Origin of the sequence: Geovibrio thiophilus (assembly GCF_004087915.1) — a bacterium.
Taxonomy (GTDB): Bacteria; Chrysiogenota; Deferribacteres; order Deferribacterales; family Geovibrionaceae; genus Geovibrio; species Geovibrio thiophilus.
On record NZ_CP035108.1, the window covers coordinates 2,126,592 to 2,241,934 of the forward strand.

Below are 115,343 nucleotides of genomic sequence, written 5' to 3' on the forward strand. Positions count from 1 at the left end.
ATCAGGAACACCGCAGACAGCCATAACAGCAGGTTCAGCATACAGCTTCACCCCCACGGCAAATGACGCTGACAGTGATAATCTCGTATTCAGCATAAACCTTACTCTTCCTGCTTGGCTGAGCTTCAGCACATCCACCGGAGCGCTCACCGGAACACCCTCAAACAGCGATGAGGGAACGATCAGCAATATAATTATTAACGTATCTGACGGACACGGCGGTTCTGACTCCCTTACCGCTTTCAGCATAACCGTTAATCGCCTGAACACCGCTCCTACAATAAGCGGTACGCCTGCCGTCACTGTAACCGTCGGTTCCCCGTACAGCTTTATACCCACTGCAAGCGATGCCGACACGGGAGACACGCTGACTTTCAGCGTAAATATCACACTCCCCGCTTGGCTTAGTATAAACAGTTCGACAGGCATACTTTCAGGCACGCCGACCTCCGGAGACGCAGGCACTGTAAGCAGCATAATTATCACCGTATCGGACAACCACGGGGCAACCGACTCCCTAGCAGCTTTCAGCATAACAGTGGAGCCCATTCCCGTGTTTACCGTTAAACAGACAGGTCAGACAGCAAGCTACGCCGATTATGACGATGGCTGGTACGGTTTGGGCGCCGCTCCGGACTACACCAGAGCAAATGATATAGTGTCAGACAATGCAACAGGGTTTATGTGGCAGGATGATACGGATGCAGGGGACGATGCAGCCAGAAAGACACTGTCGCAGGCAGTGAGCTACTGCGATAACCTCACTCTCGGCGGTTATGACGACTGGAGAGTGCCCAGCTTCCGTGAACTTGAATCGATAGTCGACTACGGAAGAAATGAACCGACAATCGATCCGATCTTCCAGAATACTGCCCCGAACTCATATTTTCTTTCATCCTCTTACCTGTCATCTACTCTTGCCGCTCAAAACCCGGGCGATCTGCTTATTTTGCTTTTCACCAGCGGTCAGCGGTTCTCATACATGGACGGCTCATATTTTGTTCGCTGCGTAAGGGGCGATGAGCTGCAAAGCAGCTTCACCAGAGACAATGATATAGTCACGGATGCCGCGGCGGGTCTTATGTGGCAGGATGATGAAGAGGCGGAAACAACTTTTCTGGCGTGGCAGGATGCAATTAATTACTGCGAAGCTCTGACACTTGGCGCTTACAGCGGCTGGAGGCTGCCTAATATCAGGGAGCTGCACACAATTATAGACTACGGCACATACAGTCCTGCCGTTTACTCTGTTTTTGAAAACACATACCCCTCGTCCTACTGGTCTTCAACAGGTCATGCAGTTACCACGGCGTGGAGAGTCTCCTTCGATGACGGTACAGCAGATATAAGCCCATATACAGATTCTTTCTATATCCGCTGCGTACATGACATGACTGAGTAAACAGATAAGCGCCGCACCTCTCACGGGGTGCGGCACCTTTTTTTTGAAACCTGTAAACATCTTATAAAAATTTCCGCGCAGTGAGCAATATCATGCAAGATTCCTCATAAAAATATGCTATACATATTGGCATGAAGCAGAAAGAGATCAGAAATATAACATATGACGCCGATCTGAATATTGAAGCCTACAACTTTCAGGGAATTATGCAGAAATTCCCGAACCACTTCCATGACTATTACGTGATCGGCTTCATAAGCGAAGGCAAACGGCGGATGCTCTGCAATAACTGCTCCTACATCATAAGTGAAGGAGATCTGATTCTTCTGAACCCTAAGGACAATCACGCCTGCGAACAGATCAATGATGAACCCCTTAATTACAAATGCCTTAACATTCTGCCGGAAGTCATGAAAAAATGTGTCTCAGAAATTACCGGCAGTGAGCGGTTTCCGGTATTCGATGAACCGATGGTTTGCCGCAGTGCTCTTGCGCCCAAGCTTGCGGAACTGCACATGATGATTATGAACGGAGAAAATGATCTTATAAAGGAAGAGACCTTTCTTCTTTTCATTGCACGGCTCATTGAAGAATACGCGGTGAAGGCATCAACTGCCGCAAATGTTCACCGAAGCAAAGCCTCAAAGCTTGTTTGCGGATACCTTGAAGAAAATTATTCTAGGAACATCAGCCTCGATGAACTCAGCAGGCTCTCGGGAATGAGCAAATTCCATCTGCTGCGCTCATTCACCAGACAAAACGGCATCTCACCCTACGGCTATCTCAGCACCGTAAGAATCGATAAATCAAAGAAAATGCTTAAAGAAGGGGTTTCTCTGGTAGACACAGCTCTTGAAACAGGTTTCAGTGATCAGAGTCACTTTTCCAATGTTTTCAAAAAATTCACAGGACTTACACCCGGTCAGTACATGAAAACGTTTTCAACAGGTGAGTAGAAAAAAACAGACAGCATCGATGAATGTAAGATATTGCTGGACAGGGGTTTTATAAAAAAGGGGCGGTGTTTGCCGCCCCTTTTTCTATTACTTATATTTTTCAGCAATATTAATTTTGGTAAGCTCAACTTTAAGTCTCGCTTCCATGTTTCTGAAGTTCTGTGCATCCTGCTGACGCTCGTTTTTCAGAGCGCTTTCAGCCTGAAGCTTGCGTTCGATGGCTTCCTGAAGGTTAATTTCACGACCAAGCTCAGCGGCATCGGCGAGAACAATAACCTTGTCGGAGCTGATCTCAATGAGACCGCCTCCTTCAATAGCGACATATTCGTTTTTGCCGCCTTTCCTGTACGTCATTTCCCCTACACGCAGAGCGGAGAGAAGCGGAGTGTGCCCGGGCAGAATGCCAAGGTCGCCCTCGACACCCGGAACTATAACTTCTTCCACATCCTCGCTGAGAAGCAGACGCTCAGGAGTAACCAGCTCAAGCCTTATCATATCAGCCATGATTATGCACCCTTCTTAAGTTTCTCCGCCTTCTCGTAAACCTCATCAAGGTTTCCTACAAGGTAGAAAGCCTGCTCAGGAAGACTGTCGCAGTCGCCCGCGAGTATCTTTTTAAAGCTTTCGATGGTCTCGTTAAGCGGAACGTATTTGCCCGCAAGACCCGTAAACTGCTCTGCAACATGGAAAGGCTGAGAAAGGAATCTCTGTATCTTTCTTGCCCTTGAAACTGTGAGCTTATCCTGCTCAGTAAGCTCTTCCATACCGAGAATCGCAATGATGTCCTGAAGTTCTTTATATCTCTGGAGAACTGCCTGAACAGATCTTGCAGTGTCATAGTGATCCTGACCTACGATATTGGGATCAAGAATCCTTGATGTTGAGTCAAGGGGGTCAACCGCAGGGTAGATGCCGAGTTCCGCAATCTGACGTGAAAGAACCGTAGTCGCGTCAAGGTGTGCGAATGTAGTAGCGGGAGCAGGGTCAGTAAGGTCATCCGCGGGAACGTAAACTGCCTGAACAGATGTGATTGAACCCTTTTTAGTAGAGGTAATCCTCTCCTGAAGCTCACCCATCTCCGTACCCAGCGTAGGCTGATAGCCAACCGCTGAAGGCATACGTCCGAGAAGTGCGGACACTTCTGAACCGGCCTGAGAAAAACGGAAGATGTTGTCCACGAACAGAAGAACGTCCTGTCCCTGCACATCACGGAAATATTCCGCGATTGTAAGACCTGTAAGCGCGACTCTCATCCTCGCTCCGGGGGGCTCGTTCATCTGACCGTACACCAGTGCAACTTTATCAATAACGCCTGATTCCATCATCTCAGCGTAAAGGTCGTTACCTTCCCTTGTTCTTTCACCGACTCCGGCGAAGACGGAATAACCGCCGTGCTGTTTAGCGATGTTGTTGATAAGCTCCATGATAAGAACCGTTTTACCAACTCCCGCACCGCCGAAAAGACCGGTTTTACCGCCCTTTGTGTAGGGTTCAAGGAGGTCGATAACTTTGATTCCCGTTTCAAGGATCTCATAGTTTGTGTCCTGCTCATCCATTGTGGGAGCGGGTCTGTGGATAGGCCAGTAATCATCTGCGTCCACAGGTCCTTTTTCGTCAACGGGCTGTCCCGTAACGTTAAGGATACGTCCAAGCGCGCCTTTGCCCACCGGAGCGGCTATAGCTTTTCCGGTGTCAACCACGTCAGTGCCTCTCATAAGACCTTCTGTGGATGTCATGGCAACACTGCGGACAGTGTCTTCTCCGAGGTGCTGTTCAACCTCGCAGACAATCACTCTTCCGTTTTTATCGGTAATCTCGATGGCGTTGTAGATATGAGGAAGGTTGCCGGGGGCAAACTTCACGTCCACAACAGGGCCGATTACCTGAACAATTTTACCAACATTATTTGCCATTGTTGATTCACCCCAATATATCGATAGTTCGTAAAAACTTACATCCTGTAGTTTTTTTCAGCAAGCTCGGAACAGAAACCGCTGGAACCTAAGCTGCGGTTTTCTCACTCGCAGTCAGCAGAGCAAAGCTCCTTGCTGCTCTCGCTTCACTGGAACCTTGCAGAATACTCTGCTCCGGTTCGTTCCGCGGGCACATCAGTGTGCCTTGGAAGGAAGCCTGCTCTTTCTTCTATCTGTACCTTTTAACTGTTGAGAGCCTCAGCACCGTTCACGATGTCAAGAATCTCCTGTTTTAACGGCACAAAAACAACGTCCTGTGTTTTTGTGCTACACGCTCGCGCCGTGGTAAACACGGCTTCGCTGCGCACGGCGAAGGTACATCCTGTACCTTTTAACCGTTGAGAGCCTCAGCACCGTTCACGATGTCAAGAATCTCATTGGTGATTGAAGCCTGACGCACTTTGTTGTAAGTGAGTGTCAGCTTGCCGATCATGTCGGATGCGTTTCTGGACGCATTGTCCATAGCCATCATCCTTGCGCCGTGCTCACCCGCTGTGGATTCAAGCAGTGCCTGAAAAATCTTGTAGCGGATGTATCTGGGCATAAGTTCGTTGAGGAGCATTTCCGGCTTGGGCTCGTAGATGTACTCCACAAGCTGCTCGCCCGCTTCCTCAACCTTCAGGGGAAGCAGTTTTTCCGTAACGGGTGTCTGGGAAGCTGTTGATCTGAACTCGTTATAAAGTACATAAACATCACTTATACCGCTGTTAAGATACTGCTCCACAACAACATCGGCTATACCCACCGCGTCACTGAAAAGAACCTTGCCTGCGAAATCGGCATATTTTTCAATTATATCAAAGTTTCTCTTTCTGAAAAATTCGTAGGCTTTCTTGCCGATACAAACAAGCTTAACCTTTTTGCCCGGATGCTCGGAAGCGAATCTGGACACGGCTTTCAGAATATTGTTGTTGAAAGCGCCGCAAAGTCCTCTGTCGCTCGTCACGACTATAAGACCTATAGTATCCGCATTTTCATTGCCAGAGAGAAACGGGTGGAGCTCGGGGTTAGCTCGCTGAGCAACATCGTGCACCATCTCCGTAATCTTGCGGGCAAAGGGTCTGGCGGCTGCCATGGCGTCCTGCGCGCGGCGCATCTTCGCAGCGGAAACCATTTTCATGGCTTTCGTAATTTTCTGCGTGTTCTTTACGGATGCTATTTTGCGTTTTATATCACTGGTTCCGGCCATCTAAAAGCTCCTTAGCCAGCGGCGAACATCTTTTTAAATTCTTCGACAGCGCCTTTAAGTTTATCGGTAAGCTCGTTTGAGAGAGCCTTTTCTGTTCTTATGCTGTTAAGTATGTCGCCTTTGCTGTTCTTGAGGAAAGAAACGAACTCTTTCTCAAACTTGCCGAGAGCGGCAGTGGGTACATCGTCAAGCAGACCGTTAACACCGCAGAAGATGACTGCAACCTGCTCCTCAACGGGAACGGGAACATACTGAGCCTGTTTGAGTATCTCAACAAGCTTCTCACCTCTTTTAAGCTGCGCCTGAGTGGCTGCGTCAAGATCTGAGCCGAACTGAGCGAAAGCAGCAAGCTCACGGAACTGGGCGAGGTCAAGTCTGAGACGCCCCGCAACCTGTTTCATCGCTTTAATCTGCGCTGAACCGCCAACCCTTGAAACTGAGAGACCAACGTTAACCGCGGGTCTGATACCTGAGTAAAACAGGTTTGTTTCAAGGTAGATCTGTCCGTCCGTAATTGAAATAACGTTTGTGGGGATATACGCCGAAACGTCGCCCGCCTGAGTTTCAATTATAGGAAGAGCAGTAAGAGAGCCGGCGCCTTTTTCCTTGCTGAATTTTGCCGCCCTTTCAAGAAGTCTTGAGTGAAGGTAGAAAACGTCGCCGGGGTAAGCCTCACGTCCGGGAGGACGTCTCAGGAGAAGTGACATCTGCCTGTAGGCTGTAGCCTGCTTGGAAAGGTCATCATATATCAGAAGCGCATGCTCGCCTCTGTCTCTGAAGTATTCGCCCATTGTTGTTCCCGCAAGAGGCGCGATGAACTGAAGGGGCGCAGGATCGGAAGCTGTCGCAGCCACGACAATGGTGTAGTCCATGGCGCCGTGTTTCTCAAGAGTGTCAACCACCCTTGCGACTGTGGAGCGTTTCTGACCGATTGCGACATAAACGCATGTAACGTTCTGACCCTTCTGGTTGATTATTGTATCGATAGCGACTGCGGTTTTACCTGTCTGACGGTCGCCGATGATAAGCTCCCTCTGCCCGCGTCCGATGGGGATCATGGCATCGATAGCCTTGATACCTGTCTGGAGGGGTTCGTGAACAGACTGTCTGTCAACTATACCGGGGGCGATTTTTTCGATAAAGTCCATTTCAGTCGTTTCAATGGGTCCTTTACCGTCAATGGGCTGTCCGAGGGGGTTAACAACCCTTCCTACAAGAGCTCTGCCCACCGGAACAGATGCGATCTGCCCTGTACGCTTTACTGTATCTCCTTCACGGATGTGTGAGTACTCACCCATGATAACGATACCGACATTGTCTTCCTCAAGGTTGAAAACAATGCCGAATACTCCGCCGGGAAACTCAACAAGCTCTCCGGCCATAGCCTTATCAAGACCGTAAACTTTTGCGATACCATCACCGGCGGTGATTACGGTACCGACCTCCTGCATTTCTACTTTCTGGTCAAAGTTTTTGATCTGGTCTCTGATGATCTGGCTTATCTCTTCAGCTTTGATCTGCATCAGCCAAACTCCTTATTATTGATCTTGTATTCTTATGAGATCAGACGATCTCTGATTTTATTGATCTGTCCCTTAATGCTGGCATCGTAGAGCGTGCTGCCTATTTTTGCCACAACTCCGCCGAGAATGCTTTTGTCAACAGTCACAACGGCGGTAATCTTTTTTCCGGTAATTTTGCTGAGGGCTTCCTCAAGGTTTTTCACCGCTTCAGCGTTAAGCTCAGCGGCGGAGGTAACCTCTGCCACAGCCTCACCCTTTTCTTCCATAGCTAGTGTCTTAAGATAACCTGTAATTTCGTCAAGGAGTTCAAGCCTGTTTTTCATGGCAAGCATAACGAGGAAAGAACCGGTAAATTTGTCCAGCATCCCTTTGTCGTTGAGCCTGCTGATCACCGCTGCCTTGTCCTCTTTTGAGATAACGGGATTTTTGACAAAAACGCCGAAGTCCTTTGAGTCGTCTGCCAGCGAAGTGACTGCGTCCAGCTTCTCGATAACGGAAGAAATACTGCCCGCTGCCCTTGCCTCTTCATAAAGGGCTGAGGCGTAGCGTCTTGCTGCTACCTGTGTTCTCACCTGATCACCCCTAATTTCTTTATGTAATTGCCGAGAATCTCGCTCTGCCTGTCAGGGGTCAGTTCCTGACCGAGTTTTGCCTGAGCTGCCTCAAGAGCGGCGGCAACCGCTTTCTGTTTGAGTTCTTCGGAGGCTTTCTTGTAGTCAGCCTGAATCCTGCTTTCAGCAAGGCGTCCGAGTTTTTCAATCTGCTTTCCGGCGTCCTCGATGATTGCCTTCTTCTCGTTCTCGGCGGCTTCAAGAGCTCTCTGTTTCATGGTTTCAAGATCTTTCTCGAAGCCTTTCATTTTCAGTTTATAGCTTTCGATCTCCGTTTTTGCCGTCTCGTTGGCTTCTTTTGCCGTCTGGATGGATTTCTCAATCTCTTTTGATCTCTTGTCAAGAAACTCAAGAATGGGCTTTTTGAGAAGTTTGAAGAGAATGATAACGAAAAGAACGAAAACAAGGACTCTGTAGCCGAAGTTTTTGAGCATCGCGCCCATGTCAACGGCTCCGTGACCGTCTCCCGCCGCGAAAGCGCTTACTGAAACTGCCGCGAGGATTAATGTTATGATTAGTTTTTTCACAGTCATTCCCCCTACGCAGACTTAAGAATTTTCTGAACAATCAGATCGGAGAGTTCGCCGACCATTGCGTCCATGTTTTTAGCCGCGGCTTCCTTTTCACTTTCAAGCTTAAGCAGCGCCGCCTCAACCTTTGCGTCCACCTCTGCTTTGGACTGCGCAACCTTCGCTGCGGCTTCCTTGGAGGCTTCCTCTCTGATTTTTCTTTGATATTCAGCCATTTCAGCTCTCATTGCATCCATCTTCTCGGCATAGCTTTTTCTTCCCGCCTCAACTTCAGCACGGAGTCCTTCGGCTTCGTCCGTAAGGGACTGAATCCGTGAATCTCTGGACTGAATAGTTTTGAGCGTCGGGTCAAGAATCAGTTTTTTGCTGATAAAGATGATGAGAAGAAACTGAATGATCTGAATAACGATAGTAAAGTCAACGTATACCATTAATGACCTCTGCTTGATTAAAGACTGCTGCGTTCCGGTGTCTCAGGCGTTCCAAATACAAAACAGCCGAAAAAACGGCAGTCCTTTAACGGAACCCCTGAGGGCATCAAAACTTACGTATGCTGACAGGCTGAAACAGCCTGTCAAATCGGTTTAAGTTTGGCTAAAACCTTTGCGTGAAGCGGAACACAGTACATTCAGAACTGTATACAGTGTACAGTCAGGAAGGAAGTTATCAAAACTTGTTTCCCTTGTCAACACAATTTATTACGCATTAATACGGTGTTCTGAGCACAGTTTCCCGCACATAAAGCACCTGCGGCTTTAAGCTATGCTTTTACACTTTTTAGCAGGTTAAATCAAGGCGCAGTTTTCACATCCGCGAAATCAGCTTTATTAATACATCATTCTGCATTATAATAAATAATTATTTCATAAGGATGGAAGATGGCTGACGAAACCATTGAATATTATTCTGAAAATTTGAGTCCGATAATCAGAAACATCCTCAAGCAGATGTCTGAGAAAAAAATAAACCTTACTGACAAGTCACTAAACGACGCACTGATGTCTAACGAGGACTTCAGCAGGCTGTTTCAGTCTACATGCAGACCCGTGTATAAAATATCCGTCACAAACAGGATGCTTCCCTATATTGATACGCTCAAGGGCTATGTCAGCGACAGGGAGCTTTCCGATATATTCGCAATGATCAACGGCGGAACCGACATTGAAGATATTACCGACGCTTTTCTCGGCTCTCTCGCCAAACAGCTCATCAAAAACGATAAACGCCTTTCCACTTTAACAGAGTTCGTGGAATCGCTCTTCAAAAAGGTTCTCTCAACTCAGGATAAAATGACCGACAACCTTGAGGACAACATCCGCTTCGTTGAAAAGGACATAAATCAGGATAAGGAGCTGCTGGGCAACGCTGAAGAGATCGAACAGATTCTTCGGGAAGAGGGGATCGTTTTCCCCGGCAAGCCATTCACCAAATTTATGGAGGCGTTTGATTCCAAACTGACAGGCAAAAAAGACAAGCTTGAAAGCATGACAGAAAGCTACTCCAAGATAGAAAGTGAGCTCACGGAATATAAAAAAGAGGTAGCTCAGCTTAATGAAAACATACGCAAATACAGACAGGAAACCATAACCGACCACCTCACAGGACTCAGCAACAGAAAATATATGGACATAAAGCTCGCTGAAGAGATAGTCCGCTTCGGCAGACACGGTCAGCCGTTCTGCATTCTGCTTATGGATATAGACAACTTCAAGAAAATCAACGATGTTTACGGGCACATAGTCGGCGATCAGGTGATTAAGCATCTGGGCGGAGTGATCAAAACCCATATACGCAAATCGGACTTTTCATTCAGATACGGCGGCGAGGAGTTTCTTGTTCTCCTTCTCAACACGGATATTGAAAACGCCGTCCGCATAGCCGAACAGATAAGGCATAAGGTTGAGACGACAAACTTCACCCTCAAGGAAAAAACATTCGTAATCACGGTGACAATCGGCGTGGCGCAGTACATGAAAGGGGAAAGTGTGGAATCGTTCCTTGAGAGAGCGGACAAAAACCTCTACAACGGCAAACGCTTCGGCAAGAACAGAGTGGTGGGCTAAAAGCGCCCTACTTTATCTCAAACCCGTCATAGGAGCATATTGTGGCGGGGAAGACTCGCTTTGCCGCTTCAAACATAGCGTCAAGCTCAGCGTCCTTGTAATCCGGATTATGATGATAGAGCACAAGATTCTTTATGCCCGACTTTTCCGCGAACTCGGCGCCCTTAATATATGTTGAGTGCCCCCAGCCTTTTTTGGCTGTGCCGTCCCTCTTCCCTTCATAATCTTCCGGCGTGTACGTGGTGTCAAAAACCAGATAGTCGCATCCGCAGCCGAACTCTATAAGAAAATCATCCCTCTCCGTGCCGTGCTCAAAGTCTGTGGCGAAAAGAGTCGTCGTGTTTCCGTCCTTTATTTTATACATCAGGGCTCCGTCAGGATGGTTACCCTCAGCGGCGAAAACGGTAATATCGCCGAAAACGAAATGCTGCCCTCCCCTGATCAGATTAAAGCGGATATTGGATTTCAACATTGTACGGGGAATAGGGAAAAAAGGCGGATTGAACAAAACCTTTAGAAAGTCTTTTGAAGTAAGCGTGCTTTTATCCTCAAGATAGAGAAAAATATGTTTGTCCGGAGTGTAAAACGGTCTGAACAGGGGCAATCCGCAGATGTGATCCCAGTGAAGGTGAGTGAGAAATATATGATACTCATCAAAATTTCCCATGCTGTTAAGATTGTATATTCCTGTTCCGCCGTCTATCACGATACATTTTCTGTCATCAACGGGAATCATAAGGCAGGCGGTATTTCCGCCGTATTTTGAGTAATCAGGTCCGGAGACCGATATTGTACCTCTTGTTCCAAGAAAGCGAATCATCAGAACCTCTTAACAAGTTCAACCTTGTTTCCGACTTCGTTATAAACAACATCGTCAAAATACATCCTTGTTATAAGAATACCACGCCCGTGAAGTTTGAAAAGCCCTTCCTGCATGGTCGGATCGGGAATATCGTCAACCTTGAATCCGCGCCCCTGATCCTCAATGGAGATTTTTACTTCTGAATCATCAATATAGTAAGTGAAAGTTACCTTTTTACCCTTGTATTTTTCATCTTTGAGTCTTTCCTCGATAAGGCTGTAGTAGGTTCCGCCCTCGGTGGCGTCCAGCTTCTGATCGCCGGAGATAGAGAGATTGCCGTGCTCTATGGCGTTGGTTATCATCTCTGCCAGACCTATGCGGATTTTTTCCAGCGAACTGAAATCCAGAAAATATATAAATTCCTTTGTGAGGATGTAAACTATACGCTCAACATTGAAAATATCGTTGGAAACACTGAAGGTTTTCGCTATGGAAACAGGACGCACCGACGCGATGCTGTTTTCCAGACTTCCGTTGTGGCAGACAGCATCAACCAGATAACGGAGCTGGACGTGATCGAAGCCTTCGTCCACTGCCAGAACACCTTCCGGCAAATCGCCTCTCTTACCAATAAAACAGAGCGGAATGTCCTCTCGAAAACCCTTTACCGTATCGAAACAATCCGTTATGAATACAATAACGGATACGTCAAGCTCGCATTTATCCTCTTTGTAGTTAATGAGGACGAAGCGCTCAGCCGAACAGAAATCCGTCAGACGTTCTAAGAAACTGTTATCATTGATAAAACAGGCTATTTTCTTCATGTAGGGATTATAGCACAGTTTTTTTAAAAATAAATACAATAATACTTACAAAGCATAACGGAGTATGCCTTGATAGAAGCTTCAATTTTCAGAGATTACGATGTCAGGGGCACTGTACCGGACAAACTTTCATACGAGGCGGCGGCGCTGGTGGCAAACGCCTTTGCCTTAAAGCTGTTTAAAGAAAAAGGGCGTAAATGCAAAATTGCCGTAGGCAGAGATGTGCGCCCTTCATCCGAGGAGCTGTTCAGAAGCACAGTCAGAGGGCTCACCGATGCCGGCGCTGATGTGCTGGACGCAGGCGTCTGCCCCTCTCCGGTGCTGTATTTCACATCCAAAACCACAGACGCTGACGGGTATGTGATGATAACGGGGAGCCACAACCCGCCGGAATACAATGGAATGAAGTTCGGCAGCGACACAAAAGTTTACCATTCCGGCAAAATTCAGGAAATCTATCGCAGCATCCTTGAGAGGGGTTATGTTCAGGCAAAGGAAAAAGGCACTGTTTCATCAAGAGACATGGCTGCGGAATACATAAAATGGAGCATTGAGCACTTTGCCCCTCTGAAGGAAAAAATAAGCCGTCTGCCGAAAAAGCCGAAAGTGGTTTTAGACTGCGGCAACGGGGTAGCGTCAAGGATCGCTCCCCTGCTCTTCAAAAATATCGGCGTGGAAATAGTTCCCCTCTTCTGCGAGGAGGACGGCACATTCCCAAACCACCACCCTGACCCCACTGTGGATAAAAATCTCAGAGACGCCATAGACGCCGTCAGAGAACACGGCGCGGACTTAGCGGCAGCCTATGACGGCGACGCGGACAGGATCGTGGCTGTCACAGACTCAGGCAGGATAATAAGAGGAGACACGCTTCTGGCTGTATTTGCCGAGGATCTTTGCAGGCGGGAGCAGAACCCTGTAATCATAGGTGACGTAAAAGCGTCTCAGGCTTTATACGACATACTCGAAAAATGCGGGGCGAAGGCTGTCATGTGGAAGGCAGGGCATTCCATGATAAAGGACAGGATGCTTGAACTCAACGCTCCGCTGGCAGGGGAAACAAGCGCTCATATTTTCTTCAATGACCGCTTCTTCGGCTTTGATGACGGAATATACGCATCTCTGCGTTTGTTGGAGATATACATAGACCGCAGGCTTTCCGGCGAAATAGAGAACGCCGATGAACTGGTGAAAGGCTTTCCCGAATATATAAACACACCCGAAATCCGGCTTGATTTCTCTGACGCCGAAAAATTTTCTTTTGTGGAGAAGGTTAAAAGAGAATTTGAAGCTATGAGCAAAACAACGGATCTAATCAGAGACATCAACAGCATAGACGGAGTCAGAATCACTTTTGAAAAAGGCTGGGCACTGTTGCGCGCAAGCAACACTCAGCCGGCGGTTGTTTTGCGCTTTGAAGCGCTGGACAAAGAAACGATGGGGAGTTATATTCTCCTGCTGGAAAAAATAACGGGGATGAAAATTGTTTTACCGGACTGATACTAAACAAATTTCAGTTGGGAGTGTCAAAGTCGGCGGCGGCGCGCCTGTCTCTGTGCAGTCCATGACCAACACGGACACTAGAGACATTGAAGCCACGGCCGCTCAGATAAAACGTCTGGAAGAAGCCGGATGTGAGATAGTGCGTGTTGCCGTGGTTGATACCGACGCGGCAAAAGCAATAAAAAGCATAAAAGAGCAGATAAATATTCCCCTCATAGCGGATATTCACTTTGATCACAGGCTCGCCTTGGCAAGTTTTGAAAGCGGAGCGGACTGCATAAGGATAAACCCCGGCAACATAGGCGGAGAGGACAAATGCGCAAAGGTGATCCATGCGGCAAAAGCCAACGGAAAATCGATCCGCATCGGAGTGAACTCAGGATCAATAGAAAAAGAAATAAAAAAGCAGTACGGTGTCAGCGCCGAGGCGATAGTCCGTTCGGCTGCGGAGCATGTGCGGCTGTTTGAGAAGCATTCGTTTACGGACTTCAAGGTATCTCTGAAGGCAAGCAGCGTAAATCTTTCCATCGCGGCGTATATGCGCTTCGCTGAGGAGTTCCCTTACTCGCTGCATGTGGGCATAACGGAAGCGGGAACCATCTTCACCGGAACAGTTAAGTCAGCGGCGGGAATAGGAGCGATTCTTTCCCGGGGCATAGGCGACACAATTCGGGTTTCTCTCACCGGAGATCCGGTTCAGGAAGTACGGGTTGCTTGGGAAATTCTCAAATCGCTGGAACTCAGGCACAGGGGGGTGCAGGTCATTTCCTGTCCCACCTGCGGCAGGGCGGAAATCGATCTCATAAAGCTGGCGGAAGAAACCGAAAAAGCACTCGCAGCATTTGAAACACCTCTGCACATAGCCGTTATGGGCTGTCCGGTCAACGGTCCGGGCGAGGCAAAGGAAGCCGACTACGGCATAGCCGGAGGCAGAGGTCAGGGACTCCTTTTCAAGAAAGGTGAGATCGTAAAAAAAGTGGAAGAAAAAAATCTTTTACCCGAACTTCTTAGCATTTTGCGAGAAGACGGTGTAAAATAGTCTGTTGAGATTCATTATCTTAACATGGCTGTAGACAGAAAGCAGATTATATTTTACCGAGAGGTTTTGCCTTTTTATTCGCATATCTCTCGCATGTTCTTTGCTTTTTCTCACAAAAATAACTATATATAATTATGTTGCAACAATCCGAACAGGGTATGGCTGAAAGACACTTATGAAAAGCATAAAACATTATATTCTCGCTTCAACTCTTCTGACCGCGTTTCTGGTTTTCGCGGGTGTCTATTTAATCAGCTCCTACTCTTACAATAAGCTTCTTTTGGGTTACGCGGACAAAACCGCGCGCATCATGCTTGAACAGACCTTCAACTCCCTTTACGTGGCAATGGAACGGGGCGCGTCAAGAGAGGAACTCGAATACATTATTGAAAATATCACAAAATCATTCGACAACAACGATATGAGCATTGAAATACACAGAGGCTACGCCGTAAGCGAAATGTTCGGTTATGTCAGACAGAATGAACCGGATAATCTTGTCTCGGAGGCTTTCCGCTCAGGCGTTATACGCACGGTACACACCAGCGACTCACTCACTGAGGTAATGCCCGTAATCGCCGAAAAAAAATGCCTCACCTGTCATGACAATGTAATAGAAGGGGATGTAATGGGGGTTATCAAGACCACCCAGAATTTCTTCTTCCTTCAGGACAAAACAGCGCGCAATATACGCCTCCTGCTGATGTTCATACTCCCTGTGCCGCTGCTGATAGGCGTTATTATATCCTTCTTCGTATCCCGCAGACTTAAGCTTATGCTGGAAAAGCTTCACTCAAGCATAAGCAATATAAACTCGGTGGAGGATCTGAAATCGATCAGCCTCCAGCGCAGCGACTTCAGCCTTATGGAGGTTGCGGCTATAAACGAAGAGATAGAGGAACTGGCGGGCAGGCTCCGCAGCATAGCCACAGACAACGATACGCTCCAGTTTCAGATAAGGCTGATGGAGAGGCTTGTCATTACTGCCGAAGCGATAACCGACTGGGTGGACTACACCAAGAAGCTGCTCCGGAGCGTAAATTCAGTTGTATACTGTCAGGCTCTTTTCGCAGTTTTCAAAACAGACGATACGTACGAATTTTTCATATTCTGGAATCATAACCCCGATACGGAAACCAAAATGGCATTTGAAGAGGCTGTTTACGAAATACCTATGCTGAAAACAATATTCAGTGAAAACCCGCCCTCCATAAAGCACTATGTGGCGGAAATCGGTAAAGACATGATAAGGATGAGCAAGGAAGAGATCACAGCCCAACTCAAAAACATCACCTTCCCCGAAAGACGCATAGGCAACATCACCGGCATAGGCATACAGACCCCGTTTAATGAGGACAAATCCAAATCAATCGTGGTTGACAGCATTCTCACCACTCTCATGAATGTTGTGGGCTCCGTCAAAGCGATCCATCTTTATACTAAGGATGTGGAGTTCTTCGCCACCAGAGACCCTCTGACAAACCTGCACAACCAGCGCATGTTCTGGGATTTGCTGAAGGCGGAAACCAAACGGGCAGAAAGACATAAGTCGTGGTTCTCCCTTGTTGTTCTGGATTTTGACAACTTCAAGCTGATAAACGATGTTTACGGACACGCCTTCGGAGACAAACTATTGCAGAGATTTGCCGAAAAACTCAAAAGCACCAGCAGGGAGGAGGACATTGTGGCACGCTACGGCGGCGATGAATTCACCCTGATACTGCCCGAAGCGGATGAGGAAAACGCTTACACAGTTGTTCAGCGGATCAAAGAAAACCTCGACGCCGTGAATGTTCTCGCTCCGGACGGCAAAAATATAAAGGCAACCACATCCATCGGAATTGCCAGCTATCCTTTCCATGCAGATGAGGACAAAAAGCTCTTCCTCGTCGCCAGCAACATGATGTACAAGGCGAAAAGAGAAGGCAAAAACCGCATCTGCGCCCCGACAGGAGAGGATATTATCAACAGCCTCAAAGAGATGGGGGTTAAAAACCAGATAATTCTCAACGCTATAGAAAACAAAAGCCTTATTCCCTACTTTCAGCCCATCATGTCGCTTACGGACAACAGAGTATCCGTCCATGAGCTTCTCATGCGTATTCCGGTAAACGGACGGATCATGCCCGCGGCTGAGTTTATAGACGATGCCGAAGCGATGGGAGTCATGCACAGAATGGATCTGATGCTTATGGAAAAAGCATTCGCCGAAATCAGGAAAGCGGGTTATGAAGGCTTTCTGTTCATCAATCTTTCCCCGAAGTCTCTTATGATGGTTGAGTTTGAGGCTCAGATACTCGCTCTGGTGGAAACATACGGCATAAACAAATCAAAAATCGTGTTTGAGATAACAGAAAGAGAGACTGTAAAAAACATCTCGCTTCTTGCCCATTTCATTACAAAGCTCAAGAACGAGGGTTTCCTTTTCGCCATAGACGATTTCGGCTCCGGCTTCTCATCCTTCCATTACATCAAGAATTTCCCCATTGATTTCATAAAGATAGAGGGGGATTTCATACGCAACATAATAAATGACGATGTTGATAAAGCTTTCGTTAAAAGTGCGCTGACCCTCGCCGGAGAACTGCGCATACGCACCGTCGCGGAATACGTTGAAAACAGCGCAGTTCTTGAATCACTGAAGGAACTGGGCGTGGATTACGCTCAGGGTTATTTCATAGACAAACCAGCGCCCGCCCTTCTTGACAATAATATATGCAAAACCTTCCTAACCTCTGCGGATACGGAATGAAGCGGCATCGAGAGCTTCGTACAGCGCTTCGGGAAGCTCGCCGGAGTTCCTTTCGGTCTGTCTGAGAGCCTCAGCGAGGGAATCGGCAAGCTGAAGAGTATCCCTGCCGCCGGAAGCGTCCTTCACCATATCAACAAGCCTTTTCGCCACGGAATCCACGCTGTAGTACCCTCTGCCTTTAACAAGATCCTCAAGCCTGTACAGCTCATCGTTGTCGTTATCGCTTCCGAAACCGTACTCATCCTCAAACAGACCTTCATCCATGCCGGAGAGGAGCTCCTCATAGCTGAACCAAGTTTCCGCCATTTCATCAAATATTCTCGCAGCGCCCGCTATGAGCGCCGCCTGTGATTCCTTAAACCCGCTGCCTGTTTTTTCCAGAAGGATTTCCTCAAAATCAAGACCCTCAGCCTTCGTCTCCTTCTGCGGAGCGGAGGAATGCTTGTCCTGATTCAGACCCTTAACAGTCTGATTCAGCCTGATGTCCATCTTTTCACCTCAAATACTGTCCGTAATTTCATCCCGAGGGGAAAGGTTGCGCCGAAATCACCCTCTGGGATCGATCCAATCGGCGATCCGAATCCTGATCTTTAAGAATAATTTACGATCATGCGTTAAAAATGATCATAAGCATTCGTTTAGGCTTTTAATGGAAATAATTTGCAATGTCTGTTGAAAACGGCGTCTAAAAATTATATGGTGGTTTAAGTCAGGGAGGAATGCGATGAATCTTGCAGAAGAACTGAAAAATGTGGAGCTTTTTTCAAAGATCGACATAGCCAAGCTTGAAAAAATCGCCCAGATACTTAAAACCAAAAAGTTCTACAAGGAAGAAACCGTCCTTCATAAAGGGGATGCGGGCACAGAGCTGTGCATTGTTCTCTCCGGCTCATTCCGTGCTGTTCTCATTGACGAAGACGGTGACGAAATACTCCTGCACCGTTTCAGCAAATATGACATTTTCGGTGAATTCAGTCTCATAGACCAGAAAGAGCGTGCCGGAACCATCATCGCCGATGAGGAGTCCAGCCTGTGTAAAATAGGCAGGGAGCCCTTCCTGCGTCTCATGAGGGAAGAACCTGAAGTCGCGATAACCATGCTTCAGATCCTCGTGGGCAGGCTGAGAAAGGCGGATGAACTCATAGAATCTCTGGCGTTTCTCAATGTTAAGGAAAGGATTTTAAAGCAGCTTTTTGACATCGCAAAGGAAAGCGGAGATAAGAACGGAAGCTATATCAGGATAAAAAAGCTTACCCATCAGGAAATAAGCTCTATGATAGGCGCCTCAAGAGAATCCGTGACCAAGTGCATGAAGATCCTTAACCTTGAAGGACACGTGAAAATGAAGGGCGACAACCTTTATCTCAAGGAACCTTCTCATTTTTATTAGGCTTTTCACTGAAATACTGGCAGGGCATGCCGGAAGACCTGAAAACGGAGAGTGAAGGCATAAGCTTTGACTTAAAACCCAATATCCTGCATCCGTGGGGCATATTTTCATCCCATGTCACGTAGTAGCCTTCGCACTTGTAACAGTTTACTCTTTTCATCTTTTTAAAACCTGACCCCTTGTATCTGATTTCAGGGATGTTATATTATCAGTAATTCAAAATAAGTTAAAGAGGTTATAATGTTTGCCGCATACTCCCCCGATATTCTGAAAAACAAAGACAGGCAGATAAAGGAAGCAATAGAAAACGCAAAAAGACTCGCCGGAGAACTCTGCGCTCAGCCTGCTCCCACCTATGACAGCTTCATGAAGCCGCTGGAGAAAGCCGGAGCGGAAATATCAAGGCTGTTCTTCCCCGTGGGGCACTTGAACAGCGTATGCAACAGCAAGGAGACTCAGGAGCTTTACGCCGCCTGCATCCCCCTTCTCAGCGATTATTCCACATGGTTCAGCCAGAATGCGGACATTATGAAGGCTGTGAAAAAAATCGCCGAAGCGGATGACCTCTCCACTTCCAGACGCAAGTCCGTGGAGGACACCCTGCGCAGCTTCAGGCTGGGCGGCGTTGACCTCCCTGCGGATAAAAAACAAAGGGTCAAAGAGATCTCACTCGCGCTCAGCGAACTGGGCAACGCTTTTTTCCAGAACCTTCTGAACGCCACAGCCGCCTATGAGCTTGAAATAATCGATCCGGCAGACATGGAAGGCATTCCCGAAAGCGACCTTGCCGGAATGAAAACCGAAAACGGCTGGAAACTCACTCTCCAGATGCCTGTCTACATAGCATACATGACCCACGGCAGAAACAGAGAAATAAGGGAAAAACTATACAGGGCATACTGCACGAGAGCGCCTGAAAACGGCGAAGTCATAGAGAATACCATGCGCCTCCGTCATGAGCTGGCGCAGCTTACAGGATTTTCCGGCTATGCAGAATATTCCCTCGCCTCCAAAGACGCAGAGAGCCCCGCAGACGTGCTCAAGCTCCTTGAAACTCTCCTTGAGAGAGTGAAAAAACCCGCTGAAAAAGAGATTGAAGAGCTTAAAGCCTTCTTCGGGCAGGAGCTTGAAAGCCATGATCTCATGTTCGCCTCTGAACAGTACAAAAAGCATCTCTACGGCTTTGACGAAGAGCTCTACCGCCCCTATTTTGAGAAAAATAACGTAATAGACGGGATGATCCGTTTTCTGGGAGAGGTGTTCTCACTTAGCTTTGAGAGGGTAGAAGCTCCCGTATGGCACAAAAGCGTTGCTGTTTATGATATTTCCAGAAAAGGACACGGCTTCGCCCGCCTCTACATGGACATGGAGACCCGCAAGGAAAAGCGTGACGGCGCGTGGATGAACGACTGGGTAACCAGACACACGGAAGACGGCAAAATTATCCCCGCCACGGCAGTCATAGCAGCCAACTTTCCCGCCGCCAAGGACGGGCGCCCATCCCTGCTCAGACACAGAGACGTTGTGACGCTTTTCCATGAAATGGGGCATGCTCTGCACCACATATGCAGCGAGGTTGATGAGGCGGACGTAAGCGGTATCAACGGCGTGGAGTGGGATGCGGTCGAGTTTCCCTCACAGTTCCTTGAGCTTTTCGCCTATGAGGAGGATGTGCTCGCCATATTCGCAAGGCATTATCAGACTGGTGAAATTATCCCCGCAGAAATGGTGGATAAACTGAAAGAGGTGCGCAGCTATCATGCGGCGCTTGTAATACTCCGGCAGGTTGAGTTAGGCATGTTCGATATGCTGATACACAGAAAGCCGTGCACAGAAGCAGAGGTTCAGAAGATTCTGGACACAGTGAGAGCAAAAACATCACTCATACAGCAGCCGGCGTACAATAAATTCCAGAACGGCTTCAGCCACATCTTTTCAGGCGGATACGCCGCCGGCTACTACAGCTATAAATGGGCGGAACGCATGAGTGCTGACGCTTTCATGGAGTTCAGAAAGCATGGGATCTTCAACAGGGAGCTGGCGGACAGATATTTCGACATAATTCTGAAAAACGGCGGCAGCCGCAGAGCCATGGAACTCTATAAGGAGTTCATCGGCAGAGAACCCGGAATAGACGCTATGTTGGAATTGGAAGGTATTAAAGCATAAACCGCAAGCAGCGCACCCGACCAAGTGCGGGCAAATAATTTCTTTCAAAAAAGCCTGCTTAACAGTTTCAGTTTGCTGAAAGTAAAAAAACTGAGACTGCCGTGTCGCTAACGCTCCGTTCGCAGTGAAGCAATCTTATTTATCTGCCAAAACAAATTATGAACTTTTCATCAACAACCCCCCACCGATAAGTGTACCGGAGGGGGGTTCAGATATTATAATCTTTTACAGATTCAGTTTAAAGAATAAGCCCTGCAACATTGTAAACGATGATTGATACAACGAACGCAAAAGCTGTGTAGCCGACAAGGGTAAAAGCCGTCCACTTTTTACTTCCCGTCTCCTTGTTTATAACAGCGAGTGTTACGAAGCAGGGTGAGTAAAGCATTGTAAACATGAGGAAAGCAAGAGCCGTGGCAAGTGACCATGACGGGTCGCTCGCAAGCCTTTCAGAAAGAGATCCGGATTCTTCGGCATCAACCTCTCCGAGAGAATACGCAGTACCGAGTGAAGAAACCACAAGCTCTTTCGCCGCTATGCCTGCGATGATGGAGATATTCGTTCTCCAGTCAAAACCGGCAAGCTGTGTAACAGGCTCCATAGCAGTTCCTATTCTGCCCGCATAAGAGCCTCTCAGTTCTTCTGAAAGAGCGGCATTTTCTATTTCGGCTACTGCTGCCGCCTGAGCCTCTTCATCAGTGACAGTGCTTTCAACCTGAGCTATCTGATCTTCGTAGAATGCCGCTCTCTCTTCGCTCATTCCGGGGAATGTCATAAGCGCCCAGAGGATAATTGAAACAGCGAGGATGATAGTTCCCGCCTTTTTCACGTACATCCATGTTTTCTCCCAAGCGTGGAAGAGAAGCCCCTTAAGAGTTGGCAGCCTGTAAGGAGGAAGTTCCATAATGAAAACGGACTGTTCGCCTTTAACGATCGTGAGTCCGAGTACTTTTGCCATAAGAAGAGCAAGCACCCAGCTTCCGAGAGTTATGCCGAGCATCATTCCGCCTTTATTGCCGGGCCAGAAAGCCGCTATGAGAAGAGCATAAACGGGAAGCTTCGCCCCGCATGCCATAAACGGAGTAGTCAGAATGGTCAGAAGCCTTTCTTTGGGGCTTTTGATAGTTCTTGCCGCCATAACGCCGGGGATTGCGCACCCGCCTGCTATACCGCCCGCAACAATGTAGGGAACAACAGAACTGCCCTGAAGACCGAACGCACGGAAGACACGGTCAAGCATGTAGGCGATCCTTGTCATATAGCCTGTGTCTTCAAGAATGGCGATTATAAAGAACATGAACAGAATCAGAGGCGCAAAGCCGAGAACCCCGCCCACTCCGTCTATAACGCCGGAGATAATGAGTGATTTAAGCAGACCCTCGGGAAGAGCCGCATCCGCCACTCCGCCAAGCCAGCCGAAGAGGCTTTCAAGCCAGCCCACCGGAGTTTCACTCGCCCAGAAGGTGAACTCGTAAAGACCGTAAAGCACGGCAAGCATGATAACGGGACCGAGCACCCTGTGGGTGAGCACCTTGTCAGCCTTATCGGAAAGGTAAAGCCTCTCCATCTCGTTCTCTTTTTTAACAACATCTTTCAGAACGGATTTGAGGTAACCGTATCTGTAATCTGCTATGATAATTTCAGGATATGTATCAAGGGTTTTTTTAAGGTGCTTCTCAACTTTTTCAACGATTGCGGTGAGTTTTCCATGAACATCGGTGAAAACCTCACCTTTTTTCATTACTTCCACATCGTTTTCAAGATATTTAAGCGCAACCCATCTTGCAGGGTAGCTTTCAGTGAGGAACGCATTTTCATTTATGAGCGCTTCCATCTCCTCAAGGGCGGGGTCAAGGTCGCTTCCGTAGGAGATTCTGAATTCTTTTCTTTCAGACTTAAACCTGAGCACTCCTTCGAGAAGCTCTTTTTTGCCTACGCCGTCTCTGGCTATGGTTTTGATAACAGGCACGCCGATCTTTTTTGCAAGGAGGTCAGCGTCAATACGGATGTTTCTTTTCTCCGCCATGTCCACCATGTTCAGAGCCAAAACCAGAGGCTTGTCAAGCTCCATAAGCTGAACAGCGAGATAGAGGTTGCGTTCAAGGTTTGAAGCGTCAACAACATCTATTATTATATCGGGGTTTGTTGTGGTGATAAAGTCTCTTGCCACTACCTCTTCAAGAGAGTAAGCGGTGAGAGAGTATGTTCCGGGAAGGTCAGTGAGGATAATCTCGCTTCCGTCGTAATGGACTTTTGCTTCCTTCTTCTCAACCGTAACTCCGGGATAGTTCGCCACTTTATAGTGCGTACCGGCGATAAGGTTGAAAAGGGTTGTTTTACCGCTGTTGGGGTTGCCCGCCAAAACTGCTTTCAATGCTGACATCTTATCACCCCTTTACTTCAACGTAGATATTGTCCGCTTCGCTGTTGCGGAGTGTAACCACAGTGTCGTTAACTTTCAGCGCAACCGGATCATACAGGGGCGCTCTGCCTGTAACAAAAACTTCCGCACCCACAGAAATGCCTATGTCCCGGATACGGCGGCAAACCTCGCCTTCACAGTTTATTCTGATTACTGTGCCCTTCTGATTAACCTTCATATTTCTTAGTAAGACTTCCAAATTAACCTCCTCCAATTTTACTTAGAGTACCTGCATATATTATGTATCCTAAAATTAATTAGCGGTATATAACTATGTTCCTAGTATGTCAATAGGGAAAATTCTGTTGAAATAAACTATCAATTTATTCTCTGAAATGATTCGGAACCCTAGTTCCTGACATATATCCTTTTTTTTCATCAGTTGAATTTTTTTCCAGATGGGTAAATAAGAAATAAACAAAAAACATGTTGCAGATTTTAAACTTATATACTAGACACTAATTTTATTAAAACCATCTAACAGATGAAAATAAAATCAGGTGAAGCATGCCGGAAACGAAAATTCTGAAATTGTCTGAAATGAAGACAAACGAAAAAGCACGCATAAAAAGCTACAGCGCCAAAGGACTTCTGAAGCAAAAGCTTTACAATATGGGGTTTATCCCGGGCTCGGAAATACTCATGGTACGCACAGCCCCCCTGATGGATCCAATTGAGGTTATGGTTCAGAATTACTTTGTAACCATAAGAAGAACTGAGGCAAAAATAATAGAAGTGGAACTGATATGATAAAAATTGCGCTGGCAGGGCAGCCCAACTGCGGTAAATCCACAATATTCACCATGCTCAGCGGAGTAAACCAGCACATAGCAAACTACCCCGGCGTGACAGTGGATAAAAAAACGGCGCACTTAAGTCATTCCGGGGAAAAAATTGAGATTGTTGACCTTCCCGGTACATACTCCTTCAGCTCATTTTCTCTTGAAGAACGGGTTGCGAAGGATTACCTGATAAATGAGAATCCTGACCTGATCATTAATGTAATCGACGCCTCAAATATAAAGCGCAGCCTGTATCTCACCTTCCAGCTTCTGGAACTCGGAAAACCGGTTGTCATAATCCTCAATATGATGGACGTGGCTAAGAGGCGCGGACTTGAAATTGATGTTCAGAAGTTTTCCGAACTTCTAAAGGTTCGTGTGGTTGAGGCTGTTGGTTCCAGAAACATCGGCAAAAAGGAAATTCTGTCCTCCATAACCGAAGCGCACAAACATAAGGCAACAGGCTTTGAAATCAACTATGAAGAACTTGAACCCTACATAGCCCGTTATACGGAAAAAATCAAAATATCTTCCGAAATTTCTCCAAGATGGTTCGCCATTAAAGCTCTCGAAGCGGATGAGGCAGTTCTGAGTAAAGCAGGCATAACCAAAGAGGACATGGATGAGGAATACAGAAGAATACATTCGGAACACCAGATAGATATAGATTCATTCCTTGCGTCGGTAAGATACCAGAGCGCAGACTATCTCTACCATAAATGCGTGAAGGAAACCTCAGAAAAGAGAGAGACCTTCACATCCAGAGCCGACAGGGTAATACTCAACAGATGGCTCGCGTTCCCATTTCTGGCGGGTGTCATTTATCTGGTTTACCAGCTTTCCATAGTCTTAGGCTACAAGCTCACTAATTACACATGGCCTTATCTTGCCATGCTGAAAAATTTTATCATATCTGTTCTGCCGGAACCTCAATTCACTGATGTTCCCATACTCACCGATTTCGGAATCTGGATGACGAACAGTGCTCTGGCGCTCCTGAACTATGTGCCTATCTTCCTCATCCTCTTTGCGCTGATCGCAATCATTGAGGACATAGGCTACATGCCCCGCATAGCCTTCATACTGGACAGGGTTTTTAAGCGGTACGGGCTCCACGGTCAGTCCACACTTCCCCTTGTTCTCGGCGGCGCTTTTGTGGGCGGCTGCGCTGTTCCCGGGGTAATGGCGACAAAGGGCATAGCGGATGAAAGGGCAAGGCTTGCCACTATCCTCACTGTTCCTTATATGAACTGCCTTGCGAAGGTTCCGTTCTACGCCCTTCTGCTGGGAGCATTCTTTGAAGGACAGATGACAGTCATGATGTTCTTCATCTCCACGGTGACAATCTTCATAGCCCTCAGCGTGGCGAGACTAATAACCCTTACCTTCCTCAAAAACAGAGAGACGGCGCCCTTCGTCATGGAGCTTCCTCCCTACCATCTGCCCACAATAAAGGGTGTTGTGCTGAGAGCATTTCAAAGGGTATGGGTGTACATCAAAAAAGTGGGCAGCATAGTTCTTGCCGTGGCTGTTGTGCTGTTTATGCTGCTTCAGTTTCCGGGTGTATCAGCCGACAAGCAGGCAGAGATTCGGAAGCGAACGGACGCTGCTGTCTTAAAATTTTACATAACGGCGGAAGCGACACAGTATCACGGAATACTTAAAGAAAATGAGACTGTTTATAAGCTCATAAATATCTATAACACGTACAGGGCGCAGAAAATGACAGCCTCATCCTCTGCGGCAGCGGAAAGAATAGACGCTGCATTACAGGCTGAATATCCGGAGCTGGCAGGATTTATTATCCCTGAAAATGATGAACAGAAATTAATCAACAGAGAAATCAGAACCATCTCCCGCACCGGACAGACACTGCTGAATGATATGAAATCCGAAAAAATCAGGAACTCATTCCTCGGGATGTTCGGTCGTTCTCTTGAACCGATAACTCAGTTTGCTGGATTCGATTGGAGGGTCAACGTGGCTTTCCTCAGTTCATTCGCGGCGAGAGAAAGCGCTGTAGCCACACTCGGCTCCATATACGAAACAGGCAAAACAGACCAGAGGGCAGAGGAAGCAATATCCGAAGACGGTCTCTACACTCCGCTCCACGCAGTCGCCATGCTGATCTTCATGATACTTACTCCGCCGTGTATTGCCACAATGATTGTGGTGCGCATACAGACAGGCTCTTACGGATGGATGATGTTCGCCATATTCTTCCCTATGATTCTCGGGGTAGTCATGGCTTCCGTATTTTTTAAAATAGGCACGGCTTTCAATTTAACCGGTCTCCAGACAATGCTGGTATTTTATGTTTCTATGGCGGTAACTGCTGTCGCCGCTGGGTTGTTCAAGGGCAGTTCTGTCAATTGGAAAGGCGGTTACCTGAAATAACGCTCATTAAGCCCGGAAACGGGCAAAAATAAAAAGAGGTGGATTCATGAAAAAGTTAATCATCGTGCTTGCGGTAGTTCTCACCGCGTCTATGGCATTCGCGCACACTGCGCTTATGGCTTGCTTCACTGAAGGCGAAGGAAAAGTAACATGCGAAGGCGGATTCAGCGACGGAAGCAGCGCCGCAGGTACAAAGTTCCGTGTTGAGCAAAACGGCAAAACGGTTTTTGAAGGCAAGTTTGATCAGAACAGCGAAGTAACCTTTGCAAAACCCGCAGGCGAATATCAGACTGTGCTTGACGCTGGTGACGGTCACAAAGTTATCGTGAAAAGCAAGGACATCAATTAGACAGTGCTTCTGCCTGCATCCTGCGGCATAAGCACACACGCTCGCGCCGTGATGAACACGGCTTCGCTTCGCACGGCGCGGCATACATCCCTGTATGCAGGATGAACAATTAGACAGTGCTTCTGCCTGCATCCTGCGGCATAAGCACACACGCTCGCGCCGTGATGAACACGGCTTCGCTTCGCACGGCGCGGCATACATCCCTGTATGCAGGATGAACAACCAGACAGTGCTTCTGCCTGCATCCTGCGGCATAAGCACACACGCTCGCGCCGTGATGAACACGGCTTCGCTTCGCACGGCGCGGCATACATCCCTGTATGCAGGATGAACAACCAGACAGTGCTTCTGCCTGCATCCTGCGGCATAAGCACACACGCTCGCGCCGTGATGAACACGGCTTCGCTTCGCACGGCGCGGCATACATCCCTGTATGCAGGATGAACAACCAGACAGTGCTTCTGCCTGCATCATGCGGCATAAGCACACACGTTTTCAGGTCATCCTGAACCCGCAGGGGTGAAGGATCTCAATCGGAAAAAGCGTATTAAACTGTTATTGGTTCTGAGATTCTTCACTCTGTTCAGAGTGATTCATGGCTGGAAGTAAATGAGTACAAAACAGGCGGGGGCATGCCCCGCCTTTTGCATTTCTGAAAGTTTGAAATATCTTAGAACTTAACTTCGGTACTGGATTCCCACAGACCGTGGATATTACAGTAGCTTACAGCTATAAGCGTACCGGGAGCGTTCAGTTTAACCTTTGCCGTACCGAAAGGATCAGTGTATGCGGGTCCCTGATTGGCGCCTTTTGTGGATTCGCCGTGAGCTAAAAATTCAAATTTGGCAAGCTGGGTAACAGGACCTTCACCTTCGCCTTTGAAGTAAAGGGCTATCCAGTTGATGAAGTGCTCGGTTGTGTTGGGGTGGGGAATTTCTTTGCCCACGGAAACCGTAACGAAGAAAGGCTCACCGGCTTTAATACCCGCCGGAAGTTCGATAACCGGAACGTGTTTTTCGCTTTTGAAGTCTGCGCTTTTAACAAATTGTCCTATTGCCATTTTGCTGCCTCCTTGTAATTTATACACTTTAGTAAGTATACCACTTAAACTTTATACAGCCATCCTATCCCGCAATGAATATTTTTGCAAGATATTAATACTAATTTAATCCTGTTTTCTATCTATTTTATAACAAAGTACTTCGCATGGCGGTTATGAACCACGATTGCGCTTGTGGTAAATTCCGGAACCATCTCTCCGTTCTCCGTAACGTGTATACCAAGCATGTCGGCATTCAGCATATCCGCCATTACGGCGTTTCCGTCCAGATCCGGGCAGGCGGGATAACCGAAGCTGTACCTGCGCCCCTGATACTTCATGGAGATTATGCCGTCCGGCGTTCTGGCGTCCGTTCCGTCTATGCCCATCTCTTTTCTCATTACCTTGTGCCAGTATTCCGCCAGCGCCTCGGTGAACTCGGTGAAAAGCCCGTGGTACATGAAATATTTCTTATAGTCTCCAGCAGCATACAGTTTAGCAGAGAACTCCTCGGGCTTTTTACCTATGGTGACAAGACTCAGACCCACAACATCAAATCCCTCTTCCTTCGGCAGAAAATAGTCCGCAAGGCAGAGCTTTGCGCCCTTAGACTGACGGGGGAAGAGAAAGCGTGTTTTCTCGGTCTTCCTGTCCGCCTCATATATCACCAGACAATCTCCGTCCGCATGGCACGGGAAATACCCGTAAGATACGGCAGGGTTCAGAAGCCCCTTCGCAAGAGCGTTTTTGTAAATTTCCCTGTATTCCGGCAGGGCGGTTTCCATTATGAGGCGATCGAACTCCTCTTCTGTCATCCCCTTCTTTTTATATGACCATCTGTTGGTGAAAAGGGTCGTTTTATTCAGGTATTTTTCCGGTTCGCCGGGGTCTATGTCGAAGATAATTTTGCTGCCGTAAAAAGGTACGGACGGGATTTCGCCGAAGGTTATGGGTTCCGCCTGCTCCTCAACAGAATCAGCGCCGGTTTTCGTTTTAACGGGCTTAACAGCTTTCTTCGCTTCTGTTCTGCCGTCCAGAACCTTGAGGGCGTCAAATGCGTCACGGCAGTAAAAAACATGACCGGGCATTATAGTGTCGCACTCGCCGATGACGAAGCCCTCAGTAAGTGCCGCTCCGCCGAGGAGCACCTTCTGTTCAAGCCCGTGCTTTTTCAACTCTTCTATGTTTTCCTTCATTATCACAGTGGATTTCACCAGAAGCCCGCTCATTCCTATCGCGTCGGCGCCCACCTCAACAGCCTTTCTTATCATCTCCTCCACAGGAACCTTGATGCCTAGGTTGTAGACAGTGAAGCCGTTGTTGGAAAGTATTATGTCCACAAGGTTTTTGCCAATGTCGTGAACATCGCCTTTAACCGTTGCGAGAACAATTTTCCCTTTGGATTCTGTTTCATTCTTCTCCATGAAGGGTTCGAGGATTTTCACGCCCTCCTTCATGACCTCTGCGGACTGGAGAACAAACGGCAGGAGCATTTTTCCGCTGCCGAAAAGTTCGCCCACCTCCTGCATAGCGGGAAGCATGAGACTGTTGATTATATCAATCGCCCTGCGCTCCTTCATGATGGCATCCAGCACTTCCTTCAGCCCCTTCTTCTCCCCGCGGAGAATCATCCGGGCTATTTTCTCTGACGGAGCAAGGCTTGCGTCCGCCTGTTCGTCCCGCACCGCTGTTCTGTCCTGAAAATGATTTATGAAGGATGTGAGGGCGCCTTCCCTGCCGCGGATAAGGTCTAAGCTCAGCTTCATGTCCTCATCGTTTATCATGGCGGGAGGAAGAATCTTGCCCGCATGTACGATAGCCATATCAAGCCCCGCCTTCACCGCCTCATGGAGGAAGACGGAGTTGAGGACGGGTCTGCTCAGAGCGGAGAGACCGAAGGAAACGTTGCTGAGCCCCAGAACGGTTTTAGCGCCCTTGAGCCTTTCCTTTATCATCCTGATGGCGTTCAGTGTTTCAACCGCCGCCATTTTCAGGGTTTCATCCCCGCTGCCGATGGAGAATGTCAGCGGGTCGATTATTATGTCCTCAGGCGGAAGACCGTATTCGCCGCTCCATATATTATACAGTCTCTCGGCGATTGCGAACTTCTCCGCCGCCGTCATTGCCATGCCTTTTTCGTCTATGGTAAGGGCTATGGACGCCGCGGGGAATCTCTTTATCATTCTGAGGATCGTGTGCAGCTTTTCGCCGCCGTCCTCGAAGTTTACGGAGTTGATGATAGGTTTTCCGCCGCAGAGCTTAAGCGCCTTTTCAATCACCGGAGGCTCTGTGGAGTCGATCACAAGAGGGACGGTGAGGGTCTTATTAAGCTCAAAGATAAACCTGCCCATGTCCTGAGCCTCGTTTCTTCCGGCGTAAGCCACGCATGCGTCAATGAAATGAGCGCCTTCGCCCTCCTGATTTCTCGCGACTGCCAGCATGCCGTCCGTATCTCCTGCGAGCAGCAGCTCACGGAAAGCCTTGCTGCCGTTGGAGTTAGCCCTTTCTCCTATAAGCGAAGGAGCGGGGTTCTGGCTCAGGGGCATAGTTGTATAAAGACTGGCGCAGACGCCGATGTAGGGTTTTCTGACCAATTCCCTGCGTTTTTTATTATTTATCACTGTACGGAGTGCTTTTATGTGGGCGGGAGTCGTTCCGCAGCATCCGCCGACTATGTTGACGGGGTATTTGTCCATCAGCTCACCGACAATTGCCGCGAGCTTTTCCGGAGTCATGCTGTAAACAGTTTTACCCCCTATGTTTTCCGGCAGACCTGCGTTTGGGATGCAGGATATGTCGCCGTTCCAGTTTTCTGTTATTGTTTTCACGGGACCGAACATCATGTCAGGACCTGTGGCGCAGTTAAGCCCTGCCGAGTGGACCGGATAGCCGCTGAGCACGGTGCACACGGCGGAAAGGTCTGTTCCCATGAGCATGCTGCCTGTGCTTTCAACAGTCACGGATACCATCACGGGAAGATCCGCCCCGGCTTCACTGAGTGCGTCAAAAGCGCCCAGCAGTGCCGCCTTAACCTGAAGCAGATCCTGACAGGTTTCAATAATCAGCAGGTCAACCCCGCCCTGTATGAGGCTTTTCGTCTGCCGCAGATACATCAGCTGCATATCGTCAAAGGAGATCTGCCCAAGACTTGGCAGCCGCGTTCCGGGACCGATGGAGCCCGCGGCGAATCTGCCGTACTCCCTTGCCGCCTTTACCGCAATCTGAGCGCCTTTGAGGTTCAGCTCGTCCACCATGTCCTCAAGCCCGTACTCACGCATTACCAGCTCGGTTCCGCCGAAGGTGTTCGTTTCCACAACGTCCGCCCCTGCTTCCAGATAGCTCCTGTGGATGGATTCTATGATATGCGGTGCCGCTATATTAAGCCACTCGCTGCATCCGCCCTTTCCCTGCCATATATCTTCGCCGATTTCAAAGTTCTGTATGGATGTGCCCATGGCACCGTCAAAAAGAACTATATTTTCCGAGGCGAATTTTCTGAACATAACTACTCCTTGGCATATCCGCGCGCTTTTAATTAAGGGGTGATTATAGTATCATTATAAAATAAAATACGGCAACTGTTTATAGGTGTCAGATGATACACGGCGAAAGGATTATCAGCCTTAACAGACCTTCAAAAGGCGGAAAATACATACTACTCTGGATTCAGCAGGCGCAGCGGACAAGGCTTAACCATGCCCTTGAGTTCGCCGTAAGGCAGGCGAATGAACTCCGGCTGCCTTTGTTTGCATGCTTTGTAATCACCGACGGCTTCCCGAACGCTAATCTGCGTCATTACACGTTTATGCTTGAGGGGCTGAATGTTCTTGAATCAAACCTGAAACAGAGAGGAATAAATCTGGTATTCCGCAGAGGCAGCCCGCCGGAAGAGGTGCTGAAACTGGCGCGTGACGCTGCAATGATCGTCACGGACAGAGGATACCTGCGCATACAGAAGGAATGGCGGCAGCAGCTGGGCATAAGCGCCCCCTGCACCGTTGTTCAGGTGGAGAGTGATGCTGTAGTCCCCGTGGAAACGGCAAGCTGCAAGGAGGAATTCGCCGCATACACCATCAGACCGAAGATAACGAAGCAGCTTGAAAAATTTCTTGTGCCGCTCGGACAGAGAGATTTAATAATAAAGGACTTTCAGCCGGACTTCAAAAATATTGAGCCGGATACAGCTTCGCTGAACATAGACAGAGCAGTCACCCCCGTTTCCTTATTCAAAGGCGGGGAGGACGAAGCGGCAAAACACCTGAAAGCTTTTATTAATGACAGACTGGACAGTTACGATGAACTCCGCAACGACCCCGCGGAGGATGCTCAGAGCGGTTTAAGTCCTTACATACACTTCGGCAGCATATCAACCCTTGAAATCGCCCTTGCGGCAAAGGAACACCCGAAATCCCCCGCCTTTCTTGAGGAACTGATAATCAGGCGGGAGCTGGCGCTGAATATGGTGAACTTCAACTCCGAGTATGACAGCCTCAAACCTCTGCATCCTTGGGCGGCGCAGACGCTTAATGAACACAGAAATGACGCAAGACCATATATTTACACATTTGACGAATTAGAAAACGCACAAACACACGACCCCGCTTGGAACACCGCGCAGAACGAGATGCTGAGCACCGGAAAGATGCACGGCTACATGCGCATGTACTGGGGCAAGAAGATAATGGAATGGACAAAATCACCCGAAGAGGCATACAGAACAGCCATAAGCCTGAATGACAAGTACAGTCTGGACGGGCGTGATCCGAACGGCTTCGCGGGGGTTCTATGGTGCTTCGGCAAGCACGACAGACCATGGCAGGAGAGAGCGGTCTTCGGCAAAGTCCGTTATATGAACTTTGCCGGACTTAAGCGTAAGTTTGACGTGGAAGCCTATATAAACAGGTTCGTCTAGTGGATTCTGTCACGGACTTTTTCAAGATTGTCCAGAATGCGCCTGACAACCGGATGATGGCTTCCTAGAGCAGATTCCGCAGCAGCATAAGCCTTTTCCAGAATATCCGACGCTTCATCCGTCTGCCCTTTTCTGAAAAGGATTTCACCCAGATTATTCAGAGTTGCGGCGGTGTCCTGCGCGTCCTCTTCCTCCCTCATGCTCAGAGCGTTTCTGCACAGAGCCTCAGCCTCTGAAAAGTCCCCTTTTCTGGAAACTACATAGGCGAGGTTCGTCATATCCGTGGCTGTTTCCGAAGATTTTTCACCGAAGGTACTCACACTCTGCTCAAGAACCTTACGGAACAGCGCCTCTGCCTCCTCTATTTCCCCTTTTCTGAACTTGAGAGCGGCAAGATTCGCAACGCCCGTAAGGGTGGACGGATGGGACGCACCGAAGTTTTTCTCTTTTATTTTCAGAGACTTTTCGTACATTGCCTCTGCTCTGTCATATTTTTCACGGCAGTAGTAAATATAACCGAGGTTATTGCAGTAAGAGGCTATCAGCGGGTGACTGTGCCCGAGCTGAGTTTCCTTTGCCTCAAGTGCCCTGTAAAAAAGCGGTTCCGCCGAATCGTACTCGCCCCTTCTGTAAAAGTAGAAGGCAAGCTGGCTCAAGCTTTTCGCCGTTTCGGGATGGCTTCCCCCGAGGGATTTTTCTCTGATTTCAAGCACTTCCTTAAACAGCTCGCACGCTCTCTCAAAGTCGCCTGCCATCTCACTTATAGCGGCAAGCTCACTCATAGCCTTCACTGTATCGGAGTTTTCCCTGCCGAGCCTCTGTATATGAAGCCTGAGGGAACGTTCTCCTATGTCGGCTGCTGTTTTGAAATCCTTGTTCTTCATGGCGAAAAGTGCAAGCTTCTGGAGGTATTTCAGGGTTTCAGGGTGGTCGGGACCTTCGGTGCGTGATTTGATCTCGGCATTTTTCCCCATGATCTCCATAGCGGAGGGGAAATCTCCTTTGGCTGAGTACATGGAGGCAAGCTTGTTGCGGCTGCGCACAGTGTCCAAACTTTCCGCTCCGCTGAGCTTTTCACGGATATTCACCATCCTCTTGAGGAGTGGTTCCGCCCTGCCGTAATCCTCAACATTGACATACATCTGCGCCAGTCTTTCCATGCAGATGGCAGTGTAGGGATTTATCAGCCCCATCAGCCCTTTGAGATATTCCACAACCTCGCCGTGGAGGTGTATCCAGAAGCCCATTTTATCATTTGAAAAATATTTAGCGTGGGAATCCATGAACCAGTCCACAAAGCCCTCACCGTCCAGAGCTGACTTGGCGTGGTGAAAGCATTCACGGAAATTGAGATAGAAGCCGTATGTTCTGAATGAGCCCCTTTCCCTGTCTATCTTCTTGAGATAGAAGTTAAAAAGAGAAAAATGCACATTGTCCTTCTGGTCGCTGTTCAGCGAAGCGTAAAGCTCCTCCCTGAAAGGCTTCTTGAGCGCTGCGCAGTCCAGACCGATGTTAGGGCTGACTGACGGCAGCATGCAGTAGTCGCTGAAGGTGAATTTTACCCCTTCGGGTATGAACTCATAAATGAGATATTCAAAAACTTCCCTGCTGAAACAGCGGCAGACTGAGAGCAGGCGTGCCATGTCCCCTTCCCGTCCTTCCGTGGAAGCGTTATAGAAAAGCATGATCTCCTTTGCGCCGTACTCAACCTGTTCGGGCGAAGGCTCCTTGCCTGTTTCCTTCTTAACGCCTGACAAACCGGCGGCAAGAAGCGTGGTGAGCAGCTTGTCTCCTCTTGCGGAGGCGAAAACGGCGTCGCACAGCTTCCTGTCCGTTAAACCGTAATGCTCAAGCAGGTAAGCTGTGTCGTTCCTGTCAAACAGTCCCGCTTCAAGAGAGAGAGTATTCTTCGGCGCCTCATTCTCCGCCCATTCGGGCAGCTCACGTCCGGAGAGAATAAAAGTGACTTCCGGCAGAAGCCCCATGAGCTCCTTGATCCATTTGTCCGCCCCGTGCTTTCTGCCTGAGCCGTCCTCTCCGTATATATTTTCAAAGGAATCTACGGTGATAATGCACTTTCTGCCCTGAAGAGCAAGCTTAAGGTCTTTTGCCCATTGGTTAATGAGGTTTTTGCGGACGGATTCGGGAGTTTCCTCCATAAGCCTGTTGAGCTCCGCGCCGCCCTCATTTCTCCACCATTCCGTGACTGCGGGTTTACCTCTCTCCACAGTGAAATAGAGCTTGTTTACAAACTCATTCCCTTTGGCTCCGGCAACGCCCAGAACCTCGTTTATTATTTTGCTGTTGGTGTATAAATCCAGATCACGGTCAAGCTTTTTGCCCGGGTTTGTGCGCACAAGGTAAAGGGCATATGCCACATCAAAGAAGCTGAAATTGATCTTGTAGTACCTTATCAGCTCATTGCGCAGAGCAAGAAGCCCCAGTTCGCTGTCAATATTTACTTCCAGAGAAAGATCAAGGGAGGCGGTAACGGTTGCCGGATCTGCCATCTCCGGCATAAGCCTGAACGCTGACAGAATCTCGCTTTTGCCTGAACCGCCGCCGCCCGAAACAAGCACGGCGCCGCCTTTATTTACTGTTAGAAACTCACGGAAGGCATCAGTATACTTTTCCATGCCCCTCAGTTCAAAATCCCGCATTAATCCTCTTTCTTCCCGCTTTCTTCCGGCAGTGTCCGTAAATCAATATAAGGGCGGGAAAATATATCCGCGGCGAGGGAGGTGATTTCCTCAGTCTTCATACCGCTCATCTTATTAAGAAAATTATGATAATACCCGGGAATGTCAAGGGTATAGGAGTATCCTATGTCTCTTGCCTCGCTGGAGGCGCGTTCCCTCTGGAAGGCTATCTGGCTTTTCAGCCTGTTTTCACATTTTTCAAGGCTTTTTTGATCCACAAATTTATCTATTGACGCAGCCACTTTAAGGATCGCATCCTTAACCTTCCCGCTGTTCCCCACGGGGCAGGTGTAGGTGAAAATGAATGAGCCGCCGTGCTTCATGCCAAGATAGCCGGCGTTTACAGAGCTTGCAAGCCTCAGCTCGTTTTTGATTATCGTGCTTAAGACGGAATATTCACCGCCGGAGAGTATCTCACCCAGAACTTCGTAAGCGAAGATGTCCTTCTCGTTAAGCGCAGCCGCGGGGAAGGCTATCACGCCTGTTTCCTGCACCACCTGACGGTAAAAATCCTTACGGTAGTTTTCAGTATATGTTTTCAGGGCGTTCCCTTCGTAGCGTTTACCCCGCCCGTCTTTCATTTTGCTGAAATACTTCCGCCCAAGACTTTCCGCAGTGCTCCTGTCTATATCACCGGCGACAACAAGGGTCATGTTCTGGGGATGGTAGTACCTTCCGTAGTAGTCAACGAGAGTGTCACGGCTGAAAGAGTTAACCGTCTCCTCACTGCCGATAACCTCCATCTCATAAGGTGAGCTCCTGAAGAGCGCCTCGTACAGATACGTCCACATATCATATGTCGGCTTATCGAACTTGCGCTTTATCTCCTGCACCACGATGGGTTTTTCCTTCTCTATCTCTTCCGGAATGAATTTGGCGTCAAAAAGCATCTCGCTGAGAACTTTGAAGGCAGTCTCTGCGTTATATACGGGGAGTGTGATGTGATAAAAGGTGTAGTCCTTGCTGGTGGCGGCGTTCATACTGCCACCTGCGCTCTCCACAACTTCGTCTATGGCTCCCGGTGCGTATGAGGCTGTCCCCTTGAAAACCATATGCTCAAGAAAGTGGGATATGCCGTTGTTCTCCGGATTCTCGTTCACGGAGCCTGTTTTCATCCATACATGCACGGAAACAATGCCCGTTGAGGGAATGCTTCTGTAAACCATTTTAACGCCGTTTTCAAAACTCAAAGTATCCACAGCGGCAAGCACCCGCACCCCCGAAATTACATAAATTATCAGCAACAATAGGACTTTTTTCATCCACCCGCTCCGTATTTTTCCGCAACATTGGCGAAAGATTCGATCATAACATTAAACGGAACAAGGGAATCTATCTCGTCCTTGGCGGCTGAATCCATAAATTTATCATAGTTTTCTATAAAGCGCTTTTCTGTGTCAAGAAGATTTTTAAACCACGCCCTGTCACCCCCGCTGTAGGCGAAGGCTAGGGTCATCTGAATTTTTTTCAGCTTCAGCAGCAGCCCGTCACGGTTTATGCGCTCCCACTCGTCTCTGATTTTTATGTGCTTCATTTTAAGCGTTAAAAAGTTTATTCCGAATCTTCCGCCTATCTCATAGTAGCGCTTGAGAACGTCTTTGCCCTCCGCTCCGGTCTCCGCCATTATACGGAAGACATCGAATGCGGGTTTGGAATAACGCACAACGCACACAGCAGTCGCAAGGGAGGCGGGCAGACCGCCGATCTTAAACTCCTCAATCATGGCGGAATACTTCTCTTTCATACCGCCTGTCATATATTTGGTGACAAGAGGAAAAATCTCCTTAAGCACATCGTTTTTCTTCTTGTAAAGGCTCATGTTGCGCGGATCAATCAGCCACTCCACCGCCACTTTCAGGGTTTTATCAAGCTCAATAAGCGCCCTGTACTGAGCATGAGCATCCGCTTTGCCGTCCAGAGCGCAGAGTTCCTCTCTGAGCATACGGCAGCCGATTATCTCTTCTGCCAGAAGGTAGCATTCCAGAATCTCGTTCAGGGGTCTGTTTGTGCCCTTCATCAGTTCGTAGAAGAACGCTATACCGGTCTGGTTCAGAGCTCTGTTCACCGTCACCGTGGCGGCTATCTGCCTGAACAGCTTGTGCCCGAACAGCCTGTCGCCGAACTTCTCCACTGTGTCCTTAGGGTAGTAGTCCATATATTCCTTTCTCACAAGCGGGTTGTCAAGGTTCAGAGTGTTCTCCACGCTGTTGTACATATATATTTTCATATACGCCAGAAGCACCGCCAGTTCGGGCGCTGTGGCATTTTTGTCCTTGCTGGGAAAGGCGAGTTTTTCTATGCGGAAATCAAGCAGACCTTCAGTTCTCAGATGCTTCGCCGCCTCACGGAAAGTCACCTGATTGGACGCGAAGCGTATCAGGTCGCAGCTTACGGCGAGTGACTGGCGGTAGTTTGTGGCAAGCACATGGTCAGTCACGGCGGGGGTGAGCTTCTTGATATAAGCGTTGCGTTCTTTGGTGTCCTTTATCACTTTTGTTTCCACAAGGTGATTGAATATGATCTTAAGATTTACCTCATGATCGGACATATCAACTCCGCCGGAGTTGTCCAGAGCGTCAGAGTATATGTGTCCGCCGCCTTCGGCGAATTCTATTCGGGCGGACTGGGTGAAGCCGAGGTTTCCGCCCTCTCCCGCCACTTTTACCCTGAGTTCGCTGGCGTTCACACGCACATCATCGTTCGTGGAATCACCCACGTCTCTGTCTGTTTCAAAGGAGGCTTTGACATAGGTTCCGATTCCGCCGTTCCACAGCAGTTCAGCCTCAGCCTTGAGGATAAGACGTATCAGCTCCGCTCCCGTGACAGTTGTCTCCGTGCAGCCGAGCATAATTCGGACTTCCGGCGAGAGCTCAATGCGCTTGGCTGTTCTGTCGAACACGCCGCCGCCTTTTGATATGAGCTCCATGTTGTAGTCTCTCCATGTGAGAGACGGATTTTTGAAAAGCCTCTGCCTTTCGGCGAAGCTTTTCTCCGCGTCCGGTGCGGGATCAAGGAATATATGCACATGATTGAACGCCGCAAGCAGGTTGATTTTCGGGGAGAGCAGCATTCCGTTCCCGAAAACGTCCCCCGCCATGTCGCCTATGCCGATTACGGTGAACTCCTCTTTCTGTATATCCTTGCCCAGTTCACGGAAATGCCGTTTCACGCTCTCCCATGCGCCTTTTGCGGTTATACCCACTTTTTTATGGTCATATCCGGCACTGCCGCCGGAGGCGAAAGCATCGCCGAGCCAGAAGCCGTAGCCGAGAGATATTCCGTTAGCTATGTCACTGAAAGTGGCCGTTCCTTTATCCGCCGCGACAACAAGATACGGATCGCTCTCGTCATACATCCTCACTCTGCCGGGATGAACTATTTTATTGCCTTTGTAGTTGTCGGTTATGTCAAGCAGACCCTTTATCAGTGTGCCGTACTGCTTTATGGTGTTCGCCCTGTCCTGCTCTCTGTCCTTGAAGCGTTTCTTCACTATGAAGCCGCCTTTGGAGCCGACGGGAACTATGACGGAGTTTTTCACCATCTGAGTTTTCACCAGACCGAGGATCTCCGTGCGGAAATCGTCATTGCGGTCACTGAAGCGTATTCCGCCTCTGGCAACCTTGCCGCCTCTGAGGTGTACTCCTTCCATTTCGGAGCTGTGGACATATACCTCAAACATAGGTCTGGGTTCGGCGATTATAGGCATCTCACGGCTTTTCACCTTGATGGAGATATAGTCTCTCATCGGCTGCATGAAGTAGTTGGTGCGCACCGTACCCTGAATGATGCGCATAAAGTAGCGGAGCGCCTTGTCCTCGCTCACGGAGATAACACCCTCTATGAGGCTGAGAATGTCCTGCTCTATATCAGCAGTGGATGTTTTTTTATTGTCGGGATCAAACTTAATTTCAAAGAAATTTACAAGCTTCTCCGCTATCTCGGCATTGTTGATCAGGGCGGACATAAGTGATTTTATGAGGAAGCTGCTTTCTATCTGCTTGGCGAAATACACAAACGCACGGAGTATGTCAGTCTGGCGCCATGTAAGCTTTCTGGTCACGCTTAAGGAGTTAAGCCTGTCGTTCTCCGCTCTTCCGGCTATGACAGCGGTTATGAGCTCCGGCAGGATCACGCTGTATGTCTCGGAGAAGCCCTTCGGGTCGTCAATATTGGTGAGATACACCACATTTATATAAAGCCCGTGTCCGTTTGAGGACGGTTCAAAAATGTCCTGCTCATAAACGTTCAGCCCTAAGTTGTCGATTATAGGCATAAGCTCGGTGAGCAGAAGGCGCTTTTTGGAATATATCCTCAGCACCGCCTTGCCGCCCGTGAAATGCAGAAGGGAGGAAATGTCCTCCTGCCTGCGTATCCTCACTATATCAAGGTACGCGTCCTCCGGAGTATTTTTGCTTTTGTACGCCTCACCGAAGTAGAACTCGAATCCGGCGAAAACCTCGTCGCATTCATGACCGAGACGATCCCGCAGAACCTCGTAAAGAGCGGAATCCCAGTCTTTAAGCATTGATGTTATGCTGTTTTTCAGTTCCTTTTCATCTATGGAATCAAGCACGTCCGTATCATTAAGCATCATATGAAAATGCAGAAAGCTGCGCTTATGCTGATCCTCACGAACGGAAATATCCATCATTCTGCCGCCGAAAAACTCCTCAAGAAAATCTTTTATGCTCATCACAAGCTCAGATGAATAGCGGGAAAGAGGCATTGCCATGAAGAAGATAAGGTTTTTCAGCGGACGAAAGTCATGATAGGAGATGCGTATCTGGTTTGCCCCCTGCATAGTGAGTATCAGCTCCAGAAGCTCGGTCAGCGCACGGCTTGAGAGATTGAATATCTCTATCTTCGGGTAATCGTCCAGTATGTCACGAACCCATTTATAGTCGTGGGAACCGGTGACAAAATTGAAATAGTCCAGCGTTGCCTTTATCTTGTCCCGCAGAATACTGATTTCGTGCGGCGGGCATTTGTGCGCCTTGCTGGAGAAGAGCCCTGTGATGTAAACGAGACGCATTTTCGTCCCCTGCCTGTCCACAAACAATACTCTGTCAAAGTTTGTGCGGCGCTTAACCTTGCTTATGCCCACTGCCTTGTCAACCACAACGGGATACCCGTCAATGGTGTTGAGCCTGCCGTCCTTTACGGAACGGGCGAGAAGGGCATAGTTGGGAACCTGTCCCATGAGAGAAAAAACGCCCGTGTCGGAGAATGTTTTAAACTCCTCCGACTCGTCAATCTCCACAATACGGGTTCCCTGAAAGATGAAGTTGTCATCCATAAGCCACTGGATGAACTTCGCCACATCCCCGTTGCGCTCACGGTATTCCATGAAGAGCGAGCTCATAACCTCTTTCATTTTCGGAAAATCATCCACCGCAGCGGCGACATTTTCATATATAGAGCTTATTTCCTTTTTAATATCTGATATTTCATTTTTATTCAGCCCTTCGAGAAATATCACCACGAATGACTCATTGCTCACCCCGAGGCGGGACTCGCTTATTTTAACAATCTCGCCGCCGCGACCTCTCTCTATGCCGAAAATGGGATGGATTACGAATATCTTATGCTCTCTTATATTCTGCAAATATTCCCACAGCGAATCGAAAATGAAGGGTCTGTCGTCCGTGGCGATGGAGAAAATGCAGAAATTGCCGATGAAAAACGGGAGCTCCTCTGTCAGATCGGCGTTAACGGAGATCTTCTTTTTTTTCCGTCCTTCGAGCTTTGCGTAGAGATGTCTGTACAGCCCTGTCATATCCTCATCGGAAAGGAAGCCGACAAAATTCTGCGGAAGATGGTTCATCAGTACTTTCGCAAACTCATAAAAGGGTGTGCCTTTGTATTCGGCGAACACTTTTTTATGCCTTTGGTCAAACTGGCTTCCTTTGTATTTGGCAAGATCGTTTCTGGTGAGGCAGGAAATAGTTGAAAAACTGTTCATAAAAACACCCCGTTACATCAAGTTAATAAGACACAGGCGGAAGAAGACGTGTCCGTGTTTGAGCACTAAAATTATGTTAACACAAGGAGATTACTTTGAAAACAGTATAAGATCAGAGCGGCTCCCATACCTCCGATCAGCTTTTTAGGTTCATAACACCTGAAAAAAATATGCAGAATTTCGCTGGGATGAGAAGTTTAAGGCAGAATCAAGGATAAAAATTAATAAGAAAGAAAAGTGAACCTAAAATTTCGCTTATAATGATAAAAAAAATATAAATTTTTATGAAAGAATTACTCCAGTACTGCGATATACTGTCCGTTGCCCACAGTGAGGAGGCATGTTGTGAAATCAGAATCCTTGTTTACCGCAGACATAAAAGCATCCATCTCGCCTTTATGAGATAAAGCGTTGTCTGCCACTAGAGAACCTCCTCTTCTGAGAATCCTTTTTATATCTGGAAGCCAAGAAGTGTACGCAGATCTTTGCGAGTCAAGAAAAATAAAATCATATGCGTCTGATTGGGCATTCTTCAGAAAATTTCCTGCATCATCAATAACCTGCTCAATTAATGCTGTTAAATCCGCCTTTTCAAAATTTGTTTTCGCCATTTCAGCCTTAACTTCGGAAAAGTCAACTGTAGTTATTCTGCCGCCAGTGTAACCTGCTCCTACGGCAAGCCATATGGTTGAGTATCCATTTGATGTGCCTATCTCAAGGATACTTCTTGATTTTGCAGCTTTGATGAACACTGTGAGGAACTCACCGGTATCTTTTGTGATATTAAGCATTTTATGTGATCTTTCGGTTTGGGACGAATCGTTTCTGCTCCCGAATTCCTCAAGCTCTGCAAGAAGTTTATCAAGCTCCATAATGAACCTCCGCTGTTTTGGTCATTATAGCATAAAACAAAAAGAGAATGCAAAATATCAAAGATTGAGGACTGAACAAAAATTAGATTTTATCAAAAAACAAGTGAGCGCTTCTTCGCTGACGCTCAGAATGACACTGAACCGATTACGCTTTATCTTTAAGCGCTACTTCGAGAACGAATATCTTATTATTAAGGTGAAACTTAACGCCTATGCAGATAAGGTTTGCGGGACGCTGAATTGTGTGCCCCTTGCCGATGATAACATTGGGAACTGATATGTTGAATCTTCTGCCCTTGTCGGAGAAGTGTTTTTTCGTGCTGCCTGCTATCATGTTGACGAGTTCTCCCACTGCGTCACCAGCGTCATTATTGAGCTCGGTGAGGGGTTCGCCAATAAACTTACTGGTCACTTCCAGCGCGAGGTCTTCGGGAAAACTGATGGAGACGAAGCCTATGAAATCACCCACAACGCCGATGGCTCCGGAGATGTCATAATACAGCCGTTCGTCCGACTTTATGTAAAGATCCCCTTTTTTTACCTCAAGTCCGACCATAGTGTCGAAAACGCTGATTGTCGAAGATATAAAGGGATTTACAAGTTCGGCCTTCATCGGTTCCCCCTCCGTAAGCTTTTCAGCTAAGTTAATTCAAAAAGAACTAAATGTCCAATGCTTTTATACATCTAAGAAAGTTATCTACAAACTTCGCCGTCAGCCCCCAGATTATATCATCGTCATATCTGTGAAAATATACTGTTCTGACTTCGCCCTGCCTGACCCAGCGTTCCGTCCACGATGTGCGGGTATCCGTAAAATAGGCTACAGGAACTTTGTACACCCTGTCCACCTCATCCGGCGAGACGGTCATATTAAACGGCCTGCTTATCAGCCCCACAAAGGGAGTGACACGAAAACCCGCCTTGGAAAGCTGATCATCCAGAGCGCCGATTATTGAAATCTGCTCTCTTTTGATGCCTACCTCTTCAAAGGTTTCACGCAGGGCGGTTTCTTCTAGGTTTGCGTCCTCAGGCTCGCAAACTCCGCCGGGGAAAGAAACTTCTCCGCCGTGGGCATTGAGCATAACCGGACGTTTTGTAAAAAGGATCTCCGCACCGCAGCCGCCGATTATAACAGGCACAAGCACTGCCGCCTTGACAGACGTTGCAGGCAGGGTGCGGCGTTTATACCCTGCCAGAGCCTCTTTTATATCCTCAGACAAGCATTCCTTCAACAATGCCTTTTACCGCAGAGAGAGCAGCATCGGTCATGCCGGGGTTCTTTCCCCCTGCCTGAGCCATATCCGGTCTGCCGCCGCCGCTTCCGCCCGCTATTGCGGCAACCTCTTTTATTATGCTGCCTGCTTTTATTTTATCCGTGAGGTCTTTGGTCACCCCGCAGAGGAACATCACCTTTTCGCTGTCCGCCGAAGCCGCTACAACGACACCTGAGCCCATTTTATCCCTTGCCGTGTCCGCAAAATTGCGCAGGGAGTCAACATCCGCTCCGTCCATGCGGGAAACAAGGAGCTTAACGCCCTTCACTTCCACAACCTCTTTCATCATATCGCCCGCTTTGGCGGAGTTCAGTTTGTCAGAGAGCTTGCGGATCTCTTTTTCCTGCTCTTTTATGGTGGCGTAAAGCTCGTTTATTTTATCCTCTATCCCTTCCACACCGGCTTTGAGGGTGAGGGAGACGTTTTTAAGCACTCTCTCGCTGCGGCTTACATGCTCAACCGCGCCCGCGCCCGTGAGCGCCTCAATCCTGCGCACACCGGAGGCTACGGAGGTTTCCGTGACTATTTTGAACAGACCTATGTCCCCTGTTCTGTCAACGTGGCAGCCGCCGCAAAGTTCCACAGAGAATCCGGGAACCTCTATAACACGGACAGTGTCGCCGTATTTCTCCCCGAAGAGAGCCATAGCACCCTTTTTCATAGCGGCTTCCTTAGTCTCCAGAGCTGCGCTGACATCTCTGTTTTCCATGATGCGTCTGTTGACAATCTCTTCTATTTTCTCAATTTCATCAGCGGTCACCTGAGTGTAATGACTGAAATCAAAACGGAGCCTATCGGGAGAAACCATTGAGCCCGCCTGACGGACATGATCCCCGAGCACCATCTGAAGCGCCTTGTGAAGAAGGTGCGTCGCTGTGTGGTTGCGCTCTGTCGCCTGTCTGGCTTCATCATCAACCGCCGCAAAAACCCTGTCGCCCGCTTTTACGGAACCGACTTCCATTACGCCCTGATGAACAATAAGTCCGTCGCCGAACTTTTTAGTGTCCGTAACACGAAAGAGGGATGTGGCTGTTCTGATAACGCCTTTATCGCCGGTCTGACCGCCGCCTTCGGGATAAAAGGGCGTCTGCTCAAGGACAATCTCCGCCTCTTCGCCCTCTTTTATAATGTCGCTTGTATCGCCGTTTTTGATGATAAAGCTCACCGTTTCTTCCGCCTCAAGGCTTTCGTAGCCCACAAATTCGGAGGAAATCTTTGATTTCAGCTTTCTGTATATGGTGGAGACGCTTTCTACCCCGCTGCCTGCCCATGATTTTTTCGCTCTTTCCTGCTGGGCTGCCATTTCAGCGTTAAAGCCTGTTACATCAAGCTCAAAGCCGGCATCCTCGGCTATATCGGTAAGCAGATCCGTGGGGAAGCCGTACGTATCGTAAAGCCTGAAAATTTCTGTTCCGGGAATGAGTTTCTGAGCCTGATACTTAACAAAAAGCTCATCAATAAGCTTCATTCCAATGGCAAGGGTTCTTCCGAACTGCTCTTCCTCTGTGGAAACAACCTTCTGAACATAGCTTTTCTTGTCGGCAAGCTCAATGTAATGCCCTTTCATAAAGTCAGCTACGAAGCCGCAGACCTTATTGAAGAACGTGCCCTCGAAGCCGAGCATTTTTCCGTGGCGCATCGCTCTCCTCATTATTCTGCGGAGAACATAGCCCCTTCCTTCGTTTGAGGGGAGGACACCGTCAGAAATGAGAAAAGTTGTGGAACGCGCGTGATCCGCAATGACCCTGAGGGAAACATCGCTGTCGGCTCCCGCGCCGTATTTAACTCCGGCGAGTTCCGCTGTGAACTGTATAATAGGCTGAAAAATATCAGTGTCGTAGTTGCTGGTAACGCCCTGAACAACAGAGGCGATGCGCTCAAGCCCCATGCCTGTGTCTATGCTGGGTTTGGGGAGCGGCGTCATAGTGCCGGAGGCATCACGGTTGAACTGCATGAAAACAAGGTTCCACAACTCAAGGTGACGGTCACAGTCGCAGTTGCGGTCGCACTCGGGGCGTCCGCAGCCTGTGCCCTCGCCCTGATCAATATGAATCTCGGAGCAGGGACCGCAGGGACCCGTGTCGCCCATAGACCAGAAGTTGTCCTTCTCGCCTCTGCGCTCTATATTCTCTTCCTTTACGCCGATAACGTCACGCCAGATTCTGAACGCTTCCTCATCGTCAAGGTATATTGATACAAACATTTTGTCAGCGGGCAGCCCCATTCTGTTGACAAGGAAGTCCCAGCCGAATTTTATGGCGTCCTCTTTGAAATAATCGCCGAAGGAAAAGTTGCCGAGCATCTCAAAAAAAGTATGGTGACGTGATGTTCTGCCCACATTTTCAAGGTCGTTGTGCTTTCCGCCCGCGCGGACAACCTTCTGACATGTCGCCGCTCTGGTGTAGCTGCGTTCGTCCAGCCCGAGGAAGGTATCCTTAAACTGGTTCATCCCTGCGTTGGCGAAAAGAAGCGTGGGGTCATTATGGGGAACGAGAGAGGACGAAGACACAACCTCATGCCCTTTCTCCTTAAAATATTCAAGAAACTTAGCTCTGATCTCGCTGCCTGTCATCTATGTTCTCCTTATCTTTGAATCCGTTAAGGTACTCCTCCCATTCTAACGGGAGCAGATACTTCTTCCTGTTGTTGCACTCCTTGCAGGCGGGGACAACGTTCCCTTTGGTGCTTGTTCCGCCTCTGGCTATGGGTACTATGTGATCCATAGTGATCTCTTCCGGCGGAAACTTGTTGCCGCAGTAGTGACATATGCCCTGATCGACTTTCTGCCGCCACCACTGCTTGCGCCGCAGCTCACGGGCTTTTTCCTTTTCACGGCGGATGTGCCCTTCATCAGCCGTATCAAAAAAGTGTATATCCATTGTATATCCGAAAACTCAGCAAAAGCACATAGGTACGCATGCGCCTGTTTATGTAATCGATGAGTATATAATAGAGGATTAACATTATCAACATCTTAATTACACCGTATATTGAGCTTCAAAACCTAAGAATGTCAGATATTTAACAAAAGGGTATAAAAAAATGCCAGAAAAATGCAAAATCATTACGATTTCCTATAGATCAGAAACAAGTAATCCGCTAGAATCCGTTTGCCTTTTTCAGACTACAAAATAACCTTGGAGGGGTTTATGAAGACCGAACATACCGGACTTGAGGAGTACGGTTTCAGGAACCTGGCTCGGATAAACTGGAATCTGCCCACGCCCGCCCTGTATGAGCAGATCATTATGAGAAAGGAAGCTATCCTCTCTCATCTCGGTCCAGTTGTAGCCAGAACCGGACACCATACCGGACGCTCGCCCAACGACAAGTTCGTGGTGGATGAGCCTACAACGACTGGTGACGTATACTGGTCAAAAGATAACAAAAAGTTCACAGAAGCGCAGTTTGACAAGCTCTTCAGCAAAATGGCGTCATACCTTCAGACAAAAGAGGTTTTCGTTCAGGAATGCTATGCCGGAGCAGACGCGAACACCCGACTGAAAGTCCGTGTCATCACCGAAACAGCATGGCACAGCCTTTTTGCGAGAAATATGTTCATCACTGAAAGGGATCAGGAAGTCCTTAAAGATTTTACGCCCGACTTCACAGTGGTAAACTGCCCCCGCTTCCACGCAATTCCCGAAGAGGACGGAACTAACTCCGAAACCTTCATCATAGTAAACTTTAAAAGAAAAATCGTCATCATCGGCGGTACAAGCTATGCGGGAGAGATCAAAAAATCGATCTTCACCGTTATGAACTACCTGCTCCCCAAACATGGTGTAATGAGCATGCACTGCTCCGCCAACATAGGCGAAGAAGGGGATACGGCTGTATTCTTCGGTCTTTCAGGAACGGGCAAAACCACCCTTTCCACTGATCCCGAAAGATACCTCATCGGCGACGATGAGCACGGCTGGAACAATGACGGCGTTTTCAACATAGAAGGCGGCTGCTACGCCAAGGTTATCAACCTTTCCAAAGAAGCAGAGCCCGATATTTACGAATGCACACGGAAATTCGGCACTATCCTTGAGAACGTCGCTGTTGACATGACATCAAGAGCAATTGACCTCGATGATAACAGCCTCACGGAAAATACAAGGGCGTCCTACCCGCTGAGCCAGCTTCCCAAAATAGTTGAATCAGGCAAGGGCAGCCATCCCGACAACGTTATTTTCCTCACTTACGATGCGTTCGGAGTGCTTCCCCCTGTTTCAAAACTCAGCATACCTCAGGCTATGTACCACTTCATCTCCGGCTACACAGCAAGAGTTGCGGGCACGGAAAAAGGAGTTACAGAGCCCAAAGCGGTTTTCTCCACGTGCTTCGGCGCGCCTTTCATGGTGTGGCACCCCTCCGTTTACGCAAAGCTCCTCGGCGACAAAGTCAAAGAGAAAAACGTTCAGTGCTGGCTTGTTAACACAGGTCTGACCGGCGGACCCTACGGAGTGGGCAAACGCTTCTCCATTAAGTACACAAGGGCGATAATTAAAGCTATCCTCACTGGAGAGCTTAACAAGACTGAGTTCAAGACCGACCCCGTTTTCGGCTTCGGTATTCCTCAGTTTATCCCCGGCGTGCCCGCTGAGGTTCTTGACCCCTCCTTCGGTTGGTCAAGCAGACAGGCTTATGATGATATGCTTAAAAACCTTGCGTCTAAGTTTGCCGAAAACTTCAAAAAGTTTGAGGAAGGAATGGATCCCGAAATCACAAAAGGCGGACCAAACCTTTAAGATAATAACAGAGCGAAAAAGGCGGTGGAAACACCGCCTCATAGCTTATTGAGAACGACACAAAAAAATTAGACTGTAGCAGAACCTACGGTCATCGCTAATTCTCCCCCGCAGGTTCTGCATGCGGGATTGCGTTTAAGCTCTACGTGTCTGGTTCTGAAGTCTGCCAAGTCCATATAAAACATTTTGTTGCCCAGCGGTTCCCCGAAACCGGTTATGATCTTCACCGCTTCCGCTGCTGCCAGACATCCTATTGTTCCCGATACTGCGCCGAGAACACCGAAACCGAACTCCTCCCAGTCGTTTACGTCTTTTTCAACCATGCAGTCGAGGCAGGCGGTTTTGAACGGATTGACTGTGAAAAGATAACCGGTCATCCCGTCCATAGCCGCTTCTATCATAGGTACTCTTTCCTGTACGCAGGCACGGTTAAGGTTCTTGCGTTCGTAGAATGTCGGTCTGGCGGATACTGCGACCTGACAGCCTTTTATCAGCGCAGGCGTATTTTCAGGAAGAAGCCGCACATTGTGCATTTCTATCTCCATGTCAGGATTAAGCTTTCTGAATGTATCCGCGGCAATATCCACTCTGGGCTCGCCTATTCGGGCACAGTCCATTAGAATCTGACGGTTCATATTGGTTTCAGTGAGATTGCCGGAGTGAGCGATAACAAGCTTTCCTATGCCCGCCATGGCGAGATACGCTGCGGCTGTTCCGCCCAAGCCGCCGATTCCGCCTATGAACGCAGCTGAATTCTTAAGCCTGAGTTGTGCTTCCTTTCCGAAATTTTCCATTATCATCTGTCTTTTATATCTTCTGAAATAACTTTCCATGATTCCTCCTGAACTGAAATTCTATTACAATAAAACCCCAAGGGCAACCCCGCCGAAGCAGCGTAAAAATGTCCGTATTTAAGTTCAGTATTTCCAATGTGGGTGTAAGGTTTGTTTCAATACCTAACTTATTGATAATAGTGATTAACTAAATAGAATGTAAAAAAATAAGCTGAAAAATGAAAAAAAAATTAAAATTCTGATTGAACTATTATAGAAGTGATCTATCTTTACTTTATAAACAGACATTTCCGCGGATAAAACCGCATATTTCCCCTGTAGGTTATATTATGGAATAGCAGGCCGCAAGGCCTGCTTTTTCATTATATTCTGTTTGTCAGTCTCTTATCTTCTTCGCTCTGAATTTTGTTCCGGCAGGAGTATCAAGAAGCTCAACTCCTTTTGCCGAGAGTGCTTTACGTATTTCATCCGCACGTTCAAAGTTCTTTTCTTTTCTTGCGTTCTGCCTTTCCTCTATAAGTTTTTCAAGCTCGTCCACAGGTATCTCAAGGTTTGCCTTGAACCATTCCTCAGGCGTTTTCGCTATCACCCCGAGTACTTCGTGAACAGCGCCGAATATTTTTTCCGCTGATTTCCGGAGAGCCTCAAGAGAGTCCTTATCGGGCTTGTCTGCGAGTATTTTATTTATTTTGCGTACAGACTCGAACAGAGCGGCGAGAGCGACCGGAGTATTGAAGTCGTCGTCCATGGCTCTCCCGAACTCCGCAATGAATTCAGAAGCAATGATTTCAGCCTCGCCGACAGCGTTCATGCCCTTTTTACCCGCAGAGAATCCGTTCAGCTCATCAAGCATCGTATATATTCTGTCCAGAGAGCTTTCAGCGTCCTTCAGCTTTTCATCGCTGAAATCCAGAGCGCTTCTGTAATGTGTGGTAAGCAGGAAGAAGCGGACTATTTCCGGATCAAACTTATCCGTCACATCTCTGATGGTGAAAAAGTTGCCGAGAGATTTTGACATCTTTTCCTCATTTATGTTCACGAACCCGTTGTGCATCCAGTAGCGGGCGAACTCACATCCGCACGCAGCCTCTGACTGGGCTATCTCATTTTCATGGTGAGGGAAAACAAGGTCTTTCCCGCCGCCGTGTATGTCAAAAGGAAGGCTGAGGATTTTTTCGCTCATCACGCTGCACTCTATGTGCCAGCCCGGTCTGCCCGGTCCCCACGGACTTTCCCACGAGGGCTCGTTCGGTTTGGAGCTTTTCCAGAGAACGAAGTCGTAGGGGTTTTCCTTGCGTTCGTTCACTTCAACTCTTGCGCCCGCCATCATCTCATCAAGGTGGCGGTGAGAGAGCTTGCCGTATTCCGAGAAGCTTTCCACTCTGTAGTAGACATCGCCGTCTGAAACGTAGGCATGTCCTTTTTCGATGAGGTTTTCGCACATGGTGATCATTTCATGAATATAATCCGTTGCTTTGGGTGCTTGATCGGGTCTTTTAACATTAAGAGAATCCATATCGGCGTCATGGGCTTCCATGTATTTTTTGGTGAGCTCGCGCCAGTCTGTGCCGGATTCGTTGCTTCTCCTGATTATTTTATCGTCAATATCGGTGAAGTTTTTCACAAAGGTGACGCTGTAGCCTCTGTAGCCGAGATAACGGCGGATAACATCGAATACCACGGCGCTTCTGGCGTGCCCTATATGGCAGAGATCATAGACTGTGACCCCGCAGACATACATGCCGACTTTTTTATCGCTGATGGGTCGAAAATCTTCCTTCTCTTTTTTTAATGTATTGAAAACCCTGAGCATTTTTTACCTCACATTAATCAGCGGTAGACGCAGGCTTCAAGAAGCTTTTTAGTATATTCTTCCTTCGGGCTGCGGATCACTTCGTCCGCTGTTCCTCTTTCCACAATTTTTCCCTTATTCATCACAATGACTTCATCACAAAGGAATGATACCACTGCAAGATCGTGGGAAATCAGGACAAGAGTTATATTATTTTCTTTTGACAGCTTTTTCAACAGATTCAGTATCTGCGCCTGAACAGAAACATCAAGGGAGCTCACAGGCTCATCCGCAACTATAATTTCCGGTTCGAGGCTCAGTGCGCGGGCTATGGAGACCCTTTGCCGCTGCCCGCCGGAAAACTCATGGGGAAACCTGTCCAGATGCTCCTTTTCAAGCCCCACCATCTCCATGAGAGTTTCGCATTTCGCCCTTATCTCCGCCTTTGACATGGCTGAATGTGCGGCTATTCCGTCATACATGGAGGAGAAAACCGTCAGTTTCGGGTTCAGGCTGGTGTAGGGATCCTGAAAGATCATCTGCACGTTTTTGCGGTAGCCTGCGTATTTTTTGCCCAAGGTTCGGATGTTTTCACCCTTGTAAAGCACTTCTCCCGCATCGGGGCGGATTATGTCGCAGATTATTTTTGCGGCAGTGGTTTTGCCGCTGCCTGATTCTCCCACGATTCCGAGAGCCTTCCCCTGCTCAAGGATAAGACTGATCCCGTCAGTTGCCCTGAAGCTTGTGCCCGAACCGGCGAAAAGTCCTTCAAATGCTGTATAAATTTTGGTTGCGTCTTTGAGTTCCAACAGTTTCATTAAAATATATTACACGAACAAACGCACGTGGAAAAGGCATTTTCCCCTTTGCTAAAAATGAGTATTCATTTATCATGCACCGGAGCGGAGGTAATGAACGGATGGAAAAAATAAATATAGTCGCAGGACTTGAAGACTTATGCAAAGCATCGGACACTGTGAGCAGAGGAAGCTCGTTCAGACCGTTCAAATATTATAAAAACGTGCAGGGCAGAAACATTCCCGTTTTCTTTGTCGGCGTTCCCGGGCTGACTGTCGCCGTTGTGATGTCGTTTCTCTTAATTATCACTGTTTATCTCATCACATTGCCATTCAATATATTCATATGGGTCGCCTATCTCTTTCTTTCCGCCGTCATAATCCGTTTTGCCATGAAGGTGGACAAGGCGAAGCAGATCCGCTATATGGTCTCCTGCCTTTGCAGCCAGTCGCTCAGGATGCTTGAAAAAGCCAACGAAGAGCATCACCAGCGAGAGAAACTCGCAGGACAGGCAAAGTACCTCCTTGAGCGTGCGCACAAATGGGTGGATGAACCCGCCATACATCAGCAGATAGAGGAGCTTAAGAGCTACAAAAGCGTGGTGTTTGAGTAAGATAAGATAGCGTCATTCCGCGCGCCGACGATGGATTTTAAGCAGGCATGAGACACTAAAAAAAGTCGATTGATGAGTGATCATCCTCATGCGCCATGACATCGATGATCGAAGCGGAAGCCCGTCCTGCCTCGAAATCCGGATCGGAATACATATGCTGAGGAATTTTGCGTTTAAAGGTCTCGAAGCTGTTCTGAAAAATCCTGTCAATCTCGGCAAAGGAGCGGTTTATCTTCATAAGCCCTCCGCTCAGATGCTCCATGAATTCATCTCCGGAGAATTTGCCTCTGAAATGGGCAAGCTCTCCGTCAAGTTCCCCTGATTTTTTTAGGAGGTTGTCTATATGACTGTCCGAGTGAAGCTCACGCAGACGGTTAATGTTTATATTCGCGTCTCTCAGGACGATGCTGAAACCGTTTTTGAGTTCCCCCCAGAGCTTCAGGCTGACGGACAGCTTATCCACCAGACTCATAAGAATCCGCTCCGTCTCGCTCATGGAGACCACAACGCTCTCAAGACTTGTGTCCCCTATTCTGGCGACCTCTACAGCGGTTATTACCACAAGGTTGCGGAAGGATTTGCCGAACTTCCTCAGAGTAAGGATTCCGTTCTCGGCGTTTTTAAGCTCCTTTTCGGTGAGCTTAATCATGCTTATCAGCCCGCCGACAATGGTTTCTATGGAATCACTGTATTCCTTTGCCTTTTCAAACTCCATCTTAACAAGGTTTGCACGACCTACTATGTTTTGTATATCGGTGTTGATGTGGTAGAGAAACTCTTTTATAACCTCTTTTATTTCTTCAAATATTTCAGTGGTTTTAGTCTGCACTTCGTCCATTTTGACTATGGCGAGCTCATGCACACCGTAGCTTTTGCCGAGACAGAAAGCGTCATCATCCGTGCATTCGATCAGGGCGCTGCTTATTGCGTCAATCTCCTGAATGATTATGTCGTGAAACTGGCTGCACTCTATAAGCCTTGAAATATCCGAGCTTACCTCAAGAGGCGCTTCTTTGTCTTCTGCTCCGCCTATCATAAGCTCAACCTTGGAGCTGTTTTCGCTGAAAGTGGCGTTTATTTCTTTGAAATCATCATAAATACTTGTAAATGTTTGTGATATATTTTCGAGAAGATTTTTCGCAACAGTGGCGTTTTTCTTAATCTCTTTGCTGATATGGGCTATGGTTGCGCCTTTCGCACCGAGAGAGATGGTGGTGCATATGGTGTTATATGAGAGGAGCTCAAGATCATCGGTTATCTTAAGAAAGGTTTCCGAAGCTTCGGTTATTTCATCCTTCATGCTTTTTATATCAATACTGACGATTTTTTTATTAAGATCTTCTGATATTTTTGCGATCAGGACTGCGGTATCGTCCGTAAAGCTTTTTGCTGATTTCTCAAGATACGAATTAATCTCAAGCATACTCTCAAAACTGCTTCCTCGCAGTTCCATAAGCTTGTTGATAATATCAACAATTTCTACAAAGTATTCTGTAAGCTCATTCTTAAGCTCATGAAGATGAATCATCTGGAATATTTTCCCGCAACTTCCTTCAGCATATTTTCAGTTACGGGTTTAAGAATAACACTGTCAAACCCGCTCGCCCTGAGCTGGGATGCTTCCGAGACATCCGCAGTAAAGGCGATGCACTTTGCCGATTTCCATTTGTATTTGTTTTTAACTCTTTCCAATACATCCAGACCGGTCTCAGATGGTCCCAGCCTGTAGTCTATGAACAATATATCAGGAATTATAGCATTTTGCAGAGTAAAATCGTCCAGTTTTTTCACTGAATCGAAGATATATACTTCATGCTCAAGCTTTGTAAGTATAAAATTGCACATTTTCAGGTGCAGACCATTGTCGTCAATAATAAAAATCCTCATCAGGCTCTCCGTTATCTATATGAGTTTGTTCGTGTTGAGAACCAAAACCGCCTGACCGTCTCCCAGAATAGTAATTCCGCCGACATAAGAAAGGTGTGCGAAGTATTCAGGAACAGGTTTAATGGCTATATCGATGCGGTTTATAAGTTCGTCCACCATAAGACCGACCTTACCCATGTCGGTATTGGTGATTACTATGCAGACCTCTTCGGGCAGCTCTCCGGGGTCTTCTTCCAGAAGCCCCTTCATGCTGTAAAGAGGAAGCACCATCCCCCTGTAATGAACGGCAAGACCGTAATGCAGATCCTTGACTTTGTCCTTGGGCAGCTTGATTGTCTCCGCCACATTCTCAATGGGTATGGCATAAATTACAGAACCGAGCTTAACAAGCAGAGCCGTTGAAACACCTATGGTAACAGGTATCTTCAGCACAAATCTGGAGCCTTCCCCCATTGTTGACTGTATATCTACAAAACCGCCGAGATTTACAACGCAGGTTTTCACCACATCCATTCCGACACCGCGTCCGGATATGTCAGTAACTTTTTCCGCAGTTGAAAAGCCGGGTTCAAGGATGAGCTGCATTATCTCTTTATCGCTGAGTTCCGAATCGGAACCGATCAGCCTGTTTGAGATCGCTTTTTCCCTGACTCTGGCGGTGTTTATTCCTTTTCCGTCGTCAATTACCTCTATATAGACAAAACTTCCTTCCTGATAGGCTTTAAGGATTATGGTTCCCAAGGGTGTTTTGCCCGCCTTCTGCCTCTCCTCAGGAGTTTCGATTCCGTGATCGCAGGAGTTGCGGAGGAGGTGAACCAGAGGATCGCTCAGGAGATCCGCAACTTTTTTGTCTATCTCAGTGTCCTCGCCGATTATGCGCAGGTCTATCTGTTTGTTCTGTTTTCTTGATATATCCCTTACCACTCTGGGGAATTTCTGAAAGACCTGCCGGATCGGGATCATCCTGAGGGAAAGTATATCCCTTTGCAGATCCTGAGAAATCCTCGCAATCAGGTTGGCGTTGTCCTTAAGATCCTTAATCAGAGAAGAAGGCAGGGCATATTCACGGGCTATCTTCTGAATCAGATATTCATTGGCGTTCTTTGCCACCACAAGCTCACCTATAGTATTGGTGAATTTGTCTATCTTTTCCTGATCCACCTTCATGGTCTGGCTTCCGACGTCCTGCTGAGGAAGACCGGCGGACTGCTGTTTGGCGGACGTGGGAGCACCTTCCCTCGCAGTGTCGGCAACCGCCTTCATCACTTCCTGCTTTTTCAGAGCTTTATCCAGCTCTTCCTTGCCGAGTTTACCCTCCTCAACGAGAATATCGCCGAGTTTTTTCTGTTTGCTCAGGGCTTCCTGAATATCATCCTCTGTGATTTTTCCGTCACGCACCAGAAGCTCGCCCAGCATCCTCGGGGGTGATTTGAGTTCATCAAGATATTTGAGAATCCTTTCCATATGGGTATCAAAAGGCTTGGATTCCTTTATACATTTTTCAAGGTCTCCGGCTATGCTGTGAAGTTCATCAAACCCCACGAACTTAGCTGCGTTTTTCAACCCGCCGACACCCCTGAGCACCTGCCGGACATCAAGCTCCCCGTCTTCGGAGGCTATGCTGATTATCTCTATAAACTGTTCAAGTTGTTTGATGAATATCTTCACTTCCTCATTTACAAGAGTCATTGAGCTTTTCATAGTCTCAAGGCTTGAGGTGAGGGCTTTAAGAGTGCGGTATGAGGAAGGCACAGGAGTGATCCCCTCCTTGGTGAGACCGGAGAGCATTTCCCTTATATCCGTGACAACAGCAAGAATAATGTCCGCAGCTTTCTTGTCGAACATGATCCTGCCGCTTCTTATGTCATCCAGCACACCTTCAACAAGGTGGGCGAACTCCTCCAGAAAACGGAAACCCACATAGCCGCAGTCCCCTTTTATTGTGTGGAAAACACGGAACAGGTCGTCAATACCGGGACCTGAGCCTTTTCCGTCCTTTTCCAGCTTCAGGGTGACGGACTCTATGGACTCAAAATAATCCTCTATGCTCGCGGCAAGCTCGCCTAAGAGTTCGGCGTCTATGCCTTCCATAGTTATATATTCCGCCGGAACGGACTGAGCTGCGGGAGCCTGCTTTTCCGCTTCATCCCGCACACGGACAGGTTCATCAAGGGAAGCCTCCGCCACGGTGACCACCCCGGGTTCAAAGCCGAAGTCCGCCAGATCCGCAGCGTCAAGCTCGCTTATTATATAAATTTCCGGCTGGAGGTATACATCAAAAGGATTGAGCCTGTCCAGCGGCGGAACGGAAGATGTGTCAGCCTTGCAGAAATATTCGGCGGAGCTCATCTTAAGGTTTGACATAACAGGAAGCGGATCGTAGCCGTTTTCCAGCATCTCCGATGTGAAATGGAAATCAGCCCTGTAAGCCCTGCCCCCTTTTCTGCCTGAGGAGCGGAGCTTTTCCCTTATATCCGCGCAGGATACATAAGCGGGAGGAGCCTCGGCTCCGGAGGAGGATGCGGTCTTGTTTTCCGGTGACGCTTCGCTTCCCCCGAACTGCATATAGCTTTCAAGTTCTCTTATTATTCCGTCCTCATCCACGGAGTATTCCCTGCCTTCCTTCGCAGCCGTGACCATTTCGTAAATGCCGTCAGCGGCTTTCAGAATGCTGTCCACCAGCTCGCCGGATACCTCAAGCTCTTTGTTGCGGAGCTTGTCCAGCAGGGTCTCAAGATGGTGTGTAAATGCTGTTATATGATCAAAGCCGAACCCCGCGGCGCTGCCTTTTATAGTATGAATAGAGCGGAAGACGGAGTTGATAAGCTCCGGATCGTCATCCGCCTCAATTTTCAAAACATCCTCATTCGCCTGCTCAAGAAGCTCCGCTGCCTCATCAAGGAACGACCTGCGGAACTTTTCCATATCAATTTCGACCATACCCCACCCCGTCAGGAAATACCGAGAAGCATTTTTATGTTTATTATCAGTTCCTCAGGTTTCACAGGCTTGGTTATGTACAGGTTCGCGCCGGACATATAGCCTTTTCTGCGGTTTTCCGCCTCTTCCTGAGTGGTAATTATAATGACAGGGGTTTCTTTCCCTGTTTTTCTGAGTTCCTTTATGAATGTTATTCCGTCCATTCTAGGCATGTTAAGATCGCAGAGGATCATGGAAAATGAGCTTTTCACCGCTTTTTCAAGGGCGTCCATGCCGTCTATCGCCTGTTCGGTGTCAAAACCGGCGGACTTGAGAATATTGGCGTGGAAGTGCCTCACCATGTCCGAATCATCAACTATCAGAACCTTAAACGCCATAGCCTCACCCCTTGTAATAAACGACATTTCTGCCGAACCGCTTGATGGAAAAAGCTGTTGTGATACGTCCCACAGACTCGCTATGACCAAGGAAGATATAACCGCCTCTGTTCAGGGCGATGTAATAGTGATCCACAACCTGCTTTCTGGAAATTTCATCAAAGTATATCAGCACGTTGCGGCAGAAAATGAAGTCAAATCCCCTCTGCCGCCTCATCTGCATTTTGTCATTCAGATTTATATGCTCGAAGCGCACCATGTCCCGCACCTCTTGCACCGGAACGTGGCAGCCGTCGACAAAGCTGAAGTATTTGGCATAGTATTCCTCAGGAACATCCTTCACGCTTCTGTCATCGTAGCGGGCGCTTTTTGCCTTTTCCAGCGCCATGAGGTCAATGTCGGAGGCGACTATTTCCACGTTCCATTTCTCGTGCCTGTCCAGAAGCTCACGCACTATAATAGCAAGCGTGTACGGCTCTTCCCCCGTGGAGCACCCGGCAGACCAGATACGGATAGTGTTGTCCTTCTCCCTCTCTTTTTTCTCGGCTATTTCCTGAAGGCAGAACTCCGCGAAAACTTCCAGAGTGGCGAATTCACGGAAGAAATAGGTCTCATTCACGGTGAGGAGGTTCATCAGTTCCTGAAACTCGTCCCCCTCCCTGTCCTTGAACTTGAGAAAGCGTATGTAGTCCCTCGCTGATTCTATACCGAGAGTGGAAAGCCGTTTTTCAAGCCTTTTATTGATGAAGTAGCGTTTCTTGTCCTCAAAGTTAATGCCGGACTTTTTATAAATAAACGCGGTAAGATCCTTGTAGTCCTCAAGGGTAACAACAAACATTTACTGCTCCGCTATCAGCGCCTTGAGGCTGAGAAGCTCTTCTTTGAGATCCCCTTCAGCAACCTTAAGCCTGCGTTCGATTATTTTAAGCGCTCTTTCTCTGTTGATTCCCGCAAGCTTGTCCAAAGCGGCGAGCATCACATTCATGTCATTCTCTCCGGCGAACTCCTCGAAGATCTCTTCCTTGCTCTTTATACACAGCCTGTAGGCTATGCCCATAAAAGTTATGCGGTTGTCGGAATCAAGGTTCTGATCCTTCACTCCGTTGATAACGTATTTTTCGTACTCATAAGGGAGAACATCTATATTATCCCTGATCATAATCTTCAGGATAGAGCCTGATATTTCGTTGAAAAACAGTGTATTTTTATTATTAAGAAACCTGAGCAGAAAAGGCAGATGATCCTTTGTGCCGCATTCCGCCACCATGCGGAAAACGGACGGCTTGTAGAAGCTGTCCATAGTTACTCCGCCCAGTATGTCAAGCACAGTATCCACTACCTCACGTCTTGCAAGGTGAGTGAATGTCTCAATACATGATATTCTAAGCATAGGCTCGTTTGACGCTTCAAAAATTTCCAGTATATCGCTTAAGGATTCCTCGTCATTTATTTTCCCCAGATACTCAACAGCGGTTATCTGCACATTCGGCGCCTTATCCCTGAGAGCGGCACGCAGAGCCGGAATACAGTATTTTGAGCCTGTTGCCACAAGGCTGTCCAGAATGAGCTTGCGGACCTCTTTATCTGAGTGATCCATCACGGAGGTGAGAAAAGGAACAGCGTCTTCTCCCTTGGAGCCGAAAATCTCAATGGCACAGTTTCTTATGAACGCGTCGGACGATTCAAAAAATTTTGCCACAGAAGAAAACTGCGGCGAGACATCCAGAAGCTTCAATCCCTCTACCATAAGCTCCTTCACCATGCGGCTCTCCTCTTTCTTAAGAGCTGCGATAAGATCGGGGATAAGCTCATCCGCATGCAGGGTTATAATATCCTCCACGGCATACAGCCTTTCGGTTTCATCATCGTTTAGGAGGGAGGCTCTGATACTTTGAATATCCATTACGCATTTCTCCGTGCGCCAGCACTTTGTCAGGGCACTATTTTTTTAACAACAGCAAGCAGATCCGCCGGTTTGAAAGGCTTCACTATCCATGCCTTGGCACCGGCCCTTCTCCCTTCTTCCTTTTTTTCCGCCTGAGACTCGGTAGTGAGCATTATGATCGGCGTAAACTTGTGCTTCGCCATGTTTTTAACTTCTTTAATGAGCGTTATGCCGTCCATGTTGGGCATATTAAGATCGGAGATGATCAGGTTAAACCTGTCATTCTCAAGCTTGGTAATCGCGTCCTTGCCGTCACGGGCGTCCACAACTTCATAGCCCGCTGATTTCAGCGTGGCGGCGACAAGCTGCCTCATGGTTATGGCATCATCGACTATCAGTATTCTCTTCACGCTGTTCCCCCTGTCAGATACCCAGTCCGTAAAGCCCCGTGACCCTTGAGGCTTCACTGCTCTTTCCTGTTATTTCATATTTTATTCCCTTCTCCTTTAATGTGTTCAGGAGAGAGATCAGTATATTCACAAAAGTCGTGTCCATGGTGCGCACAGCGGAAAGATCTATCTCCGCCGCGGTTTTTGAGGTCAGGTCAGTATTTTGAAGCGCTGCCAGTGCTTCTTCCGCCATAAAATTTTCGCACTCCCCGGGGAAAATGATTCTAAGCTTTGATTTAAGAGGTTTTATATCCATATCACCATCCCTTCTTAACGACTCTGTTCAGTTCCCAAGCTATCCTGCCGCTGGGCAGCACAACATCCGCCCCGCCCCTGTCTATTGCTTCCTTGGGCATGCCGAAAACTATGCAGCTTTCCTCGGATTCGGCTATGGTGTAGCCTCCGTCCTGCCGTATTTTCACCATGCTGTTCGCGCCGTCATCGCCCATTCCAGTCATCAGCACGCCGACAGTCTTCGCCCCGAAGCAGTTTCTCACCGAATCCATCATCACATCCACGCTGGGGATAAAATGATGCTCCGGCTTTTTAGTAAGCCTTATAATAATCTTTCCGCCGGGCTTTCTGTATAATGTCATGTGGAAGCCGCCCTTGCCGAGATAGCACACCCCGGGGCGGATCTCCTCTCCGGCTTCAGCCTCTTTAACATGTATTTTGCAGTATTCGTTAAGCCTTCTGGCGTATGTCGCCGTGAATGTGGGCGGCATATGCTGAACCATGAACAACGCAGCGGGGAAGTTTTTCTCAAGCTCGGGAAGAACATCAAAAATTGTCTTCGGTCCGCCGGTGGAAATGCCTATGCACACAGCCGGATAATCGTCCAGCTCAAGAGGCGGTTCCTCGTCCTGTTCAACAGTGAGCTTCACCTTCTGAGGCTTAAGGGCTCTCCGCCTGAGTTTTTTTACTTCCGTGCCCGATGCCGCCTTCACTTTTTGCAGCAGATCGTCTCTTACTTCGTCTATGTTGACGGAGACTGTTCCGCCGGGCTTTGCCACATAGTCAAACGCGCCGAGCTCCATTGCCTCAAAGGTTGTGACAGCTCCCTCCTGAGTAAGCGAACTCAGCATGATTACGGGGCAGATCCTTTCCTCAAGCACTATGCAGAGAGCAGTCATTCCGTCCATGACGGGCATGTTTATATCCATCGTAATGACATCCGGTTTAAGGGCGCGCGCCTTCGTAACGCCGTCCTGTCCGTCTCTGGCTGTTCCTACAACTTCAATATCCGGATCGGACTCCAGCATCTCCCTGACTTTTTTCCGCATCAGGGCAGAGTCATCCACAACAAGAACTTTTATCATCAGGCAACCCGCAGCAGTTTGTTAAAAATCTTTGAAAGAAGCCTTTATGAACCTATTTTCTCAAGCTTCTTCTTTTCCGCCTTACTGAACAGCTCATCGACATTAAGCAGAAGGATCATCCTCTGCTTGCCGGTAAGGTTTACGACACCGTCAAGGAACTGGCTGTCCACCCCTGCGCTGAGCACAGCGGGAACTGAATCTATGCAGTCTGAGGGAACACGCAGAACCTCGTCCACGAAATCCACCACAAACCCCACACGTATGCTCGCAAGGTTCACGATTATCACCCTTGTAAACTCATCCGCTGTCCTTGCGGTAAGCTCAAAGCGTTTTCTCAGATCTATGAGAGGTATTACCTCGCCTCTGAGATTTATTATCCCCTCCACGAAGGCGGGGGTTTTGGGTACTCTGGTCACGTTTGAATATCTGTTTATTTCCTGAACCTTCTCAATGAAGATTCCGTATTCCTCATCCTCAATTGTAAAAGTGACTATCTGCTTTTCTTCCGCCGCAGAGGCTGATGCGTCCGTCATAGAGAAATTTCCTCCTTCCTGCCCGGCAAGCTTTTTGAGAGCTTCGATTTCCTTTGCCTGAAGCAGGTTAGCGCTTTCCAGAATCATTACGAGTCTTTCACCCTGTTCCGCCTTGATAATAGCGGAAATCTCCGAGCCGTTTTCGGAAAAAACCTTAGGAGGCTCCTCAATGGAGGATTCGGGCACGCTGAGCACCTCGCTCACTTTATCCGCAATGAACCCGACAAGCGTGTTCTCGATCTCGATTATAACCACCCTTGAATCTTCCGTTTCAGGCTTGTCCTTTTTGCCGAACTTTCTGTGGAGCGACATAAGGGGAATGACCTTTTCCCTGAGGGAGAAAATCCCCATCACGTAGCTTTCCAGCCCGGGAACGGAAACACATTCAGGCAGGCGGATTATCTCGTTTATTTTATGAATCTCTATGGCGTATCCGCTTCCGTCTATCTCAAAGCTGATGAAGCGCCTGTAGTCGGACACTTCCTTATCGGCAACATCCGCTTTCACCGCAAATCCCCGCTGGGAGGATGACTCATCAAACTTCCGCTGGATTTCAGCTATATTCACAAGCTCTTTGGAATCCAGAACCTGAACAAGCCTTATGCCGTCCTTGGTGCGCATTTTAAGAACGCCTGAGATAAACTTCCTGTCCGCCCCGCTGCTCAGCATCTCCGGCAGCTCTTCGTATGAACCGGACTCGGTGGATTTCACCTCACTGACCGACTCAACCACGAAGCCTATCTCAAGTCCGCTTTTTTCGGTTACAATTACTCTGGTGTCCTCACCGTTAACGCAGGGGTTCTGATACCCCAGCCTGAGAGAAAGATCCAGAACAGGGAGCACACTTCCCCGCAGATTACTGATGCCCAGAACAAATACGGGCATTTTGGGCACACGGGTAACCTTGGGCAAACGTATAATCTGCCTTACTTCATCTATGGGGATTCCGAAATATTCCGAACCGACGGTAAACGAAACATACTTTTTATCAGAATGCTCCGCCCCGTTCATTGCCGCTGCGGGGCTCATTTCAGCCATTACGCGCTCCTATAAAAAATCAGTACGCCTGCATCTCGTCTGCGAGAGAAGCAACCTCTTCCGCTGCTGCGGCTATTTCGTTGAGTCCCTTAACCTGCTCGTCTGCCGCGAGTTTGGCTTCATCGGTAAGCTTTCTGAGTTTTTCAGCAACCCCGAGGCTTTCATCGCAGGCAGTGTTGACTCTTGCGACCATCTGACCGCCCTCTTCAAAAAACGCCTGAGAGACCCTGCGGGTTTCGGCTGCGGCGGCTCTGAGCCTCACAGTCTCCACAAGGTTCACCACAGCCACTTCGGACTTCTCTATCTGAACACGGATGAGCTGACTTATCTCCTGAAGCTCGCTCTGGAAGTTGTCTGTCTGCTCGTACATTTCCTCAAGAATGTCCTTCATTTTGTCCGCGTTGTCGGCGGATTCGCTGGCGAGTGAGCGGATGTCGGACGCCACAACTGAGAAGCCTCTTCCGAATTCGCCTGAGCGTGCCGCTTCTATACTGCCGTTAACGGCGAGCATATTTGTCTGTATGGCTACGTTGTTAATTGTATCTACAATTTTTCGTATATTACTGAATGATTTATAAAGCTGTTTAACCTCAGTGCTGATCTCTCTGATGCTCTCGACACTTTTCACAAAACCGAGGGCAACAAGCTCTATACCGTGGTAAAAGCCTCTGTATTCCTTTTTAAAGCCGTCAACCCCGGGAAGAACCTTGTGCTTGAAAACCTCTCTCGCTTCACCAAGCTTTCCTTCCTCCATAAGACGGACTATCTCTCCAGCGCCAAGGTGCACATGGTTGTGCGGTTCGCGTATGGAGTGGTAGCATTTTTCCTCATCGTGGTCATGGGGTTTATAGGTCATATACCATGCGCCGAATGCGCATTTTGTGGGGTCAAGCTGTCCTTCAAAGAGGGTATTGTTGTTGAGCGCTTCCTGAAGCTGGTTGATGAAGACAATATGGTCTAAGGCTTTAATTTCCTCAAGTTCCACAAGAATTTTCTCTCCCTCAACCATCATAACTGCCCAGCAGCCGTTTCCTTCATCAAGGAGCTTCTGCATGGTGTTGAATTCGTGCTTTATTCCGTCAAGCTCATCACCCATTTCCTGAGTGCCCGTATCTATCTGGTCTATGGCTTTGAGTATCTCGTCCGCTGAGGCGTTGAGTTCCTCAATTGTGGCTGAAAGTTCTTCCGCCGCAGCCGCCACCTCTTCGGAGGATTTTGACATATCGGTGGAGTTTTTCAGATCCTCAGACATTTCGGCTATCTCATTTGCCGCCGCGGTGAGCTCGGCGAAAGCCTTCGCCTGCTCCTCGGTAAACTTGCTTACCTCTTCGGAGGCTGTTGCGTTCTGCTCTGTGGCTGCCGCGAGACGGTTTACTATATCAAGGGATTTGCCGGATTCTATGCAGATGCTCTCGGAATCCTTCTTGATTTTGCCCACCTGCTCACGCATTATTTTTGCCGCGTCATTTATGGAAATGCACTTATTGCTTATGAAATCAGCCTTGAAAAGATTGGTTTTGGAACCCTTTGTGAAGGTTGTAACCTTCTCCACCACACGGCTGACCTGCTCAAGGGAAGAATCGATAACAAATTTTATGTCCTTCGCCGCGCCTTCGGAGACTTCGGCGAGGGTACGCACCTCATCCGCCACGACGGCGAATCCTTTTCCGTGCTCACCGGCTCTTGCCGCTTCGATTGCGGCGTTCAGCGCCAGAAGGTTGGTCTGGTCTGCGATTTTCTTAACAACCTGAACTATCTGCTCTATTGAGCCTGCCTTTTCCTTAAGCTGCTCCACAAGGGAGGTGGATTCCACAACCTTGTTGGTTGTGTTGTCCACGCTTTCCCGCAGCTCTTTAACAGCACCCACAGTATTTTCCACACGGTCGTTCATCCTGCTGATCGCCGTGTCGTACTTGATTGAGTTGTCAAAGACCTTGCGGCTCACCTGTTCAAGCTGGATTGTTTCGTTCTTGATATTGTCGGAGGTTCTGCTGACCTGAGCGGAAGCCACGGTGACCTGAACCATTGCGTCCCCGAGCTGTCCGGCTGCGCTGCTTGACTGCTCAATAGCGGACGCCATCTCTTCCGAAGCGGCGGCGAGCCTTTCCGCATTTGCCTGCTGCTTGGCAAGGGTTCTGGTGCGCGCTTTTTCGGCGGCGTTTCGTTTCGCTTCATCTCTCTTTTTCTGAAGCTCTTCTCCCTCTTTTTTCACAAGCCCGGTTCTGCCTTCAAGGCTTGACGGCTTAGCCAGTTTTTTCATAGCTTTCCTCCGAATAATCTCAGAATATTTCCAGTGTATTCAAAATCTCGTTTTCAATTTTAAGCCTGAGTGTGAAGTCAGTATCTTTGTCAGTGCGGATGTCCTTCGCTTTAACGCTGATGATTCCGCTTTCGTCTATCATGAATGAAATATCAATTAACGGCTCGCCGCCGTCCGCCCCGTCCAGTTCAACGGAAAACCTGCCCAGACTGACGAAATGCCAGGGGTTCTCTGCGACGGAATCCCCTGTGTTCAGAGAAGATTTTGCCATATCCTGCAAGACATGAACAGTAATTTTTTTCCTGTCCATTTCAGGAGTGGTGAACACCATGCTGAACTCCACAGGGTAAATCTCATTTTTCCTTAATATCACTTCAAAATTTCCGTTGTCGTCCTCCACACCCAAGTTGTGGGAGGTGACATCATAAAAAACCTTGTCGCTGATGAGCCCTGAGAGCATAGCGGCGTTAACGGCGGCTCCGCTGACCACAGCCTCTTCAGGGTTCATGTCTTTTCTGACCCTGTCTCCGAAAATGTCGGAGATAAGCCTGCGCACGCTGTGTATGCGGGACGCTCCGCCCACGGGAAGAACCTTCGCTATGTCTTCAATATTCAGCCCGCCTGACTCAAGCAGACTGTCGATTATGTTTTTTATTCCCTTCGTGAGGGGCGCTGTAATTTTGTCAAATGTTTCTCTGGTAATTGTTTCCTTGAAATGCAGAGCCCCTTTTTTGGTGACAGTGATATAAGGCACAACCAGATTAACCTCATTCAGCGAGGAAAGCTCCATCTTCGCCTTTTCCGCCTGAAACAGAAGCTGCTGATAGGCTATGGGGTCGCTTTTAAGGTCTATGCCGTGCTGACGGCGGAAGTTTTCTATGAAATATTCCGCCACCGCCACGTCAAAATCCACTCCGCCTATCTCGGTGGAGCCGCCTGTGAACAGCACTTTGCAGCAGTCCGCCTTCATCTCTATCAGGCTTATGTCCAGCGTGCCGCCGCCGAGGTCGAACACCATGCACACATCGCCGGTGTTTTTACCTATGTTATTGTAGAAGAGAGCCGCCGATGTGGGCTCGTTCAGGAGACGCAGAACCCTGAATCCCGCATTCTCCGCGGCAGACCGGACAGCCTCACGCTGGTAATGGTCAAAATAAGCGGGGACTGTGACTACCGCGTCCGCCTCTTTCTCACCGGAATAATCCTCAAAACTTTTTTTAAGCTTGCGGAAAATCAGCGAAGCAAGCTCCTCCGCCCTGTATTCCCTGCCGTACAGCGGAAACAGAATGTCTGTTCCCATATATCTCTTGATATTGGCAATCGTGTGTTCTGATTCCAGAAGCTGCATGCTCTTTGCGTTATCGCCTATCACAGCCTCATTTCCGTTCTTAAAGTATATCACGGACGGCAGGTATCTCTTGCCGCTTTCGGAGCTTATTATGTCTATGGTTCCGCCGTCTCTGTAAACGGCTATCATGGAATTGCTGGTTCCGAAATCTATTCCCACGCAGCGCTTCATTTCTTCACTCCCGCCTCTTCCTCAACTTTGCTGAGGATGTAATCGGTCAGAATGCTGAAATCCATAGCTCCTCTGCTGGTCGGGGCGTAAAGATTTATGGGAAGCCTAGCCTCCGGCGCCTCGGCTATTTTGACATCGCTTCTGATTCTCGGGGTCACCATGTCCTCTCCGAAGTTTTCATAAAGCTCCTTCATAACCTTCTTCGCGTGGTTGCTTCTTATGTCGTGCTGATTGGGGATGATGCCCGCAATCCGCAGGTCAGGATTGTGCGCCATGTTTATGCGGTAAATATTCTGGGCAAGCTGCGCCAGCCCCTCAATAGCGAGAAAGTTTAAAAGAACGGGGATAAGCACGAATCTGGAAGCCACAAGAGCGTTCAGCGTCAGCACTGCCACAGTGGGCGGAGTGTCTATGAGTATGTAGTCGTATTTGTCTCTGATATTGAAAAGGCATTTGGTCAGCTTCGCCTCAACATTCGATCCGTCAAGGAGTTTGCGCAAATCGTGGTGTGAGAAGCCGGTGGAGGCAGGGATAATGTCATACAGCCCGTGAGCGGGCTTAAACAGCGCCTCGGAAACGGGATAATCACCCAGCACCGCACCGTAGATATTCGGGTAGGTATCGTAGGTGTTCACGCCGGACCAGTAGGACAGATGCGCCTGAGGGTCAAGATCTATCAGGAGAATCCTCTTCCCCCTGCTTCCTGCCGCCGCGCCTATATTGAGAACGGCGGATGTTTTGCCGCTCCCGCCTTTTTTATTCGCGAAAGTGATTATTTCTCCCATAATGTCTGAATAATAGCATGCCGATGGTGTTGTACGCAAGATAAGTATACCCTAAGCCTCTGAAAAAGAAGACATAGTTTATGATGTGAGTTTAGCCTCACTTTATCACCATAAGCTATGGTTTCCTTAATAAAACTGCAAAAAAGCACCGATACATGATTATTTCTTGACAATGATTTTGCCATGTTATAAGAAGTTCCTTCACGCCCTCGTAGCTCAGGAGGATAGAGCGATTGATTCCTAATCAATAGGCCACATGTTCGAGTCATGTCGAGGGCATTTAAAAAGCGGACGGCTTATGCCGCCCGCTTTTTTCTTATCTTAATGTCACATCTCTTATAATTGCCGTAAAGCCAGCGTTTTTCCCGTCCTGTTCGATCAGCTGCATGCTGAACTCTATGATAAGCTTCGCTCCGTCCTTCCGTATGGCAGGCACCTTGAGCATCCTGCCGGAATAAGCCGTCCGTCCGGTTTCAAGCACCTTATTGAAACCTTCCCAGTGCCTGTTCCTGTGCTTTTCGGGAATTATCAGGTCAAGGTTGGCTCCCGCCGCCTCAGCCGCCGTGAAACCGAAAATCCTTTCGCAGCCATTGTTCCAGTAAGCTATTCTTCCGTCCGCCGTTACATACATTATTCCGTCATCCGTCTTTTCCGCCATCTGAAAAATGATGTCCTTCATCAGCCGCCTCTCTTCTCTGTTTTTTTAAGATACAGTATCAGCAGCACGGCAAGAGCAGCCATCAGCGCATAAACAATGAAACCCTGCCTGTAGCCAGCGTCTCCGTTTTTACCCACATACGAAGCCAGAACAGGGGGCAGCACAAATCCGCCGAACGCCCCCAGTCCCCCTACCCAGCCCGCCGCTCCGCCTATGGCTTCGGGGATGTATTTGGGAACAAGCTTGAATACAGCCGCGTTGTTCACTCCCATGCCCGCCGCCATGAGCATTATACCGAAAACGGTCAGCGCAAAATTCCCCGTGAACACGATAATAAGCGAACCTGCGCCAAGAACAGCCACAGAAATGAGCGATGCCGCCGCTCCCCCTATTTTATCCGCAAAGCTGCCGCCCGGCACACGGAAAAGCGAGGTGAGCACGGCATAAAACGCAGTGAGAAAACCCGCGGCGGTCACTGAAAAACCGTAAAGCGACTGCCAGAATGTGGGAAACCACGCAGTGAGGGCGATAAACCCGCCGAAGGTAACAAAATAAAGCAGAACGAGAATCCATGTATAAGGATTGGACGCCGACTTAACGAGAGTATAAACAACTCCGCCGGAAGGGAAAAGTTCCTGCTTCCGCGAGGCTTCCGAATAGAGGTCGGCGGCGGATTTCTTCGCCTCATCCTTGGAGGCTCCCTGAGAAAGCGCCTGAAAATACGGTGCGTTGAACGCCGTAAACCAGTAGACGCATACACCCGTGAGCAGAATAACGCTCCACACCACATAAGCCGCAGGCAGCGACATAACCGACAGAGCAAGGGGCAGAAGGAATGAAAACACGCCCGGGGCAAGGTTCCCCAGCCCGCCGAAGGTTCCCAGCGCCCAGCCCTGCTTTTTCTGAGGGAACCAGTACGCTACCTGACTTATGCCCACCGAAAAAGTTGCGATGCCGCAGCCGCTGAGAAAACCGAAGAAAAGGATAAGCGGATAAAGCTCCGCCGTCATATTATCAGGGTATCTGGTGAGAAAAAGCGCTGAAAGCCCCGTCATCCCCGCCAGTGCCAGCAGAAGGAGGATAAGAAAAGGCTTCCGCCCGCCGTCCTTGTCTACCCATGCGGAAAAGGGTATGCGAAGAAGCGAGCCTGAAAGCGCCGGTATCGCCACCAGCAGACCCACCTGCGCAGGGCTTATACCCATTATTACCTGAAGCTTTTTCGCAGTGGGACCGAAGAGGGCAACCGCCGCGAACCCGAAGAAAAAGCCCAGAGTGGCTCCGGTGAGCCCTTTGAGGGGCGAGCCTTTGGCAGTGAAATTCATAAATCCTCCTTGGTGTTCCATCTGAAAATAATGTGCGGGCGGAAAGGATATTTAAGCGGCACGGCAAAAACATGGATCAGCCTTGTGAACGGCAGAGCCGCAATAATCAGGAACATATTAAGAACATGAAGCCTCACGGCAATGGGGAGAGCGGTTATAACATCCCCCTGCGGACTGAGTTTCAGCACCGACAGCACATAGACCGAGGCATTCGAGGCGTACCAGTTGATGCCCCACTTATGAAAAGCAGAGATATAAAGCCCCGTAAGCACCTGAAAAACAAGGAGGATAAGCACCAGCCAGTCTCCTGTCCGTGTCTGTGAGAGGGCATATCTGTCCGAAAGCTTCCTCACAGCAAGCGCCCCAAGCCCGAACAGGCAGAGAAGCCCCCCCGAGAAAGCGAGGGTTTCAAGAGCGGCGAGCACCGTAAGATTACCTGTGAGCGACAACACAAAAGACGGCGCTACGACGCCGATCACATGCCCCGCGAGGACGGTTATTATTCCGTAATGCCACGGCACGGAGCCCCACAGCTTTCTGTTTTCCAGAAACCCGCCGGAGCGGGCGCTTATTCCGTAACGGCGGCTGCGGTAGACAGAAACCGTTCCGAAAACGGCAACAGCCAGCACAGCGTACGGAAATATATTAAAAAGAGTGTTCCAGTTCATCTGTTCCTCCTTTAAGGCATTCATCTGCAAAGATTTTTAATGAACTGTAAATCAGTCCGTAGCCGCTGTGTCCGAGTGACGGCGCAGCAGCGATCCGCCCTGCTGCCTGAGAAAGTGCTTCCGTCAGTCCGGCGCACTCCCCGGCACCTTTGATGCTTATGAAATCCAGAACGAAAGGGATATAGTCCGGCAGTTCACCCGCTTTACGGCTGAACCCCGACGCGGCATATTGTCCCGCCAGCTCCGCCATGAAGGAGGCTCTTGTCCGCTCATCCTTAAACATATGGAATGCGGCATACGGCGCTGTGTCCTTCCCGAAATCGAAAAGCCTTGTGTATTCCTCCTGAAACGCGCCCGTGTCGGACGGCAGGAGAGCAAAACAACCCTCCGCCAGCCCTGCGTATTCCAGCCTGCGGCAATGCTCTTTCACGGCGGACAGGTCGGACGGATAGTCCGTCAGCACTGCGAAGGACTTAAATATCTTTTCAGCGTTTATTTTTTCCATGATCCAAAAACCCCTCAGCGCCCTGCATTTCGTATGAACTGCCGTTCTCTCTGCGTGTTTTGGGTATAACGAACCTTCCAGTGAAGTTGGTAAGGGACGTGAGTCTGTAAGCCTTCTCAAGCTCACGCCCGTTCCAGCCGGAAAGAGATATGCCCTTTTCCATAAGCTCTTTGTCAGCAAGCTCCTTACCGCGCATATAGCTCCTTATACCCAGAAGCTTTTTCAGCGTATCCTCCACCGCTGCTTCGTTGCCTGCGGTGAACACCGAAGCCAGATACTTAACCGGAATACGGAAATTTTCCATTGTCATATCCGTTTCCGCCTTGCGCAGAACAGGGGAAAGCGAAGGAACGTAGAACACCATTGGGAATGTTCTGAACTCCGGATGGAGCGGCAGAGCAAGCCCGAACTCCTTCACGAAGGCATACACGGGCGAATTTTCAGCCGCCTGAATCCAGTCCGGCTCTATGCCCGCCTTCTTCGCATGCCTTTTCACTTCCGGATCGGAAGGATCGAGGATGCAGCTTTTCAAAGCCTCAACAAGGGTTTCCTCCGGCGCCTCCAGAACCTGAATGAGCCTGTCGTAATCGTAAAGCAGAACCCCGGTGTAGCGGATGCGCCCGACACAGGAATGAGCGCAGGCGGAGGGTTCGCCGTTTTCACTTTTCGGATAGCAGAAGATGCACTTCTCCGACTTGCCCCTGTCCCAGTTGTAATAGATTTTCTTGTAGGGGCACGCACTGACGCAGTAGCGCCACGCGCGGCATTTTTCCTGATCGTTCAGCACTATGCCGTCCTCTCCTCTTTTGTAGATGGAGCCTGATGGACATGCCGCCGCACACGCCGGATTGAGGCAGTGGTTGCACAGACGGGGAAGGTACATCATAAAGATCTTCTCAAACTCACCGAAGAGCACCCTGTCCTCCTCTGTGAGATTCGGATCCTTGGCGGCATATTCCCTTGAGCCGCCGAGGTCATCATCCCAGTTGGGACCTGCCTCAATATTCATGCTTTCGCCAGTTATGCGGGATTTGGCTCTGGCTATGGGCTGGTTTGCGCTTTCGGGAGCGTCCGTGAGGTTGGCATAGTCGTATGTGAAGGGTTCGTAGTAATCCTTCATCACCGGCTGATCGGGATTATGAAAAATACGTGAGAGTATCCCCCATTTCGAGCCGCTTTTCAGTGACAGAGAGCCGTTTTTTATCTCCCAGCCGCCCCTGAATTTTCCCTGATCCTCCCAGTTTTTCGGATACCCCGTGCCCGGACGGGTCTCCACATTGTTCCACCACATGTATTCCGTGCCTTTTCTGTTTGTCCACAGGTTCTTGCAGGTGACGGAACAGGTGTGGCAGCCTATACATTTATCAAGATGAAGAACCATCGAAAGTTGCGCCCTGACATCCATAATCAGTACCTCACTTCATTAAGCTTTCTGATTTTCACAAAGGTCTCCCTGTTTACGCCGATAGGACCCCAGTAGTTGAAATAGTAGGTGAACTGCCCGTAGCCGCCCGCCATGAGAGTGGGCTTAAGCCGCACACGGGAGAGGCTGTTGTGAACGCCGCCTCTTTTGCCCGTTGACGGACTCAAGGGAACGTCTATGGTGCGCTCCGGCGCATGATACATCAGGCACATCCCCTCGGGTATGCGCACGCTGACCACAGCCCTGCACACTACATTGCCGTTTTTGTTGCTCATTTCCAGCCAGTCGTTATCGGTTATACCCGCCTTTTCAGCGTCCTTCTCACTGAGCCATACGCACTGACCGCCCCTTGAGAGGGTAAGCATCCTTTCGTTATCAAAGTATGTGCTGTGTATGTTCCATTTCCCGTGAGGAGTGAGGAGGTTGAGCACAAGCCCGTCTCCGCCTTCCGTTTCGCCCAGCATTTCCATATCCAGCTCAGGTTTGTAAACCGGAAGGTTTTCTCCCGCCTGAATATACATTTCATGATCCAGATAAAACTGCTGCCTGCCCGTGAGGGTTCGCCACGGTACAAGGTCTTCCACATTCAGCGTGAAAGGGGCGTAGGCTCTGCCCTTGCCAACCTTGCCGCTCCAGCAGGGGGAGTTGATTATTCTGCGGGGCTGGCGGGTTATTTCATCAAACGATACGGAATACTCTTCATACCCTTCCACAAGATGCGCAAGCGGTCTGCCTGTTTTCGCTTCCAGATCCCTGAACGCCTTGAGGGACACCTGCCCGTTCCCCTCCGGCGCAAGACGCAGAATAGCCGAGGAGGCTTTCAGAGCCGTTGAGACATCAGCCATCTCCTCACCTTCCATGTATCTTGAACCGTTGATCTTTTTCAGGTCATCATATTCCTCTCCGCTGTTCCAGCTAACGCCGTGGGCGCCTATGCCGTTTTCCCTTATGCTTTTGCCGAGGGTTATGTATTTTTCGTGTATCTTCCCGTAGTCACGCTCCACAAAGGTCAGCTTCGGCATTGTTTTGCCGGGTACGGGGTCTTCGTGTCCGTATTTCCAGTCGGTTACATTTTCCTGAGCTATCTCGTCCGGCGAATCGTGGGCAAGGGGAGTCGCCACAAGGTCGTAAACGGGCTTCGGGAAATGCGCCGATGCCGTTTCGGAAAACTTTTCGGCTATGCGGCGGAAGATCTCCCAGTCCCCCGCGGATTCCCAGAGGGGTGGAACAGCCTCCGTCAGCGGGTGCACGAACGTGTGCATATCGCTGGTGTTGAGGTCATTCTTCTCATACCAAGTGGCGGCGGGGAGAATTATATCCGAATAAACGGCAGAGGTATCCATGCGGAAATTGAGATCCACTACGAGATCCACCTTGCCCTCGGCGCCTTTTGCGTCTTTTATATTTTCAAACCCGAAACCTGTTTCCTCCGCATGGACGGAGTGATCCGTGCCGAGAATATGTTTAAGGAAGTACTCATGCCCTTTTGCGCTGGAGGATATGGCGTTTCCCCGCCATATGTACCACACACGGGGGAAGTTTTTCGGGTTGTCCGGATCTTCCGCGGCGAACTTCATCTCCCCTTTTTTCAGCTTGGAGGCGGTTATCTTCATAGCCTTAGCCTTGTCTCCGTCAGCCTCTGTGAGCACCTCTTCCGCGGCGTCTATGGAGCTTCCGCAGAACTGCGGATAAAAAGGCAGCCAGCCCAGCCGGACAGCCTTGGCGTTGAAGTCCGCAGAATGCTGCTCTTTGAATTTCTCTTTATCGGGCACTGCGAAGTAGTCGAATACCGAGCCCTCATACCTGAACTGATCCGAATGAATATACCAAAAGGAGGGAGCGTTCTGGAGCCTCGGAGGCTTGCACCAGTCCCCCGCCATGGCGAGAGCAGACCATGAGGAGAGCATCGCCACCTTCTCCTGACCGACATAGTGAGCCAGCCCGCCGCCGTTTACACCGACAGAGCCTGTGAGCATGAGCGCCATTATCGCCGCCCTGTACGAAAGGTCTGAGTGATACCATTGGTTTACGCCCGCGCCTATAATGATCATGGAGCGTCCGCCCGTCTTCTCGGCATTTTCGGCGAACTCACGGGCGACTTTTATTACCGTCTCCGGCTCTATGCCCGTAAACTGCTGCTGCCATGCGGGTGTATAAGGTGAGTTTTCGTAATAGTCCGCCCCTGCGCCGAGGTTAGCCTTGAGTATGTCAAAAACAGTGGCTACATACACATCACCCTGAACGGTTTTTATCCTCTTCGCTCCGGCTTTCCTTTTGACCGGAGCGTATCCGCCGCCGGCGTCGTAACCGTCCGTGCTGAGGATCACTTCTTCATCACTCAAAGAGAGCATCGGTATCCGTTCCAAGCCCTCTATGCCGTCTGTGTCTTCAAGATTCCACTTCCCCTTCTCCTTTGCCCATCTGTAGCCTATGGTTCCTTTAGGGGAATAGAGCGAGCCTGTGGTCTCGTCCATGAGGAGCATCTTCCATGCGGCGTTTTCCTCTCCGGCGAGTGCGTCAATATCCGACGCGCGGAGATACCTGCCCGCCCTGAAGCCGTCCTTTGAAGCTTCAAGCTTCACAAGGAAGGGGAGATCCGTATATTTCTTTACGTATTCCCTGAAATACGGAGTATCTTTTTTATTGTAAAACTCGTTTATTATTACATTGTTGACCGCAAGCCAGAAGGCGGCGTCCTGCCCTTTTTTCAGAGGAACCCACAGATCCGCGTGCTTCACCGCCTGACTGTAGTCCGGCGAAAGCACCACAACCTTTGTTCCCTTGTATCTTGATTCCGCAAGGAAATGAGCATCGGGTGTTCTCGTCATGCTGACATTGGAACCCATGAGCACAGTGTACATGGAGTTGTACCAGTCGGCGCTTTCGCACACATCCGTCTGCTCGCCCCAGATCTGCGGAGAGGCGGCGGGAAGGTCGCAGTACCAGTCGTAAAAGCTCAGACATGAGCCGCCTATGAGCTGGAGAAACCTTGCTCCCGCAGCGTAGCTCACCTGAGACATGGCGGGTATGGGGGAGAAGCCTGTTATTCTGTCCGGTCCGTATTTCTTTACGGTGTAAACACTTGACGCGGCAATAATATCAAGCGCAGTGTCCCAGTCCGTACGCCTCAGTCCGCCCTTTCCTCTTGCCTGCTGGAAGGATTTTCTTGCCGACTCATCCGTCATTATGGATTCCCACGCAGCAACGGGGTCTGCGAAGCGCTTTTTCGCTTCAGTCCACAGGTCAAGGAGCCTGCCCCGCACATAGGGATACTTCACCCTCAGGGGGCTGTAGAGATACCAAGAAAAAGAAGCGCCTCTTGCACAGCCTCGGGGCTCATAGTTGGGTATGTCATGATCTATCTGCGGGTAGTCCACTGCCTGAAGCTCATTGGTGACAATGCCGTTTTTAACGTATATGTTCCAGCTGCAGCTTCCCGTGCAGTTCACGCCGTGGGTGCTTCGCACTACCTTGTCATAGGAGTTGCGCACACGGTAAAAATCCTCACCGACACGTTCGGCGGGTTTATGTATATCCTTCATATGGTCTGATTTTTTCACTGTCATTCCCTGCCTCCTCTCCGGCGGAACACAAGCCGCAAAAGCAGCGCAAGCAAAACAGCCAGAACTGCTCCCGCTGCAATATGATTAATCTGAAATGCCTTTCCGCTTCCGAAATCATCGATCAATCCTTCAATATCCGTATCTGTGAGAGGGTCTGCCGCATATGCCGCCGCCATCACCTCAATAGGGATATTTTTCAGGAAATCAGCCGCTCCTTCAGCTCCGAAATCATCAATGAATCCGCTTATGTCCGATGCGAGATAACCTCCCTCAAGTCCCATAACGGAGACAGAATGACAGGAGATACATGCAGGAGACCTGCCTGATGATTCCGTGAGAATTCCTGCCAGCGCAGGAGAAGGGGAAAACGCCGTAAAAACCGCAGCGAGTGCGGCAAAGAGAAAAATAATCGCGTTTTTCATACAATCACACCTTTAGAATTACGTTCTAAAGAAATAATATATGAGATCAGTAGGAATAAATTGATTAAGATCAATTTTCAGAAAGGGACGGATTTTTATCCTTTAAAATCAATATATTCATGGTGTGTAAAGCTTGTAAAGAAAATAAAACATTGTTATTAATAAAAATTGTCGTCTGTTTATATGAAGGCGGCTCCAATCAGCGACTTTGTGTAACCGCTCTCAGGGGATGACAGTACAGTCTCGGTGGTGCCTTCCTCCACCTTTTCGCCGTCCTTCATCACAATCACTTCGTGACAAAGCGAACGGACAAGATGCAGATCATGGCTGATGAAAATGTATGACATATTATAGGTTTTCTGCAAACCTGCGAGAAGCTCCGTAACCTGAAACTGAACACTCCGATCTAGGGATGATGTGGGTTCATCGAATATCACAAGCTTCGGGCGGAGGATGATGGCTCTTGCTATTGCTATCCTCTGGCGCTGACCACCGGAAAATTCGTGGGGGTAGCGGTTCATCACGTCAAAAGGAAGTCCCACATCCTCAAGGGCTTTTCGGGCGGCAAGCTCAATTTTGCCCTTGTCCTTCTCTCCGTGAGCAGCCAGCCCTTCGGCAACTATCATCTCCACGGTCATTCTAGGATTGAGACTGCCGAACGGATCCTGAAACACAGCCTGAATATGCCGTCTTCTGCTCCTCAGCTTTTCCGGCATGAGGGATGAAAACTCCTCATCCATGAACATCACACTGCCTTCAGAGGGTATGAGACGGAGGATCGCCTTCATCACCGAAGTCTTGCCGGAACCGGATTCACCGACTATTCCGAGACTGTGCCCTTCTCTCACCTCAAAGGAGACGGACTTAACCGCTTTAATATCATTTTTTTTGCCGAATTTCGCCCGTCCGTTGTAAGTTACAGACAGATCCGAAGCGCTCAGAACAACATCCCCGCCCTCAGGCGGTTCCTGAATCCTGACATGCCCTCTGCCCACCAGCTCCGCCGTGTACAAGTGCTCGGGACTGCTGAAAATCTTCTCAGTGTGCCCCTCTTCCATCACAAGCCCGTCCTTCACCACGACGACTCTGTCGGCGTATGCTCTCACCACACCAAGATCATGGGTAATCAGAAGAACAGACATATTGAGCTTAGCCTTAAGCTCAGCCAGAAGATCCAGAATCTGTTTCTGCACAGTGACATCAAGCGCCGTAGTGGGTTCGTCCGCTATCAGCAGCTTCGGGCTGGAGGCAAGGGCAGCGGCTATCATTATCCTCTGGCGTTCCCCGCCGGAGAAGCAGTGGGGGAAATCACCCAGACGCTTTTCCGGATTTTTGATACCTACCAGACGCAGAAGTTCCAGAGCACGGGCGGAGGCATTCGTTCCGCTCATTCTCTCCACTGCCGTGAGGCGTTCTGTTATCTGTTTTTCTATATTGTGCAGCGGGTTGAGGGAAGCCATCGGCTCCTGAAAAATATAGCCGATCTCCCCGCCCCTGATCCTGCGCAGGGTGTTTTCATCAGCAGAAGTCAGCTCAAGTCCGCAGAAGCTTATGCTTCCGCCCTCAACTACAGCTCCGGCATGCCTCATCAGTCCCGTTATGCTGTGAGCGCAGACCGATTTCCCTGAGCCTGATTCACCCACCACCGCCAGAGTCTCGCCCTGACGGACGTCAAAAGAGAAATCTCTCACTGCCTCAACTCTGCCTGCCTCCGTATCGAAGGTTATTTTAAGGTTCTTTATTTCAAGGAGCTTTTCCGTCATTTTCTGTTACCTGTATATCGGGGATCGAGTGCGTCTCTCATCCCTTCGCCTATAAAAACCAGCAGACTGAGCATAAGTGAAACCGTTACAAACGCCGAAACACCCAGCCACGGCGCATGAAGATTTGACTTGCCCGCCGCCAGAAGCTCGCCGATTGAGGGGGAACCGGGGGGCATGCCGAAACCGAGAAAGTCCAGCGAGGTAAGAACGCCTATCGAACCGCTGAGTATAAACGGCAGAAATGTCATAGCCGCAACCAGTGCGTTGGGCAGTATGTGGCGGAACATTATCACAGAATCACTCACACCGAGAACACGTGCCGCCTGAACATACTCAAGCCCCCGCCCCTTGAGAAACTCCGCCCGCACAACACCCACCAGCCCCATCCAGCCGAATACCGCCATAATAAGCAGAAGCCACCAGAAACCCGGACGGATCATGCTGCTTGCTATAATCAGCAGATACAGCATAGGGATACCCGACCATATCTCCATGAACCTCTGCCCCCATAAGTCAGCCCTGCCTCCGTAATAGCCCTGCAACGCGCCGACTGAAACGCCTATCACCGATGTGACAAGGGTGAGCATGAAGCCGAACAGCACAGAAAGCCTGAACCCGTAAAGCAGCCTCGCGAAAACATCCCTGCCCTGATCATCAAGTCCGAGCGGATTGGCAAGGGACGGCGGCGTGGGCGGCGGCGTGTCCGTTTCATAGTTTATGGTGTCGTAGCTGTAGCGTACCGGAGTCCAGACAGCCCAGCCCTTCTCCTCTATGGAGTCCAGCATGAACGGATCCTTGTAGTCCGCCTCGGTATCGAAAAATCCGCCGAACTCGCTCTCAGTATATGTGAACAGAACGGGGAAATACAGTCTGCCGTCATAGGACATGACAAGGGGCTTGTCATTGGCGATTATCTCAGCGCATAAGCTCAGCGCAAACAGCGCCGTGAATATAAGAAGGGAATACCAAGCCCGCCTGTTCTCACGGAAGCGTTTCAGCCTTCTTCGGGTCAGTGGTGAAATTTTCATCCCTACCCTCTTTCCGCAGCTTTGAAGGAGATGCGCGGGTCAACCAGAGTGTAAGTTATGTCGCTGATTATACCGAGAACAAGCCCCATGAGAGTGAATATGTAAAGCGTTGAAAACATCACCGGATAGTCCCTGCTCATCGCCGCCTCAAACCCCATCAGCCCTAGTCCGTCCAGTGAGAAGATAACCTCAATGAGCAGAGAGCCTGTAAAGAGCATTGATATGAAAGCTGCGGGAAAGCCGGATATGACTATAAGCATTGAGTTGCGGAACACATGCCCGTAAAGTATGCGCTTTTCCGTTATACCCTTTGCTCTGGCAGTTGTGACGTACTGCTTATTTATCTCATCCAGAAACGAGTTTTTTGTCAGCATGGTAAGGGATGCAAACCCGCCTATCAGCATGGAAACAACGGGAAGACACATATGCCACAGATAATCAAGAACCTTTTCCCACAGGCTCATGCCCGCGAACCCGTCGGACACAAGCCCTCTCAGCGGGAACCACGCAAAGTAGTTGCCCCCTGCAAAGAAGATGATCAGCAGCACCGCAAACAGAAAAACAGGGATCGCACTCCCCATTATAACGAAAAACGAGCTCCACACATCAAACCTGCTGCCGTGGCGGACAGCCTTTCCGATGCCCAAGGGTATGCTTATGAGATATACGAGGATCGTTGTCCAGACCCCCAAGGAGATGGAAACGGGGAGCTTTTCCTTAATCAGCTCAATGACGCTTTTGTCACGGAAGAAGCTGTCACCGAAATCTAGCATTGCGAAGTTTTTCAGCATCAGCAGATAGCGCTCATGTATGGGCTTGTCGAAGCCGTAGAGCTTTTTAAGCTCCTCAATGAGCTCCGGCGATATGCCGCCGCCCCTGAACATCTCCGCAGGGGAAGCATCCTCACTGAGTCCGCCTCCGCCGGAACCGCCGTCATCCTCCTGCCGCAGAGCGCGCTGCTCCGCAGTGACCTCTTCTCCGGTCATGCGGGCTATCATGGTCTCCATCGGTCCGCCCGGAGCCATCTGCACAAGGAAAAAATTTATGGTGACGATCCCCAGCAGAGTGGGGATCACGAGAACCAGTCTCTTCAGAATATACGGAAGCATCACTTACCTTTTGATCAGGCTGTCGATCTTTTTCTCTTTCCCGGGCTCTATCCACCATGAACCGAAACCGAAGCTGTATTCGGGCATTTTCGCCGGCTTGCCGAACTTATCCCAGTAGGCTATGCGGTATCTGTCCGAGTAGCCCGCCGGAATAAAATACCATCCGTTCAGGAGCACCCTGTCCAGCGCTTTGGAGTATGTCACAAGGCTTTTTCTGTCGGGAGCGTTTATTATCATGTTCACAAGCCTGTCCACAGCGGGATCCTTTATGCGGGCATAATTCCTGCTGCCTGCCTCGTCCGCCGCCTCGGAGTGCCACATATTCCTCTGTTCGTTCCCCGGCGATTCAGACTGCCTGACCGTGGTGTAGATCATCATATAGTCCTTGGAGCGCACCTTGTCCACAAACTGGGTGGAGTCCAGATACCTTATGTAAAAGTCTATCCCGATGCGTTCAAGGGCTTTTTTAAAGGTCATAAGCTCTTTCTCAATGGTTTTGGAAGATGTGGATATTTCAAGATAAAGCGACCTGCCGTCTTTACCGGTCATCTTTCCGTTTACTATGCGGTAGCCCGCCTGCTCAAAGAGCTGCACTGCGGTTTTCAGGTTTTCTCTGTTGTTTCCGCTGCCGTCCGTGGAGGGGAGCTTAAACGGCGTTTTCATAAGCCCGTCTCCGGCATCCGGCTTAACCTGTTTTATTAAAGCGGCAACCGCAGCCGGAGGCACAGATCCGCAGGCAAGCTCGGAGTTTGAGAAGTAGCTGTCGTGTCTTTTGTCCTGATCAAAGTATATGTTTTTATTTATCCAGTCGTAATCGTAAGCATAATTCAGCGCCTTGCGCACAAGAACACTGTCGAGAGGCTTAACAGCTGTGTTAAACACTATCCCTTTCATCCCTTGGGGATTTTTGTGAGGAATCTCTTCCTTTCTGATCAGCCCCATATCAAAGTATTTCCCTGTGTAGCCCCTGTACCAACGCCTGCCGGAGCTTTCGGCTGTGAAGTCGAAGTGCCCTGCCTTGAAGGCCTCAAATGCAACAGTCTGATCCCTGAAATACTCAAAAACTATTGCGTCAAAGTTGTTCTGTCCTGCATTGACAGGAAGTTTTTCGCCCCAGTAGTCCTTTATCCGCTCAAAGGTAACCCGTTTGCCGATCTCGTATGAGGCTATCCTGTAAGCTCCGCTGACAGGTGGAATATCAAGGGATGATTTGGAAAGGTCTCTCGTCTGCCAGAAATGCTTGGGGATTATGGAAAGCTGACCGGCTATGAGCGGCAGCTCACGGCTTGTCTCACCCTTTTTGAAATGGAACTTCACACTGTGCCTGCCTACGGCTTCAGCCTTTGTAATCAGGTTGTAGTAGTTGCTGTAAAATGGGCTGGCTTCCGTTATCTTCTCAAAGCTGAAAACCACATCCTCGGCAGTGAGCGGCGTTCCGTCACTCCATCTCGCCTCGGGGCGGAGATTGAACACCACCCACGAGTAATCATCAGGATACTCCATAGTCTCGGCTATGAGCCCGTAATAGCTCACCGCCTCATCAGAAGATGAGGTCAGCAGGCTGTCATAGAGATAGCCTGTCGCCTTAATGGCAAGCCCCTTCGGAGCAAAGGGGTTAAAGCTGTCGAAGGTGCCGTACATCGCCCTGCGCAGGGTGCCCCCCTTCGGTGCGTTCGGGTTCACATAGTCAAAATGCCTGAAATCAGCGCCGTATTTCAGCTCACCCGTGAGGGAAAAACCGTGATTCTTCGTAATCCCCGCCTCCGCCTGTGAAAAAAACAGGCAGAGGGCGCATATCAGAAGCAGAAGTTTATTCAACTTTCGCCTCCGGATTGTACGAAGCGACAAAGATTCTCATATCATTCATGTATTCGACTGCAAAGCTATTGATGTCCTTAAGGTTCAGCCCGTTTATAATCTCTTTGGTTTCCGCAACGGAGAGAACCGGCTCGCCCCTGATGAAATCGAATACTATATTGTTCACCCAGAAGCGGTTCTCTTCACCTGCGGAGTCATACTGAACGCTCTGCTGGCTTTTTGCCGTTTCCAGCTCCTTCTCTGTTATGCCGTTTTCTGCTATATCTTTAATAGTTTTGATAACTTCCTTGATTATATCGTCTCTGCGGGCAGGGTCGCACGTGAACGATACTCTGCCGGAGAAGACAGTCTCGGGATAATCCGAATAGCTTATCGAGGCGCTGACGGAGTATACTCCGCCCATGTCCTCACGGATGTTCTCACGCATTCTCTGGTTCAGCACACGTCTTATTACCGATACATAGTGCTTTCCGTTTGCGGTGTATTCCACATCCTTGTCAAAGCGGATCATCACCGTGGATCTGTTCTCCACATCGCCGAAGCCTTCCGCCGATGCGAAGCTTTCCTTCAGCCTCAGTCCTCTGTCCACAGCCTCAGCCTTTTCCTTCACGGCGGGCAGTCCGCCAAGGTATTTACGCCCTAACTCAGCCGTTTTCTCCCTGTCCACATCGCCGGAGATAACGAATATGAAGTTGTTTATTCCGCTGAAGTAATCGTTATAAAGCTTCATAAGCTTATCAGGGGTGATATTCGGCAGATCCGCTTCCAGCAGATAGCCGCGTCGGTATTTGTCGTTGAACATCTTTTCCGCCACATCACGGAAGAAGACCGTTTTCTTATCCTTCTCGGCGCTCTCCAGAGCATTGGTGGTGGATTTCATCAGCGCCTCAAAGGTGTTTTTATCAATGTCGGGAGCGGTTATGTATTTGTATATAAGCTGGAACATGGTCTCCATGTCCTCGCTGTCGCCGCCGCCGCCGAAGTCAAACGAATTGCCTGTAACCCCGGGTGATGCCATAACCCTTTTCCCCGCAAGAAAAGTCTGGAGCTCACGCCTGCTGATCCCCTGAAAGCCGCTTGATATGAGTGCTCTCTGCATGAAATCGGCGTAAAGAATTTCCTCGTCACCCATCACGGAGAACCCGCCGGGCTTCTTCGCTGTGAGCATGAAGCGGTTTTTGTCCACCGGATTGTATTTAATGAAAAGACGCACGCCGTTGCCGTAGGTAATCAGCTCCCCGTCAACGTTCGCATAGCTTTCCTTGGATTTTACAACCCCGCCTTCCGGCTCCTTATCGATTATTCTATCCAGTATGCCGCCCGCAGCCTGAGCGCTCACTTCCGAGCCTTCCGCCTCGGACTGAATTTTCAGGAACTTTTCATCGGTGAGGGATATTTTATCAGCGTCTCTTTCGGGCATGGTTATGATCACCATGCGGCTGCCGCTCTCAAGAAGCCTGTTGAAAGCCCTGTTGTAGCTTGTGATATTTGTTTCATCGAATATGCGGTTCAGCAGAACCTTGTCCTGTGTAAATTCTGTGAGATGCCCGCCGAATGTGTCATACTCCGCTATCATTCCGGCGTATTTGTCGGACGGAAACTTATAGTCGGGGCTGGCGGCACGCTCAACATATGTTTTCTGCGATGTGATAAACTCTTTCAGCTCATCCATATTAAAGCCGTAGCGCTTAACACGCTCAATCTCGGTGAGCATTTCCTTTATGTCCGCCTCAATGCTTTCAGGTCTTGTGGTGATGGAAAACCTTGTGAGGGCAAGACTGTCCGTCATAGTCGACTTGCCGCCGCGGAATGCGAGCAGGTCACTTTTCTTTTCAAGTATCTTAGAAGCTACACGCTTGTTCAGCATGCTCATGGCGCCGCTTTCAAGCACGTTCTGCTTAAGGTGCTCATAGGTTTCCACCCTGCCTTCTTCGCTGAAAAGATTATATGAGAGTGAAACTGAGGTTGCCTCGGGATCGGTGATAGTCCGCATTCTCAGCCCGTCCTGAAACGGAACGGATGTGTCCGCCTTTTGCGGTGTTTTTCTGCCTTCAATTGATGAAAAGTTTATTTTTATGAGTTCTTCCGCCTTCACGGGGTCTATATTGCCCACAACAATAACGGACATGTTCTCAGGGGTGTACCATTTATCGTAATAGCCTTTGAGAAGAGCCTTATCAGCGGATGCCACAACCTCCATGAGCCCTATGGGGTCACGCAGAGGGTAAAGCGAGCCTTCCAGAAGATATTCCCTCGCCATGTTGCGTATGCGGCTGCGCACATCGTTGCGCATGCGCCACTCTTCGGTGATTACACCCTTTTCACTCTCTATCTCCTTTTCATCAAAGGTAATGCCGTCTGCCCAGTCCCGCATTATGAGAAAAGAGTCCTTGATAAGCTCTTCCTTATCCGCGGGAACGCTGAGCTGATAGTGGGTGTTTTCGGATGAAGTGTAGGCGTTTGAGTGCTGACCGAAGGTGAGTCCCAGCTCCTCCATGAATTTTATCAGGTCGTTCCCCTGATAGTTCCTTGTGCCGTTGAACGCCATATGCTCCACAAAGTGGGCTATGCCCCGCTCAGCCTCGGTTTCGTTGAGAGAACCCGTTCTCACGTTCAGACGCAGTTCCACTTTGTCCTGCGGAAGATCGTTTTGCCTTATATAATACTGAAGACCGTTTTCAAGCTTTCCGTAAATAATCCTGTCGCTGAACGGAAGCTTTTCAGGCGAATTAGCCTCAGCCGCCGTGTTCAGCGAACAGCCGCCCGCTATCGCAATAATTAAAGCCGTTATAAGTAAGCGGGCATTTTTAACTGTTTTTATCATCATTTTCCTCCAGATATTCAAGAAGCTTCATGGCACGCCTGCCGTATTCGCTGTTTTTTCCTGTCATTTTCAGAAAACGGCGGGCATTTGCCTTGTCCCCCGCTTTATAGTAAGAGAGACCTGCCATATAAGAGCCGTAAGACCTGTTTCCCTCTTTCTCGGTTGATTTGACAAAGGTCTCGGCAGCTCTTCCGTAATCCTTTTTCATGAAGTAAGTCACAGCTTTTGAACTGAGCGCTTTATCAGTGCAGCCTGCGGCAACAGCCTTGTCGAAGATGCTTATGGAGTTTTCAAATTTACCGGCTTTCCTCGCCACATTTCCGGCAAAGACCATATCACGGCAGTCAAGACGCACCTCGTTCATAGCGGCTGTGAAAAACTCCGCCGCTTCATCATAGACCTTAGCCCGGGCAAGAAGTTTTGCGGCGGTGATTTTATCAGCCCCGCCGATATTGCCGGTTCTGGCATATGTTCTCATGGCGGAGACGCCTTCCTTGATTTTTCCGTCCTCAAGGGCGAACGCGGCGTAGTATTTCCACCAGTCGGGATTCTGCGAAACGTCGATCCTGCCTTTGAGCATGGAGTAGAAGGAGTCCTTTCTGTCTGCGCGGAATGTCGCCGCGAGAACCGCCTTGGCATCCGAATCATCCAAACTTTTGAACTCAGCGGGAGTAATGACGGAAGCTGCCCTGCCCCACTGCTGTTCATCGAAATAAACTGAGAAAAGTATCTTTTTCTCCTGCATATTCAGCCCGCCAAGGGAGGAAAGCTTGTTCAGAAGCTGCTCCGCCTTTCGGTAATCTTTGTTTTCATAGGCGAGCAGAGCTGCGTTTTCCCACATCTGCCTGTTGTCTCCGTAAAATACGGCGCTGTCCTCAAACTCTCTCATAGCGCACTTTTTATCCTGCTTTTTCAGGCATATGTTGCCCATGAGCATGCTGTGCAGACCGTGGGACGCTTCGGGAAACTGTTTCCTGTATTCCCTGATAGCATCCTCTGCCTTGACTGTCTCACCCTTTTCATAAAATGAGTGAGCCTTGGTATAAGCCGTGCGGGCCTCTGTCGTGAGTCCCTTTTCGGCATCCGCGGCAAAAGCGCTGACGGACGCCGCAGTCATGAGGAGTATAAAAAGCTTTTTCATCAGTATTTTTCCAGCGTAAATTTTACAATTACTATCATGCGCACATTAACCGTTTCGCCCCCTTTGACAGCGGGGGTAAACTTCCATTTCCTTACGGCGGCAAGCGCCGAACTCTCAAAGACATTAGGCGGATCAGACTTAACAGCCTGCGGATTGACCACATTTCCGTTTCTGTCCAGAGTGAAGCTGACTGTTACGCTGCCTTCTATGCGGTTGTTAACAGCGTATCTGGGGTAATCGGGTTTGACGTTGACTGTCTGCCTCGGTCTGTTGTCCAGATCACTGAGACTATAAACCGCATCCGACGGAGCCGACACAGGCTGCGCCGGAGCGCTTATGCTCGGCAGAGCCGCAGGCTGAACCTTCACCTCGGACACCTGTATGCTTATGCCTGTGTCCCCCGCATCAACATCAGCCTCTATGGGCATATCCTGCATAAGCGGCTGTTGAGTGGGAACACGCTCGGTTTCCGGTTCCTTCGGCAGCTCATGCTTCTCCTGCTGTATATTTTCTGCGGCTTTCTCACTCATCATCACACGGAACGCATCGCCTCTGTCTGATGTGTCGAAGCTGTGCTCACGGTTCATTGTGATGAACACCGAAAATACCAGCAGCGTCATCACAAACGCCAGAGCCCACTTAAGAGCGTTTATTCCGAAGGAGGAAAGCCTGCTCACTGTCCGCCCTTCGCCGCCAGACTCACGTGATTCACACCCGCAAGGCGGCATTGATCCATGATTTCCACAACCGTTTCAACCCGGGCGTTCTTATCGGCTATCACAACCGCAGCCGCCTTCGGGTTGTCTGAAAGCATAACGGACACCCTGCCCCTTACGCTTCTTATATCGACTTCCTGATTATCCATGAAAATGCGCCCGTCACCGGTTACGGCTATGAGCACGGAGGAATCCTCCTTCTTCTGCGCCGTGGCTGCGACCGGTTTTTCCACCTCTATACCTGTTTCCTTCACAAAGCTTGTGGTAACAATGAAGAAGATCAGAAGCAGAAAGATCAGGTCGATCATAGGCGTCATATCAATTGAAGATGAATTGCCTGAGGAACGTCTGGCTATACGCTGCATGACTGCCCTCCGATGTATGTTATTTTTTCTGCATTGATTTTGTTGATCAGCCTTATCTTCATCCGCTGGAGAAAAGGCATGGCAACAAGCCCGGGTATAGCCGCCACAAGCCCCCACATAGTGGTTGAGAGTGCGCTTGATATGCCGTTTGCTATCATGCCGGGTTCGCCTGTCCCGCTCTCAGCCATTACGCTGAAAGCTATGAGCATACCCCACACAGTTCCCAGAAGCCCAAGCATCGGCGCAGCCGCAGTGCCTATCCTGATTCCCGACAGCCTGTGCTCCAGAAGCCTGATGTACTTGCCAAGATAAGGGGCAAGCTGTTTTTCATTCTCATAAACAATGTGCAGCGCACTGAGCTCAGAGCGCACCTTCTCCGTGATGCGGGAAACGCTGCTACCCTTAGCGGGCAGCAGCAGCCAGCCGTAAAAGAACAGCCTGTCGATAATGCAGAACCATATGTATATGTTCAAAAAGAAGATTATCATCTGAACAGTATTATCGGTAACTACCTTATATATTTCGCCTATCATTTTTCGGTTCCCGCTGAGTTGAACACCTTCATCCCTGCCTCCTGAAGCCTGTCCAGAAGAATCTCCGCACGTCTTGCGAAAAAGGTGTGAACAAGCATGACGGGAATAGTCACAATAAGACCGAACATAGTCGTTATCAGCGCTTCGGATATACCGCCCGCCATCAGCCTCGGGTCGCCGGAGCCGTAAAGGGTGATCACGTGGAATGTGCTTATCATCCCCGTAACTGTACCGAGAAGACCAAGCATCGGCGCAACAGCAGCGCATGTGGAAAGATGTGAGAGGTTTCTCTCAATAACCGGCACTTCCTTAAGAAGAGCCTCGTTGAGTATGTTTTCCCTCGCCTGCAAAGTGCATGAGCGGTAAGGTATTATCGCCATGCAAACCCTGCCCATCGGGGAGGTCTTTATGCTTTCGGCGTTTTTGAGAGCCTCATCCGTCTTGCCGGCTTCAAGCTTTGAGGCTATCCCGTCAACAGCGTCCAAACCGCCCAAACCTTTGAAATAGAGGCTGTACGCTCTCTCCAGAGCAAGGAGGAACGCAAACACCGCAACAAGAATAATGGGGATTATCAGAAGCCCGCCTTTTTTAAGCTGGGAAAGGAGCGTGATTTTGTTCTCCCACTGCTTGAAAACGGCGCCGCCCGAGAAGTCCAGAGACATATCGTCAGATTCCCCTTTGAAATATTTTTCCACCAGCCCGCGCTCCTTTGAGGGTACGCCGGCAACTTTCTGCAAGCCGCCTTCAAGGCTTCTGGCAAGGTAGCCGTGCTCGTTTCCGTCTTTATAAACATCAGCGAAGGTGCCGATAGAGAGCACCTGAACATTTTTCTGAGTTCCGTCAGTATCTGTCACAGACATATCACGCAGACTCACCCTTGAGGCATAACCGATGAAGTCCAGATAGCTCCCAGCGAGAAAGCTGAGCTTGGCGAGAGGCTCCTCTCCTTTTTTAAAGAAGTCGCCGCCGCCGGGAATAGCATAAGACGGGTATTCCTGAGCCATCACAAAGAAATCCTGCATGGCGGCTTCCACCGCCGCCTCAATCTGTGTGAAGCTGCTGTTTTCCCTGCTGAGGGCTTCCCTGTTCTCATTTATAGCCTTTATGTAGCCTTCGCTCTCCCTGCGGAGCGAATCAGCCTCGGCATCAAGTGCGGCGAGCTGTCTTTCCAGCGCCGTCACTTCACTTTTCATTTTACTGCGGTCGTTCCTTAAAGCCTGAAGTTCCTTCTCTATTGTTTTTGAAACAGTTTCGGATTCCTGCACAAGGTCTTTGTAAATCACTCTCAAATCTTTTGCGAATACGGCTGCGGGGATAATCAGCACAGCCGCCATTATAACTGCGAGTCTTTTCATTGTACTTCTATCCTCCCCACGGGAAGAGTCACCAGAGCGGGCATCCTTTTTCTGTTAACCAGCTCACCGGCTATGATAACCTCTTCCGAATACTTTGAATCTAGCTTTTCAAACTGCTTTGAGGACGGATTGAAGAATGCGGCAGTGGTTCCGTCCGGCGTGGTGAAGAAGCCGGCGAGCCCTCCTGCCCTCAGCACATAGCCGTTAAGCTGCTCACCGTTTACAGTCACGCTCATGCTGCGTATTTCAGCGTATCTTGACATGTCAGCCTCAACCTTGTAAGCCTCCATGACCCTGCGCACCTTCTCCGCGGGGAGAACATCAGGTGCGGCGACAAAAGCGACAAGGCTTTCTATGCGTTCGCTCCTTTCCTGAACCGCCGCCTCATCACCGGAAGATATTTCGGAGCCGAGCTTTTCAAGCAGGTATGAAAGGGCTGTTTCCAGACCTGTTTTCAGCTTCTGCCCTTCGGCTATTCTGCTTCTGCTCCTGTCCGCCTCGGTTTTAAGCTCCGCAGCGGATGATTTGAGACTTTTCAGATAAGCCTCCTTCTCCGCCACGGCTCTTTTCAGATGTATATACTGCTGCTCCAGATTAATTTTTTCTTCCTGCCATTTCTCGTTTTCCGAGTAAAAGCCGCTTTTCTTGTCATGGATATTCTTCTGCAAATCCAGAATCTTATCCGCTTCCGCAGCATAAGCGCTTCCGGCAAGCATCACACACAATGCGACAAGAATTTTGTTCATATTTTATTCCTCCCGAATCCGTCCAAGAGTACCAGAGCGAAAACAGCGTATATTCCGCCGGCGAGCACAAGCGCCGTGTCATAGGGCAGTGTGCGGTTTCTTCTTCCGCTGAAAATCATCAGAGCAGCGTAAAAAACAGCGAGCACAGCCGAAAAAATGAACGCCGCAGGCAGTTTTTCGCTGAACTCGATATTAAGGCTGCTGCCGTACCTGTCAGGATTTTTTGTATTTATCTCAAAGGGGAAAACTGAGTCATAAACCGCTCTGAACACTCCCCTGAGCCTTCTTTCATACGGATAAAACGCCTTCTTTTCCAAATTGTAGTTTTTATCCGCTACATAGACATTTTCCCCGAACTCGTCAGAGATTTTAACCATCATATTGAGCGGGTCTTTTATATATCTGAAGGTCTGCTCAAGGGGTCTGTAGTTTTCCACGGGAAGCTTTTTCAGTTCGTAGCCTTCCTTCATGATGTGGTATACGCCGCCCCCAGTGGTTAACAGAAAACCGTAGTAAGGCAGAACCATATCTTCTTTGACTGCGATATACAGGATTCCGTCTTCGGGCTTTATTCCCGTTTTTTTCACGGAAGGCTGCCCTTTTACCTGCATCAGGTGGAACATTTCGCCTGCTCCGTCCTGAACGAAGTAGCCGAAATCGTAAGGCTTTTTCGTAGTCGGATTTCCGGCTATCATCTTAGGCGGAAAAACAAATCCCTCTTTTCTTAAAGCTTCTGTGAAGAGAACGCTTTTTTCCTCGTCCACGGCGTTTTTCACCCCGTTTATGAATTCCATGCGGGAATTTATGCGGAAAAGCTCCGAAGGCATCTCGACCTTTGTGAAATCGCTGTCGGATTCAAACAGCGGATAAAGTTTTATCCTTACCTTCTCGCCATCTATCCAATAGGAGTGAATATTCACGAAATCCCTGTTGCTTGCAGCCTGCTCGACTGAAACATACTCGCCGCCCACTATGTCGGGATACATGCCCCATTTCTGAAGATCCCTGTACTGTATGAAGGGAATAAGCCTTGTGTATTCCTTCGCGCTGTACTCGTTGCCTGCGCCGTCATAATATTTTCTGGAGCCGGATCTGTCCTCAAGGCTGTAGACAATATCCTCAATGACTTTGCTGTAGAAGATCGCCGGTCTTTCCGCCCTTTTGCCGAAAACAGTGGAATACAGATAAGGGATCAGGCTGCTGAAGGAAATAACCGCCGCTATGAGCAGCAGGTATCTGGAAATATATTTCATATCACGCCCCTTTCCTGAATCTGAGCGCCGGATAAAACAGCACGGGAATAAACATCACCGCAAGCATGCAGGAGAGCATAAGGATTGTTCTGTCGGAGTTGTAGACTGAGACGGCGAAAAAACCGCTGAACGCGCCGAGCATTATGCCGAGCTTGAACTTCTGTTTCCAGACTGGTTCCAATGTGAAAGAAGACACAAAAATATAAATGACAACCGCTGTGAGATACCAGTAGAACATAACCACAGGAGCTTCCGAATAGATTTCATAAGGGAAATATACTCTGGCTGATAGGTAAACCACAGCCGCGTCAAAGATCCAAAGCAGTGTAATAACACTTATGCCGAAGAACACCATGCTTCCTGTCATGGCATATTCGTTCACCGGAAGGTGGCAGGATATGCGGAAACGCTTCTTCTCTGTTTCGGGATAAAACTGCATCACACCAAGCGCGATTGCTGAAACCTGAAGCAAGATCTCGAATCTGCCGAAGAAAAATGAATGCTTATCAATTATATCCGTCCATATCATAACAGGATTCATCATGGAGAAGCCGCTTCTGAGCTTGAGCCAGAAGTAAACCGCATATCCGGCGCTCGCCAGAAATACGGCAAAAATAACTTTATTCAATTTAATGAACTCTTTGATCCAGATCTGCCTAATCATTAAATCTACCTAATATTTTCCGGTAAGCGCGATAAACGCGTCTTCCAGTGTTATGTCATAATTTTCAGGTGTTACTTCAACTCCGGTCTTTGAAAAGAAATAGACCGCAGCGTCCTGAGGCGGAATCTCCGCTATGATTTCGTATCCGCCGCTGGTGTGGGAAACATCGCGGATTTCCGCTTCCGCTTCCAGCGGGGTAAGATCCTGAGCGCTTTTTATCCTGTAACCGTAGAGACCGTTTTTCAGTTCCGCCAACGGAGCGGAACGGAGAACCTTTCCCTTGTCGATTATCAGAGCATCGTCCACAAATCTTTCCAGATCCTGAACAATGTGGGATGTTATGAGGACAGTCTTCTTCCGCTCCTTCACGTAAAAGTTCAAGTGATCCAGAAACAGCCTGCGGTAGCCCGCGTCAAGCCCCATGGAGAAATCATCCAGAATCAGCACATCGGCGTTCTGCGCCATCAAAATGGCAAGCGCCACCTGAGAGCGCTGACCGCAGGACATATGCTTAATTTTATGCTTTCGGTTGAGCCCGAGCTTTTTCATCAGATAGTCGAATATTTCCATATCCCATTGAGGATAAAAGCTTTTATAAAACTTCTCAGTTTGGTCTATGCTCATGAACTCATAGCACAGATGCCCCTCGTGCAGAAGACCGATCCGCTTTTTCCCATCAGGGGAAAGACTGTGCGCCGCCTCACCCAGAACAAGGCACTTACCCTTGTCCGGTGCGAGAAAACCCATCATTATGTTGATGGTGGTTGTCTTCCCTGCTCCGTTTTTACCGAGAAGACCGAAGGTTTTCCCCTTTTCCACCGTAAAGTTTATTCCGTGGAGCACTTTGTTGTTCCCGTAGGAGTGCTCAAGGTTTTCGATGCAGATAACCTTATCAGAATTCATAAGCCACCCCCGCCCAAAACTGGCGCCCGATTTCGTATTCGTTTTTGTATTCCGTTGTGTCGGTACGGTCGTCACTCTTGCCTATTTCATTCTTGCTGTTAAAGACATTGTAAACTTCTACTGTAAAAGTAAGCTTCTGTTTCCTTTTAAGAGGCTGAACCCATGAAACAGCGCAGTCCAACGTGTAGGAGACATCAAATTTTTCTTCTTCGTATTTTTCAACGTATTTGTAAACAGGATCTCCTGTAATAGGATCGTCCTCACCAGTCGTACCGGCAGGATAAGCATCATCCGTGAGAACAACCTGCCTGTATGCTCCCCTGAAATTAAAAACAGGAGAAATAACAAGTCTGTCAAAAAACTTTCCGGTGTAAGCTATATTGGCGACAATGGGACGATTGTAATTATCTTTAGGCTTGTCATATCTTTTGATGAGTTTACCCTTGTACAGTATCTCATCATCCATATCTTCAAGATCATCAGAATCATAGGTTTTGTTGGATGTTTCTGATTCATGCCACATCGCATTTGCCATGAAGCTGTGATTTTTCCAGAATTTATTCCATTTAACCTGAACGGATCTGTATTTGCTGCGTCCGTTGTTTGTCAGAAAGTAGTGTTTGTAGCCGTCAGCCTGAGTCTCTGTTTTCATTCTGGCAAAAGCATCTTTGGTCTCCCTCTGGATATACTGGAGGCTGAGAACACCGCCGAAAAGGCTCTGATCAACTGCCGTCGCATATTCATCAGTATAAGGGGTTTCCAAATTGGCAAAGTTATGCTTAATATCACCCCCGTCAGTTGTCTCTCCCCATTCAAGAAGCTGGTTTTGGTAAGTGCTCCTCCTCTCTTCATATGAAGGAGCTATGCCTTCCCGCAGCTTGTTGTACAGAAGGTTTCCGCTGTAGTACCTGTTGTAGCCCACTGAAAATACAGTATTGTCGTTATTGAAGAGATCGTACTGAAGCCTTGTTCTGGGTGCGATATTCGCATTTTCCATATAGTCGTCATATGAAAGCCTCAGCCCGATTCTCAGGTTGAACTTACCTGCTGTCCAGTCATCCTGCACATAAAAACTGTATTCATTTATATCAGCGTCAACATCTGTTGCCGGAGTGATGCTTCTCTTATAAAAATACTGTTCGCCGTCGACACATGTGCCGGTGTCACCATTGCATACAACATCAGCGCTGAGTCTTGCTCCGGAATAGCTGTACGCATCTTCCGGCCTGTAGTAACGACCTGAAATGAAAGAATACACCGCTCCATAAGACAGAAGATGCTCTCCGCCGAACCTGTAGCTGCCAATGGCATGATCAAGTTTCAGGTTCAGTGCCTTTTCTTCCTGTTCTACAGTGCCATACCCGCCTTCTCTGCTGACGCCTGATGTTATGTTGTCCGGATTACCGTCATTTCCTATTTCAGTTTCAACCAAATACCCCCAAGGCTTGCTGCCGCTCGCAATCCATGCTTTCAATTCGTTAGGAGCAGTTTTTGAGGATTCAGTTGACGCAGCGTCCACACTCACTGACAGCTTATTTTCCCCTTCCTCACGCACGTATTTGGCAACTCCGGCAAACCCGCCGGACTCAATAGTGAACTCACTGTTCAGAGTATTAGGCGTGAAATAAATCCCCTCATAGGGCATATAAGATAAGGAAAATTCCAGATAACGCCCCCCGTCTATGTTATGTACTCCTTTAAAAAAAACATTTTCAGATACTCTGGACTGTTCTTTCCAGCCGTCAAAAAATTTCAGCGGAATAGTGGATTCGTTCCTGCTGTAAAAAATAAGGAAGCCGGTATTTTCGGTAACTGGAACATCAACGTAAAAATTTACAAAGTGTTTTTCAAATCTGGGCTGTTTGAAAGAGTTTTCCGAGTTTTCAAACTTATATTTGTCCTCAAGAGTTCCATCCACTATAATTTCCGCCCATTCAGAACGGGTTGTACGGTATGAAACACCACCGCTGAACTCTTTCTCCGGCATTCTGGTTTTTATATCGACAACACCGCCCATAAATCCGCTGAAAGACGCAGGGACATTGCTGTCATACACTGTCATCTTTTCAACAATGGATGAATCCAGAAAGATCTTTTGCGAATACCCGCCTATGGAGTCAGTGTCATACGGACTAAAGTCAGCAGGATTCAGAATGCTGGTGTTGTTCATTCCATCCACAAGAAAGAGGTTTTCATAGGGCTTTCCTCCTGATATGGAAAGCTCTTCCGGTGCTATTTCGCCGCCCGTCAGGGAACTTCTGTAGGATTCGTTAAACTGCACGGAAGGAGCCATCCTGAGGAGATCAGTTATATTAGCGTTGCCCTTTGGAAGATTCTCTATATATTCACGGGGAATCTCTGTTCTTCCGGACTTATTAAGCTCTTTGTATGATTCAACGACATCAACTTCATCAAGCACTAAAATATCGGCTTCGCTTATATTGTCCGAAATGTCCGCAGCGTATGCAGCATAACAGACGAATTGAAAGGCGAGAGCCGCATAAGCGGCTCTCTTTATAGTATTTATAATTTTACTCATCGCTGCTTAATCCGCGTAAAATGGCGTGGTGTCTGTGGTATCCGGCTTACCGTCACCGTCAGAATCATCGTCAAGCTCAAGACCGGAAGCGGCTATCTCTGCCGATGTAGCGGAGGGCAGGAAGAAATCCGGCTTACCGTCTTTATCCGTATCCACAAACGCAATGGATACACCGGAGAAATCAGAGGATGAAGTGACTGTCCCTGCAATATCCAGTATTGAATCATAGCGGTCCGCAGTGGTTGAAAGAAGTTCACCAGTTTTCTCATAAGCAAGATCCACAAGACCAAGAGCGGCATATACAAGGATAATGCTTTTTCTTTCAGAAGTCTTTTTTGAAGCACTTGCAATATCTGCAGAAACAGTTTCAGCCGCAAGCAGCATATTTCTGGCTTTTTCCATATCAGGCACAGTATAATACCTGCTGGACAAATACCTGAAATACCCTGATTCCGCTATGGCATTGGTGTCATCCGTTGTACCTGCGGTGTGAACATCTCCCGCATAGTCCGCCGCAGTGTCAAGACTAAACTCCATGTTTGTTTTATCTCCGAGCAGATTATAATCATCCGCCGTGTTCAGATAGAAGGCATAAAAAACCGCTGGAGTAAAATTATCAGTAGCTATCGTTCTCGCTTTGGCAAGCAGGGATTCAACCTTGGAGACATTGTTCAGCCCATCATAGGAAACCCCAATTCTTGAATACGCATAAGCTTTATACAGGGAATCCGTGCTGGCGTCAGTGTAGTCCTCCGCCTTCTGGAGCAGTTCAGCCGCCTTAACATCATCACTCATAGACATATAAACTTCCGCCAGCTTTACATAACCGGCTTCAGCCTCTCTGCTGCCTGCAACAACCAACGTAAGCCATGTGTTGTAGCTTATGCTGTTGTTGTCGATGTATGCTTTCAGCGAATCCAGCTTATTTTCCATGTATGTAAGCGCTTGAAGAGCAAGGGTTTCGTTGTCCATTTCCACTGCTGCCAGCGCTACCCCGGTGCTGGACTTGTTTACTCCCAGATAAACCCACGAATCCATGTAATCGCCTATTGCGGAGAAAGTATCGCCCATAGGTATTTTTCTTTCAAAAAACTCTACAGCCGTATCAAAGCCTTCTTCAAAAACCATTGTTATAGTAATTGCCTTGGTAGTGTTTTTGATGGCAGACGCTGTTGTAAGAGTGTCAAGAACGGCAACCGCCTCTTCTGTTTCGCCGCTCCAGTAAAGGTCGCTGAGAATGCTGTCGTAGTAGAGCTGCCACTGAACACCCTCTTCCGCCTGATCCAGAAGCCTGAGAGGGTCTATATTGTCCGTAAAAAGATTTTTCACCTTTTCCTTAAGACCGAGAGATCTATACATCTCTGAAGCGTAAGCGTAATAAACAAGGTGGATGGAGTATCTTTTGCCGGGGGTGGTATTAGGATATTGCCCTTCGATCAGCTCGACAAAATAATCAACTGCATCTTCAGCTCTGGAATCATTTGAATAAACGAGTGTTTCCGCGGCGTGCCACTGTGCGGTAAGCAGACGACCGTGAGCTGTTTTTCTTGTAGTTTCATTTGCGATATTGGCAATCTCTTCAGCAAGCCACTCCTTAAGCCTCAGAGACTCATCCTGTCTGTCTATGTACGCATACTCTGTTGATAAAAGAATCAGTTCGCTTGCTTCATCAGAGGTGATCACTCCATCGCCTCTGGCAGAATAAATAGATACTATAATATCCTCTGCGGATTTGAGCAGATTGTATGTCTCATCTGCACTGCCGTATACTCTTGTAAACTTTCCGATATATCTGTACGCAGTCGCCTTGCTGAAAGACATAACAAGAAAAGCGTCCGAAATTCTTTTTGCCTTCTCAAGCATTCCGTAAGATGCGTAGGAGTAAATAACTTCCAGATAGATGGCATCATTTATTTCATCATCATATACCTTGCTGATGAGTTTTCTTGCCAGATAATTTCTGTCAATATTTGAGTTGAAATAATAATCGGCTCTTGCCGTGTTGTTGTCTCCGGGCAGGTTCGCCGCAGCAAGGGGAATATTGACAAACTGTACACTGGCTTCATTCATGATTGTGCCCAGTGCTGTCGCGAAGCCGTCAGCCGCAAGCATTGACGCAAGAGCCGTATCAAAATCGGCTGAAAGATAGCTATTGTAATCCCCGAAAAAATCATCACTGAAGAGAGCAAACCTCACAGCCTGATAGATCGGGAAGCTTTCAAGAGCAAACTCTGCATCTGCTGTTTCCTCAAGTCCCTCAAGGAGTTTGTCAACATTCTCAATGTATGTGTCTGAAACAGTAGCGGGAAGATTCTCAACAAGGCTTGAAACCGCTCTTCTGAAAAGCGCGCTTTTCTCAGCAGCTACAAGCTCTTCAACGATATTGCCCTCTCCGCTGAGATTTGCGAGAAGAGTCAGTGTTTCCTCAAGCTCCTGCTTCACATCCGCATATGACGCGGCAGAAGTAAATTCCGCAAAAACCTGATCAAGCGCTCCCGCCGCGAACTCTCCGCTTTCAGTGACAAACTCCCCGTTTTCAACCGCTCTCACTATTGCGGCAAACGGATCTTCCTCACCTCCGCCGTATGTACTGTTAAGATCGCGGTACTGTGAGGCGATCCTGACAAGCAGATATGAAGCATGGAGAAGCTCAGGCTCAAGGGAAGGATTGGAAAGAATATCCGTATCCGCAGAAAAGCCGAAGGCATTTCTTATTGCACTGACAGCAGCCTCGATTTCGCTCTGGCTCATGCGTGAGGTTACAGAAGCCAAGTCGGAGACGATAAGAGAAGTAAGAGGCGACACCACTATGCCGTCTGTATCTCCGCTGAAAGCGTTAAGGGGGGCAGTCAGGCTTATTGATTCAAAACTGATTCCTGTTTCAGTGTCAACCCCGCCGTGCGTCTGCATGTAGTAGAGTGAAAAGTCGAAAGAAGAGGGAACAATAAATGAAAATCCACCTTCGTCATTGCTGAATGTGCGGCAGAGAAGGTTGCCCGCAACGCCGCAGGTATTCACGAGAGTATCGTCAGAGATATTTCTTATCTCAACCTGTGCCCCTGTTATCGCAGGGTCGGTTACGATGCCGGATATGGTCTGAGTTGTGCTTCCGCCGTCATCGGGGTCGCTGCTTCCGCCGCCGGAACTTCCGCCGCAGCCCGCTGCGAGAAGCAGAGTGAGGGCAGATAAAAGTATGAATAATTTTCTCATTCAGAAAACCTCCAAAAAATAATGAGAAGCCTAAGCTATGCGGGATTCGGAGATCCTCGGAACAATTTTAGAATTACCTAACTAAATAATAGACTTCTAGTATAATAAGTAGCATCTGTTGTCAAGTCATTTCTGAGTTAAAATGCCTTTGAAATCCTTATTTGACCGTGAGTTTACCAAATGAAAAGTTGTTTCCGGAGCTTAATAAAAAAAGGCGGACACAGGGAATGTCCGCCACAGGGGTTTGAATAATACTATCAATACAAGTGCGGGGCAGAAGCCGCACCTTATAACGCTACACTGCTATTCTGCCGCATTTTTTCGCGGCGGTTTTTCGGGAAAGATAACGCTTGCACTGGAGTATTCTGTCGTAGCCGAGCATAACTCCGAGAATGAAGTCCTGCTCATCCGTCAGCTTATCAAGCGAAACCCCGAACTGTCTGACGACATTCACGCAGATTTCATCTCCGAAAAAGATGTTGAGCCTCGTGTCGTCAATATCCTGTATGAAATAGGAAATTTCGTTTCTCGCCAGCTTCTTTTCAAAAAGAGGCTTAAGCTCTGCCTTTGCCGTGTGAAGTATCAGGCTGCGCAGACCCTTTTTATATTCATACAGATGATGGCTGAAAACCTGCATATCAGCCTGCGAATGATTCGCAGATAGACGCAACCCATGCCTTTATACGCTCATCGGTCATATCCGCCTGATTGTCTTCGTCAATGGGAAGCCCCACAAACTCACCGTCCCTTTCCGCAAGAGATGCGTCATAGCTGTAACCGTCTGTGGATACGGAGCCCACGACATTCGCCCCGGCGGAGGCGACTGCATCGTAAAGAATGCCTATGCCGTCAACAAAAGTGTCCGGATAGCCGTCCTGATCTCCCGAACCGAAGAGAGCGACTGTTTTTCCATTGAGGTCTGAATTAGCCAGAGGCTTTTTGAGCCCTTCCCAGTCGTCCTGAAGGTCGCCCATTCCCCATGTGGAGGTGCCGAGAATAATTCCGCTGTACGAAGTTATAGCGGAAATATCCGTATCGCCCGCACTGTGAATCTCTGCTTCTATATTGTTTTTTTTAAGTTCTTTAGCGATTAATTCCGCCGCGCTTTTGGTAACGCCTGTGCTGCTTCCGTAAAAAATGCCTACTTTGCTCATCGGCTCCTCCATAATTTCAGGTGACCTATATTTTTAGATCTAAATATATTTGTTCAATTTATCTAACTTTTGAATCATGGAAAGTCAAGGAGTTTTTTACGGATAAGTCAGGATTAATCCTTCAGCATGTCGTCGGCTTCAGGCATGCGGGCTGCTGCAAACACAGCGATAAGCGACATTGCTCCGATCACGGCGATTATTCCTGCCGCGCCTGTTTTCTCCGCCAGAAGTCCCAGAAGCCCCGCAAAAAGGGAAAGAATACCCACAGCGCTGTTGCTGAACGCCGTGAAGGTTGATTTGTTTTCTGCTGGCGTGGCGTCAACAAGGTATGTTTTACGCCCGAGCCTCACTCCGGCTTCGGCAAGTCCGATGAGCACAAACGCTGTCAGAAGCCCCGCATATACCGCGAGATGATCCGTGAGAAAATAACAGACGACAGCCAGAACAGCCGCCGCCACGGAAATTAGCGCGCTCTGGATCATCACCTTGCGGCTGGTTTCATCCGCCGCCCTGCCCCAGAACGGACTGCTGATCACCTGAGAGACTCCTATGGCGGTCATGAAAAGTCCGAGTCCTGCCTTGGATGTGCCTAAAAGCTCAGAAGCGTAAAACGCATAGAAAGGAACAGCTATCTCAATGATGTTAAGTGCTATTCTGCCGTACAGATACTGTCGGAAGCCTTTGTATTGTCTGAAAAGGGCAAATCCCGCCGCTGTTTCCCTGAATGCGTTCCTGCCGCCTTTTACAGCGCCCGGATACTCTTTTATGCTCTGGAAAAAAAGAGAAGAGATAATCCACAGTACAGCACCGAAAACAACAAGCATGTAAAGTGTTATCAGCGAGCCGCCTTTCAGCCTGCCGATGACGAGCCCCGCGGCGATGGTGAGTATGCCGCCCGCAAAGGCTCTGGAGGAGAGGAGCCTGCCTCTCTGCCCCTTGTCTATGGTTTTACCGAGCACATCCTGAAAAGCCACGGACGCCGTGCCGCTTGCCGTGCTGAAAACAATGAGCAGCAGAAGAACGGAAATGCCTGCCTGTACAGGTGTAAGGTAAATAGCAGAGGGGATCATCAGGAGAAGACAGAGTGCCTGAATGAAGCCTGAAACAGTCCATACTGTTTTGCGTATGCCAAGTGTCCTGATATATCCGGCGGTTACCATCTGAGGCAGGAGTGAGAAGGTCTGCTTGAGCGGCATGACGAACCCCAGAATCCACACAGGGGTTCCGATTGCCTGAAGCAGCCACGGAATAACAAGGTTAGGTCCCGCTGCCTGCTCAGCCAGTTTGGATGCCGCTCCGTTCATGAGATTTGCCCTGTAGTTGCGGGCGGAGTGCCTGCATGCCTCTTCCGGTATGCTTTTGCATGCCCTGTCCAGCGAATCGTCATCCGCAAGAACTGATTTAAAAACAGCGGTTTTTCTCATGGCGTCCTCCACTTGAAAAACCTAGCACAAAACATGATTTCTTTAAAGTTAAGAGATGTTTCTAAGAAAGTCAGCGGACGCTTACAGCGCCGTACGGACAGGAGATGGTACAAAGATTGCAGCCTGTGCAGCCGACTGATTTAACATTGATGAACTGCGTAACCTCACGCCCTTTAATGATTTCCGTAACAGGCTCAAAAATCTGAAACGGGCACATCCGTGCGCATATCCCGCACTTGGCGCATTTTTCAGGGTTGATCTCCGCGCGTTTAAGAAGTCCTTCCTTCTGCATATTGCGGATGAGAATGTCACCGCCGAGTATTTCCACAGAGTTCAGGAACTCCCTGTGCGGAGCGGTGGTTTCTTTCACTTCCAGTATTGTTTTCCGGCGGTTGGAATCGTTTTCACCCAGATACTGTAGTGTTTTGCCCACAGATTTTTCCGCCCCGGTTTTGAGAAAACCGAAAAACTCCCTGCGGCTGAGTCTCACATCCTGTTTTCCGCCGAGGCGTTCGGACAGCCTGCTTTTCTTTTTCGGCAGCGAGACTTCGTCCGGCTTCCTTATGAGAAACGCCGATTCTTTTCCGCATAGCTCAAGTATTCTGGACGACGCCTCAATCTCCCTGCCCAGCATATCCAGACAGCCGCCGGACGGGCACACAGAGCAGTCGCCATGGATAAACTCCTGCCTCTTTGCCCCTGCGGACGCGGCTTTGATTATCTGCTTTCTGGTAATATAGGCAAGAGCGGAGACCTTCGCAGTAGTCTCCGCGGATTTTGAGCGGGCGCAGGAATATTTCACGCTGCCGTCAGCCTTGATCTGCTCTGCGGCGGAGGTGTTTATACGCGCATCGTCCGCTCTGCGGAGCGTAAATACGCTATTAACGCATACGCTTACGCATTTTCCGCAGTCAGTGCAGACTGACCAGTCCACAAGCACCTTTCCGCCGGCACGGGTTATTTTCACAGCCTCAGCCGGACAGACATCAGTGCAGTCCGTGCAGGCGGCGTTTTTGTGGCGCACCCGCACGCACAGCGCACTGTTTATAACGAAATATTCGGAAAGTTTTTCAAATACGCCTTCCACCACGCCCATAGAATCTATCCTCCGAGCAGGTCTTCCAGAAACAGCATATCTTCTGTAAGAAAACCTTTCAGCAGATAAGCGTAGGCAACGTAAAACTGAGTATGAAGCCTTTCGCTTTTGCTGATCACTTTATCGCAGAAATCGGGAACCCATTTGATTATGTGGTTGTTATAAAAGTCTTTCTGAGCTTTAAGCTTAATTTCAGCTCCGTCAAAATCCTCGTTTTGCAGTAGTTCTGCCGCCTTTTTGCTCAGCAGACCCATAAACTGGAGCTCAAGGGATACATGGTCTTCTATTGTTTTATTGCTGTCCGCTTTTTTGAAGCCGTTGAGAGCATAGGCGGCTTTAACCTCCGACCACGGCTCCTGCTTTATGAGTCTTTCAGGGGAGCGGTAGACAGATTCGTAAGAGGACACAGAGCCCTGACCGAGAACAAAAAGAAAGGTGAAGTCCTTCGCCCTGTCCAGTCTGTTTTCGGCAAACCAGCTCTCCAGATTTGATTTATCAGCGGGCAGAAGCGTGTTGAGAATCTGCGCGCCTTTTTTAAGATCGCCGTTTTCGGACGCTTCCGCAACCGACACAAGGTAAGCGCAGGTATCGGCAGCGAGTTTGTCGGAAAAATCATCCGGCACATCGTTGAACACTCTCGAAAAAATGTTGAATGTTACGTCTCTTCCTTTGTGTGTTTCACATACTTCATTAACGTTCATAACGTCACCTCATATATCTTCATCGTAATCGAATAAAGACGGATTAACCAAGTCTATCTTAAGCTCACGCATATGGGAGGATTTGCCCTCACTCTCTACAATATTGTACGTAAGCGCAACCTCGTCCACCCCTCTCAGCTCCGAGATATATTTAGGGTGAAACTCAAGAGCGTCCGAGCCTGCTATGCGCTGAAAAGGCACTCCCTTTTTACTGAGGAATTTCTGCACTTTTCCGGCGTTACTGCCGTAAACACGGGCAATTTTTATGAAGAAGTCCTTTTCAGACATAACTTCAAAGGGCATGAGCTTTGTGGTGTAATTCTGGAAGTAAACCTGTGATGTCAGCTTATTTTCCAGCGAACAGTAATGCACGCCGAGCTTCAGCTCCTTTTCAAGAACAAACTCAAGAAGCCTGAGGCATTCTTCCTCGCTTCCTGCCACGGGAAGCCCGCCGGAGTAGCTGTATGAATACAGCACCTGATACGGGCGCTGCTTTATTTTGAATCCGAGCTTTTTATACTCCTCGGAATCTGTCCAAGGGTAAAGAAATTCAAGCAGGTTGATCCCGTCGCACCCTATTTCCTCCATTTTAAGGAGAAGATCCTTCATGTGCTCAAAAGTTCCGGGGATTACAGGCATCTCCACCATAACGGCAGGTATAAACTTTCTGGCGATTCTCAGCTTATCCAGTGTCTCAGACGGGTAGCCGTCCTTGTCCATTTTAACGCTTATGCGTATCTCATTAAGTCCCGCTGCGGCAAGCTGCTCAGCCAGCTCATCGGTAAGCAGGTCTCCGTTGGTGTAAAGACGCCTGTGCGCCTCGGGATATTTTTCGGAAACGTGTCTGTAAAACCCAAGAGCACGCTCGGGAAGAAGAAGGGGTTCGCCCCCTGTGAGAGCAACGGATGAAACCTTTCTGCCTGCCATGGAGGAATCAAGCTCCTCCTCGGCGTTGTTGATGTTTTTAGTATAGAACTCGTACTCTTCCTGATTCATGTTCGCGCAGAAATAACAGTCGCGGTTGCATGTCAGTGTATGAAAAACTGTTTTTGAGTTTTCTCCGGTTCGGCAATCAATGCAGGCGGGGGAGAGATAACCGTATGAAAGACTTTTCGCGTTATAGCCCTTAATCCGACTGTTTTTTAAGAGCCTCTCAGCGGCTATGCTGTTAGAGGAGACCCCCTCGACTGCACCGATTCCCGAATCTTCAGCGAATTTCATAAAATCGGCGTACTGCGCCACATACCTTTCAGCGTCCTCCCTGAAAGCTTTGCTTTTAATCAAGTCTAAGGTCTTCGCATTTATGTCTGTTATCATGGAATTTCCTTTTAAGTTTTTACTCAGCAGACAAAATATAACTTACTGCCATGTTTCACAAGGCTTTAAAAAAAGAAATACCGCCCCCATGTGAGGGCGGTATTTTTTGGTTGTTACGGCTCCTAGTTCTTCGGTTTAAAGAAAATGGAGGGTACTGTATCTCCGGAGGTAAGGGTATTACCGTTGGAGTCCTTTGTTGAATCGGGCATACCTACAGCGGTTCTCTGTGCTGTGGGGTATTTCGCGCTGATCTCTTCAACTGTGCCGAAGTCAAGCGCTCTCTGCGGGCAGGCTGCCACGCACGAAGGAGCAAGACCGTCGTCAAGCCTGTCCCAGCAGAAGGTACATTTCTGCACGGGGTGGGCGACTGCCCAGCTTGCTTTCTTAACAGGTTCGGACTTGTCGTCTCCGAACTGAGGAGCGCCGTAAGGGCACGCAACAGCGCAGGAACGGATGTTCTGGCACTTGTCACGGTCTACTATGACTATGCCGTCCTCTTTTCTTTTATAGATCGCTCCCACGGGGCAGGCCGCAGTACATGCGGGGTTTGCGCAATGGTTGCAGGAAAGCACAAGGTTGAAAACCTTTACATCAGGGAAAGCGCCGCTTTCCGTAACACTGAGCTTTCTCCAGCTTGCCTTGCCGGGTTTAACGTCGTTCCAGTCTTTGCAGGCAACAACGCAGGCGTGGCAGCCCATACATCTATTCTGGTCAAAGTAAAATGCCATCTGTTTAGCCATGATTCAATCCTCCCTACGCCTTCTCGATTTTGACTCTTGAATCCGTGGCAGAAGTCATGCCTTTGCAGATCCTAGAAGGTCTTGCGGTAACAACAGTGTTGGCGCAGCCGCCCACATCAACGCCCTGAGCGTTTTTCTGGAACCAGCCGCCCTGCCCGATGCAGACAGTGTATTTAGGAACAGTCTGCGAGAAGCGGGCAGAAGCGTACATTTTGCCTCTGTCATTGCTTATGAGCACTCTGTCGCCAGCCTGAAGACCAAGTTCGGCAGCGTGCGCGGGGTTGATAACAACTGTTTCATACACGTTGTCGTCCCATACGCCCTCTGTCCAGTCTCTTTCAGGATCAAGGAAGGCAGCGTTGCCGTCAGCGTCCTGTTTGTACTGCTCATTGAGGTAAGCAATGTTGTTCAGGGTAGAATGTGATCTGTACATAAGGTGCCAAGTGTGCAGGGTAAAAGGGTACTGATCCCTGATTCCCAGCGGGTTGTCATGCACAGGGTTGTCGTATGTAATAGTATTGGGCATCGCAGTTGTCGCGTCGATAGCGTGTCTTCCCTCTATTGTGGGTATGTACATACCTATGGGGTAAACGAATCTTCTGGCAGTGGAAAGTCCGTGCTGCCTGCTGTAGATCGCTCCGCCGTTGGGAAGAACTTCGGGTCCTGCGCCTGCATCGCCTGTCACAAGGTCAGCGTTGTCGTGGAAGCGTGCTTCATAATCTTCCATAAGGTTCATGCTGTAAGCTTCGATTTTGCCCGTGGGGGTAAGAAGCGCGTTGGCAAGAACAGGGTTTTCTATGAACGCCTTGTGTTTGATGAAGTAGTCATTCTCAGTGTATGTAGGGTGAAGAGAGGCAACGCCTTTTTCACACCATTCGTCATATGTCATGCCGTATGTTGTTTCAAGTGCGCTTGTCCATCCTTCTCTGATACGGGCTTCCATGCCTTCCTGACCTGAGGGGTATCCGTCAAGGTATTCAGCCTGAAGTCCGAGAGCTTTCGAGATGCCTTCAAAGATTTCGTATTCGCTGAGAACCTCACCGGGAGCATCAGTAACTTTATTGATCTTGATGGCAACTTCGCCGGTACCCCAAGCGTTTGCAGTGCCGGGTTTTTCACCGACCATCGCAGAGGGAAGTATATAGTCTGCGATTGCTGCTGTAGCTGTGAGGAAATGGTCGCAGTTAACTATGAGCTCTGCTTTGTCTTTGTTTTTCCAGATCTCCATGTTGTAGTTAACGTCGCCTGACTGGTTAACCATGATGTTGCCGCCCGCAGTGAAGACAGCCTTGAACGGAGTGGTAAGAGCATTTACCTGACCGTCGTTCCATTTTGACTTCAGACCTGCATAACCGCCGTTTTCAACCGCATCGGGAATCACGAAAACAGGAAGGTTTGTTCTCTGAACAGCGTGAACATAAGTCAGAGGAGAAGTAACTCTTGACGAATCATAAAGGTAAGTCTGGCTTACAGCGTTGGTAGCGTTTCTGGACATCTGTACGTTAGGCAGAGAAGCGGATTTGTTGTTGGCGTTTCTTCCTGAGCTGCGTCCTCTCGCGCCGATGTTTTTAGTCATTACTGAAAGCACACGGTTAAGCCATATAGCCTGCTCGCCTTCAGTATGTCTCTGATAACCGCCGCCGATCCATGTTGTAACCTTGTTGTCAAGGTACATGTCGGCGAGGTCACGGATAGTCTGAGCGGGAACGCCGCATATTTTTTCAGCCCATTCGGGAGTTTTTGCTTTCTGTCCCCAAATGTGGACAGTTTTGCCGTAAAGATCGTCTTCAGGGTTAACTTCATAACCGATTGTATCGGGGTAGATTGAAGGTGCGCTGTTAAGGGTCGCAGTAACAAGGCTTGTTTCATCACCGAGTATGAACGCTGAAAGCGAACCGCCGGCAGGAATTGCATATCTGGCTACATCAACATCCGAGCGGAGCAGAGACTGACCTGTGTCGAAAAGACCGTACAGACGGGCGTTGATCCAAGCAACATCGAGATCAGCAAGGCGCGCGGTGAGCAGGTGGTAGATCATACCGGAAAGGAGCGCTGCATCCGTTCCGGGCAGAAGGTTTATGTATTTGTCCGCGGAAGTAGCCGTGGCTTTTGAGTATCTTGAGTCAACAGAAAGAACCTCTACACCGAGTTCCTTAATCTGCTGAAGATACCAGCCTGTGTTTGTTCCGAAAACTGTTTCGTTGGGGTTGAAGCTCCAGAGAACGAGTTTGTCGGCAAATTTCGCATCCTGACGTCCGTTGCTGAGAGGAGTGCCTTCGTTGGCTCCTTCCATGAACTTAGCCATGTGCTCAAGTGAGGGGAAGCTGTAGTTGGTGTAGTACGCCGTATAGCCGCCGTGAAGCATGAGCATTCTGTTAAGTGAGTTTCTCGCCCAGCCTGTAGCATCACCCGATGAATAAATTGAGTGGAAAGCATGGTTGCCGTGCTGAGCCTTGATCTGCTGCATTTTAGCCGCAATTTCGGTGAACGCCTGATCCCATGAGATTCTCACGAAGCCGTTGACATCGCCTCTTTCACCTGTTTGTTTAAGAGGGTAAAGGATACGGTCGTTGCGGTAGAACCACTGTTTTCTTGAACGGCAGCGTACGCATGAGCGGTATTCGGGGTCGTCACCGTTGCTGATGCCTTTGTCGCCTCTTTCGTCAGTGGTAATTCTTTTTACCACGCCGTCTTTAACGTAGTATTTGCTCACGCAGCGTCCGCCGCAGTTGTGGGGGGTTGCACCCATTATAACCGTTTCCGTGATCGAAGGGGGCGTGAGACGGTTTTCCTCGTCCTCTTCCATGTATGTTTTGCCGCCGTCGCCGGAACCGCCGCAGCCGTATACAGCAGCGGTGGCGCCCACTGCGCTCACTCCCTTAAGGAAGTCTCGGCGGGTTACCTGATTAAGTTTATCTTTAAGACTCATAATATCCTCCTAATTACCGACTCAAAAACTGCTTCCATGCGTTTTTGAGTAACGTTACGCCCGGGATAAACCCGTGCTATACTCCACTTCACTTCCGTTATACTGGTCTGCGTAACATTAGCTCCGTGAGGCACATCCATGTGCCTTTCAGTACGCATTAGGCGCGTGCGCCGTTTTGTGGCATACAAAGCATGAATTGTCCTGCACAGGGTAATGGCAGTTGTTGCAGTGTCTGTTCAGGCTCGCTCCGGAGCCGCCCCAGCCCGGTCTGTGGCTGGAAGGGGGAGTTACGCTGTGACACTCTATGCAGCTGTCTTCCTTATGGCAGGTCGTACAGGAGCTTCTGTCCCATCTCGCCTCAAGTCCGTGACCCCTCTTCGTCCACGAAGGGGTATGGCTTCTCGGTGATACTTCCTGATGGCACTGGATACAGCTCACCTGATCGGTATGGCACTCAAGGCATTCCTGCTTGTTCACCCTGCTTGCCGAACCGTGTCTGTCCATCCATGAAATATCGTGACTGGAGGGTTTATTCGATTCCACGGCAAAGGCATACACAGCAACAAGCAGCATAGCCATTACCATAGAGAGTACAGTTATCTTCGCTTTCATAAATCTCCTCCCTAAAAAATGATGTTAGCCCACAGCTCTGCCGTGTAGTTCTTGTCAAGGCTCGTATCAACATCATCATAGAACTCCGTATCCTCCATGCTCAGATCCGCCATGAGGCTGAGGATCTTCGTCGGCTGATACTGACCGCCTATGTAGTAGCTTCTTACAGAGTCCTTCCTTCTGTCGTTTATGTAGTCATACTCATAACGGCTGAAGGACGTGCCTGCCCATACGTCCATAGTGCGTCCGACCTTCTGGCTGACCTGAACTCCGTACTGAAGACGCTCGTTGTCGTCTGAGTCGGGAGTGTTCTTTACATCCCAGTAGTCTACGCTGAACGATACATATGTGTTCTCGGAGGGGAGTCCGTAAATGTCGAATTTACCCTTGATTCTGGAATAATCACGGTTGTCGAAGTTCTCCGTGCCGCTCACTGCCTTGGTCTCATAGGTGAGTCCAGCGGCGAAGTTCTTAAGGAATGCCTGATATACGCCCGCTTCGTACTTGCTGTACTTGCTCTCCGCGAGAAGGGTATTCGTCAGGGGGTTCACCACGTATGAGTTCTCGTAGTCGACCTCATCAGTAAGACCTTCATATTTCAGCGTGAGGATAGTTCCCGTGGAGACTATCTCATAGGTGCCTTCGGCGTTAACTGTGGCCGCGTCATTCAGAAGAGTGTAGGCGAGAACAAGGTTACCGTTAGGGATAGCCTGATCGAGCCTGAACTTGGTGTAGTCGTCATCTATGTCCGTTACATCGAGACGGACATACTCTGCTCCTACCTTGGTCTGCTCCATCACCTTAACATTGATTCCGCCGCCGAACAGCGTGTCGTCATCAACATCATAGTAGTAGCTCACGGGTTTGCCCCCGAAAGCGTATACCTCTACCATCTCGCCGAGCTTCACTGAAGCGTCCGCTCCGTCAAGCTGGAAGGTGTTCTGATGGGAAAGATAGAAGCGTCCCACATTCAGGACTGTGTTCTTGATTACGCCGTCAAACTGAGCGTAGCCGTTGTACAGTCTCGGAGCCCAGTCATCGTAACCGAGCTGGGTGTCAAGAGCGTCACGGTGATAATAGTAGTAGTTATCTCCCCAGCTCTTCTTGTGGTCTCCGTCAATATCATCCGCGAATCTGGCGAACGCGGCGAATCTCACCGTTCCGTCACCGAGCTTCACTGCGTCCGTGTGGACACGGAGATACTGGTAAAAATCCTGATCGTCTGCGTAGTCGTTCGTACGCAGTCTGTAGCGGGACGTCAGCGTAAGGTAGATCTTGGTGTCCTCTGTAAGACCTATACCCTCGTAGCTCTCCTTGAACTGTCCGGGAGAGACCTGCTGCGTCCGGCTGTCCGGCGTGTTTGAAGCGCCGTTCTCAAATGCCTGTGCCGATCCGCTGAAAAGCAAAAGACACACAAGCATGCTCATGGCCGACAGGTAGCGCATACTTCCTCCTTGTAGAAATAAACTAAACACCCGCAAGTGAATGTTAGAACTAATTTAGAGGTTAACGGCATTAATAGGCACTATGAAAAACCGGGTAAAAGATCGGGTAGGGATCGGGTAGGCTCTACCCGATAGGGGATAAAAAATGGATAAAATACCCCGAGTGTAAAATCAGGGTAAAAAAAAGACCGTTTCTCAAAGAAACGGTCTTAAAGCTGCATAAAAATTATCAGGGTTTCGGTTTAAAAAATATAGAGGGAACGGTTTCGCCGGAAGCCAGCACATTACCGTTTGCATCCCTTGAGGAATCAGGCATGCCCACCGCAGTTCTCACAGCAGAGGGGTATTTAGCGGAAATCTCCTCAACAGTGCCGAAATCCAGCGCACGGCAAGGACAAGCCGCCACGCACGAAGGAGCAAGACCGTCATCGAGCCTGTCCCAGCAGAAGGTACACTTCTGCACGGGGTGGGCGACAGCCCAGCTTGCTTTCTTCACAGGTTCGGATGCGTCATCTCCGAACTGAGGAGCGCCGTAAGGGCACGCAACAGCGCAGGAACGGATGTTCTGGCACTTGTCACGGTCTACTATGACTATGCCGTCCTCTTTTCTTTTATAGATCGCTCCCACGGGGCAGGCCGCAGTGCATGCGGGGTTTGCGCAGTGGTTGCAGGAAAGCACAAGGTTGAAAACCTTAGTGTTCGGGAATGAACCGGATTCAACCGTGCTGAGTTTTCTCCAGCGTGCCTGACCGGGTTTAATATCGTTCCAGTCTTTGCAGGCAACTGTGCAGGCATTGCAGCCCATACATCTCGTCTGGTCAAAGTAAAATGCCATCTGTTTAGCCATGATTCAATCCTCCCTACGCCTTCTCAATTTTGACACGGCAGTCGTTAGCCAGCGTCATACCCTGACAAATCCTTGAAGGTCTGGTGTGCATAAGCGTGTTGGCAGAGCCGCCCACGTCTATATTGCCGACTTTGTGATGCCAGCTTCCCTGACCTATGTAGATTATTTTGTCAGGCACTCTCTCGGAAACTATTACGGATGCGTATATGGAGCCTCTTAAGCTCGTAAGTTTCACCCTGTTGCCGGTCTGAAGACCTTTACGCTGTGCAAGCATAGGGTTAAGCCATACACTTTCGTAAACTCCGTCTTCCCATGTTCCGACTGCGCCTGTTCCGTCAGATGCTCTTGATTCGGAAAGGAAAGCAGGATTCCCGTTTCTGTCGAACTTATAGAGTTCATTCAGATAAGCCACGGAGTTAAGCGTGGAGTGCGATCTGTACATGATGTGCCATGTGTGAAGCGAGCAGTCATAGCCTTTGCCTTCGAGACCGAGAAGGTCAGGATGGCTTCCGTCAGCGTGTCTGCCTTCGGTTGTGGGAATGTACAGAGGGATAGGGTAAACGAATCTCATGCTGGTTGAACCGGCAGGATTTTTCGCATCGGGGATTACCCCTGCGTTTTCAAGCGTGCCGAAGGAGTCATAGTTGCTGTAATGACGCGCCTGATAATCTTCCATCATTCTCAGGCAGTATGCTTCAAATCTGCCTGAAGGAGTCGCAATGGGATTTGCCGCAGGGTTGGTGCGGAATGTATCGTACTGTATAACCATACGAACCGGTCCTTTGAGAACGCCTTTTTCTTTGAACTCATCCCATGTGATCGGGTAGGTCCCGTTGGCGTATCTGTCATCCCAGCCTTTTTTAACTCTGTCTTCCTCAGTTCCTTCAAAACCGCCGAGGTATTCCGCTTCTCTTCCGAGGGCGGCTGCTATACCTGTGCATATTTCAAATTCACTCTTTACTTCGCCCGGTTTTTCGAGAATCTGATTGATAAGAACCACTTCCTCACTGAACCAGCCTGTGGATGTTCCGGGTTTTTCCATCTGCATTGTTGCGGGCAGAACATAGTCGCTCATTACCGCGGATGTGGTCATGAAGTGATCCGCCGTAACCAGCAGTTCGCATTTGTCTCTGTCAGCAAGAATCTGTTTTGTGAGTTCAAGATCGCCAGACTGGTTGCAGAGAATGTTTCCGGCGAAGTTGAAGATGCACTTAATTCCTGTTCTGAGGTTCTTGATCTGTCCGTCATTCCAGCGGGATTCACCTGTTCCGCCGTATTCTATGGCGTCAAGCCACATAAACACGGGGATGGAGCTTTTTGATGTGGTCGAACCCACAGAGGGAAGAGTTATCTCTGTGTTGTCAAAAAGTGCGCTGGCAAGTGTTGTGGAACGAGTGGGACCTGTCGCGGTAACACCTGTGCCCATGTAGTTGCCGGGACCTGAAATCTGTGAGCTCCAAGGCTGCATACCGTAGCTGCATCCCTGCGCTCCGAAGTTTTCGGTAACTGCTGCGAGAATCCTCAGTATCCATACGATCTGCTCGGATTCAGTGTTCCTCTGGAAGCCTGAGCCGTTCCAGATGGTACAGTTTTTATCGAGCAGAGTATCGGCAAGCTCCTTGATTTTCGCGACAGGAACGCCTGAAATAGCCGAAGCCCATTCGGGAGTTTTAGGAACCTGACCGTAAATGGGGGCTCTTTTGCCGTAAAGAGGGTCTGTGGCATTTACGTTGTAGCCGATTGTGGCGGGGTATATTGATATATCGAGGTTGTCATGTGTTGTATCAACAAGATACCTGTCTGTACCCAGCACATAAGCTGAAAGCGAAGCGCCTGCGGGTACTGCGTAGGCTCCTGCGGGAACAGCGGCATGATATGACACGGCAGCGGGATCATCAAAGAAGCCGTGAACGTGAGCCTTGATGAAGGGTATGTCAAGATCGTCATATCTTTCTGTAAGCAGGTAGTAAAGCATACCGAGAACAAGAGCCGTATCTGTGCAGGGAGCGACGGTAACCATATCATCGGCAAGGGTTCCGGCTGTCATGGACACACGGGTGTCTATGGCAGTCATGGGGATGCCCCTCTCTTTTGCCTGTATCAGATACCAGCCTGACTGCGTTCCCCAGATTGCCTCCATACCGTTGTAGCTCCAAAGGAATACGTGCTCAGCGTTTACAACGTCGCCTCTTGCGTTTCCGAGAGGAATATAACCCTGTGCCTCAACAAAAGTTGCAACGTGGTCAAGAGCAGGCCAGCTATAGTCATTTCTGTAGCCCAGCGAACTTCCGTACATGGAGAAAAGTCTGCTTACTGATCCGCCTGACCAGCCTGTGGAATCTGCTGAAGCGTATATTCTGTGAAGAGACTCAGGACCCTTGGCGGGATCCATTGCTATAGCGTGGAGCTTTTCGCCTATTTCCTGATAAGCCTGTTCCCATGAGATTCTCACGAAACCGTTGACATCGCCTCTGGCGCCTGTCTGTTTCATGGGGTAAAGGAGGCGATCCTTACGGTAGAACCACTGTTTTCTCGAACGGCAGCGTACGCATGAGCGTCTCTGAGGATCGTTGTCTGTTGTGCCGAGAGCATTTGTTTCTTCGCCTTCGTCAGTGGTGATCCTCTTTATTACACCGTCTTTAACGTAGTATTTGCTCACGCAGCGTCCGCCGCAGTTGTGAGGGGTTGAACTCATAACCGTCTCTTCCGTGATCGAAGGGGGCGTGAGACGGTTTTCCTCGTCCTCTTCCATGTATGTTTTGCCGCCGTCGCCGGAACCGCCGCAGCCGTATACAGCAGCGGTGGCGCCCACTGCGCTCACTCCCTTAAGGAAGTCTCGGCGGGTTACCTGATTAAGTTTATCTTTAAGACTCATAATATCCTCCTAACATCTAGTACGCATTAGGCGCGTGCGCCGTTTTGTGGCATACAAAGCATGAATTGTCCTGCACAGGGTAGTGGCAGTTGTTGCAGTGTCTGTTCAGGCTGGCTCCGGAGCCGCCCCAGCCCGGTCTGTGGCTGGAAGGGGGAGTCACGCTGTGACACTCTATGCAGCTGTCTTCCTTATGGCAGGTCGTACAGGAGCTTCTGTCCCATCTCGCCTCAAGTCCGTGACCCCTCTTCGTCCATGAAGGGGTATGGCTTCTCGGCGATACTTCCTGATGGCACTGGATACAGCTCACCTGATCGGTATGGCATTCAAGGCATTCCTGCTTGTTCACCTTACTTGCCGAGCCGTGTCTGTCCATCCAGGAAATATCGTGGCTGGAGGGTTTATTCGATTCCACGGCAAAGGCATACACAGCAACAAGCAGCATAGCCATTACCATAGAGAGTACAGTTATCTTCGCTTTCATAAATCTCCTCCCTAAAAAATGATGTTAGCCCACAGCTCTGCCGTGTAGTTCTTGTCAAGGCTCGTATCAACATCATCATAGAACTCCGTATCCTCCATGCTCAGATCCGCCATGAGGCTGAGGATCTTCGTCGGCTGATACTGACCGCCTATGTAGTAGCTTCTTACAGAGTCCTTCCTTCTGTCGTTTATGTAGTCATACTCATAACGGCTGAAGGACGTGCCTGCCCATACGTCCATAGTGCGTCCGACCTTCTGGCTGACCTGAACTCCGTACTGAAGACGCTCGTTGTCGTCTGAGTCGGGAGTGTTCTTTACATCCCAGTAGTCTACGCTGAACGATACATATGTGTTCTCGGAGGGGAGTCCGTAAATGTCGAATTTACCCTTGATTCTGGAATAATCACGGTTGTCGAAGTTCTCCGTGCCGCTCACTGCCTTGGTCTCATAGGTGAGTCCAGCGGCGAAGTTCTTAAGGAATGCCTGATATACGCCCGCTTCGTACTTGCTGTACTTGCTCTCCGCGAGAAGGGTATTCGTCAGGGGGTTCACCACGTATGAGTTCTCGTAGTCGACCTCATCAGTAAGACCTTCATATTTCAGCGTGAGGATAGTTCCCGTGGAGACTATCTCATAGGTGCCTTCGGCGTTAACTGTGGCCGCGTCATTCAGAAGAGTGTAGGCGAGAACAAGGTTACCGTTAGGGATAGCCTGATCGAGCCTGAACTTGGTGTAGTCGTCATCTATGTCCGTTACATCGAGACGGACATACTCTGCCCCTACCTTGGTCTGCTCCATCACCTTAACATTGATTCCGCCGCCGAACAGCGTGTCGTCATCAACATCATAGTAGTAGCTCACGGGTTTGCCCCCGAAAGCGTATACCTCTACCATCTCGCCGAGCTTCACTGAAGCGTCCGCTCCGTCAAGCTGGAAGGTGTTCTGATGGGAAAGATAGAAGCGTCCCACATTCAGGACTGTGTTCTTGATTACGCCGTCAAACTGAGCGTAGCCGTTGTACAGTCTCGGAGCCCAGTCATCATAACCGAGCTGGGTGTCAAGAGCGTCACGGTGATAATAGTAGTAGTTATCTCCCCAGCTCTTCTTGTGGTCTCCGTCAATATCATCCGCGAATCTGGCGAAGGCGGCGAATCTCACCGTTCCGTCACCGAGCTTCACTGCGTCCGTGTGGACACGGAGATACTGGTAAAAATCCTGATCGTCTGCGTAGTCGTTCGTACGCAGTCTGTAGCGGGACGTCAGCGTAAGGTAGATCTTGGTGTCGTCTGTAAGACCTATACCCTCGTAGCTCTCCTTGAACTGTCCGGGAGAGACCTGCTGCGTCCGGCTGTCCGGCGTGTTTGAAGCGCCGTTCTCAAATGCTTCCGCCTTCATTGCCACGTTAGACAATAAAAAACAGAAGAGCATACACGTAACCGACAGATAGCGCATACTGCCTCCTATTTTCTTAATAAACTCAACATTTAGGAGCCACCCGTAATGTTCAGGATTACTTTACAGGCTAATATGATTTAAGGGTGCTGTTAAAAAACAGGTAAAAACCGGGTAGGGATCGGGTAGCGCATACCCGATCTAGTTAATAATAATGACTATTGTTCCGATGTTGAAGAAATGTTTTTCAGGTAAGTGTAGAGGTTAACATCTTTATTATTTATATCGAGTTTCTTTCTTATATTTTTCCTATGTGTCTGTACTGTATCGTGAGTGACAAAAAGCTCATCCGCTATCTGCTTTGTGGTATAGCCGGTAACAATCATTCTGCATATACGTTCTTCCGTGCGGGAAAGCCTCGCAAAAGCCTCACCGCTGTGGTTTTTGGTGCTGTCCTTATCCAGCAGCCCTGAAATACTTTCGCATATGTCGGAATACAGAAGGCTTTTCTCATTTTCATCCTTTTCTCTGCGCAGACGCTCCATAAGCGGCAGTATGTGGCTTTCCATTTTAAACAGCATCTCGGAACGGAGATCATCGTCCTGCCCTCTTATACTCTGAATAATATTCCTGAGAGCTAT

At 49.0% G+C, this 115,343-nt stretch carries 91 protein-coding genes and 1 tRNA gene (2 of these 92 cut by a window edge); 15 read left to right on the forward strand and 77 right to left on the reverse strand.

Going from position 1 to position 115,343, the window contains the following annotated elements:
* Both EP073_RS09970 and EP073_RS09975 read left to right on the forward strand, forming a co-directional pair.
* A protein-coding gene (locus EP073_RS09970; RefSeq protein WP_128467002.1) for an Lcl C-terminal domain-containing protein crosses the window boundary here: on the forward strand, window positions 1–1,402 show its 3' portion. It extends 701 nt beyond the left edge of the window; 1,402 of the gene's 2,103 nt are visible here — the last part of the coding sequence; its start codon lies off the left edge, out of view; it ends in the stop codon at window positions 1,400–1,402.
* A 131-nt stretch (window positions 1,403–1,533) separates the two neighbouring features.
* Window positions 1,534–2,358, forward strand: coding sequence for an AraC family transcriptional regulator (locus EP073_RS09975; RefSeq protein WP_128467003.1), 825 nt, complete (start codon window positions 1,534–1,536; stop codon window positions 2,356–2,358).
* Between the two features lie 87 nt (window positions 2,359–2,445).
* On the opposite strand, the gene EP073_RS09980 is transcribed toward EP073_RS09975, so the two are convergent.
* The 7 genes from EP073_RS09980 to EP073_RS10010 form a co-directional block, all read right to left on the reverse strand.
* Window positions 2,446–2,862 carry a F0F1 ATP synthase subunit epsilon gene (locus EP073_RS09980; protein WP_128467004.1) on the reverse strand — a complete coding sequence of 139 codons (417 nt, stop codon included), beginning with the start codon at window positions 2,860–2,862 and terminating at the stop codon, window positions 2,446–2,448.
* Between the two features lie 2 nt (window positions 2,863–2,864).
* Window positions 2,865–4,271, reverse strand: coding sequence for a F0F1 ATP synthase subunit beta (gene atpD, locus EP073_RS09985; RefSeq protein ID WP_128467005.1), 1,407 nt, complete (start codon window positions 4,269–4,271; stop codon window positions 2,865–2,867).
* Window positions 4,272–4,662: 391 nt separating this feature from the next.
* On the reverse strand, window positions 4,663–5,520 hold the full coding sequence (gene atpG, locus EP073_RS09990) for an ATP synthase F1 subunit gamma (protein ID WP_128467006.1): 858 nt from the start codon (window positions 5,518–5,520) through the stop codon (window positions 4,663–4,665).
* An 11-nt stretch (window positions 5,521–5,531) separates the two neighbouring features.
* Window positions 5,532–7,043: a F0F1 ATP synthase subunit alpha gene (gene atpA / locus EP073_RS09995; RefSeq protein WP_128467007.1), complete on the reverse strand. Its 1,512-nt coding sequence runs from the start codon at window positions 7,041–7,043 to the stop codon at window positions 5,532–5,534.
* A gap of 32 nt (window positions 7,044–7,075) precedes the next feature.
* Window positions 7,076–7,615: an ATP synthase F1 subunit delta gene (gene atpH / locus EP073_RS10000; protein WP_164885333.1), complete on the reverse strand. Its 540-nt coding sequence runs from the start codon at window positions 7,613–7,615 to the stop codon at window positions 7,076–7,078.
* On the reverse strand, window positions 7,612–8,181 hold the full coding sequence (locus tag EP073_RS10005; protein WP_164885334.1) for a F0F1 ATP synthase subunit B: 570 nt from the start codon (window positions 8,179–8,181) through the stop codon (window positions 7,612–7,614). The genes atpH and EP073_RS10005 overlap by 4 nt, the downstream gene beginning before the upstream one ends.
* Window positions 8,182–8,192: 11 nt before the next feature.
* The gene (locus EP073_RS10010; RefSeq protein ID WP_128467010.1) at window positions 8,193–8,615 is read right to left on the reverse strand and encodes a F0F1 ATP synthase subunit B; all 423 of its coding nucleotides are present in this window, start codon (window positions 8,613–8,615) and stop codon (window positions 8,193–8,195) included.
* Between the two features lie 447 nt (window positions 8,616–9,062).
* On the opposite strand from EP073_RS10010, the gene EP073_RS10015 reads away from it, so the two are divergent.
* Window positions 9,063–10,247, forward strand: coding sequence for a GGDEF domain-containing protein (locus EP073_RS10015; RefSeq protein ID WP_128467011.1), 1,185 nt, complete (start codon window positions 9,063–9,065; stop codon window positions 10,245–10,247).
* Between the two features lie 7 nt (window positions 10,248–10,254).
* Here EP073_RS10015 and EP073_RS10020 read toward each other — a convergent pair whose 3' ends face one another.
* Both EP073_RS10020 and EP073_RS10025 read right to left on the reverse strand, forming a co-directional pair.
* Complete coding sequence (locus EP073_RS10020) at window positions 10,255–11,067, reverse strand: MBL fold metallo-hydrolase (RefSeq protein WP_128467012.1); 813 nt, start codon at window positions 11,065–11,067, stop codon at window positions 10,255–10,257.
* Window positions 11,067–11,873 (reverse strand): ATP-binding protein, encoded by an 807-nt coding sequence (locus EP073_RS10025; RefSeq protein ID WP_128467013.1) that lies wholly within the window; start codon window positions 11,871–11,873, stop codon window positions 11,067–11,069. Before EP073_RS10025 ends, EP073_RS10020 begins: the two co-directional genes overlap by 1 nt.
* Window positions 11,874–11,942: 69 nt before the next feature.
* Here EP073_RS10025 and EP073_RS10030 point away from each other — a divergent pair, with 69 nt between their 5' ends.
* The 3 genes from EP073_RS10030 to EP073_RS10040 all read left to right on the forward strand — a co-directional run bounded on the left by EP073_RS10030 (window position 11,943) and on the right by EP073_RS10040 (window position 17,167).
* Entirely contained in the window at window positions 11,943–13,373 is a 1,431-nt protein-coding gene (locus EP073_RS10030; protein WP_128467014.1) for a phosphomannomutase/phosphoglucomutase, read from the forward strand.
* Window positions 13,357–14,415, forward strand: a complete 1,059-nt coding sequence (gene ispG / locus EP073_RS10035; RefSeq protein ID WP_128467015.1) for a flavodoxin-dependent (E)-4-hydroxy-3-methylbut-2-enyl-diphosphate synthase — start codon at window positions 13,357–13,359, stop codon at window positions 14,413–14,415. The genes EP073_RS10030 and ispG overlap by 17 nt, the downstream gene beginning before the upstream one ends.
* 175 nt (window positions 14,416–14,590) lie before the next feature.
* Window positions 14,591–17,167, forward strand: a complete 2,577-nt coding sequence (locus tag EP073_RS10040) for a putative bifunctional diguanylate cyclase/phosphodiesterase (protein WP_128467016.1) — start codon at window positions 14,591–14,593, stop codon at window positions 17,165–17,167.
* On the opposite strand, the gene EP073_RS10045 is transcribed toward EP073_RS10040, so the two are convergent.
* Window positions 17,144–17,656 (reverse strand): hypothetical protein, encoded by a 513-nt coding sequence (locus EP073_RS10045; RefSeq protein ID WP_128467017.1) that lies wholly within the window; start codon window positions 17,654–17,656, stop codon window positions 17,144–17,146. The two genes, EP073_RS10040 and EP073_RS10045, sit on opposite strands and share 24 nt — an antisense overlap.
* 235 nt (window positions 17,657–17,891) lie before the next feature.
* Between EP073_RS10045 and EP073_RS10050 the strand changes: the two genes are divergently transcribed.
* Window positions 17,892–18,557 carry a Crp/Fnr family transcriptional regulator gene (locus tag EP073_RS10050; protein ID WP_128467018.1) on the forward strand — a complete coding sequence of 222 codons (666 nt, stop codon included), beginning with the start codon at window positions 17,892–17,894 and terminating at the stop codon, window positions 18,555–18,557.
* Here EP073_RS10050 and EP073_RS10055 read toward each other — a convergent pair.
* On the reverse strand, window positions 18,532–18,717 hold the full coding sequence (locus EP073_RS10055; RefSeq protein WP_128467019.1) for a uracil-DNA glycosylase: 186 nt from the start codon (window positions 18,715–18,717) through the stop codon (window positions 18,532–18,534). The two genes, EP073_RS10050 and EP073_RS10055, sit on opposite strands and share 26 nt — an antisense overlap.
* An 80-nt stretch (window positions 18,718–18,797) precedes the next feature.
* Here EP073_RS10055 and EP073_RS10060 point away from each other — a divergent pair, with 80 nt between their 5' ends.
* Complete coding sequence (locus EP073_RS10060; RefSeq protein ID WP_128467020.1) at window positions 18,798–20,726, forward strand: M3 family metallopeptidase; 1,929 nt, start codon at window positions 18,798–18,800, stop codon at window positions 20,724–20,726.
* A 238-nt stretch (window positions 20,727–20,964) separates the two neighbouring features.
* On the opposite strand, the gene feoB (EP073_RS10065) is transcribed toward EP073_RS10060, so the two are convergent.
* Both feoB (EP073_RS10065) and EP073_RS10070 read right to left on the reverse strand, forming a co-directional pair.
* Window positions 20,965–23,109, reverse strand: coding sequence for a ferrous iron transport protein B (feoB, locus tag EP073_RS10065; protein WP_128467021.1), 2,145 nt, complete (start codon window positions 23,107–23,109; stop codon window positions 20,965–20,967).
* Window positions 23,110–23,113: 4 nt separating this feature from the next.
* Window positions 23,114–23,347, reverse strand: a complete 234-nt coding sequence (locus EP073_RS10070; RefSeq protein WP_128467022.1) for a FeoA family protein — start codon at window positions 23,345–23,347, stop codon at window positions 23,114–23,116.
* Window positions 23,348–23,655: 308 nt separating this feature from the next.
* Between EP073_RS10070 and EP073_RS10075 the strand changes: the two genes are divergently transcribed.
* From EP073_RS10075 to EP073_RS10085, 3 genes are read left to right on the forward strand one after another with little or no spacing between them, the layout of a single operon-like run.
* Window positions 23,656–23,898 carry a FeoA family protein gene (locus EP073_RS10075; protein ID WP_128467023.1) on the forward strand — a complete coding sequence of 81 codons (243 nt, stop codon included), beginning with the start codon at window positions 23,656–23,658 and terminating at the stop codon, window positions 23,896–23,898.
* A complete protein-coding gene (gene feoB, locus EP073_RS10080; protein ID WP_128467024.1) occupies window positions 23,895–26,327 on the forward strand; it encodes a ferrous iron transport protein B in 2,433 nt (810 codons plus the stop codon). The genes EP073_RS10075 and feoB (EP073_RS10080) overlap by 4 nt, the downstream gene beginning before the upstream one ends.
* A 46-nt stretch (window positions 26,328–26,373) precedes the next feature.
* Window positions 26,374–26,676: a hypothetical protein gene (locus EP073_RS10085; RefSeq protein WP_128467025.1), complete on the forward strand. Its 303-nt coding sequence runs from the start codon at window positions 26,374–26,376 to the stop codon at window positions 26,674–26,676.
* A 670-nt stretch (window positions 26,677–27,346) separates the two neighbouring features.
* Here EP073_RS10085 and EP073_RS10090 read toward each other — a convergent pair.
* Both EP073_RS10090 and metH read right to left on the reverse strand, forming a co-directional pair.
* Window positions 27,347–27,736: a class II SORL domain-containing protein gene (locus tag EP073_RS10090; RefSeq protein WP_128467026.1), complete on the reverse strand. Its 390-nt coding sequence runs from the start codon at window positions 27,734–27,736 to the stop codon at window positions 27,347–27,349.
* A 122-nt stretch (window positions 27,737–27,858) separates the two neighbouring features.
* Window positions 27,859–31,218 (reverse strand): methionine synthase, encoded by a 3,360-nt coding sequence (gene metH / locus EP073_RS10095; RefSeq protein WP_128467027.1) that lies wholly within the window; start codon window positions 31,216–31,218, stop codon window positions 27,859–27,861.
* A gap of 92 nt (window positions 31,219–31,310) precedes the next feature.
* Here metH and EP073_RS10100 point away from each other — a divergent pair, with 92 nt between their 5' ends.
* Window positions 31,311–32,627 (forward strand): deoxyribodipyrimidine photo-lyase, encoded by a 1,317-nt coding sequence (locus EP073_RS10100; protein ID WP_128467028.1) that lies wholly within the window; start codon window positions 31,311–31,313, stop codon window positions 32,625–32,627.
* On the opposite strand, the gene EP073_RS10105 is transcribed toward EP073_RS10100, so the two are convergent.
* From EP073_RS10105 to EP073_RS10140, 8 genes are all read right to left on the reverse strand, one after another.
* Entirely contained in the window at window positions 32,624–35,263 is a 2,640-nt protein-coding gene (locus tag EP073_RS10105) for a tetratricopeptide repeat protein (RefSeq protein WP_164885335.1), read from the reverse strand. The two genes, EP073_RS10100 and EP073_RS10105, sit on opposite strands and share 4 nt — an antisense overlap.
* A 23-nt stretch (window positions 35,264–35,286) precedes the next feature.
* Window positions 35,287–36,588 carry a M16 family metallopeptidase gene (locus EP073_RS10110; protein WP_128467030.1) on the reverse strand — a complete coding sequence of 434 codons (1,302 nt, stop codon included), beginning with the start codon at window positions 36,586–36,588 and terminating at the stop codon, window positions 35,287–35,289.
* Window positions 36,585–41,288 (reverse strand): NAD-glutamate dehydrogenase domain-containing protein, encoded by a 4,704-nt coding sequence (locus EP073_RS10115; RefSeq protein WP_128467031.1) that lies wholly within the window; start codon window positions 41,286–41,288, stop codon window positions 36,585–36,587. Before EP073_RS10115 ends, EP073_RS10110 begins: the two co-directional genes overlap by 4 nt.
* A 293-nt stretch (window positions 41,289–41,581) precedes the next feature.
* Window positions 41,582–42,160, reverse strand: coding sequence for an O-methyltransferase (locus EP073_RS10120; RefSeq protein WP_128467032.1), 579 nt, complete (start codon window positions 42,158–42,160; stop codon window positions 41,582–41,584).
* A 145-nt stretch (window positions 42,161–42,305) separates the two neighbouring features.
* Entirely contained in the window at window positions 42,306–42,773 is a 468-nt protein-coding gene (locus EP073_RS10125) for a chemotaxis protein CheX (protein ID WP_128467033.1), read from the reverse strand.
* A gap of 46 nt (window positions 42,774–42,819) precedes the next feature.
* Window positions 42,820–43,380: an NUDIX hydrolase gene (locus tag EP073_RS10130; RefSeq protein WP_164885336.1), complete on the reverse strand. Its 561-nt coding sequence runs from the start codon at window positions 43,378–43,380 to the stop codon at window positions 42,820–42,822.
* Window positions 43,373–46,006 (reverse strand): alanine--tRNA ligase, encoded by a 2,634-nt coding sequence (alaS, locus tag EP073_RS10135; RefSeq protein ID WP_128467035.1) that lies wholly within the window; start codon window positions 46,004–46,006, stop codon window positions 43,373–43,375. Before alaS ends, EP073_RS10130 begins: the two co-directional genes overlap by 8 nt.
* Window positions 45,981–46,313: an HNH endonuclease gene (locus EP073_RS10140; RefSeq protein WP_128467036.1), complete on the reverse strand. Its 333-nt coding sequence runs from the start codon at window positions 46,311–46,313 to the stop codon at window positions 45,981–45,983. Before EP073_RS10140 ends, alaS begins: the two co-directional genes overlap by 26 nt.
* 270 nt (window positions 46,314–46,583) lie before the next feature.
* Between EP073_RS10140 and pckA the strand changes: the two genes are divergently transcribed.
* The gene (gene pckA, locus EP073_RS10145; protein WP_128467037.1) at window positions 46,584–48,173 is read left to right on the forward strand and encodes a phosphoenolpyruvate carboxykinase (ATP); all 1,590 of its coding nucleotides are present in this window, start codon (window positions 46,584–46,586) and stop codon (window positions 48,171–48,173) included.
* A 68-nt stretch (window positions 48,174–48,241) separates the two neighbouring features.
* Here pckA and EP073_RS10150 read toward each other — a convergent pair whose 3' ends face one another.
* From EP073_RS10150 to EP073_RS10160, 3 genes are all read right to left on the reverse strand, one after another.
* Window positions 48,242–49,006 (reverse strand): HesA/MoeB/ThiF family protein, encoded by a 765-nt coding sequence (locus EP073_RS10150; RefSeq protein WP_128467038.1) that lies wholly within the window; start codon window positions 49,004–49,006, stop codon window positions 48,242–48,244.
* A gap of 337 nt (window positions 49,007–49,343) precedes the next feature.
* Window positions 49,344–50,780, reverse strand: a complete 1,437-nt coding sequence (gene cysS, locus EP073_RS10155) for a cysteine--tRNA ligase (RefSeq protein ID WP_128467039.1) — start codon at window positions 50,778–50,780, stop codon at window positions 49,344–49,346.
* A 17-nt stretch (window positions 50,781–50,797) separates the two neighbouring features.
* Window positions 50,798–51,577 (reverse strand): ABC transporter ATP-binding protein, encoded by a 780-nt coding sequence (locus EP073_RS10160; protein WP_128467040.1) that lies wholly within the window; start codon window positions 51,575–51,577, stop codon window positions 50,798–50,800.
* A gap of 101 nt (window positions 51,578–51,678) precedes the next feature.
* Between EP073_RS10160 and EP073_RS10165 the strand changes: the two genes are divergently transcribed.
* Entirely contained in the window at window positions 51,679–52,170 is a 492-nt protein-coding gene (locus EP073_RS10165; RefSeq protein WP_128467041.1) for a hypothetical protein, read from the forward strand.
* Window positions 52,171–52,225: 55 nt separating this feature from the next.
* On the opposite strand, the gene EP073_RS10170 is transcribed toward EP073_RS10165, so the two are convergent.
* From EP073_RS10170 to EP073_RS10230, 13 genes are read right to left on the reverse strand one after another with little or no spacing between them, the layout of a single operon-like run.
* Window positions 52,226–53,698, reverse strand: coding sequence for a hypothetical protein (locus EP073_RS10170; RefSeq protein WP_128467042.1), 1,473 nt, complete (start codon window positions 53,696–53,698; stop codon window positions 52,226–52,228).
* Window positions 53,695–54,057, reverse strand: coding sequence for a response regulator (locus EP073_RS10175; protein WP_128467043.1), 363 nt, complete (start codon window positions 54,055–54,057; stop codon window positions 53,695–53,697). Before EP073_RS10175 ends, EP073_RS10170 begins: the two co-directional genes overlap by 4 nt.
* A 15-nt stretch (window positions 54,058–54,072) precedes the next feature.
* Window positions 54,073–56,997 carry a chemotaxis protein CheA gene (locus EP073_RS10180; RefSeq protein WP_128467044.1) on the reverse strand — a complete coding sequence of 975 codons (2,925 nt, stop codon included), beginning with the start codon at window positions 56,995–56,997 and terminating at the stop codon, window positions 54,073–54,075.
* A gap of 11 nt (window positions 56,998–57,008) precedes the next feature.
* A complete protein-coding gene (locus tag EP073_RS10185; RefSeq protein WP_241653992.1) occupies window positions 57,009–57,401 on the reverse strand; it encodes a response regulator in 393 nt (130 codons plus the stop codon).
* Window positions 57,379–58,212 (reverse strand): CheR family methyltransferase, encoded by an 834-nt coding sequence (locus tag EP073_RS10190; RefSeq protein WP_128467045.1) that lies wholly within the window; start codon window positions 58,210–58,212, stop codon window positions 57,379–57,381. Before EP073_RS10190 ends, EP073_RS10185 begins: the two co-directional genes overlap by 23 nt.
* Window positions 58,213–59,277 (reverse strand): HEAT repeat domain-containing protein, encoded by a 1,065-nt coding sequence (locus EP073_RS10195; protein WP_128467046.1) that lies wholly within the window; start codon window positions 59,275–59,277, stop codon window positions 58,213–58,215.
* 29 nt (window positions 59,278–59,306) lie between these two features.
* The gene (locus EP073_RS10200) at window positions 59,307–59,669 is read right to left on the reverse strand and encodes a response regulator (protein WP_128467047.1); all 363 of its coding nucleotides are present in this window, start codon (window positions 59,667–59,669) and stop codon (window positions 59,307–59,309) included.
* Window positions 59,670–59,682: 13 nt separating this feature from the next.
* Complete coding sequence (locus tag EP073_RS10205) at window positions 59,683–59,964, reverse strand: STAS domain-containing protein (protein ID WP_128467048.1); 282 nt, start codon at window positions 59,962–59,964, stop codon at window positions 59,683–59,685.
* A 1-nt stretch (window position 59,965) separates the two neighbouring features.
* Entirely contained in the window at window positions 59,966–61,027 is a 1,062-nt protein-coding gene (locus EP073_RS10210; protein ID WP_128467049.1) for a protein-glutamate methylesterase/protein-glutamine glutaminase, read from the reverse strand.
* A 44-nt stretch (window positions 61,028–61,071) separates the two neighbouring features.
* A complete protein-coding gene (locus EP073_RS10215; RefSeq protein WP_128467050.1) occupies window positions 61,072–62,598 on the reverse strand; it encodes a chemotaxis protein CheW in 1,527 nt (508 codons plus the stop codon).
* A gap of 19 nt (window positions 62,599–62,617) precedes the next feature.
* Window positions 62,618–64,858 (reverse strand): methyl-accepting chemotaxis protein, encoded by a 2,241-nt coding sequence (locus tag EP073_RS10220; protein WP_128467051.1) that lies wholly within the window; start codon window positions 64,856–64,858, stop codon window positions 62,618–62,620.
* A 19-nt stretch (window positions 64,859–64,877) separates the two neighbouring features.
* On the reverse strand, window positions 64,878–66,377 hold the full coding sequence (locus EP073_RS10225; protein ID WP_128467052.1) for an Hsp70 family protein: 1,500 nt from the start codon (window positions 66,375–66,377) through the stop codon (window positions 64,878–64,880).
* Window positions 66,374–67,162 (reverse strand): ParA family protein, encoded by a 789-nt coding sequence (locus EP073_RS10230; protein WP_128467053.1) that lies wholly within the window; start codon window positions 67,160–67,162, stop codon window positions 66,374–66,376. The genes EP073_RS10225 and EP073_RS10230 overlap by 4 nt, the downstream gene beginning before the upstream one ends.
* Window positions 67,163–67,367: 205 nt before the next feature.
* On the opposite strand from EP073_RS10230, the gene EP073_RS10235 reads away from it, so the two are divergent.
* Window positions 67,368–67,441 (forward strand) — tRNA-Arg (locus tag EP073_RS10235).
* A gap of 37 nt (window positions 67,442–67,478) precedes the next feature.
* Here the strand turns inward: EP073_RS10235 and EP073_RS10240 are convergent.
* From EP073_RS10240 to EP073_RS10425, 38 genes are all read right to left on the reverse strand, one after another.
* Window positions 67,479–67,841: a PAS domain S-box protein gene (locus EP073_RS10240; protein ID WP_128467054.1), complete on the reverse strand. Its 363-nt coding sequence runs from the start codon at window positions 67,839–67,841 to the stop codon at window positions 67,479–67,481.
* The gene (locus tag EP073_RS10245) at window positions 67,841–69,142 is read right to left on the reverse strand and encodes an MFS transporter (protein ID WP_128467055.1); all 1,302 of its coding nucleotides are present in this window, start codon (window positions 69,140–69,142) and stop codon (window positions 67,841–67,843) included. The genes EP073_RS10240 and EP073_RS10245 overlap by 1 nt, the downstream gene beginning before the upstream one ends.
* The gene (locus EP073_RS10250; protein WP_164885337.1) at window positions 69,139–69,810 is read right to left on the reverse strand and encodes a respiratory nitrate reductase subunit gamma; all 672 of its coding nucleotides are present in this window, start codon (window positions 69,808–69,810) and stop codon (window positions 69,139–69,141) included. Before EP073_RS10250 ends, EP073_RS10245 begins: the two co-directional genes overlap by 4 nt.
* Entirely contained in the window at window positions 69,788–70,315 is a 528-nt protein-coding gene (locus EP073_RS10255) for a nitrate reductase molybdenum cofactor assembly chaperone (protein ID WP_128467057.1), read from the reverse strand. The genes EP073_RS10250 and EP073_RS10255 overlap by 23 nt, the downstream gene beginning before the upstream one ends.
* Window positions 70,296–71,720, reverse strand: a complete 1,425-nt coding sequence (gene narH, locus EP073_RS10260; protein ID WP_128467058.1) for a nitrate reductase subunit beta — start codon at window positions 71,718–71,720, stop codon at window positions 70,296–70,298. The genes EP073_RS10255 and narH overlap by 20 nt, the downstream gene beginning before the upstream one ends.
* Before the next feature lie 2 nt (window positions 71,721–71,722).
* Window positions 71,723–75,304: a nitrate reductase subunit alpha gene (locus EP073_RS10265; RefSeq protein WP_128467059.1), complete on the reverse strand. Its 3,582-nt coding sequence runs from the start codon at window positions 75,302–75,304 to the stop codon at window positions 71,723–71,725.
* Window positions 75,301–75,723: a hypothetical protein gene (locus tag EP073_RS10270; RefSeq protein ID WP_128467060.1), complete on the reverse strand. Its 423-nt coding sequence runs from the start codon at window positions 75,721–75,723 to the stop codon at window positions 75,301–75,303. Before EP073_RS10270 ends, EP073_RS10265 begins: the two co-directional genes overlap by 4 nt.
* A gap of 179 nt (window positions 75,724–75,902) precedes the next feature.
* The gene (locus EP073_RS10275; RefSeq protein ID WP_128467061.1) at window positions 75,903–77,486 is read right to left on the reverse strand and encodes an ABC transporter ATP-binding protein; all 1,584 of its coding nucleotides are present in this window, start codon (window positions 77,484–77,486) and stop codon (window positions 75,903–75,905) included.
* The gene (locus EP073_RS10280) at window positions 77,483–78,514 is read right to left on the reverse strand and encodes an ABC transporter permease (RefSeq protein ID WP_128467062.1); all 1,032 of its coding nucleotides are present in this window, start codon (window positions 78,512–78,514) and stop codon (window positions 77,483–77,485) included. Before EP073_RS10280 ends, EP073_RS10275 begins: the two co-directional genes overlap by 4 nt.
* Window positions 78,515–78,516: 2 nt before the next feature.
* Window positions 78,517–79,623: a microcin C ABC transporter permease YejB gene (locus tag EP073_RS10285; RefSeq protein WP_128467063.1), complete on the reverse strand. Its 1,107-nt coding sequence runs from the start codon at window positions 79,621–79,623 to the stop codon at window positions 78,517–78,519.
* A gap of 3 nt (window positions 79,624–79,626) precedes the next feature.
* Window positions 79,627–81,441 carry an extracellular solute-binding protein gene (locus tag EP073_RS10290; RefSeq protein ID WP_128467064.1) on the reverse strand — a complete coding sequence of 605 codons (1,815 nt, stop codon included), beginning with the start codon at window positions 81,439–81,441 and terminating at the stop codon, window positions 79,627–79,629.
* Window positions 81,434–84,268, reverse strand: a complete 2,835-nt coding sequence (locus tag EP073_RS10295; protein WP_128467065.1) for a M16 family metallopeptidase — start codon at window positions 84,266–84,268, stop codon at window positions 81,434–81,436. Before EP073_RS10295 ends, EP073_RS10290 begins: the two co-directional genes overlap by 8 nt.
* Window positions 84,249–85,406, reverse strand: a complete 1,158-nt coding sequence (locus EP073_RS10300; protein ID WP_128467066.1) for a tetratricopeptide repeat protein — start codon at window positions 85,404–85,406, stop codon at window positions 84,249–84,251. The genes EP073_RS10295 and EP073_RS10300 overlap by 20 nt, the downstream gene beginning before the upstream one ends.
* Window positions 85,406–86,083, reverse strand: a complete 678-nt coding sequence (locus EP073_RS10305; protein ID WP_164885338.1) for an energy transducer TonB — start codon at window positions 86,081–86,083, stop codon at window positions 85,406–85,408. The genes EP073_RS10300 and EP073_RS10305 overlap by 1 nt, the downstream gene beginning before the upstream one ends.
* Window positions 86,080–86,487, reverse strand: coding sequence for an ExbD/TolR family protein (locus tag EP073_RS10310; RefSeq protein WP_128467068.1), 408 nt, complete (start codon window positions 86,485–86,487; stop codon window positions 86,080–86,082). Before EP073_RS10310 ends, EP073_RS10305 begins: the two co-directional genes overlap by 4 nt.
* Window positions 86,475–87,020: a MotA/TolQ/ExbB proton channel family protein gene (locus EP073_RS10315; protein ID WP_128467069.1), complete on the reverse strand. Its 546-nt coding sequence runs from the start codon at window positions 87,018–87,020 to the stop codon at window positions 86,475–86,477. Before EP073_RS10315 ends, EP073_RS10310 begins: the two co-directional genes overlap by 13 nt.
* On the reverse strand, window positions 87,017–88,375 hold the full coding sequence (locus tag EP073_RS10320; protein ID WP_128467070.1) for a MotA/TolQ/ExbB proton channel family protein: 1,359 nt from the start codon (window positions 88,373–88,375) through the stop codon (window positions 87,017–87,019). The genes EP073_RS10315 and EP073_RS10320 overlap by 4 nt, the downstream gene beginning before the upstream one ends.
* Window positions 88,372–89,121 (reverse strand): DUF3450 domain-containing protein, encoded by a 750-nt coding sequence (locus EP073_RS10325; RefSeq protein ID WP_128467071.1) that lies wholly within the window; start codon window positions 89,119–89,121, stop codon window positions 88,372–88,374. Before EP073_RS10325 ends, EP073_RS10320 begins: the two co-directional genes overlap by 4 nt.
* A complete protein-coding gene (locus tag EP073_RS10330) occupies window positions 89,118–90,374 on the reverse strand; it encodes a DUF4857 domain-containing protein (protein ID WP_128467072.1) in 1,257 nt (418 codons plus the stop codon). Before EP073_RS10330 ends, EP073_RS10325 begins: the two co-directional genes overlap by 4 nt.
* Before the next feature lies 1 nt (window position 90,375).
* Entirely contained in the window at window positions 90,376–91,002 is a 627-nt protein-coding gene (locus tag EP073_RS10335; RefSeq protein ID WP_128467073.1) for a hypothetical protein, read from the reverse strand.
* Between the two features lie 45 nt (window positions 91,003–91,047).
* Window positions 91,048–91,941: an ABC transporter ATP-binding protein gene (locus EP073_RS10340; RefSeq protein ID WP_128467074.1), complete on the reverse strand. Its 894-nt coding sequence runs from the start codon at window positions 91,939–91,941 to the stop codon at window positions 91,048–91,050.
* On the reverse strand, window positions 91,931–94,480 hold the full coding sequence (locus EP073_RS10345; protein ID WP_128467075.1) for a TonB-dependent receptor plug domain-containing protein: 2,550 nt from the start codon (window positions 94,478–94,480) through the stop codon (window positions 91,931–91,933). The genes EP073_RS10340 and EP073_RS10345 overlap by 11 nt, the downstream gene beginning before the upstream one ends.
* Before the next feature lie 6 nt (window positions 94,481–94,486).
* Window positions 94,487–97,690 carry a hypothetical protein gene (locus tag EP073_RS10350; protein WP_128467076.1) on the reverse strand — a complete coding sequence of 1,068 codons (3,204 nt, stop codon included), beginning with the start codon at window positions 97,688–97,690 and terminating at the stop codon, window positions 94,487–94,489.
* 295 nt (window positions 97,691–97,985) lie between these two features.
* Window positions 97,986–98,327, reverse strand: coding sequence for a DUF2023 family protein (locus EP073_RS10355; protein ID WP_128467077.1), 342 nt, complete (start codon window positions 98,325–98,327; stop codon window positions 97,986–97,988).
* A 1-nt stretch (window position 98,328) separates the two neighbouring features.
* The gene (locus EP073_RS10360; RefSeq protein ID WP_128467078.1) at window positions 98,329–98,844 is read right to left on the reverse strand and encodes a flavodoxin; all 516 of its coding nucleotides are present in this window, start codon (window positions 98,842–98,844) and stop codon (window positions 98,329–98,331) included.
* Window positions 98,845–98,957: 113 nt separating this feature from the next.
* Entirely contained in the window at window positions 98,958–100,268 is a 1,311-nt protein-coding gene (locus tag EP073_RS10365) for an MFS transporter (protein WP_128467079.1), read from the reverse strand.
* Between the two features lie 70 nt (window positions 100,269–100,338).
* Window positions 100,339–101,364, reverse strand: a complete 1,026-nt coding sequence (locus EP073_RS10370) for a 4Fe-4S dicluster domain-containing protein (protein ID WP_128467080.1) — start codon at window positions 101,362–101,364, stop codon at window positions 100,339–100,341.
* Window positions 101,365–101,369: 5 nt separating this feature from the next.
* Complete coding sequence (locus EP073_RS10375) at window positions 101,370–102,065, reverse strand: TorD/DmsD family molecular chaperone (RefSeq protein ID WP_128467081.1); 696 nt, start codon at window positions 102,063–102,065, stop codon at window positions 101,370–101,372.
* A gap of 9 nt (window positions 102,066–102,074) precedes the next feature.
* Window positions 102,075–103,349, reverse strand: a complete 1,275-nt coding sequence (locus tag EP073_RS10380; protein WP_164885339.1) for a radical SAM protein — start codon at window positions 103,347–103,349, stop codon at window positions 102,075–102,077.
* A gap of 155 nt (window positions 103,350–103,504) precedes the next feature.
* Entirely contained in the window at window positions 103,505–104,122 is a 618-nt protein-coding gene (locus EP073_RS10385; RefSeq protein WP_128467083.1) for a 4Fe-4S dicluster domain-containing protein, read from the reverse strand.
* Between the two features lie 13 nt (window positions 104,123–104,135).
* Window positions 104,136–107,051: a molybdopterin-dependent oxidoreductase gene (locus tag EP073_RS10390; protein ID WP_128467084.1), complete on the reverse strand. Its 2,916-nt coding sequence runs from the start codon at window positions 107,049–107,051 to the stop codon at window positions 104,136–104,138.
* Window positions 107,052–107,198: 147 nt separating this feature from the next.
* Window positions 107,199–107,663 carry a hypothetical protein gene (locus EP073_RS10395; RefSeq protein ID WP_128465396.1) on the reverse strand — a complete coding sequence of 155 codons (465 nt, stop codon included), beginning with the start codon at window positions 107,661–107,663 and terminating at the stop codon, window positions 107,199–107,201.
* Between the two features lie 11 nt (window positions 107,664–107,674).
* Window positions 107,675–109,108, reverse strand: coding sequence for a hypothetical protein (locus EP073_RS10400; protein WP_128467085.1), 1,434 nt, complete (start codon window positions 109,106–109,108; stop codon window positions 107,675–107,677).
* Window positions 109,109–109,337: 229 nt separating this feature from the next.
* Window positions 109,338–109,955: a 4Fe-4S dicluster domain-containing protein gene (locus EP073_RS10405; RefSeq protein WP_128467086.1), complete on the reverse strand. Its 618-nt coding sequence runs from the start codon at window positions 109,953–109,955 to the stop codon at window positions 109,338–109,340.
* Between the two features lie 13 nt (window positions 109,956–109,968).
* Window positions 109,969–112,830 (reverse strand): molybdopterin-dependent oxidoreductase, encoded by a 2,862-nt coding sequence (locus tag EP073_RS10410; RefSeq protein WP_128467087.1) that lies wholly within the window; start codon window positions 112,828–112,830, stop codon window positions 109,969–109,971.
* 16 nt (window positions 112,831–112,846) lie between these two features.
* Entirely contained in the window at window positions 112,847–113,311 is a 465-nt protein-coding gene (locus tag EP073_RS10415) for a hypothetical protein (protein ID WP_128467088.1), read from the reverse strand.
* A gap of 11 nt (window positions 113,312–113,322) precedes the next feature.
* On the reverse strand, window positions 113,323–114,762 hold the full coding sequence (locus EP073_RS10420) for a hypothetical protein (RefSeq protein WP_128467089.1): 1,440 nt from the start codon (window positions 114,760–114,762) through the stop codon (window positions 113,323–113,325).
* A gap of 158 nt (window positions 114,763–114,920) precedes the next feature.
* A protein-coding gene (locus EP073_RS10425; protein WP_164885340.1) for a LuxR C-terminal-related transcriptional regulator crosses the window boundary here: on the reverse strand, window positions 114,921–115,343 show its 3' portion. The gene runs 1,233 nt beyond the window's last position; 423 of the gene's 1,656 nt are visible here — the last part of the coding sequence; its start codon lies off the right edge, out of view; it ends in the stop codon at window positions 114,921–114,923.

Bases quoted from the DNA above. Each gene is read 5' to 3' on its own strand.
- EP073_RS09975 (WP_128467003.1), top strand. From the start codon at position 1,534: ATGAAGCAGAAAGAGATCAGAAATATAACATATGACGCCGATCTGAAT.
- EP073_RS09980 (WP_128467004.1), bottom strand. From the start codon at position 2,862: ATGGCTGATATGATAAGGCTTGAGCTGGTTACTCCTGAGCGTCTGCTT.
- atpD (WP_128467005.1), bottom strand. From the start codon at position 4,271: ATGGCAAATAATGTTGGTAAAATTGTTCAGGTAATCGGCCCTGTTGTG.
- atpG (WP_128467006.1), bottom strand. From the start codon at position 5,520: ATGGCCGGAACCAGTGATATAAAACGCAAAATAGCATCCGTAAAGAAC.
- atpA (WP_128467007.1), bottom strand. From the start codon at position 7,043: ATGCAGATCAAAGCTGAAGAGATAAGCCAGATCATCAGAGACCAGATC.
- EP073_RS10010 (WP_128467010.1), bottom strand. From the start codon at position 8,615: ATGGTATACGTTGACTTTACTATCGTTATTCAGATCATTCAGTTTCTT.
- EP073_RS10015 (WP_128467011.1), top strand. From the start codon at position 9,063: ATGGCTGACGAAACCATTGAATATTATTCTGAAAATTTGAGTCCGATA.
- EP073_RS10020 (WP_128467012.1), bottom strand. From the start codon at position 11,067: ATGATTCGCTTTCTTGGAACAAGAGGTACAATATCGGTCTCCGGACCT.
- EP073_RS10025 (WP_128467013.1), bottom strand. From the start codon at position 11,873: ATGAAGAAAATAGCCTGTTTTATCAATGATAACAGTTTCTTAGAACGT.
- EP073_RS10040 (WP_128467016.1), top strand. From the start codon at position 14,591: ATGAAAAGCATAAAACATTATATTCTCGCTTCAACTCTTCTGACCGCG.
- EP073_RS10045 (WP_128467017.1), bottom strand. From the start codon at position 17,656: ATGGACATCAGGCTGAATCAGACTGTTAAGGGTCTGAATCAGGACAAG.
- EP073_RS10050 (WP_128467018.1), top strand. From the start codon at position 17,892: ATGAATCTTGCAGAAGAACTGAAAAATGTGGAGCTTTTTTCAAAGATC.
- EP073_RS10055 (WP_128467019.1), bottom strand. From the start codon at position 18,717: ATGAAAAGAGTAAACTGTTACAAGTGCGAAGGCTACTACGTGACATGG.
- EP073_RS10060 (WP_128467020.1), top strand. From the start codon at position 18,798: ATGTTTGCCGCATACTCCCCCGATATTCTGAAAAACAAAGACAGGCAG.
- feoB (WP_128467021.1), bottom strand. From the start codon at position 23,109: ATGTCAGCATTGAAAGCAGTTTTGGCGGGCAACCCCAACAGCGGTAAA.
- EP073_RS10075 (WP_128467023.1), top strand. From the start codon at position 23,656: ATGCCGGAAACGAAAATTCTGAAATTGTCTGAAATGAAGACAAACGAA.
- feoB (WP_128467024.1), top strand. From the start codon at position 23,895: ATGATAAAAATTGCGCTGGCAGGGCAGCCCAACTGCGGTAAATCCACA.
- EP073_RS10085 (WP_128467025.1), top strand. From the start codon at position 26,374: ATGAAAAAGTTAATCATCGTGCTTGCGGTAGTTCTCACCGCGTCTATG.
- EP073_RS10090 (WP_128467026.1), bottom strand. From the start codon at position 27,736: ATGGCAATAGGACAATTTGTTAAAAGCGCAGACTTCAAAAGCGAAAAA.
- metH (WP_128467027.1), bottom strand. From the start codon at position 31,218: ATGTTCAGAAAATTCGCCTCGGAAAATATAGTTCTTTTTGACGGTGCC.
- EP073_RS10100 (WP_128467028.1), top strand. From the start codon at position 31,311: ATGATACACGGCGAAAGGATTATCAGCCTTAACAGACCTTCAAAAGGC.
- EP073_RS10105 (WP_164885335.1), bottom strand. From the start codon at position 35,263: ATGGAAAAGTATACTGATGCCTTCCGTGAGTTTCTAACAGTAAATAAA.
- EP073_RS10110 (WP_128467030.1), bottom strand. From the start codon at position 36,588: ATGAAAAAAGTCCTATTGTTGCTGATAATTTATGTAATTTCGGGGGTG.
- EP073_RS10115 (WP_128467031.1), bottom strand. From the start codon at position 41,288: ATGAACAGTTTTTCAACTATTTCCTGCCTCACCAGAAACGATCTTGCC.
- EP073_RS10120 (WP_128467032.1), bottom strand. From the start codon at position 42,160: ATGGAGCTTGATAAACTTCTTGCAGAGCTTGAGGAATTCGGGAGCAGA.
- EP073_RS10125 (WP_128467033.1), bottom strand. From the start codon at position 42,773: ATGAAGGCCGAACTTGTAAATCCCTTTATATCTTCGACAATCAGCGTT.
- alaS (WP_128467035.1), bottom strand. From the start codon at position 46,006: ATGACAGGCAGCGAGATCAGAGCTAAGTTTCTTGAATATTTTAAGGAG.
- EP073_RS10140 (WP_128467036.1), bottom strand. From the start codon at position 46,313: ATGGATATACACTTTTTTGATACGGCTGATGAAGGGCACATCCGCCGT.
- pckA (WP_128467037.1), top strand. From the start codon at position 46,584: ATGAAGACCGAACATACCGGACTTGAGGAGTACGGTTTCAGGAACCTG.
- EP073_RS10150 (WP_128467038.1), bottom strand. From the start codon at position 49,006: ATGGAAAGTTATTTCAGAAGATATAAAAGACAGATGATAATGGAAAAT.
- cysS (WP_128467039.1), bottom strand. From the start codon at position 50,780: ATGCTCAGGGTTTTCAATACATTAAAAAAAGAGAAGGAAGATTTTCGA.
- EP073_RS10160 (WP_128467040.1), bottom strand. From the start codon at position 51,577: ATGAAACTGTTGGAACTCAAAGACGCAACCAAAATTTATACAGCATTT.
- EP073_RS10165 (WP_128467041.1), top strand. From the start codon at position 51,679: ATGGAAAAAATAAATATAGTCGCAGGACTTGAAGACTTATGCAAAGCA.
- EP073_RS10170 (WP_128467042.1), bottom strand. From the start codon at position 53,698: ATGATTCATCTTCATGAGCTTAAGAATGAGCTTACAGAATACTTTGTA.
- EP073_RS10175 (WP_128467043.1), bottom strand. From the start codon at position 54,057: ATGAGGATTTTTATTATTGACGACAATGGTCTGCACCTGAAAATGTGC.
- EP073_RS10180 (WP_128467044.1), bottom strand. From the start codon at position 56,997: ATGGTCGAAATTGATATGGAAAAGTTCCGCAGGTCGTTCCTTGATGAG.
- EP073_RS10185 (WP_241653992.1), bottom strand. From the start codon at position 57,401: ATGTCGTTTATTACAAGGGGTGAGGCTATGGCGTTTAAGGTTCTGATA.
- EP073_RS10190 (WP_128467045.1), bottom strand. From the start codon at position 58,212: ATGTTTGTTGTTACCCTTGAGGACTACAAGGATCTTACCGCGTTTATT.
- EP073_RS10195 (WP_128467046.1), bottom strand. From the start codon at position 59,277: ATGGATATTCAAAGTATCAGAGCCTCCCTCCTAAACGATGATGAAACC.
- EP073_RS10205 (WP_128467048.1), bottom strand. From the start codon at position 59,964: ATGGATATAAAACCTCTTAAATCAAAGCTTAGAATCATTTTCCCCGGG.
- EP073_RS10210 (WP_128467049.1), bottom strand. From the start codon at position 61,027: ATGATAAAAGTTCTTGTTGTGGATGACTCTGCCCTGATGCGGAAAAAA.
- EP073_RS10215 (WP_128467050.1), bottom strand. From the start codon at position 62,598: ATGGCTGAAATGAGCCCCGCAGCGGCAATGAACGGGGCGGAGCATTCT.
- EP073_RS10220 (WP_128467051.1), bottom strand. From the start codon at position 64,858: ATGAAAAAACTGGCTAAGCCGTCAAGCCTTGAAGGCAGAACCGGGCTT.
- EP073_RS10225 (WP_128467052.1), bottom strand. From the start codon at position 66,377: ATGAAGCGCTGCGTGGGAATAGATTTCGGAACCAGCAATTCCATGATA.
- EP073_RS10230 (WP_128467053.1), bottom strand. From the start codon at position 67,162: ATGGGAGAAATAATCACTTTCGCGAATAAAAAAGGCGGGAGCGGCAAA.
- EP073_RS10240 (WP_128467054.1), bottom strand. From the start codon at position 67,841: ATGAAGGACATCATTTTTCAGATGGCGGAAAAGACGGATGACGGAATA.
- EP073_RS10245 (WP_128467055.1), bottom strand. From the start codon at position 69,142: ATGAATTTCACTGCCAAAGGCTCGCCCCTCAAAGGGCTCACCGGAGCC.
- EP073_RS10250 (WP_164885337.1), bottom strand. From the start codon at position 69,810: ATGAACTGGAACACTCTTTTTAATATATTTCCGTACGCTGTGCTGGCT.
- EP073_RS10255 (WP_128467057.1), bottom strand. From the start codon at position 70,315: ATGGAAAAAATAAACGCTGAAAAGATATTTAAGTCCTTCGCAGTGCTG.
- narH (WP_128467058.1), bottom strand. From the start codon at position 71,720: ATGGATGTCAGGGCGCAACTTTCGATGGTTCTTCATCTTGATAAATGT.
- EP073_RS10265 (WP_128467059.1), bottom strand. From the start codon at position 75,304: ATGACAGTGAAAAAATCAGACCATATGAAGGATATACATAAACCCGCC.
- EP073_RS10270 (WP_128467060.1), bottom strand. From the start codon at position 75,723: ATGAAAAACGCGATTATTTTTCTCTTTGCCGCACTCGCTGCGGTTTTT.
- EP073_RS10275 (WP_128467061.1), bottom strand. From the start codon at position 77,486: ATGACGGAAAAGCTCCTTGAAATAAAGAACCTTAAAATAACCTTCGAT.
- EP073_RS10280 (WP_128467062.1), bottom strand. From the start codon at position 78,514: ATGAAAATTTCACCACTGACCCGAAGAAGGCTGAAACGCTTCCGTGAG.
- EP073_RS10285 (WP_128467063.1), bottom strand. From the start codon at position 79,623: ATGCTTCCGTATATTCTGAAGAGACTGGTTCTCGTGATCCCCACTCTG.
- EP073_RS10295 (WP_128467065.1), bottom strand. From the start codon at position 84,268: ATGATGATAAAAACAGTTAAAAATGCCCGCTTACTTATAACGGCTTTA.
- EP073_RS10300 (WP_128467066.1), bottom strand. From the start codon at position 85,406: ATGAAAAAGCTTTTTATACTCCTCATGACTGCGGCGTCCGTCAGCGCT.
- EP073_RS10310 (WP_128467068.1), bottom strand. From the start codon at position 86,487: ATGCAGCGTATAGCCAGACGTTCCTCAGGCAATTCATCTTCAATTGAT.
- EP073_RS10315 (WP_128467069.1), bottom strand. From the start codon at position 87,020: ATGATAGGCGAAATATATAAGGTAGTTACCGATAATACTGTTCAGATG.
- EP073_RS10320 (WP_128467070.1), bottom strand. From the start codon at position 88,375: ATGAAAAGACTCGCAGTTATAATGGCGGCTGTGCTGATTATCCCCGCA.
- EP073_RS10325 (WP_128467071.1), bottom strand. From the start codon at position 89,121: ATGAACAAAATTCTTGTCGCATTGTGTGTGATGCTTGCCGGAAGCGCT.
- EP073_RS10330 (WP_128467072.1), bottom strand. From the start codon at position 90,374: ATGAAATATATTTCCAGATACCTGCTGCTCATAGCGGCGGTTATTTCC.
- EP073_RS10340 (WP_128467074.1), bottom strand. From the start codon at position 91,941: ATGAATTCTGATAAGGTTATCTGCATCGAAAACCTTGAGCACTCCTAC.
- EP073_RS10345 (WP_128467075.1), bottom strand. From the start codon at position 94,480: ATGAGTAAAATTATAAATACTATAAAGAGAGCCGCTTATGCGGCTCTC.
- EP073_RS10350 (WP_128467076.1), bottom strand. From the start codon at position 97,690: ATGAGAAAATTATTCATACTTTTATCTGCCCTCACTCTGCTTCTCGCA.
- EP073_RS10355 (WP_128467077.1), bottom strand. From the start codon at position 98,327: ATGCAGGTTTTCAGCCATCATCTGTATGAATATAAAAAGGGTCTGCGC.
- EP073_RS10360 (WP_128467078.1), bottom strand. From the start codon at position 98,844: ATGAGCAAAGTAGGCATTTTTTACGGAAGCAGCACAGGCGTTACCAAA.
- EP073_RS10365 (WP_128467079.1), bottom strand. From the start codon at position 100,268: ATGAGAAAAACCGCTGTTTTTAAATCAGTTCTTGCGGATGACGATTCG.
- EP073_RS10370 (WP_128467080.1), bottom strand. From the start codon at position 101,364: ATGGGCGTGGTGGAAGGCGTATTTGAAAAACTTTCCGAATATTTCGTT.
- EP073_RS10375 (WP_128467081.1), bottom strand. From the start codon at position 102,065: ATGAACGTTAATGAAGTATGTGAAACACACAAAGGAAGAGACGTAACA.
- EP073_RS10385 (WP_128467083.1), bottom strand. From the start codon at position 104,122: ATGGCTAAACAGATGGCATTTTACTTTGACCAGAATAGATGTATGGGC.
- EP073_RS10390 (WP_128467084.1), bottom strand. From the start codon at position 107,051: ATGAGTCTTAAAGATAAACTTAATCAGGTAACCCGCCGAGACTTCCTT.
- EP073_RS10395 (WP_128465396.1), bottom strand. From the start codon at position 107,663: ATGAAAGCGAAGATAACTGTACTCTCTATGGTAATGGCTATGCTGCTT.
- EP073_RS10400 (WP_128467085.1), bottom strand. From the start codon at position 109,108: ATGCGCTACCTGTCGGCCATGAGCATGCTTGTGTGTCTTTTGCTTTTC.
- EP073_RS10405 (WP_128467086.1), bottom strand. From the start codon at position 109,955: ATGGCTAAACAGATGGCATTTTACTTTGACCAGACGAGATGTATGGGC.
- EP073_RS10410 (WP_128467087.1), bottom strand. From the start codon at position 112,830: ATGAGTCTTAAAGATAAACTTAATCAGGTAACCCGCCGAGACTTCCTT.
- EP073_RS10415 (WP_128467088.1), bottom strand. From the start codon at position 113,311: ATGAAAGCGAAGATAACTGTACTCTCTATGGTAATGGCTATGCTGCTT.
- EP073_RS10420 (WP_128467089.1), bottom strand. From the start codon at position 114,762: ATGCGCTATCTGTCGGTTACGTGTATGCTCTTCTGTTTTTTATTGTCT.